116 protein-coding genes and 1 riboswitch (2 of these 117 only partly in view) are annotated in these 114,762 nt (G+C 62.6%); of the genes, 58 read left to right on the top strand and 58 right to left on the bottom strand.

What is annotated here, in order from left to right; translation table 11 throughout:
• The 3 genes in view from EEB12_RS22770 to EEB12_RS22760 are tightly spaced (at most 53 nt apart) and all read left to right on the top strand, a layout consistent with a single transcriptional unit that may run on beyond the window.
• On the top strand, window positions 1-542 hold the 3' portion of the coding sequence (locus EEB12_RS22770) for a GTP-binding protein (protein WP_003940118.1). 46 nt of this gene lie to the left of the window's left edge; 542 of the gene's 588 nt are visible here — the last part of the coding sequence; its start codon lies off the left edge, out of view; its stop codon occupies window positions 540-542.
• A 40-nt stretch (window positions 543-582) separates the two neighbouring features.
• Entirely contained in the window at window positions 583-1,377 is a 795-nt protein-coding gene (locus EEB12_RS22765; protein WP_019744851.1) for an MHYT domain-containing protein, read from the top strand.
• Between the two features lie 53 nt (window positions 1,378-1,430).
• A complete protein-coding gene (locus EEB12_RS22760; RefSeq protein ID WP_141488552.1) occupies window positions 1,431-1,973 on the top strand; it encodes an AAA family ATPase in 543 nt (180 codons plus the stop codon).
• Between the two features lie 7 nt (window positions 1,974-1,980).
• Here the strand turns inward: EEB12_RS22760 and EEB12_RS22755 are convergent, their stop codons facing one another.
• Window positions 1,981-2,439, bottom strand: coding sequence for a GNAT family N-acetyltransferase (locus tag EEB12_RS22755; RefSeq protein ID WP_141488551.1), 459 nt, complete (start codon window positions 2,437-2,439; stop codon window positions 1,981-1,983).
• A 56-nt stretch (window positions 2,440-2,495) separates the two neighbouring features.
• Entirely contained in the window at window positions 2,496-3,122 is a 627-nt protein-coding gene (locus EEB12_RS22750) for a helix-turn-helix domain-containing protein (protein WP_141488550.1), read from the bottom strand.
• A gap of 33 nt (window positions 3,123-3,155) precedes the next feature.
• On the opposite strand from EEB12_RS22750, the gene EEB12_RS22745 reads away from it, so the two are divergent.
• Window positions 3,156-4,184, top strand: coding sequence for an NAD(P)/FAD-dependent oxidoreductase (locus EEB12_RS22745; protein WP_141488549.1), 1,029 nt, complete (start codon window positions 3,156-3,158; stop codon window positions 4,182-4,184).
• A gap of 9 nt (window positions 4,185-4,193) precedes the next feature.
• On the opposite strand, the gene EEB12_RS22740 is transcribed toward EEB12_RS22745, so the two are convergent.
• The 3 genes from EEB12_RS22740 to ctaD are packed head-to-tail and all read right to left on the bottom strand — an operon-like array spanning window position 4,194 to window position 6,939.
• The gene (locus EEB12_RS22740) at window positions 4,194-4,613 is read right to left on the bottom strand and encodes a DUF5313 family protein (protein ID WP_042451127.1); all 420 of its coding nucleotides are present in this window, start codon (window positions 4,611-4,613) and stop codon (window positions 4,194-4,196) included.
• Between the two features lie 52 nt (window positions 4,614-4,665).
• Window positions 4,666-5,139 (bottom strand): MarR family winged helix-turn-helix transcriptional regulator, encoded by a 474-nt coding sequence (locus tag EEB12_RS22735; RefSeq protein ID WP_019744857.1) that lies wholly within the window; start codon window positions 5,137-5,139, stop codon window positions 4,666-4,668.
• A 45-nt stretch (window positions 5,140-5,184) separates the two neighbouring features.
• Complete coding sequence (gene ctaD / locus EEB12_RS22730; protein WP_141488548.1) at window positions 5,185-6,939, bottom strand: cytochrome c oxidase subunit I; 1,755 nt, start codon at window positions 6,937-6,939, stop codon at window positions 5,185-5,187.
• Between the two features lie 203 nt (window positions 6,940-7,142).
• On the opposite strand from ctaD, the gene EEB12_RS22725 reads away from it, so the two are divergent.
• Window positions 7,143-8,294: an NADH:flavin oxidoreductase gene (locus EEB12_RS22725; RefSeq protein WP_019744859.1), complete on the top strand. Its 1,152-nt coding sequence runs from the start codon at window positions 7,143-7,145 to the stop codon at window positions 8,292-8,294.
• A gap of 64 nt (window positions 8,295-8,358) precedes the next feature.
• Here the strand turns inward: EEB12_RS22725 and EEB12_RS22720 are convergent, their stop codons facing one another.
• Complete coding sequence (locus EEB12_RS22720) at window positions 8,359-9,207, bottom strand: aldo/keto reductase (RefSeq protein ID WP_019744860.1); 849 nt, start codon at window positions 9,205-9,207, stop codon at window positions 8,359-8,361.
• Between the two features lie 130 nt (window positions 9,208-9,337).
• Between EEB12_RS22720 and EEB12_RS22715 the strand changes: the two genes are divergently transcribed.
• The 3 genes from EEB12_RS22715 to EEB12_RS22705 all read left to right on the top strand — a co-directional run bounded on the left by EEB12_RS22715 (window position 9,338) and on the right by EEB12_RS22705 (window position 12,638).
• Window positions 9,338-9,934 (top strand): class I SAM-dependent methyltransferase, encoded by a 597-nt coding sequence (locus EEB12_RS22715; RefSeq protein WP_020908736.1) that lies wholly within the window; start codon window positions 9,338-9,340, stop codon window positions 9,932-9,934.
• Window positions 9,935-10,023: 89 nt separating this feature from the next.
• A complete protein-coding gene (locus tag EEB12_RS22710; protein ID WP_020970444.1) occupies window positions 10,024-11,655 on the top strand; it encodes an ABC-F family ATP-binding cassette domain-containing protein in 1,632 nt (543 codons plus the stop codon).
• A 143-nt stretch (window positions 11,656-11,798) separates the two neighbouring features.
• Window positions 11,799-12,638, top strand: a complete 840-nt coding sequence (locus tag EEB12_RS22705) for an aldo/keto reductase (RefSeq protein ID WP_020908738.1) — start codon at window positions 11,799-11,801, stop codon at window positions 12,636-12,638.
• 12 nt (window positions 12,639-12,650) lie between these two features.
• Here the strand turns inward: EEB12_RS22705 and EEB12_RS22700 are convergent, their stop codons facing one another.
• The 3 genes from EEB12_RS22700 to EEB12_RS22690 form a co-directional block, all read right to left on the bottom strand.
• Window positions 12,651-13,226, bottom strand: a complete 576-nt coding sequence (locus EEB12_RS22700; RefSeq protein ID WP_007733408.1) for a TetR/AcrR family transcriptional regulator — start codon at window positions 13,224-13,226, stop codon at window positions 12,651-12,653.
• On the bottom strand, window positions 13,227-13,640 hold the full coding sequence (locus tag EEB12_RS22695) for a VOC family protein (RefSeq protein ID WP_021332241.1): 414 nt from the start codon (window positions 13,638-13,640) through the stop codon (window positions 13,227-13,229).
• Between the two features lie 74 nt (window positions 13,641-13,714).
• Entirely contained in the window at window positions 13,715-14,134 is a 420-nt protein-coding gene (locus EEB12_RS22690; protein WP_029255992.1) for a hypothetical protein, read from the bottom strand.
• Window positions 14,135-14,240: 106 nt separating this feature from the next.
• On the opposite strand from EEB12_RS22690, the gene EEB12_RS22685 reads away from it, so the two are divergent.
• From EEB12_RS22685 to EEB12_RS22660, 6 genes are all read left to right on the top strand, one after another.
• Window positions 14,241-14,564 (top strand): helix-turn-helix transcriptional regulator, encoded by a 324-nt coding sequence (locus EEB12_RS22685; RefSeq protein ID WP_003940147.1) that lies wholly within the window; start codon window positions 14,241-14,243, stop codon window positions 14,562-14,564.
• Entirely contained in the window at window positions 14,557-15,102 is a 546-nt protein-coding gene (locus tag EEB12_RS22680; protein WP_020970450.1) for a hypothetical protein, read from the top strand. Before EEB12_RS22685 ends, EEB12_RS22680 begins: the two co-directional genes overlap by 8 nt.
• A gap of 43 nt (window positions 15,103-15,145) precedes the next feature.
• Entirely contained in the window at window positions 15,146-16,042 is an 897-nt protein-coding gene (locus EEB12_RS22675; protein WP_141488547.1) for an ABC transporter ATP-binding protein, read from the top strand.
• Entirely contained in the window at window positions 16,039-17,232 is a 1,194-nt protein-coding gene (locus EEB12_RS22670) for an ABC transporter permease (RefSeq protein WP_019744870.1), read from the top strand. Before EEB12_RS22675 ends, EEB12_RS22670 begins: the two co-directional genes overlap by 4 nt.
• A 93-nt stretch (window positions 17,233-17,325) precedes the next feature.
• Entirely contained in the window at window positions 17,326-18,813 is a 1,488-nt protein-coding gene (locus tag EEB12_RS22665) for an acetyl-coenzyme A carboxylase carboxyl transferase subunits beta/alpha (protein ID WP_141488546.1), read from the top strand.
• Window positions 18,810-19,850 carry a hypothetical protein gene (locus tag EEB12_RS22660; RefSeq protein WP_020908745.1) on the top strand — a complete coding sequence of 347 codons (1,041 nt, stop codon included), beginning with the start codon at window positions 18,810-18,812 and terminating at the stop codon, window positions 19,848-19,850. The genes EEB12_RS22665 and EEB12_RS22660 overlap by 4 nt, the downstream gene beginning before the upstream one ends.
• Window positions 19,851-19,854: 4 nt before the next feature.
• Here the strand turns inward: EEB12_RS22660 and EEB12_RS22655 are convergent, their stop codons facing one another.
• Window positions 19,855-21,126: an MFS transporter gene (locus EEB12_RS22655; protein WP_141488545.1), complete on the bottom strand. Its 1,272-nt coding sequence runs from the start codon at window positions 21,124-21,126 to the stop codon at window positions 19,855-19,857.
• A gap of 177 nt (window positions 21,127-21,303) precedes the next feature.
• Here EEB12_RS22655 and EEB12_RS22650 point away from each other — a divergent pair, with 177 nt between their 5' ends.
• From EEB12_RS22650 to EEB12_RS22640, 3 genes are all read left to right on the top strand, one after another.
• A complete protein-coding gene (locus EEB12_RS22650) occupies window positions 21,304-23,220 on the top strand; it encodes a propionyl-CoA synthetase (protein WP_141488544.1) in 1,917 nt (638 codons plus the stop codon).
• Between the two features lie 92 nt (window positions 23,221-23,312).
• Window positions 23,313-24,158, top strand: coding sequence for a mycofactocin-coupled SDR family oxidoreductase (locus EEB12_RS22645; protein WP_020908748.1), 846 nt, complete (start codon window positions 23,313-23,315; stop codon window positions 24,156-24,158).
• 301 nt (window positions 24,159-24,459) lie between these two features.
• On the top strand, window positions 24,460-24,969 hold the full coding sequence (locus tag EEB12_RS22640; RefSeq protein ID WP_223304422.1) for a hypothetical protein: 510 nt from the start codon (window positions 24,460-24,462) through the stop codon (window positions 24,967-24,969).
• Window positions 24,970-24,976: 7 nt separating this feature from the next.
• Here EEB12_RS22640 and EEB12_RS22635 read toward each other — a convergent pair whose 3' ends face one another.
• Window positions 24,977-25,363 (bottom strand): DUF1304 domain-containing protein, encoded by a 387-nt coding sequence (locus EEB12_RS22635; RefSeq protein ID WP_029255997.1) that lies wholly within the window; start codon window positions 25,361-25,363, stop codon window positions 24,977-24,979.
• 87 nt (window positions 25,364-25,450) lie between these two features.
• On the opposite strand from EEB12_RS22635, the gene EEB12_RS22630 reads away from it, so the two are divergent.
• Window positions 25,451-26,044, top strand: coding sequence for a TetR/AcrR family transcriptional regulator (locus EEB12_RS22630; protein ID WP_029255998.1), 594 nt, complete (start codon window positions 25,451-25,453; stop codon window positions 26,042-26,044).
• A gap of 12 nt (window positions 26,045-26,056) precedes the next feature.
• Window positions 26,057-26,284 carry a GNAT family N-acetyltransferase gene (locus EEB12_RS31065; protein WP_290283637.1) on the top strand — a complete coding sequence of 76 codons (228 nt, stop codon included), beginning with the start codon at window positions 26,057-26,059 and terminating at the stop codon, window positions 26,282-26,284.
• On the opposite strand, the gene EEB12_RS22620 is transcribed toward EEB12_RS31065, so the two are convergent.
• Complete coding sequence (locus EEB12_RS22620) at window positions 26,242-26,832, bottom strand: TetR/AcrR family transcriptional regulator (RefSeq protein WP_029255999.1); 591 nt, start codon at window positions 26,830-26,832, stop codon at window positions 26,242-26,244. The two genes, EEB12_RS31065 and EEB12_RS22620, sit on opposite strands and share 43 nt — an antisense overlap.
• 112 nt (window positions 26,833-26,944) lie before the next feature.
• On the opposite strand from EEB12_RS22620, the gene EEB12_RS22615 reads away from it, so the two are divergent.
• The 3 genes from EEB12_RS22615 to EEB12_RS22605 all read left to right on the top strand — a co-directional run bounded on the left by EEB12_RS22615 (window position 26,945) and on the right by EEB12_RS22605 (window position 29,289).
• Window positions 26,945-28,183: an MFS transporter gene (locus EEB12_RS22615; RefSeq protein ID WP_141488543.1), complete on the top strand. Its 1,239-nt coding sequence runs from the start codon at window positions 26,945-26,947 to the stop codon at window positions 28,181-28,183.
• A 134-nt stretch (window positions 28,184-28,317) separates the two neighbouring features.
• A complete protein-coding gene (locus EEB12_RS22610; RefSeq protein WP_141488542.1) occupies window positions 28,318-28,764 on the top strand; it encodes a hypothetical protein in 447 nt (148 codons plus the stop codon).
• 156 nt (window positions 28,765-28,920) lie between these two features.
• On the top strand, window positions 28,921-29,289 hold the full coding sequence (locus EEB12_RS22605) for a VOC family protein (protein ID WP_020908755.1): 369 nt from the start codon (window positions 28,921-28,923) through the stop codon (window positions 29,287-29,289).
• A gap of 4 nt (window positions 29,290-29,293) precedes the next feature.
• Here EEB12_RS22605 and EEB12_RS22600 read toward each other — a convergent pair whose 3' ends face one another.
• Window positions 29,294-30,640 carry a cryptochrome/photolyase family protein gene (locus tag EEB12_RS22600; RefSeq protein ID WP_141488541.1) on the bottom strand — a complete coding sequence of 449 codons (1,347 nt, stop codon included), beginning with the start codon at window positions 30,638-30,640 and terminating at the stop codon, window positions 29,294-29,296.
• A 10-nt stretch (window positions 30,641-30,650) separates the two neighbouring features.
• Window positions 30,651-31,238: a TetR/AcrR family transcriptional regulator gene (locus tag EEB12_RS22595; protein ID WP_097387022.1), complete on the bottom strand. Its 588-nt coding sequence runs from the start codon at window positions 31,236-31,238 to the stop codon at window positions 30,651-30,653.
• A 76-nt stretch (window positions 31,239-31,314) separates the two neighbouring features.
• Between EEB12_RS22595 and EEB12_RS22590 the strand changes: the two genes are divergently transcribed.
• Window positions 31,315-31,692, top strand: coding sequence for a DUF952 domain-containing protein (locus EEB12_RS22590; protein ID WP_141488540.1), 378 nt, complete (start codon window positions 31,315-31,317; stop codon window positions 31,690-31,692).
• On the opposite strand, the gene EEB12_RS22585 is transcribed toward EEB12_RS22590, so the two are convergent.
• Complete coding sequence (locus EEB12_RS22585; RefSeq protein ID WP_141488539.1) at window positions 31,689-32,684, bottom strand: ABC transporter permease; 996 nt, start codon at window positions 32,682-32,684, stop codon at window positions 31,689-31,691. The genes EEB12_RS22590 and EEB12_RS22585 overlap by 4 nt on opposite strands.
• A gap of 89 nt (window positions 32,685-32,773) precedes the next feature.
• Between EEB12_RS22585 and EEB12_RS22580 the strand changes: the two genes are divergently transcribed.
• From EEB12_RS22580 to EEB12_RS22570, 3 genes are read left to right on the top strand one after another with little or no spacing between them, the layout of a single operon-like run.
• Window positions 32,774-33,349, top strand: coding sequence for a TetR/AcrR family transcriptional regulator (locus EEB12_RS22580; protein WP_020970464.1), 576 nt, complete (start codon window positions 32,774-32,776; stop codon window positions 33,347-33,349).
• A 40-nt stretch (window positions 33,350-33,389) separates the two neighbouring features.
• A complete protein-coding gene (locus tag EEB12_RS22575) occupies window positions 33,390-34,094 on the top strand; it encodes a response regulator transcription factor (protein ID WP_141488538.1) in 705 nt (234 codons plus the stop codon).
• Entirely contained in the window at window positions 34,091-35,434 is a 1,344-nt protein-coding gene (locus EEB12_RS22570) for a sensor histidine kinase (protein WP_020908761.1), read from the top strand. Before EEB12_RS22575 ends, EEB12_RS22570 begins: the two co-directional genes overlap by 4 nt.
• Before the next feature lie 5 nt (window positions 35,435-35,439).
• Here EEB12_RS22570 and EEB12_RS22565 read toward each other — a convergent pair whose 3' ends face one another.
• Entirely contained in the window at window positions 35,440-37,716 is a 2,277-nt protein-coding gene (locus EEB12_RS22565) for a SulP family inorganic anion transporter (protein WP_141488537.1), read from the bottom strand.
• 318 nt (window positions 37,717-38,034) lie between these two features.
• Between EEB12_RS22565 and mgrA the strand changes: the two genes are divergently transcribed.
• Entirely contained in the window at window positions 38,035-39,066 is a 1,032-nt protein-coding gene (gene mgrA / locus EEB12_RS22560; protein ID WP_042952677.1) for an L-glyceraldehyde 3-phosphate reductase, read from the top strand.
• A gap of 13 nt (window positions 39,067-39,079) precedes the next feature.
• Here mgrA and ppk2 read toward each other — a convergent pair whose 3' ends face one another.
• Entirely contained in the window at window positions 39,080-40,045 is a 966-nt protein-coding gene (ppk2, locus tag EEB12_RS22555; RefSeq protein ID WP_047889565.1) for a polyphosphate kinase 2, read from the bottom strand.
• 211 nt (window positions 40,046-40,256) lie between these two features.
• On the opposite strand from ppk2, the gene EEB12_RS22550 reads away from it, so the two are divergent.
• On the top strand, window positions 40,257-42,674 hold the full coding sequence (locus EEB12_RS22550) for a YbhN family protein (protein ID WP_019744892.1): 2,418 nt from the start codon (window positions 40,257-40,259) through the stop codon (window positions 42,672-42,674).
• A 4-nt stretch (window positions 42,675-42,678) separates the two neighbouring features.
• Here EEB12_RS22550 and EEB12_RS22545 read toward each other — a convergent pair whose 3' ends face one another.
• Entirely contained in the window at window positions 42,679-42,969 is a 291-nt protein-coding gene (locus EEB12_RS22545) for a hypothetical protein (RefSeq protein WP_031333759.1), read from the bottom strand.
• A 21-nt stretch (window positions 42,970-42,990) separates the two neighbouring features.
• Window positions 42,991-43,218, bottom strand: a complete 228-nt coding sequence (locus tag EEB12_RS22540) for a flavin reductase family protein (RefSeq protein WP_223257974.1) — start codon at window positions 43,216-43,218, stop codon at window positions 42,991-42,993.
• Between the two features lie 192 nt (window positions 43,219-43,410).
• Between EEB12_RS22540 and EEB12_RS22535 the strand changes: the two genes are divergently transcribed.
• The gene (locus tag EEB12_RS22535) at window positions 43,411-44,622 is read left to right on the top strand and encodes a low temperature requirement protein A (protein ID WP_080909115.1); all 1,212 of its coding nucleotides are present in this window, start codon (window positions 43,411-43,413) and stop codon (window positions 44,620-44,622) included.
• A gap of 10 nt (window positions 44,623-44,632) precedes the next feature.
• Here EEB12_RS22535 and EEB12_RS22530 read toward each other — a convergent pair whose 3' ends face one another.
• The 7 genes from EEB12_RS22530 to EEB12_RS22500 all read right to left on the bottom strand — a co-directional run bounded on the left by EEB12_RS22530 (window position 44,633) and on the right by EEB12_RS22500 (window position 52,212).
• Window positions 44,633-45,871, bottom strand: coding sequence for a helix-turn-helix domain-containing protein (locus EEB12_RS22530; protein ID WP_021332229.1), 1,239 nt, complete (start codon window positions 45,869-45,871; stop codon window positions 44,633-44,635).
• 105 nt (window positions 45,872-45,976) lie between these two features.
• Window positions 45,977-47,374, bottom strand: coding sequence for a dihydrolipoyl dehydrogenase (gene lpdA, locus EEB12_RS22525; RefSeq protein WP_097387018.1), 1,398 nt, complete (start codon window positions 47,372-47,374; stop codon window positions 45,977-45,979).
• Window positions 47,375-47,380: 6 nt separating this feature from the next.
• Window positions 47,381-48,898 (bottom strand): 2-oxo acid dehydrogenase subunit E2, encoded by a 1,518-nt coding sequence (locus EEB12_RS22520; RefSeq protein WP_070385567.1) that lies wholly within the window; start codon window positions 48,896-48,898, stop codon window positions 47,381-47,383.
• A 2-nt stretch (window positions 48,899-48,900) separates the two neighbouring features.
• Window positions 48,901-49,950: an alpha-ketoacid dehydrogenase subunit beta gene (locus EEB12_RS22515; RefSeq protein WP_070385568.1), complete on the bottom strand. Its 1,050-nt coding sequence runs from the start codon at window positions 49,948-49,950 to the stop codon at window positions 48,901-48,903.
• Window positions 49,951-49,960: 10 nt separating this feature from the next.
• A complete protein-coding gene (locus EEB12_RS22510; RefSeq protein WP_044479496.1) occupies window positions 49,961-50,884 on the bottom strand; it encodes a thiamine pyrophosphate-dependent dehydrogenase E1 component subunit alpha in 924 nt (307 codons plus the stop codon).
• 236 nt (window positions 50,885-51,120) lie between these two features.
• Window positions 51,121-51,582, bottom strand: coding sequence for an RNA polymerase subunit sigma (locus EEB12_RS22505; protein ID WP_141488536.1), 462 nt, complete (start codon window positions 51,580-51,582; stop codon window positions 51,121-51,123).
• A gap of 63 nt (window positions 51,583-51,645) precedes the next feature.
• Window positions 51,646-52,212 (bottom strand): hypothetical protein, encoded by a 567-nt coding sequence (locus EEB12_RS22500; protein WP_141488535.1) that lies wholly within the window; start codon window positions 52,210-52,212, stop codon window positions 51,646-51,648.
• A 256-nt stretch (window positions 52,213-52,468) separates the two neighbouring features.
• Between EEB12_RS22500 and EEB12_RS22495 the strand changes: the two genes are divergently transcribed.
• Genes EEB12_RS22495 through EEB12_RS22480 form a run of 4 tightly spaced genes read left to right on the top strand, consistent with a single transcriptional unit; the run spans window position 52,469 to window position 55,645 of the window.
• Entirely contained in the window at window positions 52,469-53,125 is a 657-nt protein-coding gene (locus EEB12_RS22495) for a hypothetical protein (RefSeq protein ID WP_020970476.1), read from the top strand.
• Window positions 53,118-53,681, top strand: a complete 564-nt coding sequence (locus tag EEB12_RS22490; protein ID WP_141488534.1) for a hypothetical protein — start codon at window positions 53,118-53,120, stop codon at window positions 53,679-53,681. Before EEB12_RS22495 ends, EEB12_RS22490 begins: the two co-directional genes overlap by 8 nt.
• 12 nt (window positions 53,682-53,693) lie before the next feature.
• Window positions 53,694-54,371, top strand: a complete 678-nt coding sequence (locus EEB12_RS22485) for a response regulator transcription factor (protein ID WP_141488533.1) — start codon at window positions 53,694-53,696, stop codon at window positions 54,369-54,371.
• Window positions 54,368-55,645: a sensor histidine kinase gene (locus EEB12_RS22480; RefSeq protein ID WP_141488532.1), complete on the top strand. Its 1,278-nt coding sequence runs from the start codon at window positions 54,368-54,370 to the stop codon at window positions 55,643-55,645. Before EEB12_RS22485 ends, EEB12_RS22480 begins: the two co-directional genes overlap by 4 nt.
• Before the next feature lie 64 nt (window positions 55,646-55,709).
• Here the strand turns inward: EEB12_RS22480 and EEB12_RS22475 are convergent, their stop codons facing one another.
• The 3 genes from EEB12_RS22475 to EEB12_RS22465 all read right to left on the bottom strand — a co-directional run bounded on the left by EEB12_RS22475 (window position 55,710) and on the right by EEB12_RS22465 (window position 59,878).
• Entirely contained in the window at window positions 55,710-57,425 is a 1,716-nt protein-coding gene (locus tag EEB12_RS22475; RefSeq protein ID WP_141488531.1) for a glycerol-3-phosphate dehydrogenase/oxidase, read from the bottom strand.
• Window positions 57,426-57,473: 48 nt separating this feature from the next.
• Window positions 57,474-58,982, bottom strand: a complete 1,509-nt coding sequence (glpK, locus tag EEB12_RS22470; protein WP_020908780.1) for a glycerol kinase GlpK — start codon at window positions 58,980-58,982, stop codon at window positions 57,474-57,476.
• Between the two features lie 65 nt (window positions 58,983-59,047).
• The gene (locus tag EEB12_RS22465; RefSeq protein WP_141488720.1) at window positions 59,048-59,878 is read right to left on the bottom strand and encodes an MIP/aquaporin family protein; all 831 of its coding nucleotides are present in this window, start codon (window positions 59,876-59,878) and stop codon (window positions 59,048-59,050) included.
• Between the two features lie 239 nt (window positions 59,879-60,117).
• Between EEB12_RS22465 and EEB12_RS22460 the strand changes: the two genes are divergently transcribed.
• A complete protein-coding gene (locus EEB12_RS22460; RefSeq protein ID WP_141488530.1) occupies window positions 60,118-61,101 on the top strand; it encodes a sugar-binding transcriptional regulator in 984 nt (327 codons plus the stop codon).
• On the opposite strand, the gene EEB12_RS22455 is transcribed toward EEB12_RS22460, so the two are convergent.
• Window positions 61,036-61,839 (bottom strand): TetR/AcrR family transcriptional regulator, encoded by an 804-nt coding sequence (locus EEB12_RS22455; protein ID WP_141488529.1) that lies wholly within the window; start codon window positions 61,837-61,839, stop codon window positions 61,036-61,038. The genes EEB12_RS22460 and EEB12_RS22455 overlap by 66 nt on opposite strands.
• A gap of 93 nt (window positions 61,840-61,932) precedes the next feature.
• Between EEB12_RS22455 and EEB12_RS22450 the strand changes: the two genes are divergently transcribed.
• Together EEB12_RS22450 and EEB12_RS22445 are read left to right on the top strand one after the other, a co-directional pair.
• Complete coding sequence (locus EEB12_RS22450) at window positions 61,933-62,886, top strand: ATP-binding cassette domain-containing protein (protein WP_141488528.1); 954 nt, start codon at window positions 61,933-61,935, stop codon at window positions 62,884-62,886.
• The gene (locus EEB12_RS22445) at window positions 62,883-63,644 is read left to right on the top strand and encodes an ABC transporter permease (protein ID WP_019744912.1); all 762 of its coding nucleotides are present in this window, start codon (window positions 62,883-62,885) and stop codon (window positions 63,642-63,644) included. The genes EEB12_RS22450 and EEB12_RS22445 overlap by 4 nt, the downstream gene beginning before the upstream one ends.
• 92 nt (window positions 63,645-63,736) lie before the next feature.
• Here the strand turns inward: EEB12_RS22445 and EEB12_RS22440 are convergent, their stop codons facing one another.
• From EEB12_RS22440 to pdxH, 5 genes are all read right to left on the bottom strand, one after another.
• A complete protein-coding gene (locus EEB12_RS22440; protein WP_019744913.1) occupies window positions 63,737-64,099 on the bottom strand; it encodes an FKBP-type peptidyl-prolyl cis-trans isomerase in 363 nt (120 codons plus the stop codon).
• A 37-nt stretch (window positions 64,100-64,136) separates the two neighbouring features.
• Window positions 64,137-65,435 carry a citrate synthase gene (locus EEB12_RS22435; RefSeq protein ID WP_020908786.1) on the bottom strand — a complete coding sequence of 433 codons (1,299 nt, stop codon included), beginning with the start codon at window positions 65,433-65,435 and terminating at the stop codon, window positions 64,137-64,139.
• Between the two features lie 358 nt (window positions 65,436-65,793).
• Complete coding sequence (locus EEB12_RS22430; protein ID WP_020908787.1) at window positions 65,794-66,741, bottom strand: aldose 1-epimerase family protein; 948 nt, start codon at window positions 66,739-66,741, stop codon at window positions 65,794-65,796.
• A gap of 41 nt (window positions 66,742-66,782) precedes the next feature.
• Window positions 66,783-68,048, bottom strand: a complete 1,266-nt coding sequence (locus EEB12_RS22425; protein ID WP_019744915.1) for an MFS transporter — start codon at window positions 68,046-68,048, stop codon at window positions 66,783-66,785.
• Window positions 68,045-68,758 carry a pyridoxamine 5'-phosphate oxidase gene (gene pdxH / locus EEB12_RS22420; protein WP_042952686.1) on the bottom strand — a complete coding sequence of 238 codons (714 nt, stop codon included), beginning with the start codon at window positions 68,756-68,758 and terminating at the stop codon, window positions 68,045-68,047. The genes EEB12_RS22425 and pdxH overlap by 4 nt, the downstream gene beginning before the upstream one ends.
• A gap of 245 nt (window positions 68,759-69,003) precedes the next feature.
• Here pdxH and EEB12_RS22415 point away from each other — a divergent pair, with 245 nt between their 5' ends.
• The 4 genes from EEB12_RS22415 (at window position 69,004) to EEB12_RS22400 (ending at window position 73,259) form a co-directional block, all read left to right on the top strand.
• Window positions 69,004-70,131 carry a citrate synthase 2 gene (locus EEB12_RS22415; protein WP_003940025.1) on the top strand — a complete coding sequence of 376 codons (1,128 nt, stop codon included), beginning with the start codon at window positions 69,004-69,006 and terminating at the stop codon, window positions 70,129-70,131.
• A 63-nt stretch (window positions 70,132-70,194) separates the two neighbouring features.
• Window positions 70,195-71,316 (top strand): phosphoserine transaminase, encoded by a 1,122-nt coding sequence (gene serC / locus EEB12_RS22410; RefSeq protein WP_007733484.1) that lies wholly within the window; start codon window positions 70,195-70,197, stop codon window positions 71,314-71,316.
• 199 nt (window positions 71,317-71,515) lie between these two features.
• The gene (gene sepH, locus EEB12_RS22405) at window positions 71,516-72,421 is read left to right on the top strand and encodes a septation protein SepH (protein ID WP_020908788.1); all 906 of its coding nucleotides are present in this window, start codon (window positions 71,516-71,518) and stop codon (window positions 72,419-72,421) included.
• A 52-nt stretch (window positions 72,422-72,473) separates the two neighbouring features.
• Window positions 72,474-73,259, top strand: a complete 786-nt coding sequence (locus tag EEB12_RS22400; protein WP_141488527.1) for a DUF6928 family protein — start codon at window positions 72,474-72,476, stop codon at window positions 73,257-73,259.
• Between the two features lie 20 nt (window positions 73,260-73,279).
• Here EEB12_RS22400 and EEB12_RS22395 read toward each other — a convergent pair whose 3' ends face one another.
• The 3 genes from EEB12_RS22395 to EEB12_RS22385 are packed head-to-tail and all read right to left on the bottom strand — an operon-like array spanning window position 73,280 to window position 74,982.
• Window positions 73,280-73,540, bottom strand: a complete 261-nt coding sequence (locus tag EEB12_RS22395; protein WP_019744921.1) for a DUF2537 domain-containing protein — start codon at window positions 73,538-73,540, stop codon at window positions 73,280-73,282.
• Complete coding sequence (locus EEB12_RS22390; RefSeq protein ID WP_003939731.1) at window positions 73,537-74,343, bottom strand: TrmH family RNA methyltransferase; 807 nt, start codon at window positions 74,341-74,343, stop codon at window positions 73,537-73,539. The genes EEB12_RS22395 and EEB12_RS22390 overlap by 4 nt, the downstream gene beginning before the upstream one ends.
• A 48-nt stretch (window positions 74,344-74,391) precedes the next feature.
• Entirely contained in the window at window positions 74,392-74,982 is a 591-nt protein-coding gene (locus tag EEB12_RS22385) for a TetR/AcrR family transcriptional regulator (protein ID WP_019744923.1), read from the bottom strand.
• 70 nt (window positions 74,983-75,052) lie between these two features.
• On the opposite strand from EEB12_RS22385, the gene EEB12_RS22380 reads away from it, so the two are divergent.
• On the top strand, window positions 75,053-75,601 hold the full coding sequence (locus EEB12_RS22380) for a hypothetical protein (RefSeq protein ID WP_141488526.1): 549 nt from the start codon (window positions 75,053-75,055) through the stop codon (window positions 75,599-75,601).
• Here the strand turns inward: EEB12_RS22380 and EEB12_RS22375 are convergent.
• From EEB12_RS22375 to EEB12_RS22365, 3 genes are all read right to left on the bottom strand, one after another.
• Complete coding sequence (locus EEB12_RS22375) at window positions 75,585-76,892, bottom strand: MFS transporter (RefSeq protein ID WP_141488719.1); 1,308 nt, start codon at window positions 76,890-76,892, stop codon at window positions 75,585-75,587. The genes EEB12_RS22380 and EEB12_RS22375 overlap by 17 nt on opposite strands.
• Window positions 76,893-76,997: 105 nt before the next feature.
• Complete coding sequence (locus EEB12_RS22370; RefSeq protein ID WP_019744926.1) at window positions 76,998-77,429, bottom strand: MarR family winged helix-turn-helix transcriptional regulator; 432 nt, start codon at window positions 77,427-77,429, stop codon at window positions 76,998-77,000.
• 65 nt (window positions 77,430-77,494) lie between these two features.
• A complete protein-coding gene (locus EEB12_RS22365) occupies window positions 77,495-78,949 on the bottom strand; it encodes an NCS2 family permease (protein WP_020970489.1) in 1,455 nt (484 codons plus the stop codon).
• A 102-nt stretch (window positions 78,950-79,051) separates the two neighbouring features.
• Between EEB12_RS22365 and EEB12_RS22360 the strand changes: the two genes are divergently transcribed.
• Window positions 79,052-79,309 carry a DUF2530 domain-containing protein gene (locus tag EEB12_RS22360; protein ID WP_141488525.1) on the top strand — a complete coding sequence of 86 codons (258 nt, stop codon included), beginning with the start codon at window positions 79,052-79,054 and terminating at the stop codon, window positions 79,307-79,309.
• A gap of 90 nt (window positions 79,310-79,399) precedes the next feature.
• Window positions 79,400-80,440, top strand: a complete 1,041-nt coding sequence (locus EEB12_RS22355; protein ID WP_141488524.1) for an iron-siderophore ABC transporter substrate-binding protein — start codon at window positions 79,400-79,402, stop codon at window positions 80,438-80,440.
• On the opposite strand, the gene EEB12_RS22350 is transcribed toward EEB12_RS22355, so the two are convergent.
• The 3 genes from EEB12_RS22350 to EEB12_RS22340 form a co-directional block, all read right to left on the bottom strand.
• Entirely contained in the window at window positions 80,430-80,981 is a 552-nt protein-coding gene (locus tag EEB12_RS22350; RefSeq protein WP_141488523.1) for a phosphatase PAP2 family protein, read from the bottom strand. The genes EEB12_RS22355 and EEB12_RS22350 overlap by 11 nt on opposite strands.
• A 6-nt stretch (window positions 80,982-80,987) precedes the next feature.
• A complete protein-coding gene (locus tag EEB12_RS22345) occupies window positions 80,988-83,660 on the bottom strand; it encodes a sacsin N-terminal ATP-binding-like domain-containing protein (protein ID WP_141488522.1) in 2,673 nt (890 codons plus the stop codon).
• A gap of 68 nt (window positions 83,661-83,728) precedes the next feature.
• Window positions 83,729-84,550, bottom strand: coding sequence for a DUF3027 domain-containing protein (locus EEB12_RS22340; protein WP_019744932.1), 822 nt, complete (start codon window positions 84,548-84,550; stop codon window positions 83,729-83,731).
• Between the two features lie 38 nt (window positions 84,551-84,588).
• On the opposite strand from EEB12_RS22340, the gene EEB12_RS22335 reads away from it, so the two are divergent.
• The 3 genes from EEB12_RS22335 (at window position 84,589) to EEB12_RS22325 (ending at window position 87,677) form a co-directional block, all read left to right on the top strand.
• Window positions 84,589-85,419 carry a glutaminyl-peptide cyclotransferase gene (locus tag EEB12_RS22335; protein ID WP_021332212.1) on the top strand — a complete coding sequence of 277 codons (831 nt, stop codon included), beginning with the start codon at window positions 84,589-84,591 and terminating at the stop codon, window positions 85,417-85,419.
• 69 nt (window positions 85,420-85,488) lie between these two features.
• Window positions 85,489-87,183: an MFS transporter gene (locus tag EEB12_RS22330; protein ID WP_175470259.1), complete on the top strand. Its 1,695-nt coding sequence runs from the start codon at window positions 85,489-85,491 to the stop codon at window positions 87,181-87,183.
• Window positions 87,184-87,209: 26 nt separating this feature from the next.
• The gene (locus tag EEB12_RS22325; protein WP_225989529.1) at window positions 87,210-87,677 is read left to right on the top strand and encodes a DUF2771 domain-containing protein; all 468 of its coding nucleotides are present in this window, start codon (window positions 87,210-87,212) and stop codon (window positions 87,675-87,677) included.
• An 88-nt stretch (window positions 87,678-87,765) separates the two neighbouring features.
• Here EEB12_RS22325 and EEB12_RS22320 read toward each other — a convergent pair whose 3' ends face one another.
• On the bottom strand, window positions 87,766-88,179 hold the full coding sequence (locus EEB12_RS22320; RefSeq protein ID WP_007733502.1) for a cold-shock protein: 414 nt from the start codon (window positions 88,177-88,179) through the stop codon (window positions 87,766-87,768).
• 215 nt (window positions 88,180-88,394) lie between these two features.
• Between EEB12_RS22320 and EEB12_RS22315 the strand changes: the two genes are divergently transcribed.
• A complete protein-coding gene (locus EEB12_RS22315) occupies window positions 88,395-88,622 on the top strand; it encodes a hypothetical protein (RefSeq protein ID WP_003940194.1) in 228 nt (75 codons plus the stop codon).
• A gap of 33 nt (window positions 88,623-88,655) precedes the next feature.
• Complete coding sequence (locus EEB12_RS22310) at window positions 88,656-89,045, top strand: YccF domain-containing protein (RefSeq protein WP_003939919.1); 390 nt, start codon at window positions 88,656-88,658, stop codon at window positions 89,043-89,045.
• A gap of 121 nt (window positions 89,046-89,166) precedes the next feature.
• On the opposite strand, the gene EEB12_RS22305 is transcribed toward EEB12_RS22310, so the two are convergent.
• On the bottom strand, window positions 89,167-90,561 hold the full coding sequence (locus EEB12_RS22305) for a YncE family protein (RefSeq protein ID WP_141488521.1): 1,395 nt from the start codon (window positions 90,559-90,561) through the stop codon (window positions 89,167-89,169).
• 383 nt (window positions 90,562-90,944) lie between these two features.
• Window positions 90,945-91,165, top strand: a riboswitch (cyclic di-AMP (ydaO/yuaA leader).
• 8 nt (window positions 91,166-91,173) lie between these two features.
• On the opposite strand from EEB12_RS22305, the gene EEB12_RS22300 reads away from it, so the two are divergent.
• Window positions 91,174-91,737, top strand: coding sequence for a transglycosylase family protein (locus EEB12_RS22300; protein ID WP_019744938.1), 564 nt, complete (start codon window positions 91,174-91,176; stop codon window positions 91,735-91,737).
• An 84-nt stretch (window positions 91,738-91,821) separates the two neighbouring features.
• Here EEB12_RS22300 and EEB12_RS22295 read toward each other — a convergent pair whose 3' ends face one another.
• Window positions 91,822-92,010: a hypothetical protein gene (locus EEB12_RS22295; RefSeq protein WP_019744939.1), complete on the bottom strand. Its 189-nt coding sequence runs from the start codon at window positions 92,008-92,010 to the stop codon at window positions 91,822-91,824.
• Between the two features lie 60 nt (window positions 92,011-92,070).
• Between EEB12_RS22295 and EEB12_RS22290 the strand changes: the two genes are divergently transcribed.
• Together EEB12_RS22290 and EEB12_RS30920 are read left to right on the top strand one after the other, a co-directional pair.
• Window positions 92,071-94,395 carry a helicase-associated domain-containing protein gene (locus EEB12_RS22290; RefSeq protein ID WP_020908802.1) on the top strand — a complete coding sequence of 775 codons (2,325 nt, stop codon included), beginning with the start codon at window positions 92,071-92,073 and terminating at the stop codon, window positions 94,393-94,395.
• 87 nt (window positions 94,396-94,482) lie between these two features.
• Window positions 94,483-94,608 (top strand): hypothetical protein, encoded by a 126-nt coding sequence (locus tag EEB12_RS30920; RefSeq protein ID WP_019744941.1) that lies wholly within the window; start codon window positions 94,483-94,485, stop codon window positions 94,606-94,608.
• Between the two features lie 413 nt (window positions 94,609-95,021).
• On the opposite strand, the gene EEB12_RS22280 is transcribed toward EEB12_RS30920, so the two are convergent.
• Together EEB12_RS22280 and EEB12_RS22275 are read right to left on the bottom strand one after the other, a co-directional pair.
• The gene (locus tag EEB12_RS22280; protein ID WP_141488520.1) at window positions 95,022-95,684 is read right to left on the bottom strand and encodes a TetR/AcrR family transcriptional regulator; all 663 of its coding nucleotides are present in this window, start codon (window positions 95,682-95,684) and stop codon (window positions 95,022-95,024) included.
• Between the two features lie 54 nt (window positions 95,685-95,738).
• A complete protein-coding gene (locus EEB12_RS22275; protein WP_060938151.1) occupies window positions 95,739-96,050 on the bottom strand; it encodes a hypothetical protein in 312 nt (103 codons plus the stop codon).
• A 216-nt stretch (window positions 96,051-96,266) separates the two neighbouring features.
• Between EEB12_RS22275 and EEB12_RS22270 the strand changes: the two genes are divergently transcribed.
• The 5 genes from EEB12_RS22270 to EEB12_RS22250 all read left to right on the top strand — a co-directional run bounded on the left by EEB12_RS22270 (window position 96,267) and on the right by EEB12_RS22250 (window position 103,293).
• Complete coding sequence (locus EEB12_RS22270; RefSeq protein ID WP_020908805.1) at window positions 96,267-97,460, top strand: LLM class flavin-dependent oxidoreductase; 1,194 nt, start codon at window positions 96,267-96,269, stop codon at window positions 97,458-97,460.
• Window positions 97,457-98,536 carry an alcohol dehydrogenase catalytic domain-containing protein gene (locus EEB12_RS22265; protein ID WP_141488519.1) on the top strand — a complete coding sequence of 360 codons (1,080 nt, stop codon included), beginning with the start codon at window positions 97,457-97,459 and terminating at the stop codon, window positions 98,534-98,536. The genes EEB12_RS22270 and EEB12_RS22265 overlap by 4 nt, the downstream gene beginning before the upstream one ends.
• A gap of 180 nt (window positions 98,537-98,716) precedes the next feature.
• Window positions 98,717-100,375 (top strand): DNA repair helicase XPB, encoded by a 1,659-nt coding sequence (locus EEB12_RS22260; RefSeq protein WP_019744947.1) that lies wholly within the window; start codon window positions 98,717-98,719, stop codon window positions 100,373-100,375.
• Window positions 100,376-100,477: 102 nt separating this feature from the next.
• Window positions 100,478-102,556 (top strand): peptidase, encoded by a 2,079-nt coding sequence (locus EEB12_RS22255; protein WP_141488518.1) that lies wholly within the window; start codon window positions 100,478-100,480, stop codon window positions 102,554-102,556.
• 74 nt (window positions 102,557-102,630) lie between these two features.
• Window positions 102,631-103,293, top strand: a complete 663-nt coding sequence (locus EEB12_RS22250) for a DUF3239 domain-containing protein (RefSeq protein ID WP_020970500.1) — start codon at window positions 102,631-102,633, stop codon at window positions 103,291-103,293.
• A 9-nt stretch (window positions 103,294-103,302) separates the two neighbouring features.
• On the opposite strand, the gene EEB12_RS22245 is transcribed toward EEB12_RS22250, so the two are convergent.
• Genes EEB12_RS22245 through EEB12_RS22220 form a run of 6 tightly spaced genes read right to left on the bottom strand, consistent with a single transcriptional unit; the run spans window position 103,303 to window position 109,672 of the window.
• Window positions 103,303-104,289, bottom strand: coding sequence for an LLM class F420-dependent oxidoreductase (locus EEB12_RS22245; protein ID WP_021345292.1), 987 nt, complete (start codon window positions 104,287-104,289; stop codon window positions 103,303-103,305).
• Window positions 104,290-104,302: 13 nt separating this feature from the next.
• Entirely contained in the window at window positions 104,303-105,535 is a 1,233-nt protein-coding gene (locus EEB12_RS22240; protein WP_021332205.1) for an MFS transporter, read from the bottom strand.
• Window positions 105,532-106,878, bottom strand: a complete 1,347-nt coding sequence (locus EEB12_RS22235) for an LLM class flavin-dependent oxidoreductase (protein WP_047889904.1) — start codon at window positions 106,876-106,878, stop codon at window positions 105,532-105,534. Before EEB12_RS22235 ends, EEB12_RS22240 begins: the two co-directional genes overlap by 4 nt.
• 31 nt (window positions 106,879-106,909) lie before the next feature.
• Window positions 106,910-107,782, bottom strand: coding sequence for an ABC transporter permease (locus EEB12_RS22230; protein ID WP_030535349.1), 873 nt, complete (start codon window positions 107,780-107,782; stop codon window positions 106,910-106,912).
• On the bottom strand, window positions 107,775-108,596 hold the full coding sequence (locus EEB12_RS22225) for an ABC transporter ATP-binding protein (RefSeq protein WP_003940477.1): 822 nt from the start codon (window positions 108,594-108,596) through the stop codon (window positions 107,775-107,777). The genes EEB12_RS22230 and EEB12_RS22225 overlap by 8 nt, the downstream gene beginning before the upstream one ends.
• Window positions 108,593-109,672 (bottom strand): ABC transporter substrate-binding protein, encoded by a 1,080-nt coding sequence (locus tag EEB12_RS22220; protein WP_019744955.1) that lies wholly within the window; start codon window positions 109,670-109,672, stop codon window positions 108,593-108,595. The genes EEB12_RS22225 and EEB12_RS22220 overlap by 4 nt, the downstream gene beginning before the upstream one ends.
• Before the next feature lie 277 nt (window positions 109,673-109,949).
• Between EEB12_RS22220 and EEB12_RS22215 the strand changes: the two genes are divergently transcribed.
• Window positions 109,950-110,912: a sigma-70 family RNA polymerase sigma factor gene (locus tag EEB12_RS22215; RefSeq protein WP_019744956.1), complete on the top strand. Its 963-nt coding sequence runs from the start codon at window positions 109,950-109,952 to the stop codon at window positions 110,910-110,912.
• Here EEB12_RS22215 and EEB12_RS22210 read toward each other — a convergent pair.
• The gene (locus EEB12_RS22210) at window positions 110,888-112,609 is read right to left on the bottom strand and encodes an FUSC family protein (protein ID WP_141488517.1); all 1,722 of its coding nucleotides are present in this window, start codon (window positions 112,607-112,609) and stop codon (window positions 110,888-110,890) included. The genes EEB12_RS22215 and EEB12_RS22210 overlap by 25 nt on opposite strands.
• A gap of 187 nt (window positions 112,610-112,796) precedes the next feature.
• Here EEB12_RS22210 and EEB12_RS22205 point away from each other — a divergent pair, with 187 nt between their 5' ends.
• Window positions 112,797-113,975 (top strand): acyl-CoA dehydrogenase family protein, encoded by a 1,179-nt coding sequence (locus EEB12_RS22205; RefSeq protein WP_020908816.1) that lies wholly within the window; start codon window positions 112,797-112,799, stop codon window positions 113,973-113,975.
• A gap of 4 nt (window positions 113,976-113,979) precedes the next feature.
• Here EEB12_RS22205 and EEB12_RS22200 read toward each other — a convergent pair whose 3' ends face one another.
• Window positions 113,980-114,606, bottom strand: a complete 627-nt coding sequence (locus EEB12_RS22200) for a TetR/AcrR family transcriptional regulator (protein WP_113683300.1) — start codon at window positions 114,604-114,606, stop codon at window positions 113,980-113,982.
• Window positions 114,603-114,762, bottom strand: the end of a protein-coding gene (locus EEB12_RS22195) for a TetR/AcrR family transcriptional regulator (RefSeq protein ID WP_046379073.1). The gene runs 497 nt beyond the window's last position; only the last 160 of its 657 coding nucleotides appear in the window; its start codon lies beyond the right edge, outside the window — the gene reads right to left on this strand; the stop codon is at window positions 114,603-114,605. Before EEB12_RS22195 ends, EEB12_RS22200 begins: the two co-directional genes overlap by 4 nt.

Here is a 114,762-nt window from a genome sequence, read left to right as displayed (position 1 = left end):
AAATCGTGATCGCCGGGGGTTTCGGTGTTGGCAAGACAACGCTTGTGGGGACCGTCTCCGAAATCGTCCCCCTTCGCACGGAGGCAATGGTCACCGACGCCAGCGACGGTATCGACAATCTCGGTTCCACTCCCGACAAGAGCACCACGACGGTCGCGATGGACTTCGGGCGCATCACTCTCGCCGACGACCTGGTCCTCTATCTGTTCGGAACCCCGGGACAGCGCCGCTTCTGGTTCATGTGGGACGACTTGATCACCGGTGCAATCGGTGCGGTCATTCTGGTCGACACGCGCCGCCTGGAAGACAGCTTCGCTGCAGTCGACTTCTTCGAGGCGCGAGGGCTCCCGTTCATTGTGGCGGTCAACCGTTTCGACGGCGCACCAATCCATTCGGCGAGCGATCTCCGGCAGGCATTGGCGCTACCCAACCGCGTTCCCATGATCGAGATCGACGCCCGAAACCGCGAATCGGCCAAACGCGCGCTGATCGCCGTCACCGAGTACTCCCTCGAACGACTTGCAGCTGAAGCAGTCGTCTAGATGAATCACCAGATGCGAATCGTCGCCGAAAGGAACTGGCATGTCGGATGAAATGCACCATTTCTCGATGGGAATCTGGCTGCTCGGGCTCGCCTACGTCGTGTCCGTGGTCGGGTCGGTAGTCGGCCTGGCGTGCACCAGGCATTCAGCGTCGGCGACGACAACCGCCACACGCATGCGATGGCTCGCCATGGCTGCCCTGTCGATCGGTGGTGTCGCCATCTGGCTGATGCACTTCATCGCCATGCTCGGCTTCGCAGTCCCCGGCAGTCCCATTCGATACAACCTCGGATGGACCGTGATCTCCGCGATCATCTCAGTAGGTGCTGTTTTTGTCGGTCTGCTGATCATCGGGACCGAATTCCGCTGGACGCGGCTTCTGATCGGCGGCGTGGTGACCGGTCTCGCCGTGAACATCATGCATTACACCGGCATGCGCGCCTTGCGCTTTCAGGGTGAGATCCACTACGACCTGCTCTTCGTTGCATTGTCGGTTCTCATCGCAGTCGTCGCCGGAACCGCTGCACTGTGGTTCACCATGGTGCTCGAGTCCACGATTCTGCGTTTTGTCGCCGGAATCATCATGGGCATCGCCGTCGTCGGTATGCACTACACCGGAATGGCCGCAGTCGAGGTTGTTCACGACGCGGCAGCCCCGGCGCCGCAGGGACTCGAAGTGTTCTCATTCCTCTTCCCCGTCTTCGTTCTCGGCCTGCTGGCGTTGGCAGTTCCGATTGTCGCCGTGCTGACAGCACCCAACCGTGCGACAGCACGGATGGAATCCGCCGCCGACGACCTGGCGTTCGAAGCACGAGAGTTCGCGACCTCGAACTGAGAGGAGTGCGGGGCGAGTCGATGTGAATCGACAACGCCCCGTACATTGCGGGGATGGTGGATGCCGGACACAACCCCCAGCCGTCGGCCGACGCGGCACTGGTCGTGATCGGTGGTTTGCCGGCCACCGGCAAATCGACGATCGCGCGGGCGCTTGCTCAGCATCACAAGATCCCCTACGTGCGGATCGATACCATCGAACAGTCGCTGATCCGCAGCGGTATCGCTGATGTATCCGGGACCGCCGGATACATCACCGGGTACGCGCTCGCCGCCGAACAATTGCGACTGGGACTCTCGGTCGTGGTCGAAGCCGTCAACCCAGTCGAGGCGACACGAAACGCCTGGTCCGCTACCGCACAACAGAATTCGGCGCGCTTGCTCAGTGTCGAAGTCATCTGTTCGGATCCCGACGAGCATCGCAGACGCGCAGAACGGCGAGTCGTCGACATCCCGGATCTTGTACTACCTACGTGGCAGGAAATCCTGGATCGAGACTACGAGCCGTGGACCACGGAACGGCTCGTGCTCGACACCGCAATCATGAACTCCGAGAGCGCAGTACGACGAATAACTGCCAGAATGTTCACCGAATGAGAGCTGCTCACAGGGTGAGAACGAAGAATGCACTGTTCGGATCTTCGCGGTAGTTTCCGAACGGTGGAGACGGGACGAACCCGAATCTCGCATACAGTCGGCGTGCCGGATCGAAGAAGTCCTGTGTGCCGGTCTCCAATTCGAGTTGCCGGTAACCTCGTTGTCTCGACTCGTCCACGACGTGTTGAAGAAGTCGCGTACCCACGCCACGCCCTCGAGCTACCGATGAGGTTCGCATCGACTTGATCTCGCCACCGGTCGACGACCGTTCCTTGAGTGCAACACAACCGAGTAGATCGTCACCTTCGCTCCACAGCGTCCACATGGTCACGGAGCTATCCGTCAGCCCGGTGATGTCCAGCGCGTGAACGCTGTCCGCGGGCGAGATCGCATGCATGTCGGCGAGATGTTCGGTCAGTAGAGCACGGACCACATCCCGACTCAGGTCGTCAATTTCGATTCGCACGGATCCTCACTGTCCTCTTCGCTTCCGGCAGCATCGAATGAAAGTATGACTGGCCGTCACTTCGGCGAAGGCTTGGCCCGTACGTGGACGCGTTCTCCTTGGGGGCCGAACAGACTCAGTACCTCGACCCGGCCGCCGCCGTCACTACCGAACCAATGCGGGTTTCGGGTGTCGAATTCAGCAGCTTCTCCCGTACCCATCACGATGTCGTGATCGGCCAACACCAACCGCAACCTCCCCGACAACACGTACAGCCATTCGTAGCCGTCGTGCACTTGCGGGTCGGGGTCCGTCTGGGTTGCCGGGATGGTCATCTTGAATGCCTGCAGCCCACCGGGTTGCCGAGTCAGCGGCAATACCGTTCGCCCACTGACGCTTCGAGGCGCACTCTGGATACGTGGATCGGCGACCTGTGGTGCCGCAACCAGTTGGTCCAACGGCACTTGGTGGGCAAGCGCGATCGGAAGCAGCAACTCCAGACTGGGTCGACGCTCCCCCGCTTCGAGCCTCGACAGGGTGCTCTTCGAAATACCGGTGGACTCGGACAGCGCTGTGAGCGTGACGTTCCTCTGTGTACGAATGCGTTTGAGGCGCGCGCCGATCTGCGAGATGGCGGCATCGATGTGCGGACCGTTGACATTCATGGTTCCGAGTCTGACGACGATTCCCAGAAATGGCAACATTAGTTGCTGACGAACCTCCTCCGCGAGCAATCTGTGCTCATGCGAACACACACTGAAACAGAGACCCTCGACGCCGTGATCGTCGGCGGTGGCGCCACCGGACTCAGCGCAGCCCTGGTGTTGGGTCGTGCTCGGCGCTCGGTCGCCGTCATCGATTCCGGCAAACCGCGCAACGCACCGGCAGCACACATGCACGGCTTCCTCTCGCGAGACGGCATGGCGCCAAGTGAGTTGCTCGCCGTCGGACGCAGCGAATTACAGACGTACGGAGTCGAATTCAAACGCGATGACGTAGTCGACATCTCCTGGCGCGGTATCGAACCCGGCTTTGTCGTCGAACTGTCGGGAGGCACGACGCTCGAAACTCGTACTGTGCTGGTTGCCACCGGCCTACGGGATTCACTCCCGAAAATACCAGGCATCCAGGAGCTTTGGGGGCAAAGCGTGCTCCATTGCCCGTACTGCCATGCGTACGAGATCAGCGACCAACCGATCGGCGTTCTCGGCGGCGACGCTCGCGAGATGTCACTTCACCAGGCGTTTCTACTCCGACAGTGGTCGTCGGATGTGACGTTCTTCCCCGACAAGATCTCGCTCACCCCCGACGAACGCGCGCGACTGGCTGCCCGAGGAGTGACGGTTGCCGACGGATCGGTATCTGGATTGGTCTGCGAGAAAAGCAAACTGAAAGCCGTCGAACTCGACAACGGCCAACTGGTTGCGCGCTCAGCACTGTTCGTTGCGCCGCGTTTCGTTCCGAACGACGCACATCTGACGCGACTCGGCTGCAAAACCAGCCCCACGGGATTCGTGGCTGTCGATCATTCCGGCGCCACCAGTGTTCCCGGTATCTGGGGCGCCGGCAACGTCGTCGACCCTCGCGCACAGGTAATCAATGCTGCGGCTGCAGGTTCAACCGCGGCGATCGCGATCAACGGATACCTGGTCGAGCAGGACGTCGACTCGGCTCTTCGTTCGACCGAGCCTGAGGGTGGTTTCTCGGCGGCCATGGAGCAGGGCGTCTGCGAGATGAACGGCGGCAGCGCCCTTCACGGCATCTGACCGAGTCGTCTAGGTCGCGGGGCCGCCGTGCAACTTCTCGTAGGCGGCCTTCTCGGCGTCGTGGCGCGAGATCTTCTTCGGGTTCTCGAGGTCGGAAGGCAAACCGTGACGCTCGAGGCGACGCGACCTGTTCTGAGCCATGTAGGAGACCGAATAGAACAGCGCCAGAAGCACTCCGAGCAGCACCATCGACGCCCGCAGGGCCCACGGCCCGGGGAAGAGCATGAAGGCCGCGAAGACGGGAATGAACGGCACCATGCTGCGGATCAGGTGACGTGGCACAGCCCAGTCACCGATCAGGTCGTTTCGCACCCAGTCCTGCATCGAATCGGGCAACTTGCGCCCCACTGAATAACCCAACCACTGAAGGGGATTCGGGCTCGTGCGTTGCTTTTTGGAAGTCACGGAAGTCACCTGTTCGGTACGCATCGGTCTTGACGCAGTCGTCACGTTTCTTTCAGATGTGGTCATCACATTTCTCTCATTGGTCCAAGGCCCCGGCGCGGAGCGCGGCCTCGTTGACCCGCGTCAGAACGTTGTGTAGTTCTTCGAGTTCGGCGAGGCTGACGCCGAGCTTCGCGACAACCGCCGGCGGGATCTTCTCCGCCTCGTCACGCAGTGCCACACCGGCTTCGGTGAGGTCGACGTCGAGTTGACGTTCGTCGGCGCGGCTACGGGTTCGCGTGATCAACCCGGACGCCTCGAGTCGCTTGAGGAGCGGCGAGAGTGTCGGCGAATCGAGCTGCAGTGCCTGCCCGATTTCCTTGACCGCCATGGGCGACTTCCCCCACAGAGCAAGCATCACCAGATACTGGGGATGTGTGAGGCCCATCGGCTCGAGCAGTGGCCGGTAGACGGACAGGACTGCCCGGTTCGCGACCGCAAGTGCAAAACACACCTGCCGGTCGAGAGCCAGCGGATCGTCCATCTGCGTCTGCGGAGCCTTCGTCGTCATGAATCCGATGTTACCAGATTAATTAGTGCAGTAACTATTATCGCACTAATCAATCTGGCGACTATCGTCACTCTTCTCCAATGTCGACGTGGGTTGCCCGGTGAGGCCCACGTGCGCTTCCGCCCTCATTCGCTCCACCATGTGCGGGTAGTGCAGCTCGAACGCCGGACGCTCGCTACGGATGCGCGGCAACTCGGTGAAGTTGTGACGCGGCGGCGGGCAGGTGGTCGCCCACTCGAGCGAGTTTCCGTAACCCCACGGATCGTCGACGGTGACCACCTCGCCGTAGCGGTAACTCTTGAAAACGTTCCAGATGAACGGCAGTGTCGACGCGCCGAGCACGAAGGCGAAGATCGTGGACACCGAGTTCAGCACCGTGAATCCGTCCGAGGGCAGGTAGTCTGCGTAACGACGGGGCATACCTGCGCCACCGAGCCAGTGCTGGACGAGGAACGTGCCGTGGAAGCCGACGAACGTGGTCCAGAAGTGCCACTTGCCGAGGCGCTCGTCCATCATGCGACCGGTCATCTTCGGGAACCAGAAGTAGATACCGGCGTACGTGGCGAACACGACCGTACCGAAGACCACGTAGTGGAAGTGGGCGACAACAAAATACGTGTCGGTGACGTGGAAGTCGAGCGGCGGACTCGCGAGAATGACGCCCGACAGACCACCGAAGAGGAAGGTGATCAGGAAGCCGACCGAGAACAGCATCGGCGATTCGAAGGTCAACTGCCCCTTCCACATCGTGCCGATCCAGTTGAAGATCTTCACACCTGTCGGCACGGCGATCAGGAACGTCATGAACGAGAAGTAGGGCAGGAGAACAGCACCCGTCGCATACATGTGGTGAGCCCACACCGCGATGGACAGAGCTGAGATCGCCAGTGTCGCGTAAACCAAACCGGTGTATCCGAAGATCGGCTTACGGCTGAAGACCGGGAAGATCTCCGAGACGATGCCGAAGAACGGCAGCGCGATGATGTACACCTCGGGGTGACCGAAGAACCAGAACAGGTGCTGCCACAGGAGCACACCGCCCGTTGCCGGGTCGAAGATGTGCCCACCGAGGTGACGGTCGACGAACAGACCCATGAATGCAGCGGTCAGCAGCGGGAACGCCATCAAGATCAGAATGCTGGTGATGAAGATATTCCAGGTGAAGATCGACATCCGGAACATCGTCATGCCTGGTGCGCGCAAACAGATCACCGTGGTGATCATGTTGACCGCACCGAGAATAGTGCCGAGACCGCCCACTGTCAGTCCGAAGACCCACAGGTCGGCTCCGACGCCGGGGCTGTGCACCGCACCCGACAGCGGGGTGTACGCAGTCCAACCGAAGTCGGCAGCGCCGCCCGGTGTGAGGAATCCGCCGAGTACGATCAAACCACCAAAAGTGAAGAGCCAGAAGCCGAATGCGTTCAAGCGCGGGAAGGCCACGTCCGGGGCACCGATTTGCAGCGGAAGTATGTAGTTCGCGAAGCCGAAAACGACGGGCGTCGCGTACAGCAGCAACATGATCGTGCCGTGCATGGTGAACAACTGGTTGAACTGCTCGTTCGAGAGGAACTGCATCCCGGGGACAGCCAGTTCCGCACGCATGAACAGGGCCATCAGGCCGCCGATCAAGAAGAACACGAAAGCCGTGATCATGTACATGATCCCGATCTTCTTGTGATCGGTGGTCTTGATCATGTCGAACATCCACGACCCCTTGGGATCACGACGCTTCGGGTACGGCCGCTCCGGAATCGGCTCCAGCTCTCCGGTCCGCTCGTCCGGCACCGTTGTTGTCATGCTCGCGCGTCCTCTTTCGTGCTCGATACCGCCCTCAAGAACTTTCCGCACGACCATATCGCATGTTAATAGTTAATGCACAAACTAAGTTTCGGCGACGTGGGCATCAATCGAAAACCGAACGTACGCAACCTTTTGCAGATTTCGGTGAGATAAAGTCAGGCGGCGGAATAGGTCGAGGGTCCGCCGCGTTGAACAAACCCGTGACTCTTCCCGACACATCGACAGCACCCGAGGCCTCCGCGTTGCGCGGCCTCTTCGAGCCTTTCGAGGTCAAATCACTCTCGTTGCGCAACCGTTTTGCGATGGCCCCGATGACTCGCGCCTTCTCTCCTGACGGAATCCCCGGCGCCGACGTGGCCGAGTACTACCGTCGTCGCGCAGCGGGCGGGGTCGGCCTGATCATCACGGAAGGCACCTATATCCCGGACCCGGCAGCGGGCCCGCACACCCGCGTACCGCGCATCTACGGTGATTCGAGCCTGGGCGGCTGGAAGTCGGTAGTCGACGCCGTGCACGCCGAGGGTGGATCGATCATTCCTCAGCTGTGGCACCTCGGAGTCGAGCGCGGCGAAAACTCGCGTCTGAACCCCGAGGTCGAAACCGTCAGCCCCTCCGGCCTGGCGCTGGACGGCACCCGTCTGGGACGAGAATTCACCACCTCGGATCTCGACACCTTGAAGCAGTCGTGGGTCGACGCCGCACTCAACGCGAAGAACACCGGTTTCGACGGGCTCGAGTTGCACGGAGCGCACGGCTACCTGCTCGACGAATTCCTGTGGGCCGGAACCAATGTCCGCACCGATGAATACGGCGGATCACTGGAAGCCCGCACCCGTTTCCCGGCCGAGGTCGTCGCCGCAATCCGAGAGGCTGTCGGAAACGAGTTCGCGATCGTCTACCGATTCTCGCAGTGGAAGTCCGGCCACTACGACGCTCGTATCGCCCAGAGCCCGGCTGAACTCGGCCGCATCCTCACTCCCCTGGTCGACGCCGGCGTCGACGTTCTGCATCCGTCGACGAGGCGCCACTGGGAACCGGCGTTCGCTGAACTCGACGGTGAAGACGGCAAGCTCGGCCTCGCCGGCTGGACGAAGAAGCTGACCGGGTTGCCGACCATCACCGTCGGCTCGGTCGGACTCGACTCCGTGTTCACGACGGCATTCACCGGCGACGCCGCATCGGCTGTCACGGGGCTGGAGCGTCTCGAAGCTCAGTACGATAGGGGTGAATTCGACATGGTTGCCATCGGACGCGCGCTGCTCGCCGATCCCGAGTGGGTCGAGAAGCTACGCACCGGACGCGCGGACGAGCACATCGCATTCACTGCAGAACATCGCACGCACCTGAACTGACCTCGCACGACAGAACGGCACTCCCGCGATTGCGGGAGTGCCGTTCGTGGGTCTACCGGAAGTTCTAGCTGCCGAGCGTGACCGGGTCGGGGCCGATGCGGCCGGCCGGGTCGTCGAGAGCACCGATCGCGTTGATTTGTTCCGGCGTCAGTTCGAATCCGAAGACATCGAAGTTTGCGGCGATACGTTCGGGGGTCACCGACTTCGGAATCACCACGTTTCCGATCTGCAGGTGCCAGCGAATGATCACCTGAGCCGCGGTGACGCCATGAGCGTCGGCGATAGCGGTGATGACGGGGTCACCGAGAACAGTTCCCTGGCCGAGCGGGCTCCACGCTTCCGTCGCGATTCCCTTGCCGGTGTGGAAAGCGCGCAGTTCGGCCTGGTTGAACTTGGGGTGAAGCTCGATCTGATTGAGGACCGGCACCTCGCCGGTTTCACCGATGACACGCTCGAGGTTCTCGATGGTGAAGTTGGAGACGCCGATGGATCGAACCCGTCCGTCCGCCTTGAGCTTCTGGAATGCCTTGAAGGTCTCGACGTACAGGTCCTTGGACGGAACCGGCCAGTGGATCAGGTACAGATCGAGGTAGTCGAGACCCAACTTGTCGAGGCTGGCGTCGAAGGCGGCTAGCGTCGAGTCGTAGCCCTGATCGTCGTTCCACAGTTTTGTCGTGATGTAGAGGTCTTCGCGGGCGATGCCGGATTCGGCGATCGCGCGGCCGACGCCCACCTCGTTGCCGTAGATCTTGGCGGTGTCGATACTGCGGTAGCCGGTCTTCAGGGCGGTGGAGACGGCTTCCTGCGTCTCGTCGTCCGGAACCTGGAACACACCGAATCCCAGTGCGGGGATCGTCTTACCGTCGTTCAGAACAATGGTCGGTACAGAGGTCACATCGTTGGTCTCGGTCATATGTGGATCCAACGCACGGGCGCCAGGAGGCATTCCCCACCGAACCTCCTCTTCGCACCCTTGTCGCACCCGAAATGCCGGTCTACCTTGGAATACAAGTAATCGAATCGCCTCGAGAAAAGAGAGAGCGATGAATCTCGGATATCGCCTCGCCTACAAGGTCGGCGTCACTCCATGGGAGCACACCGGTCACGGCTTCGACGCTCAACTGTCCGGCCTTCTGGATGCGATTCCCCTCCCGGAAGGTGGCCGCGCACTCGATATCGGTTGCGGCACCGGACGCCATTCCATCGAGCTGGCGCAACGCGGGTGGCACGTCACCGGCGTCGACGCCGAACAGGAACCGCTGGACAAAGCGCGCATTCACGCGCGTGAAGCACACGTCGACGTCCGGTTCCTCCACGAGGACGCGGCAGACCTGCACATTGCTGTCGACGGCGGGCACATGCTGGTGCTCGACATCGGCTGTTTTCACGGGCTCACCGATCATCAACGACGCGACTACGGGAGGTCGGTCAACGCGATCACCGCACCCGGGGCGTCCATGGTGATGTTCGCATTCGGGCCAGGTCACCGTTGGCCGATGCCACATGGCGTCTCCGAGGAGGACGTCATGCGAGTATTCGACGGTTGGTCGATGGCCTCGAGTACGGCCGCCGACGTGAGTGAATCGCCACTTCCGGTCCGTGCGGCACATCCGTGCTGGTACCACCTGGTCCGTGACTGACTGCTGTGCGCCTTTATTAACCGCCCGCGGTTAATAAAGGCGCACAGCACCGATTAACACAGGCGCACAGCGCCGGGGATACTTCTCAGGTGACTGCAACACTGCGCATCAGCGGCCTCTCTGCCTCCCGGGGAGAACGCACTCTGTTCTCCGACCTCGATCTCACCGTCGCGCCCGGCGACGTCATCGGCCTCGTCGGCGCGAATGGCGCCGGCAAGTCGACGCTTCTCACTGCACTGGCGGGAATCGGAACTGCCGACGTCGAAGGTTCGATCATCCTCAGCCCGCCAGACGCTGCGGTGGGCTATCTCGCACAGGAACCCGACCGCATCGAGGGCGAGACCGTCCTCGAGTTCCTCGGCCGACGCACCGGGGTCGCACATGCCGAGGCGGTCATGAACGCCGCGGCCGAAACCCTGGCTGAAGCCGAGGAGGATCTGTACTCTCCGGCTCTCGAACGCTGGCTCGCTCTCGGCGGCGCCGATCTGTTCGAGCGCGCTGAGAAGGTGGTCGAAGAACTCGGGCTCGGAGTTCCGCTCGAAGCTCACATGACGGCACTGTCCGGCGGTCAGGCCGCACGCGCCGGGCTCGCGTCGCTGTTGCTCTCGCGCTACGACATTCTCCTGTTGGACGAACCCACCAACGATCTCGACCTGCGGGGTCTCGAGCAGTTGGAGCGATTTGTCGCCGAGACCCGAGCGGCGCTGGTTGTCGTGAGCCACGATCGCGAGTTCCTCTCGCGCACCGTCACGGGGATCGTGGAACTCGATCTGGCACAACAGGACATCGCCGTCTACGACGGCGGCTACGAGTCGTACCTCGCCGAACGCGAGATCGCCCGCCAGCACGCACGCGAGGCGTTCGAGGAATACGCAGGCACCCGCTCCGATCTCGAAGATCGCGCACAAATGCAGCGCAACTGGATGGAACACGGCGTCCGCAATGCGCGTCGTAAGGCCAAGGACAACGACAAGATCGGACGCGGATTGCGGACCGAGTCGACGGAGAAGCAAGCCGCGAAGGCACGCCAGACTCAACGTCGCATCGAGCGACTCGAAGTGGTCGAGGAACCGCGCAAGGAGTGGGAACTTCGCATGGAGATCGCGGCGGCTCCGCGGTCCGGATCCGTTGTCGCAACCACGAATGGTGCCAAGGTAACGCGCGGTCAGTTCACGTTCGGTCCGGTCACGACACAGATCGACTGGGGCGATCGAATCCTCGTCACGGGCGCGAACGGAGCCGGCAAGACCACCCTCCTGAACGTCCTGCTCGGCAAACTCGTCCCGGACGAGGGCATCGCGTCGCTGGGCTCCGGTGTCGCGATCGGTGAGATCGATCAGGCGCGTGGATTGTTCGAAGGTGATCAACCAGTCGTGGAGGCCTTCGGCGCTCAGGTTCCGGACTGGCCCGATGCCGATGTCCGTACTCTGCTCGCCAAGTTCGGCCTGCGCGGACACCACGTACTCCGATCTGCCGCTTCCCTGTCCCCCGGCGAAAGAACAAGGGCTGCACTTGCTTTGCTCCAAGCTCGCGGCGTGAACCTACTGGTACTGGACGAGCCGACGAACCATCTCGACCTTCCGGCGATCGAACAGCTCGAGCAGGCGATGGAATCCTTCGAAGGGACCCTCCTCCTGGTCACTCACGATCGACGCATGCTGCAGTCCACCCGAAGTACGCGCCGGTGGCGAATGGAGAACGGACAACTCTTCGAGGAGTAGCCAACCGACTCTGCTTGCGCAGACAACCCGCGTGTGCAACTATTTATCAGGCGCACGCAATAGTTGCATGCGCGGCATAGGTGGGCACGGGCGACACGATCGCCCGTCGAACCGCCACACCCAGTCTTGAAAGGCGCTCTTCAATGTTGTCGATCCCCGACCGCACACTGACTCACGGAACCACCGGCGAACCGATCACCATCCCGCAACTCGGGTACGGCGTTTTCCAGGTACCGGACGCACAGACCGAAGAGGTCACTGCCACCGCTCTCGAGATCGGCTACCGCCACATCGACACGGCCGCAATCTACGGAAACGAAGCCGGTGTCGGCCGCGCCATCGCTAGTTCGGGTGTTCCGAGGTCAGAGCTTTTTGTCACCACCAAGTTGTGGAATGACGATCAGGGCCACGACCGAGCGCTCGCCGCGTTCGACACGAGCCTCGACAAGCTCGGCCTCGACTTCGTCGACCTGTATCTGATCCACTGGCCGGCACCGGCAAAGGGCCTGTTCGTGGAGACGTGGGCCGCTTTCGAGGAGATCCTCGCCTCCGGCCGTGCCCGTGCGATCGGCGTGTCCAACTTCCTGCCCGAGCACCTCGAACTGCTGGCCGAGCACAGCTCGATCACCCCGGCCGTCAACCAGATCGAATTGCACCCCAGACTGCAACAGCACGCGTCACGGGAATACGCGCGAAGTCGCGGCATCGAAATCGAGGCATGGAGCCCACTGGGACAGGGAACTATCCTCGACGACCCGACCATCGGGAAAATCGCTGCAGCACACGGAAAGAGCCCAGCGCAGATCATTCTGCGCTGGCATCTCGAACAGGGACACACCGTTCTGTCGAAGTCGGTGACACCTGCCCGCATGCGCGACAACGCCGCAATCTTCGACTTCGCACTCGATACCGACGAGTCAGCTGCCATCGCAGCGCTGAACACCGACAGCCGTGTCGGACCCGATCCAGTCGAATTGAACTGAATCGAAACGGCTTCAGGAATTTTCGTGGGGAGTCAACGTCAGCAGCACGGAATCGACGGACTGCTCGGCCAGGAGCGCGTCCAACGGTAAGTGACGGAACAACGCTCGGTAATAGATCGGCGACGCCAGGGCATCCAGGACGAAGTCCAGGTCGAAGTCGCTCCGAATGTCGCCGCGTAGCCGCGCCGATTCCAGCACTGCCGCAGTGGAATCGCGTCGTGGCTGAAAGAATGCCGACTGGAAATCCCGCGCCAATTCCGGGTCCGCCGCCAGATCCGCGACCAACGCGGGCAGGATCCGCCCAACTACCGTTTCACTCAGCCCCACAACCAATGTCGTGATGCCGGCGACCAGGTCTGCCCTGAGATCGCCGGTGTCCGGCGTTGGATCAGTGCCGATGTGCGCCACGACGACGTCGACCACCAGATGCCGCTTCGACGGCCATCTCCGGTAGATGGCGGGTCGGTGCACGCCAGCTCTCGTCGCCACCGAACCGATCGACAGCTCCGCATAACCGTTCTCCCCCAACAACTCCAGGGTTGCCGCCAGTACGGCGTCGTCGATCCGCTCGTCGCGGGCGCGCACCATCTACAGCACCGGTCGCGGCATGAGCACCAGACGCCAGCCGTCGGGATCTTCGAAAGTCATCCCCGCATTCTCCTCCCAGTACGGATTCTCGGCGCCAACGGGTTCGTGCCCTGCTTCACCCAACCGCTGAACTACCTCGTACATCGCCGATTCGCCGGCGAAGTAGAGCACCAACAGGTTGTCCTGCGTCGGCGCCGGGCACGGGCTTCCGTCTTCGTGGGTCGTGAATTCGAGGTGATAGTTCGAATCCGGCAGCCCCAGCATGATTCCGTCGTACCCGGCATGACCGGAGAACCGGTAGAGCTCGGGCAATCCCAGACAGTCGCGATAGAACGCAATCACGTCGTCGAGCCTGTCGGTGGGTCGCGCTACGCGCACTTGCACTACTGCGAGGTCGTTCGGCCAAGTTGTCATTCCCAAACAGTACAGTACGTACCGTAATGTTTCGAGAAGATGGCCGCCAGCCTCCCGACGCCAGCTCGCTGCAACTACAAGCGATCATTCTCCGGAAACGCCGCTTTGGGCATGAACTTCGGCCTGGCGAACAGCACAGAGAGATTGGTGGGCTGCGACTCAACCGGGCGATCGGACCGATACAGCAAGGCCTGCTGCGGGGTACTCACCCATTCGCTGGCGAAAATCTCACCGATACGGCCCACCGGCACGTGCGATCCATCCTCGAGTCGAACGGTGACGTCTGCCCCGGCGTCCGACTGGCCGTACACGACCCACCACGATTCACCCTCAACGTCCCCTGGAGTGTGCTGACCGATACCGATGACGGCACCTTTTTCCATCGCATCGCGCCAGACCACTTCACGCCCTTGCGGTCCCACGCTGTAACTACCGTCCTCGCGCACCTGCACGACGAGACAGGACTTCTCGAGCACCAACTTTTCGACCACCATGCGACGCCCCTTCTGTTGCCCGAACCCTATCCGCCGACACCACCCAGAAACGGCACCTTCGCGGTTCATGTTGACAAACTGTTGGGTTTTTACAACACTTTGATGCATGAGCCCAGTCCGACGGGGAGACGCGCTCCCCATCTTCAATCGCATCGGAGTGCTTCGCGCCGAGCGGAAGATGAGTCGGGCCCAGCTTGCACAACTCGTCGACGTCAACCCGCAGACGGTGGGGGCGCTCGAACGCGGCGATCACTACCCCAGCCTGGATCTCGCGTTCAGGATCTGCTGGGTATTCGACCTTCCGGTCGAAGCGGTGTTCTCCCGGACGGAGTTCGGGCCGCTGTCGACGGAGGTCTACCGGAATGCACCGTCGACGGAGGTCTACCGATCTGACCGCACTACCGAGGGGAGTGAAAAGCCCAGTGCCTGAATCAAATCTGATCGACCGCTACCAGGCCCACCGCACTCGGCGGTTCCTGCAGAACGAGGAGACGTTCCGACATTGGCTTCCGAATTGGCGAACCCGTCGACGTCGGCGGATGCTCGTCATCGCCCTCGGAGTCCTGTTCGCCACGATGGTTGCCATCGGCATAGCGTGCCTGTTCAACCCACTGTTCGCGGTGGCATGGCCGGTCCTCACCCTGTTGTTCCTACCGACGTGGTCTTCACTTCAAATCGTGTCGGGCAGGCAAGGGGATGCGCCGCGGCATGCTCTGGACGAATGGGAGATCCAGCAACGCAACGACGCCCGTTCCGTCGGGTTGAGCGTGACTCAATCGTTGGTCTTCATTGTCGCCATTTTCCTCATTTTCACCTCGTCGGTGCAGTGGAATGTAGAGAGACTGCCTTACTCGGGAGGTTTATTGGCACTGACTGCAATGCTGATCGGCGCGTGCACGCCCGCGATGATTCTCTCGTGGACCAATCCAGACCCGGATCCGATTGATTCCGAAGAGTTCGACCTCTGACCCGTATTACCGAAGCGCACCACTCGACCGATGGGAAGGACCCATGTCAGCCAACCTCACGATCGACGGCATCTCGAAACGCTACGGCGACGTCGTTGCACTCGACAACCTGAGTTTCGAAGTGCGACCAGGCGAGATCTTCGGATTCGTCGGCAGCAACGGCGCCGGCAAGACGACCACGATGCGCATTGCGCTGGGTGTGCTCGGAGCAGATTCGGGGGAAGTTCGCCTCGGCGGCAAACCCGTCGACCTCGACGTGCGTCGCACTATCGGATACATGCCGGAGGAACGCGGCCTCTACCCCAAGATGAAGGTGGGCGCGCAACTTTCCTATCTGGCCGAGCTACATGGACTCTCGAAAGCCGATGCGCATGCGGCGACAGAGCGCTGGACCGAACGTCTGGGTATCGCCGAACGCGTCAAGGACACCGTCGACTCCCTGTCCCTCGGTAATCAGCAACGTGTGCAGCTCGCGGCCGCGCTGGTTCACGATCCAGCGGTACTCGTTCTGGACGAACCGTTTTCGGGCCTTGACCCCGTAGCGGTCGATGTCATGAGTGACGTGTTGGTCGAGAAGGCTCGCACCGGTGTTCCCGTAATCTTCTCCAGCCATCAGTTGGATCTGGTGGAGCGCCTGTGCGATCGCGTGGGCATCATCAGCCGCGGCAGCATGCGAGAGATCGGAACCGTCGACGAACTACGAGGCAAGGGCGACGGCCGAATCGAAGTCTTCGCCCCTGACGCGCCGGTCGGTTGGGCACACCACCTGATCGGTGTCACCACACTGAGCCACCTCGACGGTCGAACGCTCCTGAGCGTCGACGGAACCGCCGACGATCAGCAGATCCTGCATGCAGCGTTGAAAACCGGACCGGTGCACGAGTTCACGCTACGACGTCCGTCACTGACCGATCTGTTCCGAGAGGTAGTAGCCGCATGAGCAACCAGTTGAGCGGAGGTCGAGCCATCGGGTTGGTCGCCCGACGCGAATTCATGACGCAGATCTCGAAGAAGAGTTTTGTGATCAGCAACGTCATAATCCTGGTCGCGATCGTCGGCGGCATCATCGCCTTCTCACTCTTCTCCGGCGGCGACGAGGACAAGTCGAAGATCGGCTTGGTCGGCAACCAATCACTCAGTGCCACGATGGTGTCCATCGGCGACACCCTCGGAAATCCGGTGACGGTGACGGAGGTTTCCGACGACGGAACCGCGCGTAACCAGGTCAAGGACGGCGACCTCGACGTGGCCGTCATCGCTGGATCGGGCGGCGGCGTCACTGTCGTGACCAAGAAGGAAGTGCCCACGAATCTGCGCGCCGTCATCGAGAGTTCCGTTGCACAACAGGCACAATCGAATGCGCTCTCCGCCGCGGGGATCGATCCGGCACAGCTCGCCGAAGCCACGTCCACCGCAGTGGTCACCATCGATGCCATCGATCCCCCGGATCCCGAACAGGGCCAACGCATAGCGATGTCGATCGCTGCTGTGGTGCTCCTGTACATGCAGATCCTGCTGTTCGGAACGTACGTGGCGATGGGCGTCGTCGAGGAGAAGTCCAGTCGCGTGGTCGAGCTGCTGCTCTCCACTCTTCGTCCGCTGCAGTTGTTGTGGGGCAAGGTTCTCGGAATCGGTGCTGTCGGCCTGATGCAGATGGCTGCCTATGCCGTCGCGGGCGTCGCCACCGGACTCGCGACGGGCGTCCTGACCGTGACGGGCACCGCGATCGGCGTTCTGTTCGGCACTCTCGGGTGGTTCATTCTCGGCTTCCTCTTCTTCGCCGTGCTGTACGCCGCCGCCGGGTCCATGGTCTCGCGGCAGGAGGACGTCAACGCCACCGCGATGCCTCTCGCGCTGCTCGTCATGGCGATGGTCAGCGTGGCTTTCGTTTCGGTGAGCAATCCAGAAGGAACCCTGAGCAACGTGTTGAGTTGGATTCCGCCGTTCTCGGCAATCCTCATGCCCCTGCGCATTTCCGCCGGCGTTGCTTCTCCGTTCCAGATCGTGGGAACCATTCTGCTGATGCTGGTCGTGACTGCTGCGCTGTCGATGATCGCGGCAAAGATCTACCAGCGCTCCATCCTTCGTATCGGCAAGGTCGTTTCATGGAAAGAGGCGTTCGGACGCTGATTCTCCGGCGCACAACTGGCGCCACGCGATCCCGACGGCACCCCGTCCAGGTAGGTTCATCCTGGACGGGGTGCTGCTTACTTGGAGGACGTTGTGCGAATCTCGGCCGAAGAACTACTCACTGCGGTACTCGATTCCGAGAGCTTCGTCTCTTGGGACTCCGCGCCCGTCGACGTCGGACCTGGCCCGAAATACGCAGAAGACCTGGCGAAGGCCCGCGAGAAGAGCGGAGTGGACGAGTCCGTCGTCACCGGTGTCGGTACGGTTCGGGGCCGTCGAGTCGCGGTAATTGCCTGTGAATTCAGCTTTCTCGCCGGTTCCATCGGAGTCGCCGCGGCCGAGCGGATCGTGACCGCCGTCGAACGTGCTACGGCAGAACAACTCCCGCTGCTCGCCTCGCCCACCTCCGGCGGAACGCGGATGCAGGAGGGCACCGTCGCCTTCGTTCAGATGGTGAAGATCGCTGCGGCAGTGGCTGTTCACAAAGCGGCACACCTGCCCTACCTGGTATACCTGCGCAATCCCACCACCGGCGGGGTCTTTGCCTCGTGGGGATCCCTCGGCCACATCACCGTCGCGGAACCCGGTGCTCTGGTGGGATTCCTCGGACCCCGTGTCTACGAATCGCTGTACGGCGAAAAGTTTCCCGACGGTATCCAGACGTCCGAAAACTTGTATCGCAACGGCGTTATCGACGGCGTCGTACCCGTCGACCGCCTCCGTCTGCTGGTCAATCGAGCGTTGTGCGTGCTCACCGATCCCCCGGCCCCGGCGGCCACGGACCCGATTCCCTCACCCGAGATTCCCGATGTTCCCGCCTGGCAGTCGGTGATGCTCTCGCGCCGGGCCGATCGACCCGGCATCCGCCAGTTGCTCCGCCATGCCGCAACTGAACAGGTACCGCTCAGTGGCACCGGGCAGGGTGAAACCGACAAGACGATCTTGCTCTCGCTCGCCCGCTTCCGAGGCTTTCCGTGCATCCTGCTCGGCCAGGACCGCAGTGGCCAATCCGCGCTCACCACGATGGGACCGGCCGCGCTCAGGGAAGCGCGACGGGGCATGAAACTTGCCGAAGAACTACAACTCCCGCTTGTCCTCGTGATCGACACTTTGGGCGCGTCGCTGTCCAAAGAAGCTGAAGAACGTGGACTGGCCCCTGAGATCGCCCGTTGCATCGCCGACCTCGTGACGCTGAAGACCCCGACAGTGTCGGTGTTGCTCGGTCAGGGAACAGGCGGCGGGGCGCTCGCGCTGCTGCCCGCCGATCGGGTACTCGCGGCACAGAACGGGTGGCTCGCTCCCCTGCCGCCGGAAGGCGCAAGCGCGATCGTCCATCGCGACATCAGTCACGCACCGGAGATGGCGGCAGCGCAGGGCATTCGTTCGTTGGATCTGCTTCGAGACGGCGTAATCGACGCGATCATTCCCGAAACGCCTGACGCGGCCGACGAACCCGTGGAATTCTCCAAGAGGGTAGGGGCTGCGATAGCGCACGAACTCTTCATGCTTGCCGAAGAGTCGGACACCGATCGCCAGTCCTCCCGTATCGCGCGCTATCGAAACCTGGGAGTTCCGCAATGACGACGAAGGACCGGAATGCGCTGACGCTGCCGCACAGTTACGACCGCGCGGCACTCGCTCGTTTCGAATTGTTCCTGTTCGCCGGCATCGCCACCGTGTTGATCACCCGCGCTTATCTGGCGGCAACGGGCTATCCCCAGATCGGGGGCGGCGCCCTCCACATCGCACACGTTCTCTGGGGCGGATTGCTGATGGCCGTCGCCATCGTCGCGACCGCCATCACCGAAGGCTCTCGCACGCGTGACCTGGCCACGCTTGTCGGCGGAATCGGGTTCGGTCTCTTCATCGACGAGGTCGGAAAATTCGTCACTGCCGACGTCGATTACTTCTACCAACCTGCCATCGCGATCATGTACGTCGTCTTCGTTCTCTTCTATCTTGCCGCGCGCGAGGTGGTGATTCGGCGCGGAATGAATGATCGTCATCGGCTCGCCATCGGGGCGCGAGCGCTCTCGGACCTCGCTCTCGGTCAGCTCGACGAGATCCAGTACAACCACGCCCTCCGCGTACTCGACGGCGTCGAAGACCGCAGCCTCACCGACCTCGTCGATTCGATCAAGGCCGGCCTGCATTCACAAACTCCGCCGACCGGCGGTATCGAATCGAAGATCACTCGTGGCCGCAACGCGTTCTTCCACCGTGCTGAGGAACTGCTCCGGCACCGTGTCGTCCGCCGACTGGTACTGACCCTGTTCGTACTGCAGGCTCTTCTGGCGATTGTCCAGGTGATCTACGCGTTGGTGTCCGAGAACGTCGTCGAAGCCGACGACGTCTCCGACCTGGTGGTCCAGATCTCCACCGTCGCAACCGGAGTTCTTGTGGTTCTGGGAGTGTGGTTCCTCTTCCGCGGCCCGTACCTGCGAGCCCTGAGACTCCTGCGTGCATCCCTCATCGTGAGTCTCCTGGTGACGCAGGTCTATCTGTTCACGCAGGACCAGTTCGGCGCGCTTTTCGGTTTCGCAGTCTCACTGTTCATGCTCGCGACACTTCGCATCGCGATTCGAAGCGAAGAGGCCGCCGCGGCTCTACCGCAGTAATTCTCTACCGCAGCGAGATCGCCGGCCGACTCGGTAGATCGCGGATCCCGCGGAGGGGGCTGAAGAGCAAGATCAATCCGCACGGCGCGATCAGGCAGGCCATGATCCACATCGTCCCGCGCGGTCCCACCGCGTCGCCGAGGTAGCCTGCCGTCAGCGCACCGAGCGGAATGCTGCTGTGCAGCAGGAACATACTCGTTGCCACTACTCGTCCGAGGCGGTCCGGCGGACAGTAACTTTGACGGAAACTGCCGAGCACCACGTTGCACGACACGACACCCGCAACCATCACCATGCCGCCGATGCAGAACCAGAACAGGCCGGCACCGTACGTCGTCAGAGGCGCCAACAGGATGAACGGTCCCGTCACCAACTGACAGATGAGAACGCTTCGGGCAGTGCCGAATCTGCGGCCGAGCGGGCGCGCGATCATCGATCCGACAATTCCGCCCACCCCGGCAATCGCCAAGAGAAGCCCGAGTCCGAACTCCCCCACACCAACCGTCTTTTCCAAGAACACGATCTGAATCGTGGTGTACCCGGTGAGACCGAAATTGAGCAGAGTGCCGTAGACGACGATCGACCGCAGATACGGATCACCGGCAACGAATCGCAGTCCGAGCGCAATCTGCCGTCGCAACGGTTCCCGCTGATTCTGTCCGCGATGGATGGTCTCCTGCACACGAATCAGCCAGATGCATACGAAGCAGAAGGCGAACGTGAACGCGTCGACAACCAGACCGGCCGCGAGCCCGACAGTTGCAACAAAGAGCCCACCGACGCTTGGGCCGATCACCCGAGTTGCGGCCTCGGCGCCCTGAATCTTCGAGTTCCCTTCGACAAGATCCGCTTCGGCGAGCACCGTGGGGAGATACGAGTGATAGGCCGCCTGGAAGAAGACCGTGGCTGTACCGGTGAGCAGCGCGACCAGGAGCAGGTGGCCGTATGTCATCGCCTCCAGGAAGCCGGCGATCGCGAGGCTCGCGAAGAGCAGCGCGCACGCAGCGTTCGCGATCATCATGATCGGACGCCGTGGCAGCCGGTCGATCCAGGCACCGGCAGGTAGTCCGACGATCAACCACGGCAACCACACTGCCGATGCCAGCACACCGATCTGGAAGCTACTCGCGTCCAGTTCGCGAAGCGCGACCAGCGGCAGTACGACGGTCGTGACACCGTTTCCGATACCGCTGACTGCGTCGCCGGTCCACAGCAGTCGGAAGTCACGCAGAGCGAGGACTCCCCAGAAGCCTGCGCGTTGCGCTGCACCTGTCACATCGATCCCCCTTTCCGTCCCTGGCTTACCCCACCCCTACGCGCCACTGGCCGACGGGACAGGCCCGCCCGGCGCAAAGGGACGGTACCCGCACCGCTACTGAGGCGCACCGCACTGACGGTGACCTAAGGTGTTTCAGGTCACCGGTAAGCGAAGTTCACGAGAGGACACACGTCGATGAGCTCTTCCGAGCAGGCGTCCCACACCACGTATGCCGACGCATATCGCGAGAGCATGGATCAGCCGGAGAAGTTCTGGCTCGACGCTGCGCGGGCCGTCGACTGGGATGTCGCCCCCACGAAGGCTCTCGACGATTCTGCCGCGCCGATCTATCGCTGGTTCCCGGATGCTTCGCTCAACACCAGCTTCAATGCCCTCGATCGGCACGTCCGCGACGGCCGCGGCGATCAGACCGCGCTGATCTTCGACTCCGCGATGGTCCCCACCAAGGCCACGTACACCTACACCGAATTGCTCGAGCAGGTCTCACTCTTCGCCGGCGTCTTGAAAGATCAGGGTGTGGTGGCGGGCGACCGCGTGATCATCTACATGCCGATGATTCCCGAGGCCGCGATCGCGATGCTCGCGTGTGCGCGAATCGGCGCGGTGCATTCGGTGGTGTTCGGCGGCTTTGCGGCCAAGGAACTCGCAACCCGTATCGACGACGCCGGTCCAGTGGTGCTCGTGACGGCGTCCGGCGGCCTCGAACCCGGACGAACAATCGAGTACCTGCCGATGGTCGAGAAGGCTCTGCAACTGTCCGCCACGCCCGCGCACACCGTGATCGTGAAGAATCGCGAGCAGATTCCCGGCGCAGCTGCCGACTACAAGTCAAGTGCCGCAGCCTGGTTCGACTGGGACGAGCTGATCGCTGATGCAACTCCTGCCGACCCGGTGTCGGTCGCCGCGACGGATCCGCTCTACATTCTCTACACCTCGGGAACGACCGGTAAGCCCAAGGGCGTCGTCCGGGACAACGGTGGCCATGCCGTTGCCCTGACGTGGACGATGAAGAATCTCTACGACATCAGCCCCGGCCAGGTCTGGTGGACCGCCTCAGACGTCGGTTGGGTGGTCGGCCACTCCTACATCGTCTACGGGCCACTGCTCGCCGGAGCTACGACGGTCATGTACGAAGGCAAGCCCGTCGGGACCCCCGATGCAGGTGCATTCTGGCGCATCATTTCCGAATACAAAGTGTCGGCACTCTTCACCGCTCCGACAGCGATCCGCGCGGTCCGCAAGGCCGACCCGGATGCAAAAGAGCTTGCCAAGTACGACATCTCGTCGCTCGACACACTGTTCGCGGCCGGCGAGCGCTTGGATCCCGACACCTACGAGTGGGCTACTCGGATTCTCGATCGCCCGGTGGTCGATCACTGGTGGCAGACCGAAACCGGTTGGGCCATCTGCGCGAACCTGCGCGGCCTCGAACCGATGGAGATCAAAGCAGGCTCACCCACCGTCGCCTGCCCCGGATACCGCGTCGAAATCGTCGACGGCAAGGGCGAACTCGTGGGTCCGGGCACCGAGGGCAACATCGTGATCGGCCTGCCGCTTCCTCCCGGAACACTCGCCGGACTGTGGCGTGACGAGGACCGGTACGTGAAGTCCTACCTGTCGACTTTCGAAGGCTATTACCTCACCGGCGACTCCGGATACATCGACGAGGACAACTACGTCTTCGTGCTCGGACGAAGTGACGACGTGATCAACGTTGCCGGACATCGCCTTTCGACCGGAAGCATGGAGGCCGTCGTCGCCGGCCACCCGGCTGTCGCCGAATGCGCGGTCATCGGCATTCACGACGAACTCAAGGGGCAACGCCCCAGCGGCTACGTCGTGCTCAAGTCCGGCGTCGACATCGATCCCGAAACACTCCGACAGGAACTGGTCGCCCGGGTGCGAGACCAGATCGGTGCCGTCGCCACGTTCCGGGACGTCACCGTCGTCGCTGCACTACCGAAGACTCGTTCCGGCAAGATCCTCCGCAAGACCATGCGGCAGATTGCCGACAACGAGGAGTACACGGTCCCGTCGACCATCGAGGACGCGAGCGTACTGGACGAGTTGTCCAAACTTCTTCGCGGATAAGGATTCAGAGAATTCCCCTGCCTGGCTCGCACCGAACGTAGCAGTATGAACACGTTCCAGTTTTCAACGATTCAGACGGGCAGGGGAGTTCGATGGGCAATTTGGACGGTCAGGTCGCATTCATCACCGGAGCGGCGCGCGGTCAAGGGCGCGCACATGCCGTCAAGCTCGCGTCCGAGGGCGCGGACATCATCGCGGTGGATCTGTGCGCGCCGGTCGCAACGGCGGGGTACGACATGGCCACCGAAGCCGACCTCGACCAGACCGTCGCCCTGGTCGAAGCTCAGGGCCGGCGCATCGTCGCGTCCGTCGCGGACACTCGCGACCTCGATGCCCTGAAATCAGCGGTCGACGCCGGAGTCGAGAAACTCGGACGACTGGACATCGTGATCGCCAACGCGGGAATCGCGGCGTCGGCGAAATTGTCCTGGGACCTGAGCGCCGAAGAGTTCCGCGAGCTGATGGACATCAACGTCACCGGCGTTTGGTTGACGACCAAGGTGTCGATTCCGCACATCATGAACGGCAATCGAGGTGGATCCATCGTGTTGATCAGCTCGATGGCCGGGCTTCGAGGCGTGCCGGGTATCGCACACTATTCCGCGTCGAAGCACGCCGTTCGGGGGTTGGCGAAGTCTCTGGCCAACGAACTCGGCTGGGCGGACATTCGGGTCAACTCTGTACACCCGGGCAATGTGCGAACGACGATGATCGACAACGAACCGATGGTTCGTGCGTTCCGTCCAGACTTGGAGAATCCTGTCCTCGCCGATACCGCTCCGATCATGTCGAAGCTGAATCTGCTGCCCCACCCGTGGGTCGACCCCGAAGTGATTGCGGATGCGGTGTTCTATCTGGTGGGGCCGGCCGGGCGCGGGATCACCGGCATCGCGTTGCCGATCGATCTCGGCACCTCGGAAAAATTCGCCGGCGGCTGAAGGCCCGAACTGATGCAGAATTGCCTCTGCCGGATGGGTCTCGAGCACCATCCGGCAGAGGCAATTCCGGCTTGATCAAGCCTTCGTAGCAACAGAACAAGTAGTCGACAACCTCATAGGCGCTCCTCGTCTGGCGTGGGAAAAACCGTTGTGGGATGCGCAACAAACCCAAGACCCAGCGTAGAAGCATTTGGCCGCAAACGCGCGTCATTCGGCACTATTTTTTTGGATTCGGGCATACTGGACAACGCTCCCACCACGTATTATGGACCCGAGTTCACACTTACAGGGGGTAGGCACAGTGACGGTCAAATACGCCGTAATGGACCCGATTCACGGAAAAGTCGAGATCTCGTTCGATGTCGACACGGGGGTCGTCGACGTCCGAAACGGCAACTCACACGCTCTGTTGACGCGTCGAGTCGATGCCCCGCGCCGCGAAGGCACACCCATCGGAACGCGCGCCGCCGCCGACTTGTTCTTCACTGTCGGTGGCGACGAAGTCGAACTCACTGTCGGCAAAGGGTTTCTGTCCCGTCGCTCGTACTCTGTCTCGGCACTCGTCGACGGCGTGAGTTTGAACTTCGCCCCAGTCGACGACGCGAACAGTGCATTCACCCGCGACGGATTGCGGATCGGGCACTTCTCCAAGAACGAGGAATCCGATCCCAGACAGACCGACGCAGTCTGGTCGAGCACGCCGAGCACCGACGAACTTGTCATCGGATACGCCCTGGCCGAAGCCTTCGATTGTGGAGCACTCAACGGGGCTTTTGCGTTGATCGAATCACTGGTGCTCGGCGGCGGATAGAGACCACTCAGAGCAGGTGGATTACCAGCAGAACAACGGCAATAGCTGGGAAAAGCACCTGCACGACGGCTGCGCGGGCTTTGTCGGGAGACGAGAGAATCAGCACCAGTCCCGCGGCAACCATCGATCCTGTGCCCGCCAGGACGAGGGCAATTCCGACCGACGCGGAGCCGGTCGCCGCAATCACGATGCCGACCGCTGACACGATCGCCAGGAAAAGGTTGTAAAAGCCCTGGTTGAAGGCGAGCGGCTGCGTGGTGATCGCCTCTTCCTCGGACTTCACGCCGAACGTGGCGCGGGTCTTCGGGGCCGTCCAGAGAATCGATTCGAGGACAAAAATGTACACGTGCACTGCTGCGGCCAGTCCCGCGAAGATGTAGCCGGCGACGTTCATCGGTGAGCTCCTGTTGCTTCGAGTGAATTCTGTATCGTTCGGTCCAATATATACTGGACCGAACGATACAGAAAGAGCGAGGCTTTGATGGGCAGATCACAAGAATTCGACACAACAGCCGTGGTCGCTGCCGCGTTGGACGTTTTCTGGGCACGCGGATACGAAGGCGCCTCACTCGGCGACCTCGAATCCGCGACGGGGCTGAGTCGGTCAAGTCTCTACAACTCGTTCACCAACAAGCGCGGATTGTTCGACGCCGCCGTGCAGATGTACCTCGAACATGTCATCCGGCCACGTCTGCGCGGCCTCACGACAAATCCCGGGGCAGACGCCGTCGACGACTACCTTTACTCGCTTGAGCACGCGATCGGCACCATGACCGCCGACTCGCCTCGGCGCGGTTGCCTACTTCTCAATACGGCTGCCGGACTCGGCGCGCACGACGATGCGGTGGCAGCCGTGATCCGCGCCTATCGGCAAGAACTTGCCGTTGCAATTCGCAGCGGGCTACAAGCCACATTTCCGACCGAGACAGACGCCACGCTCTCAGACCGCACTCGAATCCTTCTCTCCTGCACAGTAAGTGCACTGGTCCTCGCGCGAGTTGACACCGAAGAGGCGATCGCAACTCTGGAATCTGCGCGCCGCCTGAACGAAGAGTGGCAGAGCCGGAACACGTAGGCCGTAACCGCACTGTCCGAGTGGGCATTCCGCGAAGTAGGGTTTCATCGATTGGAACTCGCACACTCGATCCACAACCCACGATCGTGCCGAGTCGCCACCAAAGCAGGCTTCAGCGAAGAAGGTGTTCGACGAGGCTCCGCCAGGCACGCCGACGGCTGGCACGACATGCATGTCCACGCCCGACTACGTAGCGATCAGCCTTCGGCACCGACCCGCGCCGCGAGCGCAAGTGTCTGATCCACTAATTCCGCAACTCGCTGCGGCGCGACCGGTTCGAGGTCGAACAGAATTCGGTAGATGATCGGTGCAACCACTTGGTCCACTACCGAATCACCATCCACGTCAGCAGCTTCCGGCCAACGAGCTAGTATCACGTCGATCTGTGTCCGACAGAAAAAGGCGCACTTGAACTTCTTCGTGCCGTCCGGTGCGTGCGTCTGGTCGTCGCTCATCAGCACATCTCGCAGCGATGCGCGACCGACGGGTGCAGACATCTCCTCCAGATAGTCCTGCGCCCAGATCGTCAGATCCCCTCGGAGCGAACCCGTTTCACGCGGGTCGGCGTCCGGTCGCAATCTCTCGATCGAGACATCGGCAAAGACTTCGTTGATGTCGCCCCACCGCCGATAGATGGTCGACGGGGTCACACCCGCATCGGTCGCGATCATCGGCACCGTGATCTCTGCCCGATCACGCTGTTCCAACAACTTGCGCGCCGACGCATGCACTGCCTGTTGGATGCGCGCACTGCGGCCACCGGGGCGCGGACCTGCGGACGGACTCATAAATCAATACTAACGCAAAGATGTTGCATTAGGCTACGGCCAGGCGTAGCGTCCCAAACGCAAAGTATTTGCGTTTGAAGTCTTCACCACCCGCACGGGAAGCGCTACGACAATGACAACGACCATTTCACCGCCGACCGAGAGCACTTCACGCCCACGCTTGGGGCGAGGCGCCGCTTTCACACTCATCGCCGTCATCATCGCTACGTTCCTGGGCGCCTCCGCGACCCCGACACCGTTGTACGAGCACTATCAACAGTTGTGGGGATTCTCCTCGCTCGCGTCGACGCTCGTGTTCGGCATCTACGCTCTCGCATTGCTCGCCACGCTCTTGACCGCCGGATCCCTGTCCGATCACATCGGCAGGCGACCGGTCCTGCTCGGAGCGCTCGCCTTGGAGGCGGTCTCGCTCGCCCTGTTCGCCTCGGCCGACGGTTTGACCATTCTGCTGATTGCCCGGGTCGTGCAAGGTGTTGCCACCGGCGCTGCAATCAGCGCTTTGGGTTCGGCGTTGATCGACCTCGAACGCACTCCGGGCCGCGGATCGATCATCAACAGCGTCGCTCCGACAGTGGGGCTTGCCGTCGGAGCCGTGGGTTCGAGTCTCATCAGCGAGCACCTGCCCAGGCCAACCAGCACTGTCTACCTGGTCCTTCTCGTACTCGTCGTCATCGAGATCCTCGGGGTTTGGGCCGCTCCCGAGACTTCGGGCGGACGCCCCGGAGCCTGGCAGTCGCTACGCCCCACCCTTGCTGTTCCTCGCGAGGCCCGAACCATGATTGCGCTCACCGCACCGTGCCTGATCGCGGTCTGGGCGCTGGGCGGTTTCTACCTCTCACTCGGACCGGCGCTGGCGCGCAACGCACTTGACGTTCACAGCTCGCTCATCGGTGCCATCATGGTCGCAACACTGACGGGATTCGGAGCCGCAGCGGTGCTCACCTTCCGCAAACTCGGCGGCCGAACCGTGATGCTGATCGGAACAACCGCCTTGGTGCTCGGGGTGGCCGTCACACTCATCGGTGCTGAAACATCCTCTGCAGTATTGATTCTGGTTGGTACGGCTGTTGCCGGGATCGGCTTCGGAGCAGGATTCCAGGGAACCATCCTCACTGTCATGCCGCTGGCCGAGAACCACGAACGCGCGGGGTTGTTGTCCACCGTCTACGTCATCGCATATCTGGCCAATAGCCTTCCGGCATTGCTGGCCGGCTACCTGGTCGGCAAGGTGGGGTTGGTGGATACGACGCGTGGCTACGGCGCACTCGTCATGGTTCTCGCGGCCGCCGCACTGATCGGACTGCTGGTCACCAGCGAGCGAAAGGTCGAAGCTGTCTCCGTGTCGGAGTAGGTGTCCCCCGATCGGTGGACACACCGTTCCTCCTGCACAGGGTCCCGGAAGTGGACATACGACATCGATCCACTCCGACATAGTTGTCTTCGAGAGAGCCAACCGAACGCTCACCCGGACAAAGGACACCGACGATGACGAACCCACGCTACGTAGTTGCCGCAATCACAGCTCTGGCCGCCGGCGCCCTCACTCTGGGATTGAGCGGAATCGCCAGTGCCGGAACTCTTCCCACGACCGGCAACACCATCACGATGACGATCAGCAACGACACCGAACAGACAATTCATCTCGAAGGCGCCGACAACCCCTCCGGACAGTGGATGCAGAGCCCACGCCAGTCGCTCGCGCCCCACGAGACCGAGATCGTCACGGCATACAACCAGGACCCGCGCGGCCTGACGGTCGACGTCGTCTATTCCACTCCCGGCGGCGGACAAGCCGTCTTCATGGCCAACGACTATCCGCAGTTCGACACCGACGGAACTCGCACCACCGACCCTGATCACTACTTCATCTCGAGCTACATCGACGGCTACTACCCGAACCTGAGCGTCGGGTACCACCTCAGTGCGGTGTGACTGCAGCAGTCGTCATAAGTAATCCATCTGCCTCTCAGACGCACTCGTTCTTGGACATTCGTCCGGCGCGAGGGAAGTGTTGAACACGGCCCCGCACGACCAGGCACACGCCCCGCTGCCGGTGGCCCGAACATCAACGGGAGAGGGAAAACCACAGTGCGACTACCCAACCAGTTTCTGATCTACGTCAGCGATGCCGCCTCCGCAGCAGCGTTCTACGGCGAATTGTTCGACGCGAAGCCTGAGGTCCTCAGCCCTCGGTACATGACCTTCGACCTCGGCGGCGGCGTGGTCCTTGCACTGTGGAGCGGCAAGTCCCGCGACCTCGATCCCGCGACTCCGCGCAATTTCGAAGTCGGCATATTGGTCGACGGCGGGAGCAATGAAATTCGGGCGATCTACGACGAGTGGGTGGCCAAGGGAATTGAGGTCGTCGAAGAGCCAAACGAAGATGTCTTCGGTCTGACATTCGTCATTTCAGATCTGGACGGAAACCGCCTCCGCGTAGCGCCCGCAGATCACTGAGCACTCAGCCCTTGATCTCGCCGTACCGGCGCAAGGCTTCCTCACGCTCATGCGCGTGATCGACGATCGGGTCCGGGTAGTCGACCGGGCGCATCGCCTTCAACGAGTGGACGGCCTTCCCGGGAACATCGCGGAGTTCGGGAACCCACCGACGGACGTATGCGCCGTCGGGATCGAACTTCTCCCCCTGCGTGATGGGGTTGAAGACGCGGAAGAAGGGCGAAGCATCTGTGCCCGACCCTGCAGTCCACTGCCACCCGTGCTGATTGGAGGCCAAGTCACCGTCCACCAGATGCGACATGAAGAACCGTGCGCCACGCCACCACGGAATGTGTAGGTCCTTCACCAGAAAAGACGCGACGATCATTCGCACCCGATTATGCATCCAGTTCTCAGCCGCGAGTTGCCGCATGCCGGCATCCACGATCGGGAAGCCGGTCTTGCCCTCACACCAGGCCGTGAAGGCGGCGTCTGCGTCCACTCCACCGTCGTGACGTAAACGGTCGAACTTGTCGTCGTAGTTTTTCCGCGCGCTGTCGGGGCGTTGAAACAGGATGTCTGCGTAGAAGTCTCGCCACGCCAACTGGCGACGGTAAGCCTGAGCGCCGTCGCCCAGTCGCTTGGAGAGATCTGCCAACATCGTTCGCGGATGGATCGTGCCGTACTTGAGCGGAATCGACATCCGGCTCGTGGTGTCGAGGTCAGGCCGATTTCGTTCGTCGTCGTACCGGTCAAGATCGTTCTCACAGTATTCTTTCCACTGTTCGAGGGCGCCGACCTCACCGACGAAATCGCTGACGGAGGCGGATGGCGCGGGGATACTCACCCGGCGCGGGCCACCCTCCATGTCGCTCGGATCGAACCAACGGACCGTCTGCGCATCGGTCGACGCGGGGCCCCGCCAACCGTGTTCCATCCACTGACGGAAGTACGGCGTGAACACCTTGTACGGATCACCGTCCGCCTTGGTGACGCGTCCGGGCGCCACGGCATACGGAGATCCGGTGGCGATCAACTCCACCTGCTCCGCCACGGCCGCGTCGCGCCGTCGGCCGTAGGGTCCGTAGTCGGCACTGATGTGAACTTCTTCGGCGCCAACGGATTCCGCTACACGGGGCACCACGTCCGCCGGATCACCTCGAACAACCATCAGTTTTCCGTCGAGTTGATGATCGAGCGCCGTCAAGTTGGCGAACAGTTGATCCTGACGGGGTGAGCCTGCCGGTCCGAGCAGGTTCTCGTCGAGAACGAACAAACCCAACGTCCGCCCGCCGGCATCCGACGCTGCACTCAGGGTGGGAAGGTCACCTACCCTCAGATCACGTCGAAACCAGACCACAGAGTTACTCACCCAGTCGAGCCTACCGATCAGATCCCAGAACGCATCCCACCGCACGAGCTGCAAGTTGCGCAGCTCTTTCTGCTGTCGGTTCGGAAGCGAGCCCGAGCAGTCGCTGCCGGTGCTCCTCCCCGAGCAGCAACGTGTACAACTGATCCGCGCACAGCGCAGCCTTCTGGCCGTGCTGATCGATCAATATCTTCTCCAGAAAGGCAATCGACTTGGCCGGGCCGGATTCGTAGAACGCGGCGGCCAGTTCCGGGAACTGCACGGCCTCGCCGATCATCATGCGGTGCAGCGCAATCGAGTTTTCGCTGTGCAGTGCGATGACGATGTCCACTGCAGCGGCGAGCAGGTCCGACTGGTCGCCACCGGCGTTCTCGACATACGCGTGCTGACGCGAAACAGCAGCAGCGAAGACTGCGGATTTGTCGCCGAAATAGCTGTACACGGTGCGCTTGGCGACGCCGGCGGCCGTGGCTATGGCGTCGATGGTCGTTCGAGCGAACCCGACTTCTCGAAACGAGTCGACCGCGACGTCGAGAATCTCGTTGCGTCGATCAGCTCGCTCCGCGTCGCTGGTTCTCCCACGTCTGCGCGGTTGCTCCATCAAGTCCCCTACTACCGTGCCACTCAATTAATGCTACGTTGACGTTTCATTATTTCGAACACTACAGGAGCACTGCATGACCGGACAACGACTCGTCCACGTCGCCATCGCCGACGACTGGGAAGCATGCAAGCGTTTCGGTGAGTACGAGGTCTCGACGCGCGGAATCAGTTACGACGAGGCGGGATTCATTCGCGTAACCACCCCGAACGCGCTCGCTTCGGTGCTCGATCTGGTGTTCGGCGACCTCACGTTGCCACTGATCGTCGCCGTCATCGACCAGGACGCTCTGACCTCCGCAGGCATCGACGTCGAATGGGAGGCGGGAAAGCCCCGAATCCTCCGACCCCTACCGATGGACGAGGACACCGTGGTCGCCGAACTGGTCGTGGAACGCGTTGACGGGGTCTGGCCGATACCCGACCTGACCCCGTACACAAGCCCCGCCGGCTAAACCAGCGCAGCCTCGGGTTCGACCACAGGGGTCGACGCCTTCTTCCGGCCGGCGGCGACGCACAGCGCGATCCCGACGGCAATCCAGCACACCAGCACCAGAAGTGGCGTGGCGGCGCCATGGCCGTCGAAGAACGCCATCGAACGGACGGATGCTCCTGCGGCGCCAGGTGGGAGCAGCTGCCCGAATGCACCCCAGCCTGCGGGCAACCACGCGGCAGTTGTCGCCATCCCCGAGAGTGGGTTTCCGATGAACATCATCGTGACGGCACCCAACGCGAATCCCTTCATCCCGAGCAGGGATTCGAGTCCCAGAATGGGCAGCGAGATGGCCGACATGCCCATGGTGAGTGCGAGCGCGGTGAGCAGGTAGTTTCCGTCAAGACTGTTGGTGCCGAACTGCAGAATGGCAGTCAGTGCAAAACCCGCGACAACCGCGACGCCGGCAGCGCCCAACACTCGCTTGACAATGCTCCGCGGAAACAGTTGCACGAGAACAACAGCAGGCATGATTCCGCCGAACACCAAGGGCAAGGCCAATGCCGTGAGCCCAGCACCGGTCGGGTCGTCCGCAGTCAGCGGCACAACGTCTTCGACGGGCACCTTTGCCCCCGAGTCCTCCGAGAGGCCGTTGGCCACCCCGGTCAGGGTCTGGGCGATCGGGGTTCCGCCTGCAGTCGCGATCAACACGTGAGGACCGTTGGCATCAACGGCGATTCCGCCGACCACGTCGCGATTCCGAATCGCGTCACGCAGGGCGTCGGCGTCGGCGAATTCTCGAGTATCGAAGGCGCCTTGCTTACTCGCCTCGAGCGAGGTGCTGATCTGTTCGGTTGCCGGAGCTGGACCGGTGATGCCCAACTTCAGTTCGTGCGGGCCACTGTTGACCGAGGGCAGTACGAAGGCAAGCAGCATCAGCCCGATCACGGCGGACAAGCCCAACACCACAGCCACCAACTTCTTGCGGTCCCGTGCTTCAACTTCGGCGTTCATAACTACCCTCCCTAAGTGGAAGTTTTTCCTCCACTATTTGTGGAAGATATTCCTCCGGTTATGATGAACTGTCAATACCGGAGGTGAATGTGCGAGCCGATGCACGTGAACGCAGAAACGCAATAGTCGACGCCGCACGAGCGGTGTTCACCGAGCGCGGGCACGACGCGCCCCTCGACGCAGTCGCAGAACTCGCGAAAGTGGGCATCGCCACGCTGTATCGGAACTTTCCGACGCGCGAGGACCTCGTGACCGCCGTCGCCGTCGCAACACTGACCGATGTTCGCGAGGCTGCCGACATCGCACTCACGGCAATGTCCACCGATCCCACAAACGCGTGGCACACGCTGGTGGACCGCCTCGTGGAACTGCGCCTGGGTGCGCTCATTCCTGCACTGGTGGAACGCAGTTTCACCGAGCTGGCGCCCGAAGTTCTGGCGGTGCGTGAGGTGACGAAATCGAAGATGACCGCGACGATCGGCGCCGCTCAGAGCGCCGGACTGGTTCGCGCCGATCTGCAACCGCTCGAATTCGTCATGGCTCTGGCCAAACTGACGCGCCCGCAAATCGAATTGTCCGACGAGGCCATGCCGAACCTGGTCCCGCGGTTGGTCGCGGTGTTCATGGCCGGTTTGCGTCCGGACGGTACCGACTTGCCGGTCTGATCGGCGAAACCCGACGTACCAGGCAAGGCACAATGGGGCTGTGACCGAGATACCGAAAATCCTCGTAGTCGACGACGACGCAGACGTCCTGACCTCACTCGAACGCGGATTGCGGCTCTCGGGATTCACCGTACTGACGGCAGTGGACGGCGCCGACGCGCTCCGAGTGATCTCCGACAAGCGACCGGACGCGGTAGTCCTCGACATCAACATGCCGGTGCTCGACGGCACCGGCGTGGTGACGGCGCTTCGTGCCGCCGGCAACGAAATCCCGATCTGCGTGCTCAGCGCACGCAACTCGGTCGACGATCGCATCGCCGGGCTCGAATCCGGCGCAGACGACTACATGGTCAAACCGTTTGTCCTCGCCGAACTGGTTGCCCGGATCCGCGCAATGCTCCGTCGCAGCATCACTCCGGCCGGCGATCACTCCGAGGGAACGAACACCCTGCGGGTCGGCAACCTCGACATCGACCTCTCCGGCCGCCGGGTTCGCGTCGACGGCAAGGAAGTACCGCTCACCAAACGCGAATTCGAGCTACTCGAAGTGCTCGCTCACAATTCCGGCATCGTGCTTACTCGCGAACGTCTCCTCGAACTCGTGTGGGGCTACGACTTCGTCGCCGACACCAACGTCGTGGACGTCTTCATCGGCTACCTGCGTCGAAAGTTCGAATCCGGCGGTTCACCTCGTCTGCTGCATACCGTTCGCGGCGTCGGGTTCGTGCTTCGGGAGAACCCGTGAAGCGTCGCCGCTTCTCACTACGAACTCGCGTTGCCGCGGCCGCGGCACTGGGGGCGACGTTCATCGTCATCGCACTCGGTGTGGTCGTTGCACTGGCTATCGCACGAAACAATCTGGCGCAGTTGGACCGTCGATTGGAGACGGCATCGACGGTCATCGTGGCCAATGCGGCTACAGCGGGACCTTTTCTCGGCGCGTTCGGAGACGGCGGAGCGTTCTCCGTGACCATCCGCTCCGACACCGACGGAACCGTCAAATCCAGTACCCCGACGCGACTGCCCGAATTACCGGTGGGCTCGGCGACCGTCGACGTGGACGGTACGAAGTACCGGGCTTACACCGCCGAGGCCGACGGGATCAATGCCCTGGTCTCGCTGGCGGTTCCCTATGCCGAGGCGCGGGACATCACGGTCGACCAACAGCGTCAGGTTGCGTTCTTCGGCGTCGGAGCCGTAGCGGCCGCAGCCGCGTTGGGATGGTTGTTCGGTGGCCCGGCGGTGCGCCCACTCGTGGAATTGACCCGCCGGATCGCCAGGCGAGATCCCGATCTCGCCACCGAGGTTTCCGGCATCCGTGAAGCGGACGAGCTTGCCGCAGCAGCCGAATCGATGCTCAGCGACGTCGCCCGGGCACAGGCCGCGACCAACTCGGCCCTTGCTGCCGCTCGGGACTTTGCTTCCGCGTCGGCTCACGAACTCCGAACTCCGTTGACGGCGATGCGAACCGACATCGAAGTGTTGTCCATTCACGATCTCGACCACGAGCAGCGACGTGAGATCCTCACAGATCTGGCCCGCGCACAGGGCCGCGTCGAATCGACTCTCCGGGACCTGGAGCGACTGGCGAAGGGCGAGTTGTCGACGGCTGAGGACTTCAAGGACACCGATTTGACCGAGGTATGCGACATCGCTGCCGACGATGCACGACGCCACCACCCGAGCGTCGATGTCAGTGTCGTCACGGTGGATTCCCCACTGCCCTATTGCATCCGGGCCCTTCCCGGCGGAATCCGGTTGATCCTCGACAACGCGATCACCAATGCAGTCCGCCACGGCGGCGCGAGCACGGTGCGCATCACCCTCGCGCGCCCGGTCGATTCACCGGACACCGTCACGATCACGATCGACGACAACGGTTGCGGAATACCGGCCGAGGAACGCTCGAGCGTCTTCGAACGCTTCACTCGCGGATCGACAGCAGGCAAGACGGGTTCGGGTTTGGGCCTGGCACTGGTGGCGCAGCAGGCGGCCCTGCACGGCGGACGTACGACATTTCACGACAGTCCGCTCGGCGGGGCTCGCCTGCTGGTCGAACTCAGGGATCAGCCCGGACCCGAATAGCCCCTTCAGGTCTCGATCAACTCGCCGATCCCTGACGCTGTCACTTCGATGACCCGAGCCGAGCCGATGTCGAAGAACAGTCCGGCGATACGCAGGCGACCATCCACACGGGCCTGACCGACCAGAGGATGGCGTTCGAGAGTCTGCAATTGGACTGCAACGTTGACCATTCCGAGCTGATCGACCTCCGAGAAACCCGCCTCGGCCGCAGCACGCGCCACCGGATGGCCACTCGTATATGCCTGCAAGCTCGTCTCCGCATGCCTCAACCACTCACCGACAACTCCCGCTTCCGACGAACTGTTCGTCAGGAGTGCCTGCATCGCGCCGCAACCCGAGTGTCCGCACACGATCACCGAACTGACACCCAACTCGTCGATCCCGAAGGCCAGTGCCGCTTCCACCGACGTATCGCGGCCGCCGGCAGGAACCAAGTTTCCGACGTTGCGCACAGTGAACAGGTCACCTGGGCCACTGCTCGTGATGATGTTCGGCAACACTCGCGAATCTGCGCAGGTGAGGAAAAGAGAGTCGGGATTCTGGCCGTCGCGCAACTGATCCATGTGCGGCCGTATCGCTTCGGCGCGATGGCGATGATAGTTGGACACCCCGTCGAGAATGGGTCGCAAGGCTGGCGGGCTGCTCAGATTCCTTCCCGAAGCCTGTGGTTGCCAACTACCCCACGGAGCGAGCAATCCGCGCAGGTCGGTGACTGCGGCGCCGCGCTTCGGCGGACCGGTGGTCGCGCTCTCCATACTCACCGAGCCGACTTCGTCGATGATCACCGAACCACCTGCCAACTCGTACTGCCTCGCCCACTCTTCGATGACGTCGAAGACGGCATGGTCGAGGAAGTCGACGGACAACTCGACGGTGACGTCGGACCGCGGCGGGATGCCGGCGAGTACCGAGGTGAGCTTGGGCAGCACCAGGAAGGTGCACGACCCTTCGACCAGCACCCGCCACTTCCCGGAATCCTTGTCACCCAACTCTTCTGCCGTGACCGATGCGCGGATGACACGCCACACCAGGAGGGCGATCGCCAACGCCAATCCGATCAGCACGCCCTCGAGCAGGTTCAAGAACACGACGCCGACCACTGTGATGCCGTACACCCACAGATCACCGGTCCGTCGCGCCAACCGAATGTGCGCCAGCTTGACCAGTTGAATACCGATGACGATCAACAGTCCGGCAAGCGCAGACTTCGGAATCTGCTGCACCAACCCGGCGAGCGCAGCCGAGAACAGCAGAATCCACAGGCCGTGCATGATCGACGACGCACGGGACTTCGCCCCGGCTTCGACATTGGTGGCGCTGCGTACGATCACACCCGTGACGGGCAGCCCGCCGATGGCCCCGGACACCATGTTCGCAGTACCTTGGCCGAGCATCTCGCGATCGAAGTTCGAACGCGGGCCGGAGTGCATCTTGTCCACGGCCACAGCCGAGAGCAGACTCTCGACGCTGGCGATCAGTGCGATGGTCAGGATGCCGGTTGCGACGCCGAGCCACTGGCCGTCCGGCAAAGCGGGAAGTCCAATCGAGTCCAGCAGGGACCCGTCGAGAGCAATACGTTCGACGTCGATCGGCAGCAGGAGCGAAGCGAGAGTTGCCAATACGATGCCGACCAATGCCGCCGGCACCTTCCGGACGCCCGCGGGGAGATAGCGCCACCCGAGAAGAGTGGCGATGACAACGAGTCCGATCATCAAGTCCTCGACGTGCAGGGCACCGATCTGTGCGGGCAACTGCCGTAGATTGTCCAGCGCCGAACTGGCCGAGCTTCCGCCCAACAACACGTGAACCTGTTGTAGCGCAATGGTGATGCCGATACCGGCGAGCATCGCATGCACCACCACCGGCGCAATAGCCAGTGCCGCACGGGCAATTCGGCTGAGCCCGAACACGATCTGCATAATTCCGGCGCCGACGGTGATCAGGCAGGTGACTTTCCACCCGAACTTGCCGATCAGTTCGGCGACCACCACGGTCAGACCGGCTGCGGGACCACTGACTTGCAGCGGTGAACCTCCCACCGCTCCGGCCACTACTCCGCCGACGATGGCGGCGATCAGACCTGCCATGATCGGCGCCCCGGAGGCGATCGCAATTCCCAAGGACAAGGGAAGCGCCACCAGGAAGACGACCAGCGACGCCGGCACGTCGTATCTGATCAGTTGCTCGAGATAACGCCGGCTTCCACCACCCGGCGGAGACGAATCCCCCACGACGGCTTCGTCTGCGGATGATTGTGCGTGCACTACGGACTGCGTCGACATAGATCTCCTCGCCGGACCCCGGATCCGGCTGCTGGGCAACATGTTCGAAGCGAATCGGCGATCGGTATCGCCGATCGACTGTGACCATGGTAACCGCGATTCCTTACTGTTCCCTTAGATGCGAACCCAGACGTGGTCGACGTCACCGCCGCCCGGCACTGTGACTCGAACCTGAACGTCGGTCCAGAAGAGCGATCGAATTGCTTTAACCCGCAAGCATTTTCGTACGGGCCGCCCGAGTGTTCAGCACACCTGAATGCCGTCGGCGATAATGGTCGGGAGTAAATGCTCAACCACAACGATGTGAAGGCAGGCACCATGTCCGATCAGTACGTCGCCGCGCAGGACCGCTACGAAGCCATGCCCTACCGCCGAACCGGTCGGAGCGGTCTCAAACTCCCGGCGATCTCGCTCGGGCTCTGGCACAACTTCGGCGACGACGTACCGATCGAGAACCAGCGCGCAGTCCTGCGGCGGGCATTCGATCTCGGAATCACGCACTTCGATCTGGCCAACAACTACGGGCCGCCGTACGGAAGCGCCGAGACGAACTTCGGCAGGATCCTGCGTGAGGATTTCTCTTCGTACCGCGAGGAATTGGTCATCTCGTCGAAGGCCGGGTGGGACATGTGGCCCGGTCCTTACGGGTTCGGCGGTTCCCGCAAGTACTTGCTGTCATCCCTCGACCAGTCGCTCGGCCGACTCGGAGTCGATTACGTCGACATCTTCTACAGCCATCGCCCCGACGCCGAGACTCCGATCGACGAGACCGCAGGCGCGCTGATCAGTGCCGTCCAGCAGGGCAAGGCGCTGTACGCGGGTATCAGTTCGTATTCGCCGGAGCGCACCCGTGAAATCGCCGCACTGCTCACCGCTGCGGGGGTCCCCTTGTTGATCCACCAGCCGAGCTATTCGATGCTGAATCGGTGGATCGAACAGGACCTGCTTTCGGCTGTCGACGATCTCGGCGTGGGCGTCATCGCGTTCTCACCGCTCGCGCAAGGCATGCTCACCGACCGGTATCTGAACGGCGTCCCCGAGAATTCTCGCGCCGCCCAAGGTAAGTCACTCGATCCGTCGTGGTTGACCGACGACGCTCTCACCCACATCCGCGCGCTCAACGACATCGCGGCAGACCGCGGCCAGTCGCTGGCTCAGCTGGCACTGAGCTGGGCACTCCGCGATTCGCGGGTCACCTCGGTATTGATCGGTGCATCCAGCGTCGCCCAACTCGAAGCCAACGTCGGCGCGCTCGACAATCTCGAATTCAGCGCAGCCGAACTGGCCTCCATAGATCAGCACGCAAAGGACAGCGGCATCAATCTGTGGGCAGAGGCCAGTTCGATCTGAGCGATCACACGCGCTAGAGCTGAGGCAACTCCACGTTCACGTGCTCGCCCTCTTCGAATACGGCCGAAGCAGGCCCGACGATCAAGGGATCCGGAGTACCGACTGCCCGGTGATCCTTGTTGGGATAGTCGAAGCTGGCGAGCACGTGACGCATCGCTTCGAGGCGGGCGCGCTTCTTGTCGTTGCTCTTGATCACCGTCCAGGGCGCATCCCCGGTATCGGTGTAGAAGAACATCGCTTCCTTGGCCTGCGTGTAGTCGTCCCACTTGTCGAGCGAAGCCAGATCAGTCGGTGAGAGCTTCCACTGACGCACCGGGTCTGTTCGACGGGCTGCGAATCGCGCCAACTGCTCTTCCCGGCTGACCGAGAACCACAGCTTGTGCAGATGGATCCCGGAGTTGACGAGCATCCGCTCGAAGTCCGGGGTCTCTCTCATGAACTCGAGGTACTGAGTCGGCGTGCAGTAACCCATCACTCGTTCGACACCGGCGCGGTTGTACCAGGACCGGTCCATCATCACGATCTCGCCGCCGCTGGGTAGGTGTGCGACATACCTCTGGAAGTACCACTGCGTTCGCTCGATGTCTGTGGGCTTCTCGAGCGCGACGACCCGGGCACCACGAGGATTGAGATGCTCGGTGAACCTCTTGATCGACCCGCCCTTACCGGCAGCATCGCGACCTTCGAAGATGATGAGCACTTTCTGCCCGGTTTCCTTGACCCACAGCTGCAGCTTGAGCAACTCGATCTGCAGACGCCGCTTCTTCCGCTCGTACTCGCGGCGCGACATCTTCTTCTCGTACGGATAGCCCTGCTTCCAGGCATCCGCGAACTCTGAGGGCTCGAGTCCGCCGAGCTTGTGCTTGAGACTCGAGAGCTCGTCGATCTCGGCCGCATAGTCCTCGGTGACGGAAATTCTGGTCGACGGGGTCGGCAGGTCAGGAACCCGACCGTCCACACCGCTGGCGTCGGGACTCATGAATACGCACTCCCTGTCGTCGAAATGAACGAACGTCCGGAAAGTGAATTTTACGCGCCGCAGCCCTCCGCCGCGGGACCGAAGCGAATGTTGCTTGGCATCGAGGAGGTAACGACAGGTCCGGCTTCCCAGGCGCCGAACCCCCACGCGGTACCTTGATCGAGGTAACTGAGACGGTCGGTAACCCCCGAGAGAAGAGAGTTCTGGCGAGATGCGAGTAGACGGACGGGAGATCCCGGTAACGGGAAGCCTCCTGCCACCACTGCACCGCCGTACGAGCGACATCATGCGGGTCGCGATCGCTGCCGTGCTGCTCGGCGGCGTCATCGCGGGTTCTCTGATCACCCGAAGTCAGTGGGACGCCCTCGAAACGTCGGTGTCCAACATCGTCGGAGTGCTGTCGCCGAGCCTGTCCGACACTGTGTACCTCCTCTACGGCATCGCAATCCTGGCGCTACCGTTTGCCATTCTGATCGGGCTCATCGTGGGGCGCCGATGGAAGTTGCTGGCCGGATACGCCGCTGCCGGCCTGTGCGCCGGACTCGCGCTGTCGTTCACCGGAACAGGACTCGCCGCACCCAAGTGGCACCTCGACGTCCCCGACCGACTCGACGCCACGTTCCTGTCCCAATTCCTCGACGATCCGCGGTGGATTGCGATGCTCGCGGCGGTGCTCACCGTCTCGGGTCCGTGGCTACCGAAAAAGTGGCGACGAGCCTGGTGGACGCTGCTTCTGCTGTTTGCGCCCATTCACCTGATCGTCAGCTCGATCGTTCCCGCCCGATCGATGCTGGGTCTCGCCGTCGGCTATCTGATCGGCGCGGTGATCGTTCTTGCCGTCGGCACACCTGCCCTCGAAGTGCCGTTGGACTCTGCAGTACGCGTGCTCGCGCGGCGTGGTTACCGCGTCACCGCTTTCCGCGTCGTGAGTCCTTCGGGAATCGGCCCGCTGGTCATGTCCGCCGACATCGACAAGGCTCCGGACGACGAACCGTTCGACGAACTCATTGTCGAGTTGTACGGACAGAACCAGCGAAGCAGCGGAGCAATTCGACAGACGTTCCGCTGGATCTCGTTCCGGAACCGTGAAACTCCTCCCCCTTACGGATCGCTTCGGCGCGCCGTCGAACATCGCGCACTGATGGGTATCGCGTTCGCCGACATCGGTCTGGCCAGTTCCAAAGCCGTCGCCATCTCGGTGCTCGATCGCGGATGGGAGATGTACGCCCGCCCGAGCCCCCGCGGTATCCCACTTGCCGTCGCCGTCGAAAACCAGGCGGACGAGGAAGAATCCTCCAAACTGATCGACGCGTTGTGGCAAACACTGCACACCATTCACGTACATCAGATGGCGCACGGTGACCTGCGCGCTTCCGAGATTCGCGTCGAGGGCGGAACGATCCTCTTCGGCGGCTACGCGTACTCCGAATTCGGCGCCACCGAAGTTCAGATGCAGTCCGACAACGCCCAACTTCTTTTTGCCACCGCATCACTGTTCGGCGTCGACGCAGCGGTGGACGCCGCGATTCGTGCGCAAGGCGCAGACACGATTCTCGCTGCCTCCGGCCGATTGACCACCTCGGCGTTGCCCAACCGAATTCGGCGGACCGCCGAGGATTCCGCAAAATTGATGACCGAGATCCGAGACGAGGTCGGCGCGAAGAACGGGATCGAAAAGGTCGCTCCCGCACAGGTCACCCGGTTCAGTCGCAATCAGCTGATCCAACTCGTTCTGCTCATCGGATTGGTCTACGTCGCCTATCCCTTCATCAGCCAGGTACCCGCATTCATCACGGAGTTGAAGACAGCCAACTGGTGGTGGGCACTGCTCGGCCTCGGCGTCTCCGCACTGACGTACGTCGGCGCGGCAGCGGCCCTGTGGGCCTGTGCGTCGTCGATGGTCAGTTACCGCAACCTCCTGATCATGCAGGTGGCCAACACCTTTGCCGCGACGACTACTCCGGCCGGAGTCGGCGGGCTCGCCCTGAGTGTGCGGTTCCTGCAGAAGGGCGGGCTCGGTACCGTCCGTGCAACGGCCGCAGTCGCGCTTCAACAGACGGTTCAGGTGGTCACCCACGTCGGCTTGCTGATCTTCTTCTCGATCGTCGCCGGACGCGATACGAACCTCTCGCACTTCATCCCGGGATCCACTGTTCTGTATCTGGCGGGTGGCGTCGCGCTCGGAGTTCTCGGTGCATTCATGTTCATTCCGAAACTTCGTGGGTGGCTGCGCGACGATCTGCGTCCTCAGATCACCGAGGTGTTGGGTGAACTGAGCCAACTTGCACGAAACCCGACCCGATTCCTCATCATCGTGGGCGGCAGCGCTGCAACAACTCTCGGTGCCGCCCTGGCTCTGTGGGCAAGCGTCGAGGCATTCGGCGGCGGAACCACGTTCATCACCGTCACCATCGTGACGATGATCGGTGGAACCCTCGCCTCGGCAGCTCCGACACCGGGTGGCGTCGGAGCCGTCGAGGCCGCCCTCATCGGTGGCCTGTCCGCGTTCGGATTGCCGGCAAGCATCGCTGTGCCGTCGGTTCTGCTCTACCGAGTCCTGACCTGCTGGCTCCCGGTGTTCTGCGGCTGGCCGACGCTGCGATGGCTGCAGAAGAACGACATGGTCTGAGCGTTCACTGCCGGCGAACGATGTGCGCCTGCAACGCTTCACCGTCGTCGTCGACCCAGCCCTTGCTTTGGGCGTAGTCGACCATCGCCGCCACTCCGTCGACGTCAGTGGCGCTCTCGCGAACACGGGCTACCGAGATGAATGCACTACCACCGCTGACGTATCCGTAATTCCGAAGGCGCAAGAGCTCGTCCAGTTCGGAATCGGCGATGTCGCCGGTCACCTCGACGTGAAAGGCCTTCAGGTTGTCCACTTCGCGGACGCTGACGCGGCCGTTGTCCACCAGTACATACATGGCTTTCCTTTCCTGGATCACTCACGACGGTGAGTGCGTACCGAATACACGCCGGTGATAGGTCAGTGGATTCGCCTCGCAGTGCCAGGCGTCGTCCACCGATCCTGTCACGATCTTGTGATCACCACCGTCCACGACGGCGTCCACGGTGCACACGATCCAGATGGGAGCGTCCGGCAGTCTCGGTGAGCACACGTGCGCCATGGCTTCTCGAAAACACAACGCCCTGTTGCCCTGTGGATCGTTCACGACGTCAGCCCTTGTCTGGCAACTCTTGTGCGTACTTCTTCGTCATGTGGTCGACGGCGTCGAGTTGCGCCTTCGCATGCCCCTCCCGGACGGCGCGCGCGTGAGCGCGGACAGCATCAGCACTACTTCAAAAAAACGGACAACTTCGCTGCCTACCAGCACTGTTGATGCCGATAACCGATACTGAGCTCTATGTCGGAACTCGGAAATGAACCAGACTCGAAGCAGAAGGCGGTGCTCGAGCGACACGCGTCATGGATCGAATTGTTCTTCGACCTGGTCGTGGTAGCCGGTATCGGTCAGCTGGCTCACCTGCTCCACGGTTCGCCGTCGTGGTCGGATGTCGCGCTCTACGCCTTGCTCTATCTCGCGTTCTGGACCGCATGGGCGACGTTCACGATGTACGGCAACGTTGCCGGCGACCGCGTCCGAATCCCGAGCATGCTGATCGCCATGTTCGGACTGGCAGTCATGATGGCGGCCGTGGCCGGCATCCACGACAACCATGCGCTGGCCTTCGCTGTCGCCTACGTGGCCGTACGCCTGCTGGCGAGTCGGGTGTGGCACAACGGCCAGATCGTAGTGGACTGGCCGATCGCCCAGATGTCTCTCGGTGTGATCCCGTGGATCGTCTCGTTCTGGTTCGAGGGTGAAACTCGGTTCTGGCTCTGGACTGCCGGTGTGACCATCGATCTGCTGATCATGTTCGTCGTCTCCGGCAGCGCGATCATGGAAGACGCGCAGGAAAAGCTCGACCGCATCATCAAGGTTCGCGGGTTCAAGGACGACCGGATGCCCGAACTCGAAGCCCTGCACTCCGATCGGGCTCATCTTGCCGAGCGGCTGGGCCTGTACGTCATCATCGTGCTGGGTGAGGGTGTGATCCTCGTGATCTCTGCGGCCTCGAAGCTCACCTGGGACTCCACGGTCGTCAGCCTCGCAGTCGGATCGTTTGTCCTGCTCTCGGGCATGTGGGCACTCTCGCTTCTCTACGGCCACGCCGGTGTTCCGCACCTGCAGCCCGAGAAGTTTCCCGCTCGCATCGACATGGCACTGCACTGTTTCACCACCGGAGCTATCGCGGTTCTGGTCGCAGGACTCGGAGCGGCAACCGAACACGGCGCGGAACACACACCCGCGAACCTGCGGTGGTTGTTGTGCGGAAGCATCGCAGTCTATTTCGGAATCAGCACCGTGGCGGGGCTGTTTGCGCGATCGGACCGACGGTGGCTGCTCGGCTGGGCGCTCCCCTGCACCGCCATCCCCATCGTCATGGGCATTGTCGGCACGCACATGAGCGCCACGTGGATCATCTGGGTGCTGGTGGCCACCGTGACCTGGCAGAACGGCTACGAGTATGCGCAGGTGCGGCGTTCGCGCCGCTCTGCTGTGCGCCTTTATTAACCCCCCGCGGTTAATAAAGGCGCACAGCAGGGACGGTTTTTACCCTCACCGCCGGGTCGAAGCGATAGGGCTGAGCCAGCACGATTCCAGCCAATCGCTTACGCAACCTCGACATCTCGGCCCGGACGGTCACCGTCTTGCGCGGATCGCCGAACAACTCTGAGGCGAGCTGCGAGGCCGTGAGGCCCTCGGGCGCCTGTGTCAGAGCCAGGAGGATCTGCGAATGGCGCGGGCTGAGGTCGATACTCCAACCTCCCAAGTCCGAGGAGTACCGCAGTTCCATCGCATTCGAATCTCGCAGGTCCAATTCGACTTCGGCACAGACATTTCCAGACGCCGGGTTCACCTGAGGACGGATGAGCCAGCCGCCCGGCAGTGGCTCGCACATACACAATCCGAGTGACGGGAGCCAATGCTCGCCGCTGCTCATCGCTTTCGGTAGTGCAATTCGGTAGATCGGCGCCATCGAGTCCACCGCAGCAACCCAGCCACTACGGTCCACAACCATTGTCGGCTGACTCGCGCGAGCCAGCGTCGACGCCGAGATCATCCGAAGCCGATCCAATCCGATTCGATGCTTCTCCCGCAGTGCGGATTCCGCCAGCCTGGCCACACTGTCCACCAAAGCGAGAGTGGACGGGTGGACAGTGCCTGCGGCGCCGGCGACGTTGACGACGGCGAGCGCCCGGCGACTACGCGGATCCCGAACCGTCGCCCCGGAGCAAGTCCACGGATGCTGCGAGCGCGAGTAGTGCTCGGCCGAGAACACCTGCACTGCCGAACCTGATGCCAACGAAGTACCGATCCCGTTGGTACCGACAGCTTCCTCGGTCCACGACGCACCCTCGATCATCCCGAGGCGTTCGGCCCGATCCAGCATTCGACCGGGCCCGTGGCGCCAGAGGATGCGACCCTGTCGGTCCGCCACCACTATCAAATTCGCGTCGTCCGGGCCGACGAGCGGTGCCAGACCGCGTACCGCCTCGTCGAAGATCTCCGTCATTCCGGCCGCACCCCGACTCTCTTCGATCTCCGAGGCACGAGTGGTCTTCGTGATCGAACACCGCTCCGGATCGAGACCGAGGGCGCGCAGACGCGACCACGAATCGGCGATCACGGAGCGCGGGCGCGCGGGCGGTTTGCGCCCGGACATCGTTGCTTCGTACACGGATTCGAGAACACGTGCGTACTGCGCCGGGTCTTCACCACTACCCAGGGCCGGTTCGAGTCGATTCGTTGCGCCGATCACACTCCAGTCCTATGTGATGGGGTCATCGAAAGCGAGCGTTGCACCCGGTTGCAGAGTTGTCCGCGTGCGTGAACGTAGGACGGCGTTCACGCACGCGGACTGTGCTCATGCGTTGAGGGGTCTCCCCAGCGCCGAGAGCACAGACTCGTGCATTGCCTCCGAGAGCGTCGGATGAGCAAACACGACCTCGGCGAGATCATCGCCGGTGGCTTCGAGGGATCGGGCGATACCGAAACCCTGGATCTGCTCGGTCACATCCGGACCGACCATGTGCGCGCCGAGCAGTTCCCCGGTATCTGCGTCGAAGATCGTCTTGACGAAGCCTTCGGCCTCGCCGATCGCCAATGCCTTGCCGTTCGCCTGCAGGTCGAAGTGTCCGACCCGCAACTTGCGACCAGTACCGGCGCACTGCTTCTCCGTCAGACCCAGACTCGCCACCTGCGGGCGGGCATACGTGCATCCCGGAACGTAGTCGCGATCGAGCGGATGAACATCGGGCACGCCTGCCAGCTTTTCGACGCACAGGACAGCTTCGTGACTTGCCTTGTGCGCCAGACATGGAGCGCCCGCGACGTCACCGATCGCGTAGATCCCGAAGGCACTGGTACGGCACCACTGGTCGGTGACGATCGCACCACGCTCGATCTCGACGCCCAGAGCCTCCAACCCCAGATCCTCGACGTTGCCGGTGATCCCGGCAGCCACCAACACCCGGTCCACGGTCACCGCCTGGACACCGTCGCTCGTCTGCACGTTCACTTCGACGGCGTCGGCGCCGACGGTCACCGCCGACACCGAGGCTCCGGTGTGAATCGTGATGCCACGCTTCTCGAACTGCTTGCGAACGAACGCCGAAATCTCTTCGTCCTCGACCGGCATGATGTGTGGTGCCATCTCGACGATGGTCACCTCGGTGCCGAGATCGCGGTACAGGCTGGCGAATTCGACTCCGATCGCGCCGGACCCGATCACGAGCAGCGACTTCGGTAGTTCCTTCGGGACGAGTGCGTCGAAGTAGGTCCACACCCGATCACCGTCGGGGGCAACCCCGGGAATCGAACGCGGCCGGGCGCCGGTTGCAATGATCACGTGGTCGGCTCGATACGTCTGACCTTCCACGGACACGACGCCCTTGTCCACCAACTTCGCGGTGCCTGAGATGACGTCTACGCCGTTCTTCTTCATCAGGTAGGCAACACCGCCGGACAATTTCTCCGAAACCCCTCGGCTGAACGACACCAACTTCGAGATGTCGAACTGGACAGACGCCGAACTGAATCCGTATTTGTCGAGTTCACTCAAGGTATGCGCGACGTCCGCGCCGTGAAGCATCGCTTTGGTGGGGATACAACCCCAGTTGAGGCAGATCCCGCCGAGGCGATCACGTTCTACCAGCGCAACGTTCAACCCCAACTGGGCGGCCCGGATCGCCGCCACGTAACCACCGGGGCCACCACCGATGACAAGAACGTCGTACTTCTTCGACGTATTGCTTTCCACCACAGCCCCTTACACCAACATCAGCGCGGGAGAAGCGACAAAGCGCTGGAGCTCCCGAAGGAAGGTCGCGCCCAAGGCTCCGTCGATCACCCGGTGATCGCACGAGAGGGTCACGGTCATCACGGTCCGGACGGAAACACTGTCGCCGACCACCACGGCCCGCTTCTCCCCCGCACCTACGGCGAGGATCGCTCCCTGGGGCGGGTTGATGATCGCGTCGAATGCCTTGATCCCGAACATGCCGAGGTTGGACACCGTGAACGTTCCGCCTTGGAATTCTTCGGGACGGAGTTTGCCGGTCTTCGCCTTGGTGGCCAACGAGAGCACCTCACCGGAGATGTCCGCCAACGACTTTGTGTTCGCGCCACGCACGATGGGCGTGATCAGCCCGGTCGGAAGTGCAACTGCCACCGAGACATCCGCCGACGCGAATCGAAGAACCGATTCGTTCGCGGCATCGAATTGGACGTTCACGTCCGGCACCTTCATCAGCGCAGCCGCGCAGGCCTTCACGATGAAGTCGTTGACCGACAGCTTGACAGCCGGGACAGTCGAATTGATCTCCTTGCGCAGAGCGAGGAGCGCATCGAGCTCGAGATCCGCCGTGAGCCGGAAATGGGGAGCCTGCTGCTTGGACGCCTGCAACCTGCCCGCGATTGCCGATCGCATGGGCGTGAACGGAATTGTGTCGTACTCGGGTTCGACGGCAATGGTTCCCGTCTGAGCCGCCGCTTCTGGCAGGAGCTGCGCGGAACGAGCGGCGTCGTGCACGTCGGCGACGCAGACGCGTCCCCGCGAGCCTGTCGGACGACAGTCGTGCAGGTTGACGCCCAGCGATCGGGCAGTTCTGCGTGCGACCGGGGTGGCAGGCACGGCACTGTCGTCGGCGGTTGATCGCAGCGGGAGGCCGGATCTCGTGGCCGGCGCTGCTGTCGCAACAGTGCCACCGGCGTCACGAATCGCGTCGTCGATGTCTCGGACACTGATCCGTCCGAGTGGGCCGGTACCCACTACGGCGGCGAGATCGATTCCGAGCGCTTCGGCACGTCGGAGTGCTCGAGGACTCGCAAACACGTCGCTCTGCGTCGTGCCCTGCAGAACACTCGGTACGACGGTGGAACCGGTTGGTGCAGGTTTCGCTGCAACAACCACCTTCGCAGCGGGTGTAGCCGTAGGTGTCGCGGGAGCCTCCGGTTCGGCAGCTGGTGACGGTGCCGGCTCTTCCGCCGGCGCGGTTGCGCCGCGAGCGGCGAGGAACTGCTCGATCTCCGCATCCGTCGTGGACGCATCGGCGGACACACCGATCACGGCACCGACGGGCAGAGTCTGCCCCGGTATGCCGACGATCTTGCGGAGAACACCGTCGAACGGCGCCTCCAACTCGTTGGTGATCTTGCTGGTCTCGATCTCACAGATCAACTGGCCCTTGGTGAACGAGTCACCTTCCTCGATGAGCCACGCGTTGACCAACCCCTCCTCCATGGAGAGCCCCCATTTGGGGATGTCGATAGCTTTGATGTCAGCCATGATCAGGCTCTCACCAGCTTGCGAACCGACTCTTCGATGCGCGCAGCGTCAGGCAGCCAGGCAGTTTCGAGGGTCGGTGAGAACGGAACCGGAGTATGTGGCGGCGTGATCAGTTCGATCGGCGCTTTCAGGTAGTTGAATCCCTTGGTGGCGATCAGCGCGGCCACGTCGTGCCCGAAACCGCAGCGGGCGGCGGATTCGTCGACGATCACGACGCGCCCGGTCGATGCGACGGATTCGAGGATGCCGTCCTCGTCCAATGGTGAGACGGTACGAGGATCGACGACCTCGACCGAAATACCCTCGGCGGCCAGCTTGTCCGCTACGTCATTGGCGCGGTTCACCATTGCGGACAAAGCGATGATCGTGACGTCGTCGCCCTGCCTGGTGTAGTTGGCGACGCCGAACGGAATCGCGTACGGCTCGTCCGGCACCTCGCCCTTGAGGTCGTAGAGCACCTTGTGCTCACAGAACACAACAGGATCGTCGTCCCGGATAGCCTGGATGAGAAGGCCTTTGGCGTCGTAGGCGTTGGACGGCGCGACCACTTTCAGGCCAGGCACCGCGGCAAACACGTTGTACGGAGACTGAGAGTGCTGCGCAGCGGCAGAGAAACCGGCGCCGATCATGCCTCGCACCACCAGCGGAGTTCTGGCTTTGCCACCGAACATGTAGCGGAACTTGGCAGCCTGGTTGTAGAGCGCGTCGTAGGAGACTCCGAAGAAGTCCATGAACATCAGCTCGGCGACCGGCCTCAGCCCGGTCAGTGCGGCTCCGGCAGCCATTCCGATGATCGCGGATTCGGTGATCGGGGTATCGATTACACGCTCCGATCCGAACTCCGTCCACAATCCCTTGGTGACGCCCAGGACACCGCCGAATGCCTCGATCTTCTTCGTCTCCAGATCGGGATTGGTACCGGCATGCCCACCGCGTACGTCCTCACCGATCAGGACGACGCTCGGATCTCGTTGCATTTCTTGAGCGATGGCCTCTTTGACGGCCTCGCGGTAGGTCTTCTTCGACACGTTCTCGGCTTCCACGCTTGTCATCTCGGGCTCCTCAGTACGACACGTAGACATCGGTCAGCAGATTTTCGACTGGTGGGTACGCTGCGGCGCGCGCCTTCGCCACCGCCTCGTCCACCAGCACTCGCGACTGCTCGTCCACCGCGTCCAGATCAGCGGTGCTGACCTTCTTCGCATCCACACTGCTACGGAAATTCTTGAGCGGATCCTTGGTTTCCCGCAGTTGCGCAACCTGTTCCGCCGTGCGGTACAGCTGCGCGTCACCCTCGAAGTGGCCGTGCCAACGGAATGCGGCCGCCTCGATCGTGGTAGGGCCACCGCCGGTCCTGGCTCGCTCGGATGCTTCCGCCATCGCGTCGTAGACCGCGAAGAAGTCGGTGCCGTCCACCTTGACGGCAGGCATTCCGAAGGATGCAGCGCGGGCGGCGATGTCGGGTGCGCCCACCGCGTAGTCGGTTCCTGTTGCTTCACCGAATCCGTTGTTCTCGATCACGAAGACGATCGGAAGATCCAGCACCACAGCCATGTTCATCGCCTCGAAGACGGTTCCCTGGTTGGATCCACCGTCTCCCGTGAACGACGCTGCGATGACGCCGTTTCGAAGTGTCTTGCCACTCAGTGCAGCGCCGATCGCCAACGACGGTGCTCCGCCGACAATCGCATTGGCGCCCAGCATTCCCACGGACAGGTCGGCGATGTGCATCGACCCACCCTTACCGCGACACAGGCCGTCGTCCTTGCCGAAGATCTCGGCCATCATGCCGTTCAGATCGCAGCCCTTGGCGATGCAGTGCCCGTGACCGCGGTGAGTGGATCCGATGTAGTCGGCGTCGCTCAGGTTCTCGCACACTCCCACCGCGATGGCTTCCTGGCCCGAGTAGAGGTGAATGAAGCCGGGGATGTCACCGGTTGCATTCTCTTCGTGCAATCGATCCTCGAACGCGCGGATGCGCGACATCTTCTCGTACGCCTTCAGCAATGCATCCCGGTCCAGCCCTGAATGAGGCTTGGCCCCGGTCTTTTTCGATCCTGACGTTGCCGGCTTCTGCGCCGTCCGTTGAACCACCGTCACACTCCTCGTTCTCGATCACTCGTCGCCATGCAGTGTCGTGTAGGTCACGGGCGAAGAGAAAGAGTTGCGTGAGGTTGCCGGGAGTTGCGAAGGGTTGCAGCTGTTGACTTTCGAGCGTTGACTCAGGCGCCGCTGAGGCTGCCGCGTCTGATCTTGGACAGCGCGCGGTGTTGGACGAGTTCGACGGCGCTCGTTGTTGTTCTCAGTGACAGCGCCGTCTCACGCACGTCGAAACCGACAACGATGCGAGCTACCAAGACATTGCGTTCGACGGCCGACAGATCGCCGAACGGCAGAGTGAGTCGACTGGATGCGGGTAGCGAATCGATTTCGCGACTGATCGCGTCGTACAGATGCGCGAGGAACGCTTCTCCGGCGCGTCGTCGTCGCTGGATATCGGCCAGGACGGAACCGCAAATGCCGACGGCAATACGGTCAGCTTCGACCGGTCGCAATTCGGCACGACAGCGCCGCGTCACCAGAGGCACGATGCGTTGAAGGAGTTCCGCAATCGCGTCACGATCCCCTCGGGACGCATCGTCGGCAACACCGTCGATCGAACGTCCACCTGCCCTGCTTGTCATTCCGATCTCCCCCTGGTTCCACCCTTGGTCGAATTCCCGACTACTGCTCAGGTTTCGAGCTCGCTAGGGGCGTATCGGCTCGGGGCAGATCCCGGTTTGTTCCCCGATGATGTTGATCTCGGCGTTGGAACGAGGGTCAGCGCCGTAGTTGATCTGGTCAGTGCACTTCTCGGGGGGTTCGACGGCACCGGATGGGAGCGGGGCCGGGCATGAACCCATCTGCTCTCCGATGCTGTTGATCTCTGCATTCGAACGAGGATCGCCCGCATAGTTGATCTGATCGGTGCACTTGGTCGACCCGGTAGCCGGACCAGGGGCCGCAGGGGCAACTGTGCTGGCCGAGACCGGCGTCCAGGCCGGTGCTGCTCCACCCGCCGGGACTCCCGGGGTGGATTCGTCCGCGCTGCCGGCCGAATTCGAATTTTCGACTGTCTCCGACGTAGGTGCCACCGTGGTCAGCGGGGGTGTGGTCGCGGACGCCGCAACCACTGACGTAGCCGTCGAGCCGTTTTCAGGTGCAGTGGTGTCTTCACTCGAACACGCGGTCATGGCGCACGCGCTTCCGATCGTCAGTACGGCAAGCAACACTCGCAGGCGCCGAGACTTGTTGGTCAGCAAAACATCAGGCATGTGCTCTCACGCTCCTCGATACAGAAATTCGGGTCCGTTCACCTCAAATGGCGAACATCGACGTGACTCACTCTAAAAGCCTGATTCCATCGGTTTCGTAACAGAATTCCGGCGGTCGCGTACCAACTCTCAACGGTCCCGACATTCATACGATTACGTAACGGTGGGTGGCGAAACGCCGATATCGAGATCACGTGTGATCCTATGAAAAGTGCGCATGCCGATGAGACAGTTCGCACCGGCCGGGGAGGGGAAAGTGTTGTATCGGAATGAGATCTGCGAGGGCCGAACAGGCCGCACTCGCAGGCTGTTCGGTACGGCACTCGCGACAGCGGCCGTCGGAGCGTCCGTGATCACCGGATGCGGGTCCACCCAGGGTGTTGTGATCGAAGGCGATGTCGCTTCCACCGGATTGTCCGTCACACAGCCCGCCGACCTGGCCAGACGGGTTGCCGAGAATTCGAGGCTGGGCCGTGCGCTTCTCGACGATCCCGGGGTGTCGGAGGGTGTGAAGACAGAACTCCGATCGTGCCCGGACTGGTATCCGATCTCTGTCGGATCCATCCTTCTCGATCCAGGCGCACCTCGTATCGTGCCGGAGACCGAACTGGTCGTCATGAATGTGTATCCGTGCCAACCGGCCCACCAACCCGGGACCGGAGTATCGATTTCGGTCAACCTCGCCGGCTACGTCTATCGCAGCGGCAAGGCCGGTTCGAGTGAAGACAATCCCGAACTGGGTGAGCGCCTGTTCTCCGTCGAAGAGCGCGGAAAGTTCATCGTCAGCGGTCAACGCGCAGCGAGTTTGTCTGTCCTGGAAACAGATCCGCGGCCACCGGAGTTCGAATGTTGCCCCCGTCCACCGCTTCGGACCGAGTTCCACTGGGATGGAACGGAGTTCATCCGTGATTGATCGCCGTCGCCGCGCGATGCTCGCCGGTCTTTGCCTGCCGGTCGCGTTTGCTCTCGCCTCCTGTTCCACCGAACCTGAATCAGAACCCACTCCGAATATCGCAGCATCACTCGACCCCTCGGATCTCTCACAGGGCTTGAGCATCGATCCTGTTGCCCTCCTCAGAGCAGACCCGGAAGTGTCCGATGCGGTCAAGGACAGTCTCCGACTGTGCGGGGATGCGAACTTCCCCTTCGAAATCCGGTACTCCCACGTGACGGACGCCGTTTGGCAAGATGCCGTCGTCAATGTCTTCACCTGCGAGTCTGTCGGCATCTGGGGACGACCGGCCCCACCGGTCAGCTTCATGGTCGCCGGATTCGTCTACCAGATCGACGAATCGGGCGCTCACAAAGTCTTCGGAGTGCAAGACCCAGGACGCTACGTCGTCGGCTCAACCGGAGGATTGTCGGTCATGGTCGACCTGTGCAAAGACCCCAGCATTCCGGAGTTCTGTCAATCGTCGACTGCATACAAGTGGACCGGTGAAGGGTTTGAGAGTTTTCCGTTCCCATGAAAGCGAAGGCCGATGACCTTTCCGTTGATTTTGCTGGTCGAAGACGACGCTGTCATCCGCGAAGCAACGCAATTGAATCTCGAACGCAACGGGTTTCGGGTGATCACCGCATCGGGTGGGTTGACCGGAATGGATTTGGCGGTCGACGCCAAGCCGGATATCGCCGTCCTCGACGTGATGCTTCCCGACCTGAACGGAATCAGCCTGTGCCGACGCATTCGTGAGGAACTGTCGGTGCCGGTCATCATGCTGTCCGCGCGCGACGACCCGGTCGACATCGTTCTCGGATTGGAAGCCGGTGCCGACGACTACGTCACCAAGCCCTTCGACAGCGGTGTCCTGGTGGCCCGTATCCGAAGTGTGCTCCGGCGGGTCGAATCCCATTCCGGTACGGAGAAAGACATCGTGACTCTCGGCGATCTGGAGATCGATCGCGAGTTGGTGACCGTCACGCGTTCGGGCGCCGAAGTGGCACTCACCCCCACTGAAATGAAGCTGCTCCTGGTCATGGTGAGTGTGCCGCGCAAAGTCTGGTCTCGCTCCGAACTGCTCTCGGACGTCTGGGATTACGACTGGGGCGGCGATACGCGCATCGTCGACGTTCACGTTCAGCGATTGCGCACGAAGATCGGCTCCGAACAGATCCGAACCGTCCGGGGGTTCGGCTACACGATGGACAACCATCGGTGAGATCGCGGGATCTCGCCGCCAAGCTCCCGTCCACCGGGAGGCGGTTGTCGTTTCAGTGGAAGATCGCGGCGGCCATCACGTTCGTGATTGCCGTCGCCTCGATCACGCTCAGTACCGTGATGCATCAAACCTTTTCACACAACCAAGAGGATGCAGCGCGGGCGGCAGCTGATCGCAATCTCCAACTGGTGCTGCAGGACGAAACGGGCAGCATGCGTGCGCTGTTCCGCGCCACCACAGATGGTCTCGACGTTCCGGAAGAGTTGCGTCAGGCCGTGGCGGGCGGCAAACGTGCCACCTACCTTGTCAACAGCGGGGACCAGCCATTTGTCTGGGCTGCTGCCGACGTCAACACTCAGGTGGTGGCGATTCGCGTCCCGTACACCGCGCAGCGGGAATCGATCGCCAGCGTTGATCGGACACTTCGCAATGCCACCATCGCTGTGATCGCAGCGGGTGCCGTCCTGGGTGTGCTGCTTGGACTCGCGATGTCGTATCGATTGCGCTCGGCCGCCCGTGCGGCTCGCAAAGTGTCCACCGGAGCGAACATCCGCGTCCGATCGGTCACCTGGTCGCTTTTCGACGACGAGATCACCGAGCTGGCGGATGCGGTCGACGCGATGTCGGATGCGCTGCGGGAACAATTAGACGCCGAGAAGCGCGTGACAGCCAACATCGCGCATGATCTCAGGACACCCATCTCCGGACTGGTCGGCGCCGCAGAGCTTCTGCCGCCAGGTCGGCCTACCGAATTGGTGCGCGACGGCGTCCATAAACTCAGGAGGCTTGCCGAGGACGTCATCGAAGTGGCCCGCCTCGACACCACGTCCGAGCAGGCTGACATCCAATCGGTGGAACTGGTACCGGTGGTTCACCACGCGATTTCCACCACCGGGGTGGAGTGCGAAGTGAGAGTTCACGGGACCCCTGTGTCGTACACCGACGCACGTCGGCTCGAGCGGATCATCGCCAACCTGATCTTGAATGCTCGAAATCACGGAAAGCCGCCGATCAATGTCGACGTCGACCACTCCCGCATCACGGTGCGGGATCGGGGCAGCGGGTTCACTGAAGAGTGGCTTCGTCAGGGGCCGAAGAGATTTCAGACCGATTGCGTCGAACGCGGCCCGAACTCGGGCCTGGGCCTCGGCTTGACGATCGTAGTCGGGCAAGCGGCGGTCATCGGCGCTCGTATCAACTTCTCGAACCATCCGAACGGCGGCGCTGTGGTGACGATCGACCTCCCCGAATGCCCGCCAGACGAGTTCGCTTGACACCGAGCCAGTTCGGCCGATCGGCCGGGACGCAGTGCCCCGGCCGATCGGTGGTGTCTCAGGTTCAAACCTGTCCGACAGTGACTCCGGTGCGAACGTCCGGTGCACCAAGGCGCGCCGCATCAGCGGTCAGGTCATCGGGCTGCTCCTGCGATTCCCGCTCGGCTGCAACACGCAACCGGTAGTGTTCGATCTCCTCGGCAATGTGCTCGGGAGTCCAACCCAGCACCGGCGCAACCAGTTCGGCTACTTCCGCGGCTGCCGCGTCGCCGCGGTCGGTCACCTCGATGGAGATGCGGGTACGACGGGTGAGGATGTCGTCGAGATGCTGCGCACCCTCGTGACTCGCGGCGTAGTGAATCTCCGCCTTGAGGTACTCAGGGGCGGCGTCCAACGGCTGCCCCAGTTCAGGCCTCGCCTCGATGAGTTCGAACAACTCGTCAGCCAAAGTGCCGTACCGCCCGAGTAGGTGCTCGATGGTCGAAACGTGGAGCCCGGTGCGCTCAGCGGTGAGATGCCGATTGTTGTGTGCGGCAAAATAACCGTCGGCACCCACCAGCTGGATACGCTCGGTGCAGGACTTCGGCACCTTCTGTTCGAGTCCGTGTACCGCGGAATCGACTGCGTCCTTGGCCATCACGCGGTAGGTCGTATACTTGCCACCGGCGACCACCGTCAACCCTCGAACCGGACTCGACACCGCGTGCTCACGCGAGAGAGTGCTGGTCGAGTCCGATTCGCCGAACAACAACGGACGCAGTCCCGCGTACACACCGACAACGTCCTCGTGCGTCAACTCGTCCTGGAGCAGCTTGTTGACATGTCCGAGGATGTAGTCGATATCGCTTCGACTCGCTGCCGGATGCGCGAGGTCGAGGTTCCAGTCGGTGTCCGTCGTACCGATGATCCAGTGGCTTCCCCACGGGATCACGAACAGCAGACTCTTCTCGGTCCGCGTGATGATTCCGGTAGAGGAGTTGATGCGGTTTCGCGGGACGACCAGGTGCACACCTTTCGAAGCGCGAACCTGGAATTGCCCTCGCCCACCGACCATTTCCTGGATCTCGTCGGTCCAGACCCCGGCGGCGTTGATGACCTGACGAGCACGGATCTCGAACGCGCGACCCGTTTCCAGATCCACTGCCTTCACTCCGACAACGCGGTCCTCCTCACGGAGAAAACCGATTACGCGGGTGCTGTTCACGCACAGTGCGCCGTATTCGGCTGCTGTGCGCGCCAGCATCATCGTGTGGCGGGCGTCATCTACCTGGCCCTCGTAGAACTTGACCGAACCCCTGATAGCAGAGCGCTTTCCGGAAGGGAACGACTCGAGAGTCTTCTTCTTTCCCACATGCTTGTGGTGTGAGGGAACCCCGCGGCCTGCGCCCATCACGTCGTAGACGCCGATGCCCAGACCGACGTACGGCCGGTCGATCAGCTTCTCGAGCGGGTAGATGAACGGCACCGGCTTCGCGAGATGCGGGCACAGCGAGTTCAGAACGAGCGACCGCTCACGCAGTGCCTCGAACACGAGCGCAAAATTGAACTGCTCCAGGTAACGCAGTCCGCCGTGGAACAACTTGCTGGACCTGCTCGAGGTTCCGGACGCGAAGTCACGAGCCTCCACCAAGCCCACCTTCAGACCACGAGTTGCGGCATCGAGCGCGCTACCCGCGCCGACCACGCCACCGCCGATGACCAGGACGTCGAGTTCGGTTTCTTCCAACTTCTTCAGCGACTCCGCCCGCGAGGACGGACTCAATGCTTGTGCTGTGCTCATGAAAAGGGTTCCTTCACTTGAAAATAGGTAGAAATTCGGGCGCCGCTATCAGTCTGCGTCGACCCAGTCGAGTGTCCGAGTGACGGCTTTCTGCCAGCCTGCGTACAGCCGCTCACGCTCGGCCGAATCCATCGACGGCGTCCAGCTCTTGTCCTTCGCCCAGTTGCTGCGAATGTCGTCCTCGCTCTCCCAGTACCCGACCGCGAGACCAGCGGCGTACGCAGCGCCCAATGCCGTGGTCTCCGCAACGACAGGGCGGATCACCTCGACGTCGAGCAGATCGGCCTGGAATTGCATGAGGAGTTCGTTCGCGACCATTCCGCCGTCGACCTTGAGTACCTTCAAGTCGACACCCGAGTCGAGGTTCATCGCCTCGATCACCTCACGGCTCTGGTACGCAGTCGCTTCGAGTACCGCCCGGGCAAGGTGCCCCTTGTTCACGAACCGGGTCAGACCGACGATGGCACCGCGGGCATCCGCGCGCCAGTGCGGTGCGAACAGACCCGAGAACGCAGGCACGAAGTACGCGCCACCGTTGTCGTCCACAGAGCGCGCGTTGACCTCGATGTCGGCCGCGTTGTCGATCATGCCGAGGTTGTCCCGAAGCCACTGGACCAGCGAACCGGTCACGGCGATCGATCCTTCCAGCGCGTAAACCGTTGGCTGCTCACCGATCTTGTAGCAGACCGTAGTCAACAAACCGTTCTTGCTCATCACCTTTTCGGTGCCGGTGTTGAGGAGCACGAAGTTGCCGGTTCCGTAGGTGTTCTTCGCTTCTCCGGGTGAGAGGCAGGCCTGACCGAAAGTCGCTGCTTGCTGATCGCCGAGGATTCCGGCGATCGGCACGCCGGACAACGTTCCGCGTTCGCGCACGAATCCGAAAGTTTCGGACGAGCTGCGAATCTCGGGGAGCATCGATTCGGGAATGCCCATGTCGGCGCAGATCGCCGAATCCCAAGCGAGAGTGTCGAGATCCATCAACAGGGTGCGCGACGCGTTGGTGGGGTCGGTTGCGTGCACTCCGCCGTCGACGCCGCCGGTCATGTTCCACAGCACCCAGGTGTCCATCGTGCCGAAGCACAACTCTCCTGCTTCGGCCTTCTCACGCGCACCCTCGACGTTGTCGAGAATCCACTTGACCTTGGGACCCGAGAAGTACGTGGCCAAAGGCAATCCGGTGACTTCGGTGTACTTCTTCGGCCCGTCCTCGCCGGCGAGTGCAGTACAGATTCGATCGGTGCGTGTGTCCTGCCAGACGATTGCGTTGTAGACGGGTTTTCCGGTGGCGCGTTCCCACACCACCGCTGTCTCACGCTGATTGGTGATGCCGACGGACGCGATATCGGCCGCGGTCAGGTCTGCGTTTGCCAAAGCGCCCGCGGTGACGTTGCGGACGTTGTCCCAAATTTCGATCGGATCGTGTTCGACCCAGCCTGCCTGCGGAAAGATCTGTGTGTGCTCGTGCTGTTCGACAGCGACTACGTGCCCACTGTGATCGAAGATCATGCAACGTGTGGAGGTGGTTCCCTGGTCTATCGCGGCTACGAACTGCGTCATCGTGCTACCCCTTTGGTATCGAAAGAAAGTACGAGAGATTGACTGTCAGAGATAATGTTTCGCGGTCACGCCGGTATCGCCGCCGGCTCTTCGGTCGCTTCCTCCGCCGACTCGTCGTCAGGCAGGGATCTTCCAACCAGCTTGTCGTAGAGGAACACTCCGATCGGAGCGCCGATCAGGGGTCCCACGATGGGCACCCAGAAATACAAGCTCCCGTACTGATCTCGCCAGGCGCTGCCGTAGCCGGTGATGAAGGACGCCAGTCGTGGCCCGAAGTCGCGCGCCGGGTTGATGGCGTACCCCGCGTTGGTCGCCCAGGCGAATCCGATTCCCACCACGATCAATCCGACGACAAACGGCGCGAGATTCGCGAGCGGCGGAGTTCCACGAGAATCGGTGACTGCAACGATGAGGAACAACAGGATGGCGGTGCCGATGATCTGATCGATCAGAGCCGAGCCGAGACTGACCGGAAGCGTTCCGTTTCCGGGCATCGTCGAGAAGATCGTCTGGGTGGCGGTTGTGTGTCCGGGATCGATCGCATTGAGCATGTCGTTGTAATTCCACCGGACTATCAACGCGGCGACAAAGGCTCCAGCGGTCTGCGCCAGGGTGTACGGCAGCACCTTGCGCCAGGAGAATCCCCGGAAGATCGCGAAGGCGAAGGTCACTGCGGGGTTCAGATGAGCACCCGTCACCCGGCCTGCGACATAGACGCCGAACATGACGCCGAGTCCCCAGGCCCACGCAATACTGTCGTGTCCGCCGAGACCCCCACCGCTCCCGCCGGACACAACCTGCGCCACAACTCCGACGCCGAACAAGATCAAGATCATCGTTCCGGCGAACTCGGCTGCCAACTCGCCTGGAAGCCCCAATCGCTTGGCTTTCTCCATCCCCACCCTCACTTCGTTGTGATGCATGTCATAGTTTGGATTGCTGCACCCGTAGCGTAAAGCCCATTGCACATTCACGCATAGCTCGTGCACATATGTGCAAATGCGTCATTTGCGCACCGTAACGCGGGTAACAGACACACTTCTGGGACTTTGCGTGATCGAGCGGCTCAACCTGGTTCTACTCGGATAGGATTCGGTTCAGTGCCCTTGCACGTACGTGCAGACAGGACGAACCCATGGAAACTCCCACTTCCGACTCCGCTACCTCCGATCCGGCGGACCCTCGCATCGCCGACGCCGTTCAGGCCGCACGCCTCTATTACTTCCAGGACCAGACCATGGCTGCCATCGGCCGCGACATGGGGGTGTCCCGATCCACCGTCTCCCGATTGATCACCTACGCGCGCACCTCAGGCCTCGTCGAGATCAAGATCAGCACCCCGCACGGCCAGGCTCCTCGCATCGAACGCGAGTTCTCGGAACGGTACGGAGTGCGTGCCCACGTGGTGACGGTGCCGGAACTGGTGGGCGATCTCGAGCGACTCGAGAAGGTCGCAACCTTTGCCGGACGCCTGCTCGCGTCGTTCTTCGACAGCGATATGGTGATGGGGATCGCCTGGGGAACCACTCTCAGTGAAGTCAGCAAGCACCTTGCCCCCAAACGCACGTACAACTCGTACGTCGTGCAACTCAACGGCGCAGCGAACACTCGCACCACCGGAATCTCGTACGCCAGCGACATCATCAGAACCATCGCCGACGCCTACGGCGCTCTCCCCCAAGGATTTCCGGTCCCCGCATTCTTCGACTACCCGGAGACCCGGGAGCAGTTGTGGCGCGAACGAAGTATCAAACGCGTACTGGACATGCAAAAGCGAATGGACCTGGCAGTCTTCAGCATCGGCGTACCGGGCGGCAACGTCCCGAGTCACGTCTACACCGCCGGATACCTCGAACCCGATGAAGCAGAAGCACTTCGACGCGACGGAGTAGTCGGCGACATCGCAACCGTGTTCTTCCGGTCAGACGGGAGCTACCGCGGAATCGAGCTCAACGAGCGCGCGAGCGGCCCACGACTGGACCTTTTCGAGAAGGTCGCCAGGCGCGTGTGCATCGTCGCCGGAACAGCAAAACTGCCCGCGCTGGAGGGCGCACTACGGGGCGGGCTGATCACCGACCTGATCATCGACGACGTCAGTGCCACCGCGCTGGTGCCCTGACCGCTGCACCAGCTTCTCGATTCCGTCGAGCAGTAAGCCAAGCGAGAAACTGAAATCGAAGGCATCGTCGCCGGCGGCCTCACCCTCCGGGCTGCCGTCCTCGAAGCCACCCTCCTCGATTGCGGCACTCAGGTGGGGGAATTCCTCCCGATTGATGACACGAGCAATGAGAGCACCGTATGCGACGTCGTCATCTTCCGACTGCGCTGAACGAGTAGCCAGGTCAGCCGAGAATCGGGCGCGGCCGATGACGAACAACGACACGTTGGTCACCACCTGGAACTTCGACGCGGCACTCAGAGCGACACCGTCGAGGGCGCTCAGTCCCGCGTCGAGCCACGCCATGTTGTTGGGCCCGGTCGGTGGAGCCGTGATGGGCAGCTTGAGCCACCACGGTCGACTCAGCATCGTGGCATACTCCTGATTCGCCCACGCCTCGAGCTTGAAGCGCCAGGTCACGCCGTCGGGAATCACCGGCGGTGGCCCGATCACCCGATCCGAAATCAGTTCGATCAGTTCGTCTTTGCTTGCCACGTAGCGGTAGAGCGACATGGTCGTGAACCCGAGCGCTTTGGCCACGCGGCCCATCGACAGAGCCGTGACACCTTCCGCGTCGGCCAACTCGATCGCGGTGTCGAGAATTTGCTCGAGACTGAGCCCCTTCTTGGGACCCCGCGTTCCCGGCTGGTCCAGTCCCCAGGCCAGTTCAACTGCTCTCGGTAGCGCTCCGCGATCCATAAGCTCCCACTCTTCACTCTTGCCATCATCCTAGAACTGTGTACGCTATAAACACGAGTTTATGACATACACAGTTCTTACTTGGAGGTCTCGATGTCAGGAACGATCCCAGCAATCTCGGTCCGCGGACTCCGTAAGCGCTACGGCGATCAACAAGTACTGGGTGGACTCGACCTGTCGGTCCCGGCCGGATCGGTGTACGCACTCCTCGGCGCGAACGGCGCCGGAAAGACCACGGCCGTAAGAATTCTCACCACCCTCATCCCCTTCGACGGAGGCGAGGTCACGGTCGCGGGGCATTCACTGCCCGGAGATCCACAGAACGTTCGGCGGCGCATCAGCGTGACGGGGCAGTACGCGGCCGTCGACACCTTGCTGACCGGATTCGAGAATCTGACCCTCCTGGGCGAACTGAATCACCTGGGCCGGAAGAACTCCCGTCGCCGTGCCGAGGAATTGCTCGACCAGTTCGATTTGACGGACTTCGGCGACAAACGCGCCGGCGACTACTCGGGCGGCATGCTCAGACGACTCGACATCGCAATGAGCCTCGTCGCCCGACCGGACGTCGTCTTTCTCGACGAACCCACCACCGGCCTGGACCCGCGGAGCCGCCACGAAATGTGGTCGATCGTTCGAGAACTCACAGCGTCAGGCGTCACCATCTTCCTCACCACCCAATACCTCGACGAGGCAGACGAATTGGCCGATACAGTCGGCGTGCTGAGCGGCGGTCGCCTCGTCGCCGAGGGAACACCGGACGAACTCAAACGCCTTGTTCCCGGCGGCCATGTCGCTCTGCAATTCGAGAACCTGGCTCAACTCGAACTCGCCGCGGCATCACTGCCGCAGGCGCATTCGAATGCCGAGACCTTGACCCTGCACATCCCTTCCGACGGGGCGGTTCCGTCGATCAAAGCCATCCTTGACTCGATCGACGATCCGTCGATCACCGTCGAGAAGTTCTCCGTTCACACTCCGGATCTGGACGACGTGTTCTTCGCGCTCACCGGATCAGGCCAACCCGAGATTGCGAGCGTTCGATGACCTCCACCATTGCAATCGATTCCGCGGTGATGCTCCGCCGGAATCTCAAACACGTTCTGCGCAGTCCGGATTCGATGATCACCGCGATAGCTCTTCCGGTCATGCTCATGCTGCTGTTCGTCTACGTCTTCGGCGGCGCCATCAACACCGGTAGCGAGTACATCGACTACGTCGTGCCAGGAATCATCCTTCTGTGCGCCGGATTCGGCGCCTCGACCACCGCGGTCAGCGTCTCGAGCGACATGAAGGACGGGATCATCGACCGTTTTCGGACCCTGGCGATCTCTCCGTCGTCGGTCCTGACCGGTCATGTACTGGCCAGCGTCGTCCGCAACGTCCTGACTACGGCGATCGTGGTCGTCGTTGCGCTGATCATGGGATTTCGCCCGACCAGCGATCCGTTGCGCTGGCTCGGCGTCGCCGCTGTGATCGTCGCCTTCGTCTTTGCCATGTCGTACCTCTCGACAGCTTTGGGGCTCTTGGCCAAGAACCCGGAGGCTGCAAGCGGATTCACCTTCGCCATCATGTTCCTGCCCTACGTCAGCACTGCTTTCGTACCGGCTGAGACCATGCCGTCATGGCTGCAGGGATTTGCCCGGCACCAACCGGTAACCCCGATCATCGAGACGGTGCGCGGACTCCTGATGGGCACGCCGATCGGGAACAGCGCGGCCATCGCCCTCGCGTGGTGTCTGGGCATCGCCGCCGCGGGATTCGTGTGGTCGAACTGGCTCTACCGACGAAAGACCGCGAGCTGACCACACAAGAAAGCCCCACACCTGACGGTGCGGGGCTGCTTGCGCTGTGCGCCTTTATTAACCGCGGGGGGTTAATAAAGGCGCACAGTGAATTACTTGGCTTCCAGCAGATCGATCACGAAGACCAAGGTCTTGCCGGAAAGCTGGTGCCCTGCACCGGCGGGGCCGTATGCCAGCTCCGGCGGAATGGTGAGCTGGCGACGTCCGCCGACCTTCATGCCCGGGATGCCGTCCTGCCAACCCTTGATCAGGCCACGAAGCGGGAACTGAATGGACTCGCCACGGCTCCAGGAAGAGTCGAACTCTTCACCGGACTCGAACTCGACACCGACGTAGTGAACGTCGACGGTGCCACCGGGAACGGCTTCGGCGCCTTCTCCGACAACCAGATCCTTGATGACCAGATCGGTCGGCGCGGGGCCTTCCTGGAACTCGATTACGGGCTTGCTACTCATGGGTCCTCCTCGTTGAGGCGAAAATTGTGGGCAGGGGCTAGCGGGTGGTGATATCCCGATAGTCACGCTCGGTGTAGCCGGTGTAGATCTGGCGCGGGCGGCCGATCTTCGTAGCCGGATCCTCGTGCATTTCACGCCAGTGCGCAATCCAGCCGGGCAGACGGCCCATGGCGAACAGCACCGTGAACATGCGCGGCGGGAAGCCCATCGCGCGGTAGATGAGGCCGGTGTAGAAGTCGACGTTCGGGTAGAGCTTGCGCTCGATGAAGTAGTCGTCCGTGAGGGCGGCCTCTTCGAGTTGCATTGCGATGTTGAGCAGTTCGTCGTCGCCGCCGAGCTTGGCGAGGATGGTGTGCGCGGTTTCGCGGACCAGCGCAGCGCGCGGATCGTAGTTGCGGTAGACGCGGTGCCCGAAGCCCATGAGCTTCACGCCGTCTTCCTTGTTCTTGACCTTGCGGACGAACTCGGCTGCGGTGCTGCCGCTGGCCTTGATCTCGTCGAGCATCTCGAGCACTGCCTGGTTCGCGCCACCGTGCAGCGGGCCCCACAGTGCGTTGATGCCGGCAGAGACGGAGGTGAACAGGTTGGCGTCCGACGAGCCGACCATGCGCACGGTCGACGTGGAGCAGTTCTGCTCGTGGTCCGCGTGCAGGATCAGCAACATGTCGAGTGCCTTGGCGACCTCGGGATCACCCTGGTACGGCTCGGCCGGGAAGCCGAACGTCATACGCATGAAGTTCTCGACCAGGTTCAACGAGTTGTCCGGGTACAGGAACGGCTGTCCGACGGACTTCTTGTACGCGTACGCAGCGATGGTCGGCAGCTTCGCAAGAAGACGGATGGTGGACAGTTCCACCTGCTCCGGATCCTCGGGATCGAGCGAATCCTGGTAGTACGCCGACAGTGCGTTCACTGCGGACGAGAGAACCGGCATCGGGTGAGCGTTGCGCGGGAATCCGTCGAAGAACCGCTTGAGGTCCTCGTGAAGCAAGGTGTGTCGACGAATGCGGTCCGTGAAGGACTCGAGCTGCGCGTCGGTCGGCAGTTCGCCGTAGATCAGCAGGTAGCTGACCTCGATGAACGTCGACTTACCTGCCAACTGCTCGATGGGATATCCGCGGTAACGCAGGATTCCCTTCTCACCGTCGATGTAGGTGATTGCAGAACTGGTGGATGCAGTGTTCACAAAACCGGGGTCAAGGGTGGTGTACCCCGTTGTGGCCAGCAGCTTTCCCAGCTCGATGCCGTCATTGCCCTCTGTTGCCCTGGCAATGGACATCGTGTACTCACCACCGGGGTAAGTAAGCGTGGGCTTTGTGTCATTGTCAGCGGGCACGAAGGATCCCTCTCAAGCTCGAACCAACGAGTAACTACATGCGATCAACTAGAAACTAGTCGCACGGGAGAGATCGTGCCGAAGGAGGGTCGCTCCACGGCTATTTTTCGGGTACTCACGAACCCGACATACCCACCGAAACTGAAACACGTTCCAGGCTGGGTTTTCCCACTCGCGTGACCGGTACTCCAGTCTACGGAATCGCGCATTTACCCACACTGATCTGCAAATCTCGGCAGCAATCCGAGAATGGGACCAATGTCGGACCGTCCGGAGCACTGACACGAGGTACCGAAAACCGATTGTTATCGGTCGATGCCTACTCGGCGTTACACGATCCCACGGTATGAGAGCCGGATCACAGAGCCTTGATGCCCCAGCTACCCGTCCACGTCTGACCCGGGTGAAGCACCAGGAGGTCGATGCCCGAATTGAAGGCGTCAGGCGGGCAGGTCATCGGTTCCAAAGCCAATGCGCGGCCGCGATCGGGATACCCCTTGTCGTTGGCGGGATCTGCGATGAAGGCCTGAATCCACGGGAACTCGCGGTTGGTCCACAGGGCAGTGCCCGTTCCATCCGGAGCCAGCAGCTCATGTTGCGTCCGACCACTGCCGTCGACGACGTCCAATGCGCTGTACGGCGTGTCCAACTGAACCCCGTCGAGCAGTCTCGGTGTCCGGAAGTCGTAATCCGTACCGGCGACTGCCTGCGAATACGCATTCGGCAGCATCCTCGCCGGATCGATCGGCAACCGCGTGCCTGCGGCCAGATGCAGCGCACATTCGTCGAGCGGAAAGTCGCCGGCGCGAATGAAGGTGTGCATTCCGAGCCCGAACGGAGACGAGGTCGCACCCTTGTTCGTGGCCGTATGCGTGACGGTCAACCCGTCGGCACCGACCTCATAGGCGATCGTCAGCTGCAACGGATACGGCCAACCCTTGTGCAGTCCGACGTCCACCGACAGTTCGACGCGCTCGTAGGTGTGGTCCACGAGGCTCCAATTGCGACGACGGACGAACCCGTGGCTCGCGTTCCCCAGCGCAGGCTCGGTGATCTCGAGTTGATGCTCGATCCCGTCGAACATGAAGTGCCCGTCGCGAATTCGGTTGGGCCACGGCGCGAGAACCAATCCGGCCGACAGCGGTGGCTTCGATCCGAGTGCCCAGGTCTCGGTCAGCGCGCGCTGACCGTTCGGTCCTTCGTGGTCGAGAAGCCGCAACCCGGCACCGGCCGCGGCGATCTCGGCTCGATAGCCGCCACCACGGATCTCGAACCCTCCCCTACCCGTGCTGTGCGGCGCAGTCATACATACCAGTTTCCACCACGAACGACCGGTTAACCAGGACGTCAGACGGCGCGTCCCACCTTGTAGCGAACGAACGCCGGAAATGCGAGGGCAGAAAGGACAACACCGACAATCACCAGGAAGCCGCCGCCCGCTGCCGCGACACCGGTCCCGAACAGGAAGGCCGCACCGCCGTGCAGGACGTCACCGATACGCGGACCACCTGCCACGACCACGATGAACACGCCCTGCAGTCGTCCGCGCATGTCGTCGGTTGCCACTTGCTGAAGCATCGTGCTGCGGAATGCGGCCGAGACCATGTCGACGGCGCCGCCGAATGCCAGGAACGCAACCGCCACCCAGAGCAGAATCACACTGGAACCGGGACTCGCGAAGTACACCGCTACGCCGAAGCCGACCATGGACAGCCCCCACAGCGCGATGCAGACCAGCACGGCACGCCCCTGGTACTGAACCCGTGGCAACCAACCCGAGAACACTCCGCCCAGAACGGCTCCCACCGACATCGCCGCGAACAGCAGTCCGAGCGCAAAACCACCGCTGGCGGGGTCACCGAAGGATTCGTGTGCGATCTCCGGGAACAGTGCTCGCGACATCCCGAACACCATCGCGATGATGTCCACCACGAACGACGCGAGCAGAACCTTCTGCGTCGCGAGATACGTGAAACCGCCGAGGACCTCGCTCAATCCTGCCCGTCGAGACGTGCCGGTCGGCGGAATCGCCGGGAGCTTCCATACTGCCCACAACGTGGCGATCAGAAAGATCGAGTCGAGCAGGTACAGCAGTTGCAGACCGGCCGACGGTATGAGGACACCCGCCAGTAGCGGGCCGGCTATTGCACCGAACTGCACGACAGTCATGTTCAGCGAGTTCGCGGCAGGTAACTGCCTGCCCGGAATCAACCGAGGGATGATCGCCGCTCGCGTCGGTTGGTTCACCGCGAAGAACGCCTGTTGAACCGAAAACAGTCCGAGCACCAACCACACGTTGTTCACGTTCAGAGCAGCCTGGATCCAGAACAGCACCGACGTGACACCGAGTCCGATCGAGGTGATCATCAACAGCCGTCGTCGATCCATGACGTCGGCCAGTGCGCCGCCCCACAGACCGAAAACGACCAGAGGGACCAGACCGAAGATTCCCGTCAGACCGACGTAGGCCGAGCTTCGGGTGATCTCGTACACCTGCTGCGGTACGGCGACCACACTGAGCTGAGCGCCGATGACGGTGACGATGCCGGCCGTCCACAGCCGTCGATAGTCGCGATTCTCGAGCGGAGTCGTGTCCGCGAGTAACCGGCTCACGGCTGGAGACGGACGGCGGACCACTGTCCGTCGACCAGGCTCGTGCGAACTCGATTGTGCATGCGGTTGGCGCGTCCTTGCCAGAACTCGACGGACTCGGGCCGAATCAGAATCCCGCCCCAGTTCGGTGGCACCGGAATCTCACCGTCCACGCCGAATCGGGCGGCGACCTCACGCAGTTGCTCGTCGAGATCGGCACGCGAGTCGATCGGACGAGACTGCGACGACGCCCACGCGCCGAGCTGCGATCCACGAGGCCTGGTTCGCCAATAATCCTGCGTCAGTTGAGCACTCACGCGCTCGGTGGTGCCGCGGACGATCACCTGCCTGGCAAGGGTCAGCCACGTGAAGTTGGCCGACGCGTACGGGTGGGCGTCGAGGTGACGAGCCTTGTCGGATCCGTAGTTGGTGAAGAAGAGGACACCGTCTTCGCTGAGCCCTTTGCAGAGCACGGTCCGCGACGCCGGACGGCCACCGTCGTCCACTGTCGACAGAGTCATGGCGTTGGGCTCCGGCGCGTCAGCTTCGACGGCGTCCACGAGCCATTGACGCATGAGGGGCAGCCAACCGGTCTCGACGACCGAGGTATCCAATTCCGCACTCATGCGGTCCTCGACGGACTCCGATTCGCTGCCTGCTTGCGGATAGCCCACACGCATGGCCGCGAGTTCGTTGTCCACCGCCTGCGGGTCCTGACGTTCATTCGACACAGCCGAGAACGCTACTCCCGGGTACTCACTGGCCAACGGCTACGCGGCACGCGCTAAAGTTTGCCGTGGCTAGACCCGACCCGGACCGCGAGCCGCACCAGCGACAGCAACCGAATCGGGACGAGACGATTGCGCAGTACAAAACACGGTGCGTGCTCATCCCTGCGAGCACCGAGGCGCAGTCACTGAAGCTGAGGCAGTGCGACTGTAGACCTGGCGCACTCGAACGAGGAGAGTCCACGAGAATGGCAGCGAGCGCAGCAATACCGGACGATTTTGTGAGCGGACTCGAAGGCGTCGTCGCCTTCACCAGCGATATCGCAGAACCCGACAAGGACGGCGGCGCACTGCGCTACCGCGGAGTCGACATCGAAGACCTGGTCGGCCAGAGGGTCACCTTCGGCAACGTATGGGCCCTTCTCGTCGACGGCCGCTTCGGCCCCGGCCTCCCGCCGGCCGAGCCGTTCCCCCTCCCCATTCACACCGGCGACGTCCGTGTCGACGTCCAGGCCGGACTGGCGATGCTGGCTCCCATCTGGGGCTACCAGCCGCTCCTCGACATCGATGACGAGACCGCCCGCGACCAGCTCGCCCGCGCATCCGTCATGGCACTGTCGTACGTCGCGCAGTCCGCTCGCGGCATCTACCAGCCTGCAGTCCCCCAGAGCCGCATCGACGAGGCCAAGACGGTCACCGAGCGCTTCATGGTTCGCTGGAAGGGTGAGCCCGATCCGGCACACGTCGAGGCAATCGACGCGTACTGGGTCTCGGCAGCCGAGCACGGCATGAACGCCTCCACCTTCACGGCCCGCGTCATCGCCTCCACCGGCGCCGACGTCGCTGCCTCGCTTTCCGGCGCCATCGGCGCGATGTCCGGCCCGCTGCACGGCGGCGCACCGGCCCGCGTTCTTCCGATGATCGAAGAGACCGAGAAGACCGGCGACGCCCGCGCACTGGTCAAGGGAATCCTCGACCGCAAGGAAAAGCTCATGGGCTTCGGACACCGCGTCTACCGCGCCGAAGATCCCCGTGCACGCGTGCTCCGCGCTACCGCGAAGCGCCTCAACGCTCCCCGCTACGAAGCTGCCGCAGCTCTCGAGCAGGCTGCACTGGCAGAACTGCGTGAGCGTCGTCCCGATCGCGCGATCGAGACCAACGTAGAGTTCTGGGCCGCCGTCATCCTCGACTTCGCCGAGGTTCCCGCGCACATGATGCCTGCCATGTTCACCTGTGGCCGCACCGCCGGCTGGTGTGCACACATCCTCGAGCAGAAGCGTCTCGGTAAACTGGTACGCCCGGCCGCCATCTACACCGGCCCGGCGCCCCGTACTCCGGAGTCGGTCGAGGGCTGGGACCAGATCAGCCACGCGTAGTACCCCGCTCGAATTCGCCAATCACGGTAGTACAGAACACAAGTGAAGGAACAGAAAGAAGCGATGACCTCCACACCGATCATCCCCGCCGACCTCAAGCCCGCCGACGGACGCTTCGGCTGCGGTCCTTCCAAGGTTCGCCCCGAGCAGCTGCAGTCCCTGGTCGAGGTGGGCGCTTCGGTGTTCGGCACCAGCCATCGCCAGAAGCCGGTCAAGAACGTTGTGGCCAGCATTCGTTCCGGCCTCGCCGATCTGTTCTCACTGCCCGAGGGCTACGAGGTCGTCCTCGGCAACGGCGGAACCACTGCGTTCTGGGATGCGGCCGCATTCGGCCTCATCCGCGAGAAGTCGCTGCACCTGACCAACGGCGAATTCAGCTCCAAGTTCGCTTCGGTCGCCAAGGCCAACCCGTTCATCGGTGACCCGATCGTCGTTTCCGCCGATCCGGGCAGCGCACCGGTGCCGGTCTCCGACCCGTCCGTCGATCTCATCGGCTGGGCGCACAACGAGACCTCCACCGGTGTGTCGATCCCCGTCTCGCGCCCCGCGGGTTCGGAGAACGCACTGATCGCCATCGACGCCACCTCGGGCGCCGGTGGACTTCCGGTCAACGTCGCCGATTCCGACGTCTACTACTTCGCTCCGCAGAAGTGCTTCGCTGCAGATGGTGGACTGTGGATCGCGCTGATGAGCCCGGCCGCCCTCGAGCGCGTCGCGGAGATCAAGGATTCGGGACGCTGGACTCCTGACTTCCTCTCGCTGCCCATCGCCGTGGACAACAGCTCCAAGGATCAGACGTACAACACCCCGGCCCTGGCCACCCTGTTGCTCTTCGCCAACCAGATCGAGTGGATGAACAGCAACGGCGGCCTCGACTGGACCACCGCTCGCACCGCGGATTCGTCCTCGCGCCTGTACAACTGGGCCGAGGCCAGCGAGTTCGCAACGCCGTTCGTCGCTGATCCGGCACACCGCTCGCAGGTTGTCGGCACCATCGACTTCAACGACGACGTCGACGCTGCCGAGGTGGCAAAGATCCTGCGCGCCAACGGAATCGTCGATACCGAGCCGTACCGCAAGCTCGGCCGCAACCAGCTGCGCGTCGGCATGTTCCCGGCCATCGACCCCGATGACGTCACCGCTCTCACCAAGAGCATCGACTGGGTCGTTTCTCAGCTCGGCTGATTTTCATACTGCTTCACCGCTCGGCCCCCGACATGATGTCGGGGGCCGAGCGTCGTTTGCGCCAGGCCTTGTGAGCTACCACACCGGTGGTCGGATCCGAGGTCATCTCGCCCTGCGTGTCCTGCCGAGTCCATGGTCACGAATGAATTACAGTTGAGCGCGGCGCAAAGTCGCGAGCCGGCGCGATAAGGAGGTCAATGTGCGAGAGCTTCGAGTGATCGGACTTGAACCCGATGGATCGCATGTGGTGTGCGCAGATGCTGAAACCGGCCAGAAATTCCGGCTTCCCGCCGATGACAAACTTCGTGCAGCTTCCCGCGGAGACGTGGCTCGACTCGGCCAGATTGAGATCGAAATGGAAAGCCAACTCCGTCCCCGCGAAATTCAGGCGCGCATTCGTTCCGGTGCTTCCGTAGAGCAGGTCGCCGAAGAAGCGAAGATCCCCATCAGCAAGGTCGAGCGCTTTGCGTACCCCGTTCTGCTCGAGCGTTCCCGCGCCGCGGAAATGGCGCAGGGCGGACACCCGGTGCGCGACAACGGCCCGACGGTTCCCACTCTCTCCGAAATCGTGACCCACGCATTCCGCGCCCGCGGACACAGCATCGACGAGGCCACCTGGGATGCCTGGCGCGACGAGGACAATCAGTGGGTCGCCCAGTTGCAGTGGCAGGCCGGCCGCACCACCAACGCCGCACACTGGCGCTACCAGCCCGACGCGCACGGCGGAACGATCGTCGCACTCGACGACGCGGCATTCGACTTGATCGATCCCGACTTCGGTCGCCCGCTCCGCGGCCTGGTACCGGTGGTCTCGAACGAGCCGCAGCAGCTTGAACTGTCCCGATTCGACGTCGAACCGGTGGCGGAGATCGAGCCGGAGCCCGCAGCAGTTTCCGAGCGGACAGTGGTGGCGGAACGAATCGTGACGCCCGAGCCGATTGCTGTCGAGCCGGAGACAGTCGTCGCCGAAGAGGTTCCCGAGCCTGCACCGGACGTGACCCCGAAAACCGCTCCGCAGCAGACGCAGACCAAGGACAAGCGCGGACGGCCTGCTCTTCCCTCGTGGGACGACGTACTCCTCGGGGTCCGCAGCAGCGGTCGCTGACCCGAAGGAAAGTATTCTTCTTTCGAGCGAGGCTGAGGAGAGAGGGCTGCCGGTGGCTGCACGGGTATCGACGATCTGGTTTCTGGGCGGCGCAGACGCTCGCACCGAATTGAGCAAGTACCCACAGCCGGATCAGACCGAGGCGCTGAAAATCGCCATGTCGCTGTACCCGGACAAGGAGTTCGAGTCTCTCGGTCCTCAGCCGCTGTCGATGGCCGCGACGGTGAGCCCCGGCTACGTCTTCGTCGGCGCGTACGGCCGAGTGAGCGTCGTCTGCAGCTCCAAACTCAGCACATTTGTCCCCTCGAAACTGCCTGAGTCCTGGCACCTTTCGGCCGAGGGTGGCTCGACGCTGTTGATCAGCTCCGTCCCCGAAACCGCGCAGGGTTCGTTTGCACTGTGGGAGAACGGCGAGCTACGACGCTCGTTCAGTGCCATCCCGATCGACATCGTCGAAAATCTGGGGATCCCGCAGACGTGGGAACTGGAATTCTGGGCCGGCAACCATCCCCTGCGTTACCCGCCCGGGATCCTGCCCGATCCGCAGTCACTTCCGTTCCACCCGCAGCAGTTCGCGGAGTCCGCCAACCTCGAGTGGCTGGGATTCCGATACACCGGCGCGCCGCGAGAACACGAACTCGACACAACGCAGATTCTCCTGTGGGGCTTCAAGATTCACCGCCCCGGCGAGGCACCCAAACCTGCGCCCCCAGCTCCCGTACCGGTACCCGAGCAGGCGCCGACAGAGATACCCATGCCCGAAAACATGCCGCCGATCCACGACGCACCCGTGACCAAGCCGCGCGGTCGCCTCGCCCGGTACTTCGGGTTCAAGTAGCGCGAACAAGCATCACACAGTCACGCGGCTATCGCTGCGATCCACCCGAGCGGAACGCCGACTACCGCGCCGTAGACCACCCATCGCCACACGGGGACGGCTCGCCAGCGCCAGACGGTCGGCGCAAGTCCGCCTACCGCAATGATATTGACGACAACCGCCAGGAGCACGTTCACGTTGCCGAGCGCGACGCAGAACGCCGCGACGGCGCTGGTCGAGAGCATCGCGGCGAATACCGACACCGCGATTCCGGTGAACCAGGGCGTGCGGTCCAGAGTCACCGGCCGGTCCTGACACGTTCGTAGAAGGCCATCGCCGCTGCGGTCGCGACGTTGAGCGAATCGGTACCAGGTGCCATCGGTATCTTGGCACGAATGTCGGTGGCCCGCATCGCATGTTCGGTCAGACCTGGCCCCTCGGCGCCCAGCAGTAGCGCCACCTTCTCCCCGGTCATCGCTTCGGCCAAAGTGACCGCTTCCGGATTCGGAGTCAAGGATATGAGCTGAAAACCGTTGCCACGCAGCTCATCCAAGTCATGTGGCCACTTTGCCACATGCGCGAAGGGCACTCGCAGCACGTGCCCCATCGACACACGGACCGACCGCCGGTAGAGCGGGTCAGCACAACCCTTCCCGAACAGAACGGCGTCCACGCCGAGCCCTGCAGCGTTGCGGAACATCGAGCCGAGGTTCTCGTGATCGTTGACGCCTTCGAGGACCACGACGGTCTTTGCGTCCTTCAGCACGTCCGAGACCGCGAGTGGCGCCGGGCGGGCCGCTGCAGCGAGGACGCCACGGTTCAGGTGGAATCCGACGACCTCGGCCATCACTTCGGCGCTCGTACGGTAGAACGGCACGTCCACACCGTCGAGATCGTCAGCGAGCTCCAGGAGCCGTCGTTCAACGCCGAGAAGACTGATCGGCTCGAACCGCGACGTCAGCAGCCGCTGAGTGACGAATACTCCTTCGGCGATGACCAGTCCCTTGCCCTCCGGCAGGTCGGGGCGCCGATCCGAGGAGTTGAGATCGCGAAAGTCATCCAACCGGGGGTCGGCGGGATCTGAGATGTCGATGACGTGAACCACGGGTCTATCGTGCCGTACGCACCGCGGGCCCCCGTCACTACTCCCGACCTAGCGCAGCAGCGTAGCGAAATGCGCGTCGAGCACCTGGCCGATCACCTGCGGATTGGTTCGCTCGGGATTGTCGACGCCGTGCGACGCGAGCCCGTCGGCGAGCGCATGCAACCTCATCGCCTCGATGTCGACCGAAGCGTCCGGCTGCAGGAATCCTGCATCATGTACGGCCTCGACAAATGTTCGATAGTGCTCGAACAGCGTCCGGTCCGTCTCGTCACGCACTGCCGTCAACGTCGAATCGGTCTGGGCGGCAGCAGCAAACGCCTCCCAGACCTGCATTTCTTCACGCCGATCTTCGTCGAGGGGAACGAACTGATCGGTGAACTGGCGGATCGCGCGGCGGATGTCGGGATCGAAGTCGATGCCGGCGATTCTCTTCTCCACTCGGACGGTCACGAGCGTCATCGCGAACAGCAAGAGTTCGGACTGCGTCGCGAAGAAGTGCCTTAGCGACCCCGTCGACATCTTCGCCTCGTCCGCGACGGCCCGGACGCTCGCGCTCGCCACACCATCACGACGGATCACACGCCAGACAGCCTCGGCGATCTCTTCCCGTCGCTCATCGGGGCTGCTTCGTTTCACCACTTCACAAAGCTAACACAGTTGTGCTAGTTTTCGATCACTAACACAGTCGTACTAGAAATGAGCTGATGTCATGATCGTCCATCTGATCATCGCGTGCGAAATCATGTTCTGGGTGTTCATCGCCGCCGGTCTCGCCGCCCGCTATCTGCTGCGCCGCAAGACGCTGGGTGCCGCACTGCTCATCTGCGCACCCCTGGTCGACGTCGTCCTGCTCGTCGCCACAGCCCTCGATCTTCGGGGCGGCGGCGAGGCGAACTTCACCCACGGGCTCGCTGCGGCCTACATCGGCTTCTCCGTTGCGTTCGGGCACAGTCTCATCTCCTGGGCCGACGCCAGGTTCGCCTACCGATTCGCCGGCGGCCCGACTCCCGTCGCGCCACCCAAGTACGGGAGTGCGCGAGCACTGCGCGAATGGCGCGAGTTCGGCAAAGCCGCGATCGCCTGGGCCATCGCGTGCGGACTTCTCGGCGCGGCCATCTTCCTCGTCGACGACCCCGCCCGCACGGGTGCCCTCGACGGATGGATCAGCAAGCTGACAGTGGTGCTGGGAATCTGGGGAGCAATCGCCCTGAGCTACACGGTGTTTCCCAAGCGCGAGAAGGTCACGGCGCGCGGCTAGCCTCGACTGCCTGTTCGGTCGCGTCGCACACGATCACCGGACGCAGGACGAACACCGGCAGCCTGCCACCGTCTTCCGGTCGCGCGAGCCGAAGTTTCAGCCCTTCGCTACGTAGCAGGTACACCCCGGCCACTGCGCCTGAGACGAGCGAGATCACTCCGCCCACGATCAGGGGCGCACGGGGATCCACGGAGTCGGCGAGCCAACCAAGCAGCGGACTTCCCAGCGGTGTGCCACCGAGGAAACTGAGCATGTAGATGCCCATCACCCGCCCACGCATCTCGGAGGGGACCGACATCTGCAGGATGTTCATCGCGGACGTCGTGAACGTCAACGTCAGTGCGCCCGTGGGAATCAACATCAGCGCCACCAACGCGTAGGTAGGCATCAATCCCACCGCGACCTCGAACACGCCGAAAGCCACGGCGGCACCGAGGAACGTCCGCAACCGCGGCGCTTCCTTGCGCCTTGCGGCATACGCAGCGCCTGCAAGGGTTCCCACGGCAAGCGTCGTGGACAGCAGTCCGTAACCGTCGGCTTCGAGACCGAACGTGTTGCGCGCCATCACCGCCAGGCTGATCGCGAAGTTCAGGCCGAACGTCGAGACCATGAAGACGGACACCATGATCACCCGAAGGTCCTTGCGACCCCACACATATCGGAACCCGTCGCGCACCTGCCCCTTGGTACGCGGCGCCGGTTCGGACGGGATCAGCTCCTTCTTGTTCATCAGGTACAGCGCGATGAGGACCCCACCGAACGTCGCGACGTTGAGCAGGAACACCCATCCGGTTCCGATCAGGTTGATCAAAACACCCGAGATGGCCGGACCGACGATGCGGGCCGTGTTGAACGTCATCGAGTTGAGCGCGATGGCGTTGGACAGGTGCTCCTTGCCCACCATTTCGATAGTGAACGACTGACGCACCGGTGCGTCGAGCGCCGAGACACAGCCGAGGGCAAAGGCGATCAGGAAGACGTGCCACAACGCGACGAGCCCACCGACGTCTAACAGACCCAACACCAGTGCGCATACCGCACTCGCCCACTGCGTGAAGATCAGGATCCGACGCTTGTCGTACCGATCGGCCAGCACCCCACCCCACACCGACAGAAACAGCGTCGGACCGAACTGCAAGGCCATGACGATGCCCACCGCCAACGCGTTGCCGTCCGAGAGCGTCAGTACCAGCCAGTCCTGGGCGATACGTTGCATCCACGTGCCGACCAGAGAAACGATCTGTCCGGAAGCCCAAAGGCGGTAGTTGCGGTTGTGGAGCGCGGCAAACATGCCGGAATCGGGGTCTCGGGGCACCCCACTATCTTGCCCCTCGAGTAATTCGTTTGGGCAACGACCTCTATGTAGCGGAGCTACGCGACCGCATAACTCGCGGAACTACTCCGTCTTGTTGACCATCTCCGTGATGATCCCGACGGCACCGCGCAGCGTCGCGAGTTCTTCGCCACCCAGCCCGGCCAGCTGCTCGTTCATCCACGCCTCACGCGCATGGGTCTCGTCCGCGAGCAACGCCTGCCCGGCGTCGGAGAGATTCACGATGATCTGACGACCGTCCGTGGGATGCGGCGAGCGCTCGACCAGACCGAGCTCGGCGAGAGAAGCAACAACGCGCGTCATCGACGGCGGCTGAACTTTCTCACGTGCTGCGAGTACGCCAGGGGTCATCGGGCCGTACTGATCCAGGCTCGCCAAAGCGGACAGTTGCGTCAGCGATACCTGAGCGTCGACTCTGCGGCCGCGCAGATGCCTGGTGAGACGCACTACAGCCAGGGAAAGATCGCTGGCCAGCGCACGAGTTTCGGTGGTCACGCGTCAGACAATACGTCAAGAGCTGGCCGGTAGCTCACGTAATCGAATACCGGTCAACCCTGATTTCACGTAAGGGCGTCGGTAATGGGTCCGACAGTGAAGTAGGCCACAAAAAGTGCCGCCACGATCCAGAGCAACGGGTGGATCTTCTTGATACCACCGCTGGCAGCGTGCAGGACCACCCATGAAATGAAGCCGACACCGATGCCGTTGGCGATCGAGTAGGTGAAGGGCATGACGATCATGGTCAGGAACGCCGGGAGTGCCACCGAGAACTTGGTGAAATCGATGTCTCGGACCTGTCCGATCATCAGCGCACCGACGACGACGAGGGCAGGCGCAGCTGCCTCGATCGGCACGACGGAGTAGAGCGGCGTCAGGAACATCGCGACGAGGAAGAGCAGTCCGGTCACGACATTTGCCAGGCCCGTGCGGGCGCCTTCGGCGATACCCGACGCGGATTCCACGAACACGGTGTTCGACGACGCCGAAGCGCCACCGCCGACGATGGCACCGGCGCCTTCGACGACAAGCGCGCGCCCGACGTTGGGGAGGTTTCCGTCCTTGTCGGTCAGGCCGGCTTCCTTACCGAGACCCGTCATCGTGCCCATGGCGTCGAAGAAATTCGCGAGTACAAGGGTGAAGACAAGCAGGCTGGCGGCCAGAACACCGATGCGGGTGAACGCGCCGAAGATGCTGACGTCGCCGACCAGGCTCAGATCAGGCATACCACCGAGCATCTCCGGGATCGCGGGGATGCTGAGGTTCCAGCCCTTGGGGTTGGTTCCGAGCGAGGGTCCGACGTCGGCAACTGCCTCGATGATCGCAGCGAGGATCGTCGTGACAACGATGCCGATCAGCAGTCCACCACGAACCTTGCGCACGACCAGAACACCCATGAGCAGGACACCGAAGATGAACACCACGGTCGGCCACGAAGCGATGGAGCCGTTGATTCCGAGCCCGACGGGAACCGTCGTACCGGCGGCGTCGGGGATGCGGCGGACGAATCCGGCGTCGACCAGCCCGATGAAGGCGATGAACATGCCGATACCGGCCGCGATCGCGGACTTCAATGCCGAGGGAATCGCATTGAACACCGCAGTTCGGAAACCGGTGAGTGCCAACAGAACGATGATCACACCGTCGATGACCACCAGTCCCATCGCCTCGGGCCAGGTGACCTGAGGTGCGATGGTGACGGCGAGCAGGCTGTTGATGCCGAGACCCGCGGCGATGGCAAACGGATAGTTGGCAACGAGACCGAAGACGATGCTCATCAGGCCGGCAACCAGAGCGGTGACCGCAGCCACCTGGTTGACCGGAAGGATGTTGCCGAGAACGTCGGTCTTCGCTGCAGCGTCGTCAGCCGAGAAACTGCCGAGGATCAGGGGGTTGAGGACCACGATGTAGGCCATCGCCACGAAGGTGACGACACCGCCGCGAACCTCGGTCGAGATCGTCGACCCTCGTTCGCTGATCTTGAAATAGGTGTCGAGGATCTTGCCGGGTGCCGCCATGTTTGTTCTTTCCCCATCGCTGTAGGTCGCCGTGTGCCGGCGCACATGAAGCCGGTCGCACTAGGGAGAGTAGGCCACCGGGGTACGGGTAGCGTTAATTTTGTGACGGAGACTCGCAACACAACCAGCCTGATCGGCAAATTGTCCGCACCCGCGCCGGCACTGATCATCGGCACCGCGTTGTGGGTGGTCGCCTCGATCGTGGTCGCGGTGAGCGGCGATCGTTGGTCGGATGCACTCCCGATCTGTTACGCGGGTATCGGAGTCGGCTTCCTCGGCCTCGCTCTGTTCTCCATTCAACGACGCGCAGCTGTGCGCGGTGACAAGGGCGCACAACAGGGCGCCGGTCTGGTCGACTGAGCAGGTCGATTCACCCTGTCAGTATGGTAAGCCTACCCTGCACTCTAGTGTCGGTCTTAGCTTGTCAATGCTGAAAGGAACCACGTAACCGTGAAGATCTCCCACCGAAATCGTTGGAAAAGCCGAGGACGTTGGACGAGACTGACACCCGTTGCTCTGGTCGCCCTGGTCGGCACAGCACTCGTCTCCTGCGGTTCGAACGACGACGCAGCAAGTAGTTCGTCGAGTTCCGGTGGCGGCGCCTTCCCCGTCACGATCGATCACGCTTTCGGCAGCACCACGATCGATTCCGAACCACAACGGATCGTCACTGTCGGTTACAACGACGAGCAGGCTCTGCTGGCCTTGGGCATCAAGCCCGTCGGAATGGTCAATCAGTACCCGGGCGAGCCGGACGTCAACCGCACGTGGCCGTGGGTCACCGGCCCTTGGGGCGGAACCGAACCGACCGTCGTCGGCAGCAATCCCGAAACCACGATCAGCGTCGAAAAGATCGCTGCGCTCGAGCCTGACTTGATCCTCGCGCTCTACTCGAGCATCGACAAAGACCTGTACAGCACACTTTCCGCGATCGCCCCGACCGTCGCGAAGGATCCGGCCTACGGCGACTACGCAACTCCGTGGCAGATCACGACGAAGACCGCAGCGAAGGCAGTGGGTCGCGAGGCCGACGGCGCGAAGTTGGTCGCCGATATCGACAAGCAGTTCGCCGACGCCAGAAGCGCTCACCCGGAATTTGCAGACCAGACCGCGGTGATCATCAGCGTCGACACGACCCCGGAGTTCTACGCCTTCTCCTCCGAGGACGCCCGCGGACGGGTCCTCGGCAGTCTCGGATTCAAACCTGCTCCCGCGGTCGAGGCATTGATGAACGGTGAGTTCTACGCGCCCATCTCCACCGAGCGACTAGATCTCCTCGACGTGGACCGTCTCGTTGTCATCGGCAATCCCGATTCCGCCCAGGCGGTCCGAAACAATCCGGGCTTCCAGCAACTCGACGTGGTCAAGAACAATCGCGTCGTCTACGTCAACGACGATCAGGCCCCGCAGGTCGGTGCGGCCCTGACCGCGAGTTCAGCACTGAGCTTGCCGTGGGCGACAAGCCAACTGCTCGCCGAACTCACGAAGTAACCAGCGCCCGGCGCTTCCTGATCTGCGCAGTTCCCCAGATCCACACTCCGGCCCACACCATCCCGAACGCCCAACCTGCCAGCACATCGGTCATCCAATGGGCAGCCAGGTAGACGCGGGAGATTCCGACAGCGATCGTGTACAGGCCGAGGCTCGCGAGCATTGCCATCTTCGCGAGCCTCGGCAAAGCAAGCCGAAGAATCACTGCGGCAACCGAAGTCGCGAGTATCGCGCTCATCATCGCGTGGCCCGACGGGAACGAATACGAATCGATTTCGATCAAACGCTCCGGCAGGGGTGGACGGGTTCGCGTGAAGATGCGCTTCAATCCGCTCATCACGAGCAGACCGGTCAACATCGATCCGGCGATCAGCAGAGCTTCCGTTCGGAGCCCCCGAACCAGAAGCACGATCGTGAGCAGCGTCGCGATCAGCCACGACGCGAGGGTTCCGCCGCTGTCGGTGATGACGTCGACCACGTCCACGAGCCACGCCGTCCGCTGGCTCACTGCACTGTCGAGTACCCACTGATCAAAAGACATCTGCCCTCACATCCCTTGCGGCAGAGTCCACGTGCGCATCACGTGATGAACGCCGTCCGAGTCCACCCACCACGGCACGGTCACTGTCGCCTCCACCGCTCCTGTCAGTTCCACCGACAGTTCGTGATGGATCACTACCTCGCCGCCGGGAACCTCACGGCCGAGGGCTGCGAAGCCGAGAACTGCCTGTGGTTCGTTCGCCCACGTCGTCACAACGCCGGTGCTGCTCACTCGTCCGTGAACGGATGTGGACGCCGTAGCGACGTCGAGCAGATCTGCCAGTGCGTCAGCTGTCTCGAAACTGCCGAGCACCACTCGTTGTGCAGGCAGTGCCGCTCCCAGCCACGGTCGGTCGAGAACAAGGGCGTCGCCGGGATCGACCAGATCGCCGGAAAGGCCTCGCACGAACGGCGGCAGGTGCAGTTCCTCCAGGTCGAGAACCCGTCGCTGCGCTGCCTCACCCAGCAGTCGGTGCGTCCGCGCGACGACGGCGGAGGCCGGCATCCGTAGTGGGTCGGCAAGCCGATCGAGTAGCAGCTGAGCCAGTTCCGGATCGTCGACGGTATCCGATGCCAGCAATCCGGAGAAGAATCCGGCGTCGGGGTGTTCGGCAGCATCGAGCAATCCCTCGAAGGTGCGATCGCCCGGAGCGCGCAGCAAGCCAAGCACCTCACCGCCGAGTTCGGCATTCGAACGCAACCACCACGCCGTGTATCCACGACGGTCGGTGAGCAGCGCCCGCGTCGCCGGCGACTCGACCAGCAGCGACAGCGCCTGCGGCCAGCGGTCTTCGTCCACGAGATCGAGATCGCGCACGGCTTCGATGTATTCGGGGTCCTCGTCGAGGGTGTCCCACCATGCGTCTTCGGCGTCGAGATCGTGATCGGGGCCGGACGGCAATTCCTCACGGACCACCGTGAAACCCCACCCGACACCGACTACCCGTAGCGCCTGCTCCCCCACCCGCTGAACAAAATCAGCGTCGACGATGCCGAAGGGAGAATCCTCGACCAGGACGCTTGCAAGGGGAGCTCCCGGAAGCAGAAGTTGGTCGGCGGACCGCAATTCGCCCTCCGAATCAGGAAGCAGCACTTCACCGATCCACGACGGCAGCGCCCCTGGCGCCACGTGGGCCGCCAATCCGAGCACCACTTGCGCCAACTCCGTCGCTACCGAATCATCCTGATCCGCAGCATCTTCGATCAAGGCTCGCAGTGCCGGATCGGACAGCAGGTCGGTGGCACTCGCGGTCTGTGCTCCCAATCGAGACAGCAACGGGTGCGCCGCGACAGGATGAACCAACCTCGTCCACTGCACAGACGGTGCGTCTTCGCCCAGTTCGACGCCGACGACGACGGTCCGCGGTCCGGTCACCGTTCGTCCATCGGAGAGCGGAACCGGCAGTGTTCCAAGCTCTTCCACCGCAAGAGTGTCGACCACCAAGGGCTCGAGAGCCGAATAGAGTCGATTCCACCACTTCGGTTCACGTTCCAAGCCGCTGAGCAGTTCCGCGATGCGCGCGAGCCCGATGCGGTGCGTCGACACTGCCGAGAGTGCTCGCTCGTGCTTGGGGCCGGAGAGCTCGGGGACAACCAGGCCGCCGATGATGTCGGTGAGCAACTCGGCAAGGTCATCACTGAGCCCGGGCACCACGGATGCTCGCTGCGGCGCGCGGTCGGGTTCACCGACCACCGGAAGCCACTCGTTTTCCTGCAGCTCCTTCAGAAGCGCTTCGCGCAGAAGCGAATCGGTTTCGCTGCGGGCAAAGGCAGGGATCGGGACGAGTGCCGTTCGCTGCCGAGGAGGTAGTGCAGCAAGGAACTTCGCGTACCCCTCGGCAAGCGGAGCGATCGGTGCAGCGGGCATGAGGCGTCGCCGATCGGGTTGCATTGCAATGTCGGCAATGATGATCGCGGGGATCGACAGTTCCTCGTCGGATCGGGTCGGCGCCCGCAGCACGTCGTCTGCGACCGGCTCGACGACCCCGTCGCGGACCGGCACCAACCACCGTGCGTTCGGCGCCGAGTACTGCCACCACGTGCGATCTCCGATGACCACCTCGACGAGACCGGAATCCAGCACTCGTTCCGATCGCCGAAAAGTCTTCTCACCCAAACGAATTGATCCGAGAGCCGGGAGTTCGAGCAGCAGATCGACTGCCTCACGTGTCATCTGCGAAAGCAGCGCCGTGGCATCGACGTCCGGCCGAAGCGTCAGCACCACCTCCGAATCGGCACCGTCGCTCGGCAATTCGCCAGACGGCCACACCAAACGAAGTACGGGGACACCGGTTTCCGGCACGGGGAGTTCGCGAGACTCGATCTCGCGCAGAGTTTGCGAGGCAGAGAATCGAATCGATCCCGTCGACGAGCGCAGTTCCACCTCGTCACCGACCGAGAGAACTGCCGAGAATCCGACTCCGAACCGTCCCGTCACGCCTTCGTCGGCGTCGACCTTGTTCGACGCACGCAGCGCCGTGAGTGCGTGAACGCCGGATTCGTCCAGCGGACGGCCGGTGTTCGCGACGGTCAGCGTCCGACCGTCCACGTCCACCCACAAAGAGCCCTCGACGCCCTCGCGTGCAGCTGCATCGGCAGCGTTCTGCGCCAGTTCGGTGAGCAGACGGTCGCGGTACCCGGCCTTCGCGAGGTCGGATTCCGCAGCCGCGTCTTCACGCAATCGCGTCGGAGATTCCGACCACGCGCGCAGCGTCGCCTCGCGGAGTGCGTCCGTGCCGAACGGATCTTCTACTCGGTGGATACCGAATCCTCAACTGCAACAACGCTCGACGGGCGAGCGGGCACCGCAATCAGCTCGACTGCTCCGTCGTCGAATGCGTCGAACTGCGGCGAGCCCGCACCGAGCGGCAAGCTGGTGTCCGAATGCGCGCCACAGCCGTAGGACACGCTGACCACCCGGCCATCTGCGGAGAGTTCGTTGCCGCACACGCCGAACGCTGCGTGCAGCGAACCTGCCAGTGGAAGGAAGAATCCACACAGCCCACACGTCGACGGGGCAGCCTTGGCCATCTCCGACTCCGGGCCGAAGTCACCGTCGAACCAACGCTGCGCGGCATCGAGTCGGCCCTCGAGGCTCATGACCTGTTTGCGGCCTAGCCCGATTTCGAGAGCTACCTCGTCGACTTCCGGGTCACCGGTGGCGACGTAGCCGGGAACGAGCCGAGGATCCTCGGCCGGCGGGGCGAGTAGGTCACCGACGGAGAGATCGCCGGGACGAATCCGCTGATCCCATGGCAGCCATTCCGGCGCAACCAACGCGTCGGGACCCGGCAGCAGCGCCAACTCACTGACAGTTGCGCGGGTGTCCTCCGGTCCGGCAGCGACGACAACCGCCCACTGCCAACCGCGGTATCCGGGAATGTCTGCTGCAAATCGATGGGTGGCGGCAAATTCGTCCTCCGACGTCACGCCGAGGTATGCCCCCACACCGCCTTCATGCAGGTCGACGACTGCCGTTCGGGCAAGCTCGACCGCATCGGCCAGTACTGGGCGCGGCACTGCACGCTCTGGAGAAGTAGCAACACTCACTCCTCCAGTTTGCCGCACCACCGCAAGTCCGCAACGCACTGGGCTGCCATGCTGGGCAGATGAGTAGGTCACACGCCAATTCCGTGCGCACTTTTGCAGTGGTCGCCGTGATCGCGTCAGCCCTGGCGGGGTGCTCCGATTCCCCCGGTGCTCCCGACAGCCTCACGTCCGAAACCGGCTCCGTCGAGATCGTTCGAGTGTCCGCGCACGATCCCGACGCGTTCACGCAGGGCCTCGAGATCGACGGAAACCGGTTGTACGAAAGCACCGGACGCGTCGGGCAGTCCTGGGTGCGCTCGAGCGAGATCTCCGACGAGCAGTCCCCCGCTTCGGGACCGGAAGTTGCGCGTGCCGATCTCGACCCGCCGTTGTTCGGTGAGGGCATCACGGTCGCCGGAGACACACTGTGGCAACTCACCTGGAAAGACGGCGTCGCCATCGCCCGTGACAAGGACACCTTGACCGAACGTGGGCGGTTCCCACTCGACACCGAGGGATGGGGAATCTGTTCGCTCGGGGATCGGCTGGTCTCCAGCGACGGTTCGGCCACGTTGACCTTTCGCGATCCCGAAACCTTTGCGCCGATCTCGACAGTCGACGTCACCAGATCTTCGGAGTCCGTCGGCAAGCTGAACGAATTGGAATGCGCCGAAGACGGCTCCGTCTACGCCAATGTCTGGACCACCGACACCGTCGTCCGAATCGACCCGTCGGACGGCGCCGTCACGAACGTGTACGACGCATCGGCTCTACGCGAAGAACTCGTCACGGATGGATCGACCAGCACCGTCGACGTTCTCAACGGCATCGCGCAGATTCCCGGTACCGATCGATTCCTGCTCACCGGCAAGTATTGGCCGCAGATGTTCGAAGTCCGTTTTGTTAACTGAGTCCGACATGACACAGGACTCGCAGGGGTGTGCGTGGTAGCCGCGCCGACACTAGGACAGAATTGAGTGGTGACCGGACCGCGCGAACCCTACGACCCCGAAACTCGGCGAATCCACGACGAGCCGGAGGGGCAACAGGTGCACCCCGGTTACGACAATTACCCACCCGCGGCCCGCCCGGACAACTACCCGCCTTCGGCTCGCCCCGCTGCGCGTCGCACGCCGTTGCCGCCGCTGCACCCGATCCCCGAATCACGGGGAGACTCGGATTCCGCGTCCGGTTCGAAGGCACCGGGTGCGGACGCCCCCAAGGCTCCCCCGATGCCTCGCAAGCTCACCGTCACCCGCGTCGCAGCGATGCGCAGCCGCGAACTGACGAACAAGGGCATCGCGACCTTCCAGCGCGCAGCGAAGGCCGACGGCGCGGACAAGTCCGGTCTGACCGCTCTCACCTACGCGGTGATGACGAACAACGCCACCGACGCCGCGATCTCCGTCGCTCTGGCCAACACGCTGTTCTTCTCGGCGGCGACGGGTGAGGACAAGACCAAGGTCGCGCTCTATCTCCTGATCACGATCGCACCGTTCGCGGTCATCGCACCGCTCATCGGTCCGATGCTCGACCGGTTGCAGCGCGGCCGCCGCATCGCACTCGCGTCGTCGTTCGGAATCCGGACGCTCCTCGCAGTGATCCTGGTCTTCAACTTCGACAGTTGGATCCTCTATCCGGCCGCGCTCGGCATGATGGTGCTCAGTAAATCGTTCTCGGTACTCAAGAGTGCGGTGACACCACGCGTCCTACCACCGGAAATAGACCTGGTGCGCGTCAATTCGCGTCTGACGGTCTTCGGGTTGATCGGCGGAACGATCGGCGCCGGCGCCGTCGCGGGTGCGCTCGCGCTCGCTTTCGGTTCCACCGGAGCCTTGTGGTTCGCCGTCGCCGTCACCGTCTTCGGCGCATATCTGAGCATGCGAATCCCGTCGTGGGTCGAAGTCACCGAGGGTGAGGTTCCCGCGACCATCACCTACCACCCGGACGAGGCGCACCACGCCGGCAGCGCCCCACCACAGCCGAACGCGAAACCGGCCAAGGTCCGACAGCCTCTCGGACGCGCCGTGATCATCGGACTCTGGGGCAACGGCACCATTCGCGTGCTCACCGGCTTCCTGACGCTCTACATCGCGTTCGTCGCCAAATCACGCACCGATCACGAGCCGCTCCAGCAAGCCATGATGCTCGGCCTGGTCGGCGCAGCGGCCGGTCTGGGAAACTTCGCCGGAAATGCCACGGGTGCGCGCCTCAAGCTCGGCCGGCCCGCACTGATCGTGCTCCGGTGCACTGCGTCGGTCTGGATCATCGCGGTGATCGCAGCGCTGACGGACAACCTGATGACCGCTGCGCTGGCCACACTCGTAGCCTCCGCCGCCAGCGCACTCGCCAAGGTCTCACTCGACGCGTCACTCCAGCACGACCTGCCCGAGGAATCGATCGCGTCCGGATTCGGCAGATCCGAGACGGTTCTGCAGTTGAGCTGGGTACTCGGCGGCGCATTGGGGGTTCTGCTTCCGACCGAATACTGGATCGGGTTCACTGTTGTATCGGTGTTCCTGACGATCGGGCTTCTGCAGACCTTCCTGAGCTACCGAGGAAACAGCCTCCTGCCCGGCCTCGGCGGGAAGCGACCCGATCTGGCCGAACAAGAAGTGACCGAAGTGATTTACACCGGTAAATCCAACCGAGGACAAGGAAGTACTCCGCAGTGATGATGCGCTCGAGAACAAAGAAGATCGTGGCAGCGATCAGTGTCCTGATGGTGGTGGCACTAGTTGCTTACGTCTCCGTTCTTTTCGTGATCATCAAGAACATCAACGACGACCCCGAAAAGCTGCCGGTCATCACTGCATACGCACACGGCAAGACGATCGAGACGAACCCTGCCGGGTTCTGCACCATCGATCTGTCCCAGTGCGCCCAGGTGGGCGACATCTACGCACTCGACGTTCCCGCGGGCTACCCGCTGCAGCTGTCGTTGTCGACGGACGTCTCCGATGCGCAGTGGGCCCTGCTGGCGGTCTACGAGGATGCCGACGGCAACCAGACCGGCGAACCCCGAGTCTTCGAGCCCGGCGAGGCCCTGGCAGTGACGGTCGAATCTTCGAGCGATCCCGTCAAGCAACTCGTCGGCGTCGAAATCCACCTCGCCGTCGGTGAGGGAAGCGAACAGGGACTACTGATCTGGTCGATCAAGACCGCCTGATCCCCGGAACATCGAAAATGCCCTGCACACCGATTGGTGTGCAGGGCATTTTGTTTCGAAGCCGTGTACGGCAGCTCGAATCGAGCGATCAGGTATCGAGCTCGCGAGCGACGGCTCGGACGACCTCGGAGATCCGCTGAGCGGTCTTGCGGTCCGGGTACTTGCCGTTGCGCAGATCCGGCTGGACCTTCGCCTCGAGCAACGTGATCATGTCCTCGACCATGCCGTGCAGCTGGTCAGGGGTGTGCTTACGCTCGACCGGCTCACGACGCGTCGCCGTAGCGCCCCGCAACGACGGCGCCGGCTCCAGCACCTTCAGGCTCAGCGCCTGCGGACCGCGGCGGCCCGCAGCCATGCCGAACTCGACGCGCTGGCCGGCCTTCAAGCCTTCGACGCCCTCGGGGAGAGCGGAAGCACGGACGTAGACGTCCTCGCCCTCTTCCTGCGACAGAAAGCCGAAACCCTTTTCGACGTCGTACCACTTCACCTTGCCGGTCGGCACCGCGTTCACCTGCTCATCACTCGACTGGGGCATCTGCCCCAATGTGCTCGGGAGGCTCTCGGAAGAGCCTCATGGCCTTGCTCGCATCGCTTCCGGTGGAAGAATGCAAAAGAACGCGCCCCACACTTGCTTCAGCGGGGCGCGCAGTCTATTAACAGTCTACCTGTGACGAACCCGGGTCGGCACCCAGGTTTACAGGCACTATCCTCGTAGGTGTGGACCCTCAACCGAACCCGCGCACTTCCGGCACCGGAAACGGTCTGTTCCGTACGGCGATGGCACTGTTCATCGTCGGATTCCTGGCGATCGTGGCCATCTTCGCAGTCCACATCTTCAGCGACACCCCGCCCGGCCTGGCGTTGTACCTGGTGGCACTCGCGTGCCCGATCGGCTTCCTTCTGGCCATCGTCTACACGCTCAGATCCGGTCGACGCGTGCGCTGATCACCCCCGCCTTCAACCGAAAGGTCACTGACCATGAGAATCCTCCTGAACGTGATCTGGCTGGTGTTCGGCGGCTTCTGGCTGGCGTTGGGTTACTTCGCCGCAGGCATCATCTGCTGCATCCTCATCATCACGATTCCCTTCGGAATCGCGGCATTCCGCATCGGCATCTACGCACTGTGGCCGTTCGGTAAGACCGTCGTCGACAAGCCGACCGCTGGTGTCGGTTCGATGATCGGCAATGTCATCTGGGTGATCATCGCCGGTATCTGGTTGGCGATCGGACACATCGTCACCGCCGTCGCGATGGCGATCACGATCATCGGAATTCCGCTCGCGGTCGCGAACCTGAAGATGATTCCGATCTCGCTGATGCCGCTCGGCAAGGAGATCGTCGACGTGGACCGCGTCAATTACGCATAGCCGTGGACCGCGTCAATTACACATAGCCGTGGACCGAGTGAATTACGCGTAAGCGGGCCCGGAGACAGAAGAACCCGACCACGGCAGGTGCTGTGGTCGGGTTCTCTCGTATCAGGTCGGATCAGCGGCCGAGGCTACCGAGTCCGGGGAGGTTACCGAGCGAACCGGTACCCGTTCCCGGGTTGCCCGGATCAACGGGGCCGACCGGACCCTCGGAGACCACGATGGTCACACTCGAAGCGCGCGAAAGCACGCTCTTCGCAGTTATCTCGACGGTGACGCTGCCGACGGCCGTGGGGGTTCCCGAGATGGTGCCGTCCTGTGCGAGGGACAGTCCGCCGGGCAGAGCACCGTTGGTGAGTGCAAAGGCTGCCCGGGTATCAGCGGCAGTGAGCTTCTGCGAATACGCCTTACCGACCTGAGCGGCAGGCAGTTCGATGGTCGCGGGTAGCGGGTACGCAGCAACGACGGTCACCTTGCCCCCGTTGGTCGTCGACGCGATGGCGCCGGTCGAGGTGTCGAGCGCGAGGTTTTTGACCTTCTCCAGTGCCGGAACCTTGGTATCGGTCAGAGCGGTGGTGGCGCGGGTCGTCAGATCGACCGACCACAGGTGTCCGTTCATGACGTCCGCGACATATGCAATGCCTGCAGAAGCGTCGACGACCACGCCGTTGGGAATCGCGGTCGGAGACAGCGTGGTCTTCGACAGAACCGCGCCGGCCGGGGTGATCGCCCACAGGTTGGTTGCCCGGGTGTCGGTCATGTAGATGTTGCCGGTGTTCGTGTCGACATCGACGTCGACCGGGTAGAGGTTGTCGGCACGCACGATCGACTTGAGTGCTCCGCCCTTGCGTACGTCCGCCTGCCACAGCGTGCGGCCGTAATTCTCGTCGAAGAAGTTGGTGTCCGCGATGTAGAGGAAGCCGCGGACACTGTCGAAGGCGAGCTTGGTCGGCGTTGCCGACTTGTCGACCAGAATGCTCGACACGGCGTCGGCGGCGTTGGGGTCGACGACTCGGATGTTGCCGGACTTGTAGTCCGAGAAGTACGCGCGGTGTGTTGTGGGGTCGACGACGACATCGTTGATCTGCGGCCGCGAGCCGTCGGGGTTCTTCTCGCTCAGCGTGACCGTCTTTTCGACCTTGCCGGTCTTCGTGTCGACAATCGAGATCGCGCCGCCGTAGGAGGAGGACACGTATGCGCGTCCGAGGTCCGAGTCCACGGCAAGTGCCGACGGGTAACCGACGACACCGTCGATGGTGCCGACGGACTTGCCGGTGTTCGTGTCGACGACGGACAACGAGCTGGTCGGTCCGCCGTACTGCGTGATGTATCCGCGGTGGGTTGCCGAGTCGACGACGATGTCGCCGGGCTGGGTTGCGAAATAGCTTCCGACAACACCGTGTGTCGGATCCTCGGGTGAGGCGTGTGCAGCGGGAGCAGTGACGGCCAGGCCGACAGCAGCGGCGACGGCGAGTGACGCGGTGACCGCACGCCGACGGTATTGCAGTTTCATGAGGGGTGCCCTACTTCTTTGGAAGACTCTGCGAACCCTGCCCATTCGGGGCAAGTCAGGCAAACCTAACCTAAGTTTTAATCTCGATGTTGAGACACAGGACACATCTCCGACCTGAATCGGCACACCTCTCACTCGGCCGGAATTCCATTTCCACATAACGTGTGACCTTGCTCACATTACGGATGGATAACGGAACGGACACAACCGGACATTCACTCAGGCACCCCCACCTACCTGGGAAGAGTCTCCTGCGCTTTGTGTGACGCGTTGTACGTCCTTCGCCACGCCGCGTTATCAAATGGTGACACGAGAGACTCGAGCCGTTACCGTCGTTTTCGGCCGGGAAACTCGGCCACCTCCGGCCCGCCGCGCCAAGCCTTGTCCCGCGGGTACCGGACTTCCGACAGAGCATTCCAGGGACGAGGACGGGGGACCCAAAGTCCTCTGTGAGAACAGAAAAGTTTTCCAGTGGACACCGGTTCGATCGCAAGACCGAATCTTGGGGTGAAGCCAGACCCTTTCCAGCCAGGAAAGGCGAGGCCGGGCGACCTCTCAGCCCGAACCCGACAGCTGACCTCGCAGGCGCGTGTGGAGAGGATTTCGACCATCATGAGCGGACGCCATCGCAAGCCCACCACCACCGGTCGCACTGTCGCCAAGGTCGCCGTCACCGGCGCCATCATGGGCGTAGCAGGAATTGCAGCCACCGGAACCGCAAGCGCTGCCCCCGACTCCGACTGGGATCGTCTCGCCCAGTGTGAGGCCGGCGGAAACTGGGCCATCAACACCGGTAACGGTTACCAGGGCGGACTGCAGTTCTCCCCCAGCACGTGGAACGCACACGGCGGCGGACAGTACGCAGCCACCGCAAACCAGGCCACTCGCGAGCAGCAGATCGTTGTTGCCGAGCGTGTTCTCGCAAACCAGGGTTGGGGCGCATGGCCGTCCTGCTCCTCCAGCCTCGGACTGAGCAGCGGCGCCACCGAGCGTTCCGCTCCGGCCACCACGGCTCCTCAGGCAGCTCCGGCTCCGGCACAGCAGGTCGCTCAGACCGTTGCACACCCGGTCGCTGACGCCATCGATCAGGCAATTGCGTTCGCCAAGGCCAACGGCATCCCGGTCGACCCGCAGATCCTCGCAGTCGCCGACACTGCAAAGACGTTCCTCAAGTAACACCGGTAAGACTGTCCGCTCGGACGCTCGAACATCAAGAAGGCCCGCACCGAATCGGTGCGGGCCTTCTTTCGTGTCGAGTTGTTATCGGTTGATGACGGTGTGCGGGTGTACGTAAGGAAGTGACTCCACCGGAACCGGAAAGGTGGTGTCCTCGCCGAAGGGTGAAAGTCCACCTGCGCGGGTCGATGACAATTCGGTCACTGCGTGATCTCCGTCTGCAGTTTCCGGCCATCCTGGATCTACATAGTGTTGCTTCGAATTGTTGGCCACGAAGTCATTTTGACAGGACGCCGTTACGCCGTACAGACCAGGTCTCTAATCTGATACCTGATGACCGAAACACGTGGCACCCCGGCGGGCAGTTCCGCAGCCGAAAGTCTGACCGATTGGCTCTCGGCGCGCAGTGACGCCGAGTTGACGGAGTTGCTGCGTCTGCGCCCCGATCTGGCCGTACCGCCGCCGAGCACGATGGTGGTTCTCAGCGGTCGTGCACAGCAACGCGCGTCGGTCAGCCGAGCGGCGGACGAACTCGACACCCTCGATTTCGGTCTTCTCGAATTGTTGGCACTGGCTGGCGCCGAGGAAACTCCGATGACGCGGGCGGAGCTCAACAGTGCAATCGCCGAACGCGCCCTGACCGGCAAGGGCAAGGTCACCAAGAAGGCCGTCGACAAGTCACTGTCGAAGATGCGTGAGTCCGCCCTCGTCTGGGGTGTCGATCCCATCAGCGTCGTCCCGGCAGTCATCGGGATGATTCCGTGGCGTGTGGGGCGAGCCCTCGAACCTGCCGAGGCGATGACCGAGACCGAGATCTCGGCAGCCCTCGACGCTCTGGACACCCGCGAGCGGGATCTCCTCGAGACTCTCGCCAACTCCAGCCCGATCGGTCGCACCCGCGACGCCGCCCCCGGAACGCCGCCTGAGCGCCCGGTTCAGCGACTGCTGGCGGCCGGCCTGCTTCGGTGGCTCGACGAGCAGACCGTCGAGCTTCCGGCGACGGTTCGTCAGGTCATCCGCGGCGAGCCGGTTTTCGATCCGACGACGCTGACCGCACCCGTCATCGGGGGCGACAAACTCAAACCCGCGGACGTGAACGCCGCAGCGGCCGGCGAGGCACTCGAGTTGGTACGCCAATGCGAGAGCGTGATCGCTGTTCTGGGCGCAGCACCGGCCCCAGCACTGCGAGCCGGTGGACTCGGTGTTCGAGAACTACGACGCGTGGCCAAGACGGCCGATCTCGACGAAGCGCGAGTGAGCCTGCTCGTCGAATTGCTCTCGGCAGCCGGGCTCATCGCCAGTGGAACGCCCGACCCGGCGCCGGTCTCGGACAACGCGGACGAATACTGGACGCCCACACTCGCCGTCGACGGCTGGCTCAACGCGTCCACAGCGCGTCGGTGGGAGGTGCTGGCGTCCGCCTGGGTCGACGTACCGCGAGTTCCGTGGATGATCGGGCTGAGGGATTCCACCGACAAGCCCATCGCGGCGCTGTCCGAGGAAGGCCGGGCCCCGGCGGCTCCGCGCGATCGCCAGGCCATTTTGGGGCTGCTCTCCGAACTCGACAGTGGCCAGACTGCATCGGCCGTCGAGGTAAGTCGACTACTGGCGTGGCGACGCCCGCGATGGAGCGGGCGCCTACGGACGTTCGCAATCGAGCGGACTCTGGACGAGGCCGCCGCCCTCGGGCTGGTGGCCCGCGGCGCGTTGTCGTCACCTGGACGAGCTTTGCTGCACGGCGGGGACGCCGAAGCCGAAATGCAGTCCGCCCTACCCGAGCCCATCGACTACATCCTGGTCCAGGCAGATCTGACTCTGGTTGCGCCCGGCCCGCTCGTACCGGACCTGCTCGAGCAGGTGAGCCTGGTCGCGGACATCGAGTCGGCAGGATCGGCGTCCATGTACCGCATCAGCGAGGACAGCGTGCGTCGTGCGCTCGACGCCGGTCTGACGGCCACCGAACTGCATGCGATGTTCGCCTCGAAATCGAAGACGCCTGTTCCCCAATCACTTTCGTATCTGATCGACGATGTCGCCCGTCGACACGGGCGACTGCGTGCCGGAGTGGCGGCGTCGTTCATTCGATGTGAGGACGCATCACTGCTGGCGGAGGTCCTCGCTTCGGCGGTGGCGGAGCCCCTGGCATTGCGCGCCTTGGCTCCCACAGTCGCGATTTCGCAGGCCCCACTGCGCGAGGTCCTGGCCGAGCTGCGCGCAGCCGGATTCGCGCCGGCAGGTGAGGACTCCTCGGGCACGTTGGTCGATCTCCGCCCACGCGGGGCGCGTGTACCGAACCGTCGCAGCCGACCGGCGTCGCGAATGCCCGCAAGCCCGTCGGCGGATCAATTGGCGTCGTTGGTCCGCACGATGCGAGCAGGCGACCGCGCTTCCGCCCCGGGCCGTGGTGGTGTCCGGACGGACGGTTCGAGGGAGAACAATGCCGCCACCATCGCGTTACTGGCCACAGCGGCCCGGGACAATTCGAGTGTCAACATCGGCTATGTCGACGCTCAGGGGGTAGCGACTCATCGCATCGTCGACCCCGTCAGCGTGGGCGGCGGACAGCTGGACGCCTTCGACCCGGCAAGTGGTGCCGTACGCCGTTTCACGTTGCACCGCATTACTTCCGTCAGCCCCGTCGACTCCGGAAAAAAGTAGCAGAAAAGAAGCAACTGGCTTTTTTCTGTAAATGAAGTATGGTCGAGGTCAGTTTGTGATTGCCACTTCGAAAAATGAGGAGCGACAATGGCTGACAAGGCGCCGGGAAAGAACATGAAGAAACCCGCTCAGTCGATCAAGGAACGCCGCGCAGAAAAGCGGGCGAAAACTACGGAGTCTTCCGAGTTCATTCGTAAGCGGAAGCGGAGCTGACAGCACAGTCCAGAGGAAGACGAGCTGACTGCGAAGCTGACCAATGCCTGCCTCCACCGACACCCTCGTGCACCTGCACGAAACATTCAACCTGTTCAAGTCACGTAGTCGAGGAACTGATGCACGCTCGCGCGGCTACGCAGCGGGCATGACCCTGGCATCACTGTGTGTCCTCGACGAACACGCTCGGCAATCCGGAATACTTCTTTCGGATTTACCGCAGAAAGAGAATCAACCATCGTGAAAAGAACAATCCACACCCTGGACCGTATTCAGACGAGACTCGAATCGGAGCTTGATTCCACTCCGGGTGATTCCGAAAAGAATATCGGTTATAGATCCGGAATTTCCGAAGCTATTACTCATGTAATGGAAATGCGGAAGTCAGTGGTCGCGCAGAAATAGGAGGCGCATCAGTTAGGCGCTAATCCCAATAACTGTCGCACTCCACCCACCAGAAAGACGACCTGGTCCTCGTAGAAGTCGGCAAGTCGCTCCGGCGCGAGCGGCTTGCTGCTTCCGCTCCAATCGTCCGCTCGGCTCAACGCCTGGAGGAAGCCCATCAAGGCAACCGCCCAGCGAGTCTCGAGCCTTTCGGGATCGGTAGCAGGAAAGGTACGACGGACCTGGTCGAGAAGATGATCACGAAGGTGCATCTCGGTCGCCTCGAGGGCTGGATGGCCCGGTCGTGACATCTGCGGCTGCGAAATCTGCGTGACGATTCTGATCCATCGCATTCCCCGCGTGCGATGGCGAAGAAGCAGTGTCTTGTATGGCGCCGTGACGGCCCGCACCAACGCTTCGACCGTCGGCGGCTCCTTGTCGGCGGCTAGGGCGTTCACGTTCGCGCTGATCTGATCTCGCACCGACGTTCCCATGTCCAACAGCACCGCGGCGACCAGATCCTCCTTGGTGCCGAAATGGTAGTGGACGGACGACGGTCCGAGACCGGCCGCCGCGTTGACCGCGCGCAGCGAAACTGCATCCAATCCCTCTGTCGCGAAAAGCCGTTCAGCAGTCTTGAGCAAACGCAGACGTGTCACGTCGCCTTGACGGTTCTGCCGGGAGTCGGTCATACGAACGAGCTTCGCACGGGCTCGCCGAACTTCTCCGAAGCGCTGACCGCGGAGTCAGAGTGATTCACGGTGTGCTCGCACCCTGTTGTCGCGATCGACCCAGCCGTGGGCGCGCGCGTAGTCCACCATCGCGGAGAACTTCTGCTTCCACTGCGCGTTTCCGACCTGGGCCGCGACGGCTTGCTCCAGGTGAGCAATGTCGAGCCAGACATGATCGTCCTCGAGTTCCCCCCACGGTTCCAATGCCCGACTCAGAGTCGCGGATTGATCGTCGCCGCCTACGACGACCGAGAGACTGGTGAAGTCGTCGACCCCGTTCAGTTCGACGGTCGAGGAGGTGGGGGTGATTGTGACGTCCAGTCGCATGACCTCTTCAACGCTCCTTCTCAAAATGCCTGGTTCAGTTGATCGACTTGAAACAACCTTAGACGACATGACTGCGCCAGATAGCATTGAGCTACAAGTGATTACAAACCTCCCACTGTGCGGGAGGCTCAACTTATTGGATCAGTTGATCCATGTTAGACATCTGCATCAGAGCGAGTGATCCAAATCACTCCCCTGTCGACAGGAGATGTCATCGTGTGGTCCGCATCGTCCATCCGCTTCGGAGCCTTCCTCGCCCCGTACCATCCGCTCGACGCCGATCCCGCCCTGCAACTCAGACGCGACATCGACCTCATGACACACCTGGACCACCTCGGATTCGAAGAAGCGTGGATGGGTGAGCATCATTCGACCGGCGCCGAGATCGTGCCGGCCCCGGACATGTTCATCGCGGCCGCCGCAGAGCGAACCGAGCGCATCCAGTTCGGCACAGGCGTGACGTCCCTGCCCTATCACCACCCGCTGATCACGGCCGACCGCATCACTCAGCTCGATCTGCAGACCCGCGGACGGCTCATCTTCGGCACCGGCCCGGGCAAGATCCCCCTCGATGCACACATGATGGGTATCAACCCGTCGGACCAGCGTCGTCGCCAGGGCGAAGCGCTCGAGGCCATTCTCGCGTTGCTCCGCGGCGAGGTCGTCAACATGGAAACCGACTGGTTCACGTTGCGTGACGCACGCGCACAGCTGCCCACATACCGTGCGGACGGCATCGAGACCGTGACAGCGTCGACGATTTCCCCCAACGGTTCGGTGCTCGCCGGCAAGAACGGGCTCTCCCTGCTCTCACTCGCGGCGAGTTCACCCAGCGGATTCGACGCACTGGATCGCAACTGGGATGTGTACGAGAAGGTCTCGGCCGAGCACGGCCACCACGCCGACCGGGCGACGTGGCGTGTGGTCAATCCGATGTTCATCGCCGAGACCCGAGCCGAGGCCGAGCGCGCCGTGAGCCGACGGATCGGATCGATGGCCTCCTACGTGAATCGACAGACCGGCCAGAACCCGGCCTGGGCAGATACACCTGCCGGAATCATCGACCAGTGGCGCAACGACACGCTCGGCGAGTTCGGTCAGGCGATCATCGGTACGCCCGAAGATGCGATTGCTCAGATCGAGCGTCTGATCGAGAAGACAGGAGGGTTCGGCACGTTCCTGATCCTTCACGTGGACATGGCGAGCTGGGAGGACACCAAACGCAGCTACGAATTGTTCGCCTCCGAGGTGGTCCCGCACTTCCGGAAGCGGAATGTCGGACGTCAGGCGAGCATGCAGTTCGCCGAGGACAACCGCGAATACCTGATCGGCGGGCTGGTCGGAGCGATCACCAAAGCCCATACCGACTACTACGGCCAACCGGCCGAGACGGGAGCTGTGCGCGCATGAGGGCCGTCCGATTCCACCAGGGAGAATTCGCCGTCGCCGAGATGGCCGACGCGCCGCCGTTGGCACCCCATCAGATCCGCATCGACGTCGTCGCCTGCGGAATCTGCGGCAGCGACCTGAGCATGTCGAAGGACCCGTGCCGATTCGTCGAGGTCGCACACAACGGTGGCTACCCGCTCGCCACCTTCGATCCAGACGCACCCGTGGTGCTGGGTCACGAATACGCGGGCATCGTCGCCGAGACCGGTTCTGCAGTAGACGATTTCATGATCGGTGATCGGGTGGCCGGCATCGGCTTGGCCACCGACACGGCTACCGGGATCCCGACGATCATCGGTTACTCGAACGAATACCACGGTGCGTTCGGCGATCACATCGTTGTCGACGCATTCTGGGTCCGCAAGGTTCCCGACCATCTGTCACTCGAGCACGCCACACTGGCCGAACCTCTACACGTCGGCGAGATGCATCTCCAGCAGTCCGGCCTCACCTCGGCCGATTCAGCGCTCGTCGTCGGTTGCGGGACGATCGGACTGGGTGCCATCGTCGCTGCGAAAGCGAGAGGGGCACAGATCGTCATCGCGTCCGAACCCTCCCCCAAACGCCGCGAGCTCGCCAAGAAGATGGGCGCGGACATCGTCGTCGACCCCTTCACACAGGATCCGATCGAACTGTGGAATCAGATGGTCGCCGAAGGCAACCCGCTCGTGGGCCAGGCCGCGAACGGCATCCTGATCGCCTACGAATGCAGCGGCCGGGCGGGGGTCATCGGCGAACTGATGCGCACCCTGCCGTTCAACTCGCGGATTCAGGTCCTGGCTGCGCCGTTCGGCGACGAGACCATCGTTCCCGTCATCGGGCAGTTCCGAAGGATCTCGATCAACTTCGGTCATGGCCCCTACGAGAACGCGTACGACATCACCCTTGCTCGGTTGGCCGCCGGCGAGATCGACGCCGAAGCGATTATTACCGGCCGTATCGGGCTCGACGGAGTCTCGGACGCTTTTGCGGCTCTTCGCGCACCCGACGAGCACGTGAAGATCCTCGTCCTGCCCGCCGCAGGTCGCCCGGAATAGCGGTTGGTCCTGCCCTGTTGACGTAGGGGTGCCCGAACTCGGGCACCTCTACTTCTGGCTGTGCGAGCGTCGTCTGTTGGCGTATGCGCTCCGATACCAGGACAATGGCAGGGTTGGCGTCAGCCGACAACGCGGTGCAACGCTCTGTGGCTGCCGCGTTTGTTTCACTAGGAGGCTTCCGTGACCGACGGACCGTTGATCGTCCAATCCGACAAGACGCTGCTGTTGGAGGTCGACCACGAGCGCGCCGGCGATGCCAGGCAGGCAATCGCCCCCTTCGCGGAACTCGAACGCGCCCCCGAGCACGTCCACACGTATCGCATCACTCCCCTGGCCTTGTGGAATGCCCGCGCCGCCGGACACGACGCCGAGCAGGTTGTCGACGCTCTGGTTTCGTTCTCACGATTCGCAGTTCCGCAACCGCTGCTGGTCGACATCGTCGACACGATGGCCAGGTACGGGCGCTTGCAGCTGGTCAAGAGCCCGGTGCACGGCCTCATCCTGGTCAGCCTCGACCGGGCAGTCCTCACCGAGGTGATGCGACACAAGAAGATCTCACCGATGCTCGGTGAGAAGGTCGACGACGACACCGTGATTGTCCACCCGAGCGAACGCGGCCGCCTCAAGCAGATGTTGCTCAAGGTGGGCTGGCCGGCCGAGGACCTCGCCGGCTATGTGGACGGCGAAGCGCACCCGATCGATCTCGCTTTCGAAGAGGGCCACTGGGAACTGCGCGACTACCAGCAGATGGCAGCGGATTCGTTCTGGGCCGGCGGCTCGGGCGTCGTCGTGCTGCCATGTGGCGCCGGCAAGACGATGGTGGGCGCAGCAGCCATGGCAAAGGCCAAAGCCACCACACTCATCCTCGTCACCAATACCGTCGCCGGTCGTCAGTGGAAGCGTGAGCTCATCGCCCGCACGTCGTTGACCGAGGAAGAAATCGGCGAATACTCCGGCGAGCGCAAGGAGATTCGGCCGGTCACGATCGCGACCTACCAGGTGATCACGCGTCGTACGAAGGGCGAGTACAAGCACCTCGAACTTTTCGACTCCCGAGACTGGGGACTGGTGATCTACGACGAGGTCCACTTGCTGCCCGCGCCCGTCTTCCGGATGACGGCAGACCTGCAGTCGCGCCGCCGTCTCGGCCTGACCGCAACGCTGGTTCGTGAGGACGGCCGCGAAGGCGACGTCTTCTCGCTCATCGGCCCCAAGCGCTACGACGCTCCGTGGAAGGACATCGAAGCGCAGGGCTGGATCGCGCCGGCTGACTGCGTCGAGGTGCGAGTGACGATGACGGACGCCGAGCGCATGTCCTATGCCGTCGCCGAACCGGAGGAGCGCTACAAACTGTGCTCGACGGCGCACACCAAAATTGCTGTCGTGAAGTCGATTCTGGCGAAGCACCCGGATTCACCGACCTTGGTGATCGGTGCGTATCTCGATCAGCTCGACGAACTCGGCGAAGCCCTGAACGCCCCGGTGATCAAGGGATCCACCAAGAACAAGGAACGTGAGATCCTGTTCGATCAGTTCCGCAACGGTGAGATCCAGACGCTGGTGGTGAGTAAGGTCGCGAACTTCTCGATCGACCTTCCGGAGGCGTCTGTCGCCGTGCAGGTTTCGGGAACCTTCGGATCGAGGCAGGAAGAAGCTCAGCGACTCGGGCGACTGTTGCGCCCCAAGCACGACGGCGGTCAGGCCCACTTCTATTCGGTGGTTTCCCGCGACACTCTCGATGCGGAATATGCGGCACATCGTCAGCGATTCCTCGCCGAACAGGGCTACGCCTACCGGATCACCGACGCCGATGACCTGCTCGGACCTGCAATCGGCTGAGCATTTCTGCAACACGTTGCAGAATCAAATGGACATACGTCCAGTTATCTGTAGAGTGTCCCCTGTCACAGTCGTGTCCATCGGCCGGGGGTCACCAGCACCATGCGCTCAGTTCCACGTCTACGGGGTCGGCTCGCCGGAACCATCTCGCTGCTGACTGCCGCCGTCGTCGTCGCCACGACCGGCGTCAGCGCCGCGGCACCGAGTCCTGCTCCTACCGCGCAGAACTCGGTGTACGCACTTGCGAACGGTTGCTTCGCGCTGCGCACCGAGTCTGGTGATTTCGTCCGTCGTGACGGGTCGGCGTACCTCACCGACGTAACGAAAGCCGCAGACGCCGAACCGTTCCGACTACATGCGGCCCAGTTGGGCCGTTTCATGCTGTACGGCCCGGACGGGTCGATGCTCTCGCACGACGGCGCGGACTCGGTACTCGCCACTTCCGAAGCAACTCCCTCCACCGACTGGACAGTGATGTCCACCGGTGAATCGTTCGTTCTGACCGCGACCTCGAACGGCCGTCAACTGATCTCGCGCGACTTGACGCTCACGATGTCCGATCCCGGTGATGTTCCCGAATCTGCGTTCACGCTGATCCCGCGCGACGGCTGCTCCGACTTCCCCGAAGCGGAGGTGGGCGCAAACGGCGTTCCAGGAGAAATCGGACCGAACGGTGAAGTCACCGGATTCATCGACACACACGTGCACATGAATGCTTCCGAGTTCATGGGCGGAAACCTGCACTGCGGCCGACCTTTCGATCCTCAGGGCGTCACCGCAGCGCTCGTCGACTGCCCGGACCATCAACCCGACGGGATACCGGCGCTCCTCGAAAACGTTCTGTCGTACGGCAATCCCTTCGAAACTCACGACACCACCGGCTGGCCGAGTTTCGCCGACTGGCCGGCGCACGATTCACTGACACACGAGCAGACGTACTACAAGTGGGTCGAGCGGGCCTGGCGTGGCGGTCTGCGAATCTTCACCAACCTCTTTGTCGCCAACCGTGTCCTGTGCGAGCTGTATCCGAGTAAACGAAATCCCTGTGACGAGATGGAGACCGTCCGGATCCAGGCGCAGCAGACACGCGAACTCCAGGACTACATCGACGCCCAGTACGGCGGTCCCGGCCGGGGTTGGTTCCGCATCGTGAGCTCCCCTGAACAGGCCAGGCAGGTGGCCGCCGACGGAAAGCTGGCCGTCACCCTCGGGGTGGAGGTGTCCGAACCCTTCGGTTGCTCTGTGCGCAACGGTATTCCGCAGTGCACCGAGGACGACATCGACCGCGGCCTGGACGAGTTGTACGACCTCGGTGTTCGGCAGATGATCGTCACGCACAAGTTCGACAACGCCCTCGGCGGTGCCCGTTTCGACGGCGGCGTCACCGGAGTGGCCGTCAATATCGGCAACTACCTGGGCACCGGGGAGTTCTGGCAGTCGGAACCATGCACCGGCGTTGCCGAGGACAATGTGCTGCCCACCAAGGTCGACGGCGCACAGAATCTTCTCGCGGTACTCCCACCCGGAGTGACGCTTCCGGTGTACCCCTCTGGTCCGCAATGCAATTCGCACGGCCTGACCGACCTCGGCGCATACACGATCCGAGGTTTGATGGACCGAGGGATGATCGTGGACATCGATCACATGAGCGTCAAGACCGCCGAAGCAGCCCTCGACATTCTCGAAGCAGCGAACTATTCCGGTGTTGTTTCCAGTCACAGCTGGAGCGACCCGAGCCTCTACAAGCGGATCTACGCGCTCGGCGGATTTGTCGCCCTGTACGCCGGGCAACTGGACGCATCGGACGACAAGCCCGAGGAGCGTGGGTTCATCGACCAGTGGCGCGACGCACGGGCAATGCGAAGCGAGAACTACTACTTCGGTTTCGGCTACGGCGCAGACACCAACGGCTTCGGGCCGCAGGCCGCACCGCGCGGTGACGCCGCCGAAAATCCGCTCCAATATCCGTACACCGCCTTCGACGGCACCGTCATGGACCAGCAGCGCGCCGGCACCAGGGTTTTCGACGTGAACACCGACGGTGTTGCCCAGTACGGGATGATTCCCGACTGGATCGCGGACATGCGTATTGCTGCGGGCGCCGACGGTGACACGATCATCGAGGACATGAGCCGTGGCGCCGAGGCTTACCTGCAGATGTGGGAGCGCGCGCGAAACTAGCTACGCTGGTGGACGGCTCCCGGGAGATCGGGGGCCGGTCCTAGATCGTCCGGCACCACCCGAAGGATTTTTTCGTGGCTGACTTCCAGTTCACCGTCGACAAGGCCCACGCCAAGTCGGTCAACGACACACTGGCCGACGTACGCCGCCTGCAGATTTCTGCGGTGATCTTCGCGATCGTCCTCGCCGCGGTCGGAGCCTGGCTGATCAGCATGGGTGAGGTGTGGTCCATCATCATCGGCGCGGTCCTCGCCATCGGTGCGGCCAGTTCACTGTGGGTCGCCTTGTGGGCACCTCGCAAGGTGGGAAGCGTCGAATCTCTGTATGCGGACAACCCACTGGTTCCCGCGATCGTCACCGAGGTTCACCCTCGAGCGGCGACCCTGACGGCACTGATCGACATCGCGAAGCCGGCGGCCGGAGCACCGAAGTACGCGCTCGTCAGCCGCAATGTTCGACTCAATCCGAAGTGGCGAGTCGGCGACCGCATTCCGTCGGTGGCACTGCGTTCGGATCGTTCCACCCGCAGCAAGGCTGACACGTGGCAGATGGTCAGCCCCATGCCGATCGAGTGGGGAACCAAGGACTCGGCAGTGCTGGCACGCGCGATCGCAGCTGTCAGTGCGAGCGAGTGGAACTTCCTGCAGAGCCGGATCCCCGACTCCGAAGAAGTTCGCACCCACCCCGATCGCCGGGTTCTGATCAACCCGGCCGATCTTCCTGACTCCCTGCGCTAGCCCTAACGGTTACGCAAGCGCGGGCAGCACTTCCTTCTCGAACATCTCGATTCCCGACGTGTCGTACGCGGCCTCGGGGAAGTAGAAGATTCCGTACTCGAGTCCCTGCGCCTTGAGCGCCGACAGGTTCTCGATGATCTGCTCGGGTGTACCGACGGCGGGCATTCCGCGGAACGCGTCGAGCGACGCATCGGCGGCAGCTTCGCCGACCAACGGCGTCAGTCTGTCCTTCAGTGTCTCCAACCGCTGAGCCACCTCGGATTCCGTCGCGCCGATGGCCACGTTGTAGTTGGCCGAACGGACGATGGCGTCGAAATCGGTACCGACGGTGTCGCAGTGCTTCTTCAGGATCTCGGACTTGTGCGCGAAGCCGGCCGGGGTGCCGTCGAAGTTTGTGTACTGCGCGTACTTGGCCGCGATCTTGAGTGTGACCTTCTCGCCGCCACCGGCAACCCAGATGGGAATTCCGCCCTCTTGCAACGGAAGTGGACGGCACAGCGCTCCGTCGACCTGGTAGTACTTGCCGTCGAGCGTCGAGCTGCCGGTCGACCACGCCTGCTGCATGATCTGGATTCCTTCGTCGAGGCGGCCCAGACGCTCACCGGCAGAGGGGAAACCGTAGCCGTACGCGCGCCACTCCTGCTCGTACCAACCGCCGCCGATGCCCATCTCGACGCGTCCACCCGTGATCAGGTCGGTGGTCGCGGCGACCTTGGCGAGGTACGCCGGGTTTCGGTAACTCATGGCGGTACACATCTGGCCCAGTCGGATACGCGAGGTCGACGCACCGAGTGCGGCCATCAACGTCCACGCCTCGTGAGTCGCTTCTTCCGTCGGTTGGGGAACGGTGTGAAAGTGGTCGTAGACCCACACCGACTCCCACGGCCCTGCCTCCGCGCGCAGCGTGAAGTCTCGCATCACCTCCCACTGCTTCGCGGGGTCGATGCCGACCAGGTCCAGACGCCAGCCTTGAGGTACGAACAGTCCGAATCGCATGTAGCGAGCCTACCTACAGTTTCCCGACGCGCGACCGGGGTGACACCCGCGGAGAATAGACCGGAATGAAGCGGAACATCATCGCCGCGCCGGCGAACGAAGTCGCGCCCAGTGCGGCAAATGCCCACCCGAGCGGGAACACCGCGGCGAGAAGACCGATCGCGAGCGGCCCACCGAACATGCCCGTGTCGTGCGTCAATCGCCATGCAGCGAGGAACTCGGCGCGCTCTTCGGGTGGGGCGATATCAGCACCGAGAGTCATGATCACGCCGTTGCCCAGTCCGTTGCCGATCCCCATCACGACAGCGACCACGGTCAATCCCACTGCGCCCGTCGAAAACGGCAACATCAGGTACGACACACCGATCACCGTCAGCGAAGGCACCGCGACCAACCTGCGGCCGTATCGGTCCATGATGTGTCCGGCCGGATACGAGCACAGCAGGTCCACGGCCGCACCGATACCGAAGATCACACTCACCTGGGCTGCATCCAACCCGAGGTGCAATGCCCACAATGGAAGAACGGCCTCACGCGAAGCGCGGGCGGCGCCCATCAGAAGGGAGCCTGTCCCGAGCGTGGACAGAGCGGCACGATGACGGCGAAGGATCTCCGGGAGGGTGACGTGCCCGTGATCGCTGTTGCCCGCCTGCACCTTTCGTGGCGGGTCGGGAACGCGGGCCATCAGCGCCCCGGCGAGCACGACGCCCACCAACTGGACGAGGAATCCTCCGCGTGCTCCCACCAGGAGAATCACGCCGGCACCGATGAGCGGTCCCAGGAAGAAACCCAACCGCCACATCGCGGCGAACGACGACATTGCTCGGGCCCGAAGACCGAGTGGCACGGTCTCGGCGAGGTAGCTCTGCCGCGCAAGGCCCCACACCGCATTCGCCAGTCCGGTCAACAGTGCGCCGATACCGAGCATCCACGGAGTCTGCGCAAGCAGACAGATCACCACTCCTGTTGCACCCAAAGAACTTCCGCCGATGATCGATCTACGCTCACCGAAACGCGACACTATCCGGCCGGCAGGGAGGTCACCGAGTACGGCACCCAAGCCACCGAGCGCAACGATCAGGCCGGCGACGGCGACCGATGCGCCCAGGTCGCGCGCGGTGACGGCCATGATGGGGGCAGCCGCACCCTGACCGATCCCGAAGATGGCCGCCGGCACGAAAACCGTTGTGACCAGTGGCTTGAGTCCGGCAATCGCCGGCTGTTCCTTGGGCAGTGTTTCCGTCACGCGCTCACTTCTGCCGCGTCAGCGGCCCGCGAGAACCGGTTCGCCGGACGATCGAGGCCGTAGTGGCCCCGCAGGGTCGATTCGGTGTACTCGGTTCGGAAGAGCCCACGCGCCTGCAGAATCGGCACGACCCGGTCGACGAACACCTCGAGCCCTCCGGGCAGATAGGGCGGCATGATGTTGAAGCCGTCCGCGGCGCCCTTGTCGAACCATTCGGTCAACTCGTCCGCGACCTGCTCCGGTGTCCCGGCAAATGTCCGATGCCCACGGCCACCGCCGAGTTTGCCGATCAATTCACGGACGGTGAGGTTTTCGCTCTCTGCAAGATCTTTGACGAGCTGGTATCGACTCTTGTTCCCTTGGATGCGATCGATGTCCGGCAACGGTGGCAGCGGGGCATCCAGAGAATGCTCGGTGAGATCGACACCCACCATGTTCGAGAGCTGGCGCAGCGAATACTCCGGAGAGATCAGGTCCGTGAATGACTGCTCCAGAGCCTTCGCTTCTTCTTCCGTATCCGCGATGAAGGGCACGATGCCCGGCAGCACCTTGATCTCGTCGGGACTACGCCCGTACTTGATCAGCCGCGCTTTGAGATCGTTGTAGAAATCCTGCCCCTGCTCGAGTGTTCGTTGAGCGGTGAACACGGCTTCGGCATACCTCGCCGCGAAATCCTTACCGCTCTCGGAGGAACCGGCCTGTACAAGCAGCGGACGTCCCTGTGGAGACCTCGGCGAATTGAGCGGGCCAGCCACCGTGAATCGTTGACCGTCATGGTCGATGCGATGGACACGATCAGGATCGGCGAAGATTCCGGTCTCTTCGTCCAGGACAACTGCCCCCTCTTCCCAGCTGTCCCAGAGTCCGAGCGTCACGTCGAGAAACTCCTCGGCGCGCTCGTAACGACCGCTGTGCGTCGGTACCGCATCGAGGCCGAAGTTCGCGGCCTCGTCGGCGCCGGCCGACGTCACGATGTTCCACCCGCCTCGTCCGCCACTGATGTGATCGAGGGAAGCGAACTTCCTTGCAAGAGTGTACGGATCGCTGTAACTGGTCGACGCGGTTGCAATCAACCCCACCTTCTCGGTGGCCGCAGCGATCGCCGACAGCAAGGTGACGGGTTCGAAGATCGCCTGAGTGTTGTATTTGACCCGCGGGCCGACTGCTAGACCGTCGGCGAAGAACACCGAGTCCAACCTTCCACGCTCGGCGATTCTCCCCAGTTCCTGGAAGTGCTTGACGTCCAGAAGGTTGGCCGCATTTGTGCGTGGGTGGCGCCACGCCGCCTCATGATGGCCGACGCCCATCAGGAAGGCGTTCAGATGAAATTGTCGTTCGGACATGAGTTCGCAGAATCTTTCCGTGAAAGTGCGGTCAGGTGGTGACGCGCCAGCGCGAGAGCCGACGTTCGATCAGGACCAGAATCGCGTTGATTGTCAGACCCAACAACGAGATCGCGACGATGCCCGCATACATGTTCGGGATCTGGAAGTTGAGTTGGGAAGCGGTGATCAGATACCCGAGACCGGCTTTGGCCCCGACCATTTCGGCGGCGATCAGCACGAGAATCGACGACGCGGCGGCCATGCGGATACCCGTGAAGATCGTGGGAACCGCGGCGGGCAGAACCACCTTCTGGAACAGCCGAATCGAGGAGAACCCCAGCGAGGCAGCGGACTTGATCAGCAGGGGGTCCACTGTCCGCACACCGGAGATCGTGTTGAGCAGAATCGGGAAGGTGCAGGCGTAGATCACCAGGGCGATCTTCGATTCCTCACCGATTCCGAGAATCAGCACGAAGACGGGAAGCAGAGCCAAGGCTGCTGTGTTGCGGAACAATTCGAGAATCGGGTTGAGGAAGTCGGAGACCGGGCGGTACCAGGCGATCGCGATTCCCAACGGAATCGCGATCGCGATGGCCACGAAGAATCCGGTCAGCGCACGCGTCAGACTGGCCGAAACATGCTCTTGCAATTGTCCGTTCTCGGCGAGAGTGAAGAATGCGGACACAACTTCGGTGAAGGGCGGGAGGAAGACCTTGTCCACCAGCCCGAGCCGAGGTGCCGCTTCCCAGATACCGAGGAAGATCGCGATCGCAATCGACGGCTTGGCAATCCGCCAGGCGGTGGAACCAATGTAGCGCGCCGCCTTGCCGCCGGCCTGGCTCCGCTGCGCAATGTCAGGTGTTTTGTCGGCCAACGGTTTCGGGGTGGCGACCACCTCCGGCGTCGCCAATGCGCTAGACATGTGCAACCTCCTTGGCAGGATCGAGTTCGCCGGCCCGAGCGCGCTCGACTTCACCGTGCAGCAGCGTCCAGATCCGGTGCCTGAACACTCGGAACTCCTCACCTGATCGCACGTCGTCGCCGGACCGGTCGATGTCGATGTCGACGATCGTCTTGACGCGCCCCGGCCGCGAAGTCAGTACTGCAACACGTTGCCCGAGGTAGATGGCCTCGTCGATTCCGTGGGTGATGAACAGGATGGTCTTGCCGGTGGCCTTCCAGATGCGCAGAAGCTCGTCCTGCAGCGACTCTCGCGTCTGTGCGTCCAGCGCAGCAAATGGTTCGTCCATCAGCAACACTTCGGGATCGAATGCCAAGCTGCGGGCGATCGCGACTCGCTGCTTCATTCCACCGGACAACTCGTGCGGATAGCGATCCGCGAAACCTTGCAGACCGACCAGTTCGAGGTAATGCTCGGCGAGTTCGCGTCGCTCGCTCTTCTTCACGCCCTTCGCTTCGAGTCCGAACTCGATATTGTGACGTGCAGTTCGCCATGGAAGTAGTGCGTATTGCTGGAAGACGATTCCCCGATCCAAGCCTGGGCCCGTGATCTGCTTGCCGTCCAGAAGGATTCGACCGGAAGTGGGCGAACTGAGTCCTCCGAGGAGGTCCAGCAGAGTCGACTTGCCGCAACCACTCGGCCCGACGAGGACCAGGAACTCCCCCGGCGCCACGTCGATGTTGATGTCCTCGACCGCGGTGAAAACTTCGTCGGTCCCACGAATGTCGAACTGTTTGGTGACGTGCTCGAGCCGTAGTTTCGGTTCTGTGCTCATTTTGCTGCCTCCAGTGCCTGTCCGTCAGCGCCGCTGTCGGGTGAATACGTTCCGTTGGCGTACGGGTTGAATTCGTTGGTGTAGATGTCCGACGGCTTCAACTTTCCTTCTTCGAGTTCACCGTTACGGGTGAGCCAGTCGATCCACGTGCTGATCTCGGTATCGGTGATCGTTCCGCCGGGACCGGCGACTCCTGGGCTCTTCCAGTAGCTGATGAGCTTGGTGTCCTCGTTGCGTCCGCGGCTGTTGATGATCGACGTCAGCTTCGCGATCACTTCTTCTCGTGGGTGCGTCTGGGTCCAGCGAATGGCCCGCGCTGTTCCCTGTACGAAATCGGCGACCGCCTCCTTGTTCTGCGCGATGTAGTCGTCACGGAACACCAACGTGCCGTAGGTGAACGAGCCGAACAGCGATTCGTCGGTGAACAGCTCGCGAAGACCACCGCGTTCGAGCGCTGAGTCACGGAAGACCGAGCCGAGGGTGGCGACATCGATCTGTCCCTGCCGCAGCGCCTGTTCCGTGTTGACCGGCGGAACGACGATCAATTCAACCTGCTTGATCTCGTCAGGCGTAAGTCCCTGCCGCGCAAGCCATTCACGGACGACGAACTCGTGGTGCGCACCGAGGGTGTTCATCCCGACCTTCTTGCCGATCAAGTCCTTCGCCGACTTGATCGGACTGTCGTCGAGTACGTAGTACCCGTTGAAGCTCTCCTTGTCGGAGCCGTAGTACCCGATGACCGAGGTGATCGGCGAACCCGCAGAAGCCAACTTCACCACCGCACCGTTGAACGCTCCGCCGAACTCGGTTTGACCAGTCGCTGCGTTCTGAATGCTCTGAGGGCCGCTGGTCGTATCGCCGATCCAGTTGAGCTCCACGTCGTTGAAGTAACCGAGGTCAGCGGCCAGTTCGGGGTAGATGACCTGTCCGGTGCTGCCCTCGTACCGCAGGACGGTCTTGCCGTCGGCGGTCTTGACGACTTCGTCGGAGGAGCCCGAGCAGGCAACGGCAAGGCTGGACAGAGTGACAAAGGCGACGGCCGCGGCTACCGAGCGCGCGAAACGAGGGCGAATCATGAAGTTGCTTCCTGTAGAAGATGATTGGTTCAGTTCTCGGCTACACCTGTCCGGAGCGCCGTGTGCGGCGCTCGGCACAGGCAGGTGTGGGGAATGTCAGTTCAACGACAACAGTTGAGCGACATGAGCGGGAAAGACCGAAACACGTGAGACTCCAATGAATGTGAAGACAAAATCGAGCCGTTAGCAGTGCCGAAACCATACGTCGGCACCCACTACCTGGGTCAACGGTTACATTCATGCCGGATTTAATGTGTGAGGTCCGTATCATGAGGGCATGCTTTCGCCGACGACTGCGCAGGACTTCGAGCAACACCGTGGCCACCTGACGTCGGTGGCCTACCGTCTCACCGGAAGTTTCAGCGACGCTCAGGATGCGGTGCAGGAGGCATGGATACGCTTGCAAGTCGCACAATCGAGACAAGGAAGCGACCTCGAGATCCGGGAGCTGCGCGGATGGCTCACCACTGTTGTCGGTCGGATCTGCCTCGATCATCTCAAATCGGCCGCAGTCAGAAGAGAAAGCTATGTCGGACAGTGGCTTCCGGAGCCGATCGTCACGCCCGTCGACGCCACCGCGGGCACACCCTCAGCGACACCCGATCCGCTGGAGTACGTCGTGACGCAGGAACAGAATCGTTTTGCGGCCCTCGTCGTCCTGGACACCCTTACTCCCGCTCAGCGCGTTGCCTTCGTCCTGCATGACGGCTTCGACGTGCCCTTCGCCGAGGTTGCGCGCATCCTCGACATCGAAGTAGCCACTGCCCGTCAGTTGGCCTCGCGGGCCCGTAAAGCCGCAGCGTCGGCGCCGGTCCCGGTCAGTAGCGAGGAGCATGCTGCCGCCGTCGAGCGATTGGTGACGGCTATCGCGAGTGGAGATCTGAACGCCGTGATCGATGCACTCGATCCCGATGCCGTCCTGATCGGTGACGCAGGCGGAACGACCCGCACGGCTGTCAACATTGTGCGCGGCAGCGATCGTGTAGCGCGGTTCTACCTGGGATTGGCCCGCAAGTACGGACCGGCAGCGGTGTTCTCGATGTCACCGGTTCTCGTCAACGGACGGCTCGGCGGTGTATTCGCCGGCTCACCAGGGGATGACCAGTACCCGCAGTTCGCCGCTCGCGTTGCCGGCTTCACTGTCCGCGACGGAGTTGTGTGCGCAGCCTACGATATTGCGAATCCAGCCAAGTTCAGCGCTGTGCCGATGCTCGATCACACCGAACCCGAACGCAAGTAACGAGACTCCCATTCCTCGAGGTGTGATCTGGACACCTGCGTTCCGAACCACAGTCGGTGCAGTACATCCGATCCCAGATGATGCAATTCGGTGTGCGTCCTCCACTGCTGCGACGCCCACTCTGGTTCGTTGTGGGCGGCGTCGATCCCGGCCATCGCGCTACCTCGCAGTTCGAAGTCCAGGTCCCGTCGAAGCTCCGAAAGCTCCGACCAATTCGCCTGTGGTGCATAGTGCCTCGCGCGAATTTCGGTCAGCAGCTTGAACAGGACGCTACTCGCCCGTTCGTCGACCCAGATCAGAGTGCGTCGATGCGCACCGCGCCCCACCGTCCACAGGACCACCAACGCCACGACGACGCCGATTGCCGTCTCGAGCATGCGGCTGAGGATCAGATGTTGGACGGTCCCGTGCGCACCACCGGCCGCGCCGAGGAGAATCGCGAGGGCGGTGATGAAGATGACGGCTATCCCGTAATTCCGCACCAGGAACAGCTCGATCCCGGCCATCAGGACTGCAAGTACCGCCACCAACCACAGACCGGTCGGGCTCCAGGCGTAGATGGCACCCAACAGAATCAACCCGAGGACGGTTCCGCCGATGCGGTGAATTCCGCGATAGGTGCCCAGTATTCGATCCGGTCCTTGATGAAGGACCATCGCCGCGGCGATCACCGCCCAGTCCGGGCGATCGATGCCGAGCAGGACGGTGAGGGTTCCCGCGGCCATGCAGGCAATGGACAGCCGAAGTGCCGTGACCGACGCTCGGCTGGACGGATTGCAGGCGCGGAGGAACCGATATCGGATCGTCGGATCGGGCAGAGGCGGGTGAGCCCCGACCTCGTCGACGTCGAACGCGGGGTCCGCCATGAGCTCCGGATCGTGGTCGTCGGAGATCGCTCTGGCCATCGAGATCTGCGCTCGTTCGAGTTCACGGGTCAACGGGTGGTCTTTCCCGACGATTGCGCCGCGGTAAAGGCACTGCCACGCGTCGTGCAGCCGAAGTGCTGCAGCGTGGCGTTTGTCTCGCGTGAGTTCGGGTGGGGCGTACGCCGCCTGAGCGTCCGTGTACTCCGCAACGGCCGATACGGCTGCCTGTACAGCGCAGCGTTCGACAGCTCTCGGTGCCCACACGATTCCCGTCATCGAGACGACCACCGCGCTGATCCCACCGATTGCCGTCCACATCGCGACCTCGACCGGCGGCTGGCCGGGAGTGGCGATCACGGAGCTGATCTCGGTGGTGAGCAACAGAAAGAACGCGCCCGGTGGACCCAATCGAAGCGCGTCGACGGTGAAGGCGCAGGTCGACACCACGACGGCCATGATCAGCACGACAAAGACGAGCAGCACCGTCGGCGCTCCCTCGGCGATGGCTCGGTGGACGGGCTCACCCACTGATGCCCCGATGAAGGACAGGATCGTCAGCGTCGTCGCGGCGATACCGACTGCCTTCCACCTGCTCCGGTACGGACGACCCTCACCGTAGATCGATGCAAATGCGCCGAGGCCGACCAGGAGCGAAGCAGACCCGAATCCGAGCAGTGTGGCGATGGCCGCCGGAATCGCCAGGGCGAGGGCGACGCGAACCGCTCCGGGGTACCTGTTTCCCACCGGCGGCAATCCGAACAGGACGCTGCGCGCCGGCCGCGGAGCCGGGAGGTTGGACTCGTGACCCGCTGATGTTTCTTCGGGGTCCACTGCCCATCCTTCGCGCCGGCCTGTTCGTGTCTGTGTCCTCCCATTCTTGCGGGCGGCCGACGTGGAATTCGAGGCGGGTCCGGAGGTCGATTCGACCACCCCGTTATTGACACTCTGTCAACAGAGTGGATGATAGGTGGAGTCGGATCCGCTCGCGGGTCGCACTTCATCGATCGGGAGAATCACGATGACGCAAGGATCTACCGCAACCCGAACCACCGAACGCCGGTCCCCGTGGATGGACGACGAATTGGAGGCCGTGGCCGACCTGGCAAGGAACTTCTTCGCCAAACACGTCACACCGCATCAGAAACGCTTCGCGTCCCAGGGTTTTCCCGACAAATCCGCATATCGGGAACTCGGGACGCTCGGGCTCGCCGGCATGTCGATCCCCACCGAGTACGGCGGCGGAGGAGGAACGTTTGCGCACGACGCCGTGCTGTTCCACGAGCAGGTCATGGCGGGTGATCATTCACTCCAACTCGGCGTGCACTCGGGAATCGTGCCGCACTACCTCAATGCCTACGCCGATCACGAGCACAAACTGCGCTGGCTACCGAAGCTGGTGAGTGGCGAGTGGGTGGGCGCAATCGCCATGACCGAGCCCGGCACCGGATCCGACTTGCAGAACATCACCACCCGCGCCGTCCGCGACGGTGACGACTATCTGATCAGCGGCGCAAAGACATTCATCTCCAACGGTCGCAATTGTGATCTGGTGATCATTGCCGCCAAGACCGATCCCGGCCTCGGAGCGCGTGGAGTGTCGCTCATCGTGGCCGAGGTCGATGACAACACACCGGGTTTCGAGCGCGGGCGAATACTCGAGAAGGTCGGACAGAAGGGCCAGGACACCACCGAGCTGTTCTTCGACCGCTTGCGGGTGCCTGCAACAAACCTGCTCGGGGACCGCGAAGGCACAGGGTTTGCCCAGCTGATGCAGCAGCTACTGCCTGAACGATTGATCTGCGGAGTTGCAGCCACTGCGGCAATGGAGCGTGCCGTCGCCCTCACCGTCGAGTACACCAAATCCCGAAACATGTTCGGGCAAACGCTCTTCGACCTGCAGAACACCCGCTTCGAACTTGCCGAGTGTGCGTCCATCGCTCGTATCTCACGAACGTTCATCGACGACTGCATCGTCAAATACCTTGCCGGGCAACTCGATGCGACTACCGCCGCGATGGCCAAGTACTGGCTCACCGATCAGCAGTGCGCCGTGATCGACCGCTGCGTGCAACTACACGGCGGGTACGGCTACATACTCGAATATCCCATCGCTCAGATGTACGCCGACGCTCGTATTCAGCGAATCTACGCCGGATCGAACGAAGTCATGAAGGACCTCGTGGCGAGATCACTCTGAGCAATCAGGAATCCGCCTCGCACGCCGGCAGAACGTCACGCACGATGGCGAGCAAACTGCGTACCAGCAGAAGGTGCACCTGTTCGCGGTCGAGCGCTCCCGTCACCAACCACTGCTTACTGGCGGCCTTCGCCAATCCTCCGTACGCCACGATCATCGAATGAACAGCAGCCTCGCTGCCTTCACTCGGTCGAATCTCGAGCGCATCCATCATCCGTCGCGCAGCAACGTCGTCAGCGTCCTGCAGGATCCGATCCATCTCGGGATCACGGCGGAGGTCGTCGGACATGACTGTCGAGATCCACATGTCGCGATGACGCCAGGCGACGTCGAGCCACCGATCGATCACGGCGCCGATCCGCTTCTCCTGGCTCGCCGATCGCGGAATGCGGTCCACCGCCACTTCGGGAATGAAGACGAATCGCCGCACGACGTCGAGGTACAACTCCCGCTTGGAGCCGAAGTAATGATTGAGCAGCGGACGACCGACCCCGGCCGCCTTGGCCAACTCGGTCATCGAGACGTCGGCAAAAGACTTCTCCTCGAAAACCTTTGCCGCGCTGACAATGATCTGCTCACGCCGGTCTTCAGGACCGAGACGCTTTCCGCTTGTGGCCGACGCGGACGTCATTCTTTTCTCGCGGGCGTGCTGTTGACCGTCGCCTGCGCTTCGACCATGAGCGAAATGTGTTCCACCAAACGCTTACGAGAGATCTTGGAGGACGGGGTGTGCGCCTGATAGATGAACGCGAGGGCACCGAACAGCCCCACCGAATTGAGTTCGGAG

It is taken from the genome of Rhodococcus sp. WS1 (genome assembly GCF_003797745.1).
GTDB lineage: Bacteria > Actinomycetota > Actinomycetes > Mycobacteriales > Mycobacteriaceae > Rhodococcus_F > Rhodococcus_F erythropolis.
This window is presented reverse-complemented; position numbering and strand designations above follow the sequence as displayed.

Coding starts and splice junctions, on each gene's coding strand:
- EEB12_RS22765 (WP_019744851.1), top strand. CDS start 583: ATGTCGGATGAAATGCACCATTTCTCGATGGGAATCTGGCTGCTCGGG.
- EEB12_RS22760 (WP_141488552.1), top strand. CDS start 1,431: ATGGTGGATGCCGGACACAACCCCCAGCCGTCGGCCGACGCGGCACTG.
- EEB12_RS22750 (WP_141488550.1), bottom strand. CDS start 3,122: ATGTTGCCATTTCTGGGAATCGTCGTCAGACTCGGAACCATGAATGTC.
- EEB12_RS22740 (WP_042451127.1), bottom strand. CDS start 4,613: ATGCGTACCGAACAGGTGACTTCCGTGACTTCCAAAAAGCAACGCACG.
- EEB12_RS22735 (WP_019744857.1), bottom strand. CDS start 5,139: ATGACGACGAAGGCTCCGCAGACGCAGATGGACGATCCGCTGGCTCTC.
- ctaD (WP_141488548.1), bottom strand. CDS start 6,939: ATGACAACAACGGTGCCGGACGAGCGGACCGGAGAGCTGGAGCCGATT.
- EEB12_RS22720 (WP_019744860.1), bottom strand. CDS start 9,207: ATGACCGAGACCAACGATGTGACCTCTGTACCGACCATTGTTCTGAAC.
- EEB12_RS22715 (WP_020908736.1), top strand. CDS start 9,338: ATGAATCTCGGATATCGCCTCGCCTACAAGGTCGGCGTCACTCCATGG.
- EEB12_RS22705 (WP_020908738.1), top strand. CDS start 11,799: ATGTTGTCGATCCCCGACCGCACACTGACTCACGGAACCACCGGCGAA.
- EEB12_RS22700 (WP_007733408.1), bottom strand. CDS start 13,226: ATGGTGCGCGCCCGCGACGAGCGGATCGACGACGCCGTACTGGCGGCA.
- EEB12_RS22695 (WP_021332241.1), bottom strand. CDS start 13,640: ATGACAACTTGGCCGAACGACCTCGCAGTAGTGCAAGTGCGCGTAGCG.
- EEB12_RS22690 (WP_029255992.1), bottom strand. CDS start 14,134: ATGGTGGTCGAAAAGTTGGTGCTCGAGAAGTCCTGTCTCGTCGTGCAG.
- EEB12_RS22685 (WP_003940147.1), top strand. CDS start 14,241: ATGAGCCCAGTCCGACGGGGAGACGCGCTCCCCATCTTCAATCGCATC.
- EEB12_RS22675 (WP_141488547.1), top strand. CDS start 15,146: ATGTCAGCCAACCTCACGATCGACGGCATCTCGAAACGCTACGGCGAC.
- EEB12_RS22670 (WP_019744870.1), top strand. CDS start 16,039: ATGAGCAACCAGTTGAGCGGAGGTCGAGCCATCGGGTTGGTCGCCCGA.
- EEB12_RS22660 (WP_020908745.1), top strand. CDS start 18,810: ATGACGACGAAGGACCGGAATGCGCTGACGCTGCCGCACAGTTACGAC.
- EEB12_RS22650 (WP_141488544.1), top strand. CDS start 21,304: ATGAGCTCTTCCGAGCAGGCGTCCCACACCACGTATGCCGACGCATAT.
- EEB12_RS22645 (WP_020908748.1), top strand. CDS start 23,313: ATGGGCAATTTGGACGGTCAGGTCGCATTCATCACCGGAGCGGCGCGC.
- EEB12_RS22635 (WP_029255997.1), bottom strand. CDS start 25,363: ATGAACGTCGCCGGCTACATCTTCGCGGGACTGGCCGCAGCAGTGCAC.
- EEB12_RS22630 (WP_029255998.1), top strand. CDS start 25,451: ATGGGCAGATCACAAGAATTCGACACAACAGCCGTGGTCGCTGCCGCG.
- EEB12_RS22620 (WP_029255999.1), bottom strand. CDS start 26,832: ATGAGTCCGTCCGCAGGTCCGCGCCCCGGTGGCCGCAGTGCGCGCATC.
- EEB12_RS22615 (WP_141488543.1), top strand. CDS start 26,945: ATGACAACGACCATTTCACCGCCGACCGAGAGCACTTCACGCCCACGC.
- EEB12_RS22610 (WP_141488542.1), top strand. CDS start 28,318: ATGACGAACCCACGCTACGTAGTTGCCGCAATCACAGCTCTGGCCGCC.
- EEB12_RS22595 (WP_097387022.1), bottom strand. CDS start 31,238: ATGGAGCAACCGCGCAGACGTGGGAGAACCAGCGACGCGGAGCGAGCT.
- EEB12_RS22590 (WP_141488540.1), top strand. CDS start 31,315: ATGACCGGACAACGACTCGTCCACGTCGCCATCGCCGACGACTGGGAA.
- EEB12_RS22585 (WP_141488539.1), bottom strand. CDS start 32,684: ATGAACGCCGAAGTTGAAGCACGGGACCGCAAGAAGTTGGTGGCTGTG.
- EEB12_RS22565 (WP_141488537.1), bottom strand. CDS start 37,716: ATGTCGACGCAGTCCGTAGTGCACGCACAATCATCCGCAGACGAAGCC.
- mgrA (WP_042952677.1), top strand. CDS start 38,035: ATGTCCGATCAGTACGTCGCCGCGCAGGACCGCTACGAAGCCATGCCC.
- ppk2 (WP_047889565.1), bottom strand. CDS start 40,045: ATGAGTCCCGACGCCAGCGGTGTGGACGGTCGGGTTCCTGACCTGCCG.
- EEB12_RS22550 (WP_019744892.1), top strand. CDS start 40,257: ATGCGAGTAGACGGACGGGAGATCCCGGTAACGGGAAGCCTCCTGCCA.
- EEB12_RS22545 (WP_031333759.1), bottom strand. CDS start 42,969: ATGTATGTACTGGTGGACAACGGCCGCGTCAGCGTCCGCGAAGTGGAC.
- EEB12_RS22535 (WP_080909115.1), top strand. CDS start 43,411: ATGTCGGAACTCGGAAATGAACCAGACTCGAAGCAGAAGGCGGTGCTC.
- EEB12_RS22520 (WP_070385567.1), bottom strand. CDS start 48,898: ATGGCTGACATCAAAGCTATCGACATCCCCAAATGGGGGCTCTCCATG.
- EEB12_RS22515 (WP_070385568.1), bottom strand. CDS start 49,950: ATGACAAGCGTGGAAGCCGAGAACGTGTCGAAGAAGACCTACCGCGAG.
- EEB12_RS22510 (WP_044479496.1), bottom strand. CDS start 50,884: ATGTCGCGCATCCGCGCGTTCGAGGATCGATTGCACGAAGAGAATGCA.
- EEB12_RS22505 (WP_141488536.1), bottom strand. CDS start 51,582: ATGACAAGCAGGGCAGGTGGACGTTCGATCGACGGTGTTGCCGACGAT.
- EEB12_RS22500 (WP_141488535.1), bottom strand. CDS start 52,212: ATGCCTGATGTTTTGCTGACCAACAAGTCTCGGCGCCTGCGAGTGTTG.
- EEB12_RS22485 (WP_141488533.1), top strand. CDS start 53,694: ATGACCTTTCCGTTGATTTTGCTGGTCGAAGACGACGCTGTCATCCGC.
- EEB12_RS22475 (WP_141488531.1), bottom strand. CDS start 57,425: ATGAGCACAGCACAAGCATTGAGTCCGTCCTCGCGGGCGGAGTCGCTG.
- glpK (WP_020908780.1), bottom strand. CDS start 58,982: ATGACGCAGTTCGTAGCCGCGATAGACCAGGGAACCACCTCCACACGT.
- EEB12_RS22465 (WP_141488720.1), bottom strand. CDS start 59,878: ATGGAGAAAGCCAAGCGATTGGGGCTTCCAGGCGAGTTGGCAGCCGAG.
- EEB12_RS22460 (WP_141488530.1), top strand. CDS start 60,118: ATGGAAACTCCCACTTCCGACTCCGCTACCTCCGATCCGGCGGACCCT.
- EEB12_RS22455 (WP_141488529.1), bottom strand. CDS start 61,839: ATGGATCGCGGAGCGCTACCGAGAGCAGTTGAACTGGCCTGGGGACTG.
- EEB12_RS22450 (WP_141488528.1), top strand. CDS start 61,933: ATGTCAGGAACGATCCCAGCAATCTCGGTCCGCGGACTCCGTAAGCGC.
- EEB12_RS22445 (WP_019744912.1), top strand. CDS start 62,883: ATGACCTCCACCATTGCAATCGATTCCGCGGTGATGCTCCGCCGGAAT.
- EEB12_RS22440 (WP_019744913.1), bottom strand. CDS start 64,099: ATGAGTAGCAAGCCCGTAATCGAGTTCCAGGAAGGCCCCGCGCCGACC.
- EEB12_RS22430 (WP_020908787.1), bottom strand. CDS start 66,741: ATGACTGCGCCGCACAGCACGGGTAGGGGAGGGTTCGAGATCCGTGGT.
- EEB12_RS22415 (WP_003940025.1), top strand. CDS start 69,004: ATGGCAGCGAGCGCAGCAATACCGGACGATTTTGTGAGCGGACTCGAA.
- serC (WP_007733484.1), top strand. CDS start 70,195: ATGACCTCCACACCGATCATCCCCGCCGACCTCAAGCCCGCCGACGGA.
- EEB12_RS22380 (WP_141488526.1), top strand. CDS start 75,053: ATGATCGTCCATCTGATCATCGCGTGCGAAATCATGTTCTGGGTGTTC.
- EEB12_RS22375 (WP_141488719.1), bottom strand. CDS start 76,892: ATGTTTGCCGCGCTCCACAACCGCAACTACCGCCTTTGGGCTTCCGGA.
- EEB12_RS22365 (WP_020970489.1), bottom strand. CDS start 78,949: ATGGCGGCACCCGGCAAGATCCTCGACACCTATTTCAAGATCAGCGAA.
- EEB12_RS22350 (WP_141488523.1), bottom strand. CDS start 80,981: ATGTCTTTTGATCAGTGGGTACTCGACAGTGCAGTGAGCCAGCGGACG.
- EEB12_RS22335 (WP_021332212.1), top strand. CDS start 84,589: ATGAGTAGGTCACACGCCAATTCCGTGCGCACTTTTGCAGTGGTCGCC.
- EEB12_RS22310 (WP_003939919.1), top strand. CDS start 88,656: ATGAGAATCCTCCTGAACGTGATCTGGCTGGTGTTCGGCGGCTTCTGG.
- EEB12_RS22305 (WP_141488521.1), bottom strand. CDS start 90,561: ATGAAACTGCAATACCGTCGGCGTGCGGTCACCGCGTCACTCGCCGTC.
- EEB12_RS22300 (WP_019744938.1), top strand. CDS start 91,174: ATGAGCGGACGCCATCGCAAGCCCACCACCACCGGTCGCACTGTCGCC.
- EEB12_RS22290 (WP_020908802.1), top strand. CDS start 92,071: ATGACCGAAACACGTGGCACCCCGGCGGGCAGTTCCGCAGCCGAAAGT.
- EEB12_RS30920 (WP_019744941.1), top strand. CDS start 94,483: ATGGCTGACAAGGCGCCGGGAAAGAACATGAAGAAACCCGCTCAGTCG.
- EEB12_RS22280 (WP_141488520.1), bottom strand. CDS start 95,684: ATGACCGACTCCCGGCAGAACCGTCAAGGCGACGTGACACGTCTGCGT.
- EEB12_RS22275 (WP_060938151.1), bottom strand. CDS start 96,050: ATGCGACTGGACGTCACAATCACCCCCACCTCCTCGACCGTCGAACTG.
- EEB12_RS22265 (WP_141488519.1), top strand. CDS start 97,457: ATGAGGGCCGTCCGATTCCACCAGGGAGAATTCGCCGTCGCCGAGATG.
- EEB12_RS22255 (WP_141488518.1), top strand. CDS start 100,478: ATGCGCTCAGTTCCACGTCTACGGGGTCGGCTCGCCGGAACCATCTCG.
- EEB12_RS22245 (WP_021345292.1), bottom strand. CDS start 104,289: ATGCGATTCGGACTGTTCGTACCTCAAGGCTGGCGTCTGGACCTGGTC.
- EEB12_RS22235 (WP_047889904.1), bottom strand. CDS start 106,878: ATGTCCGAACGACAATTTCATCTGAACGCCTTCCTGATGGGCGTCGGC.
- EEB12_RS22230 (WP_030535349.1), bottom strand. CDS start 107,782: ATGTCTAGCGCATTGGCGACGCCGGAGGTGGTCGCCACCCCGAAACCG.
- EEB12_RS22225 (WP_003940477.1), bottom strand. CDS start 108,596: ATGAGCACAGAACCGAAACTACGGCTCGAGCACGTCACCAAACAGTTC.
- EEB12_RS22220 (WP_019744955.1), bottom strand. CDS start 109,672: ATGATTCGCCCTCGTTTCGCGCGCTCGGTAGCCGCGGCCGTCGCCTTT.
- EEB12_RS22215 (WP_019744956.1), top strand. CDS start 109,950: ATGCTTTCGCCGACGACTGCGCAGGACTTCGAGCAACACCGTGGCCAC.
- EEB12_RS22205 (WP_020908816.1), top strand. CDS start 112,797: ATGACGCAAGGATCTACCGCAACCCGAACCACCGAACGCCGGTCCCCG.
- EEB12_RS22200 (WP_113683300.1), bottom strand. CDS start 114,606: ATGACGTCCGCGTCGGCCACAAGCGGAAAGCGTCTCGGTCCTGAAGAC.